The sequence below is a fragment of the Mycobacterium sp. pUA109 genome (assembly GCF_041287095.1).
In the GTDB taxonomy this organism is placed as follows: Bacteria; Actinomycetota; Actinomycetes; order Mycobacteriales; family Mycobacteriaceae; genus Mycobacterium.
Genome location: NZ_JBGGKS010000020.1, coordinates 1 through 105,414, shown reverse-complemented (window position 1 = coordinate 105,414; position 105,414 = coordinate 1). Strand labels below are relative to the sequence as shown.

Annotated in this window: 110 protein-coding genes and 4 tRNA genes; 49 read left to right on the top strand and 65 right to left on the bottom strand. The window is 68.0% G+C overall.

The window, feature by feature from the left end; all coding sequences use genetic code 11:
* Nucleotides 1-190 precede the first annotated feature (190 nt).
* The 6 genes from ACAG26_RS21350 to yajC all read right to left on the bottom strand — a co-directional run bounded on the left by ACAG26_RS21350 (nt 191) and on the right by yajC (nt 8,494).
* Nucleotides 191-2,596 (bottom strand): bifunctional (p)ppGpp synthetase/guanosine-3',5'-bis(diphosphate) 3'-pyrophosphohydrolase, encoded by a 2,406-nt coding sequence (locus ACAG26_RS21350; protein ID WP_370485071.1) that lies wholly within the window; start codon nt 2,594-2,596, stop codon nt 191-193.
* A 3-nt stretch (nt 2,597-2,599) separates the two neighbouring features.
* On the bottom strand, nt 2,600-3,139 hold the full coding sequence (locus ACAG26_RS21345; protein WP_370485070.1) for an adenine phosphoribosyltransferase: 540 nt from the start codon (nt 3,137-3,139) through the stop codon (nt 2,600-2,602).
* Complete coding sequence (locus ACAG26_RS21340; protein ID WP_370485069.1) at nt 3,121-4,746, bottom strand: ABC transporter substrate-binding protein; 1,626 nt, start codon at nt 4,744-4,746, stop codon at nt 3,121-3,123. Before ACAG26_RS21340 ends, ACAG26_RS21345 begins: the two co-directional genes overlap by 19 nt.
* A 34-nt stretch (nt 4,747-4,780) precedes the next feature.
* Nucleotides 4,781-6,085, bottom strand: a complete 1,305-nt coding sequence (gene secF / locus ACAG26_RS21335; RefSeq protein ID WP_370485062.1) for a protein translocase subunit SecF — start codon at nt 6,083-6,085, stop codon at nt 4,781-4,783.
* Nucleotides 6,086-6,089: 4 nt separating this feature from the next.
* On the bottom strand, nt 6,090-8,027 hold the full coding sequence (gene secD / locus ACAG26_RS21330) for a protein translocase subunit SecD (protein ID WP_370485061.1): 1,938 nt from the start codon (nt 8,025-8,027) through the stop codon (nt 6,090-6,092).
* A gap of 122 nt (nt 8,028-8,149) precedes the next feature.
* Nucleotides 8,150-8,494, bottom strand: coding sequence for a preprotein translocase subunit YajC (gene yajC, locus ACAG26_RS21325; protein ID WP_370485060.1), 345 nt, complete (start codon nt 8,492-8,494; stop codon nt 8,150-8,152).
* Nucleotides 8,495-8,657: 163 nt separating this feature from the next.
* Here yajC and ACAG26_RS21320 point away from each other — a divergent pair, with 163 nt between their 5' ends.
* The 4 genes from ACAG26_RS21320 to gabT all read left to right on the top strand — a co-directional run bounded on the left by ACAG26_RS21320 (nt 8,658) and on the right by gabT (nt 13,382).
* On the top strand, nt 8,658-9,344 hold the full coding sequence (locus ACAG26_RS21320; RefSeq protein ID WP_370485059.1) for a nitroreductase family protein: 687 nt from the start codon (nt 8,658-8,660) through the stop codon (nt 9,342-9,344).
* A gap of 125 nt (nt 9,345-9,469) precedes the next feature.
* Entirely contained in the window at nt 9,470-11,536 is a 2,067-nt protein-coding gene (locus ACAG26_RS21315; protein WP_370485058.1) for an alkyl/aryl-sulfatase, read from the top strand.
* A gap of 101 nt (nt 11,537-11,637) precedes the next feature.
* Complete coding sequence (locus ACAG26_RS21310; protein WP_370485057.1) at nt 11,638-11,967, top strand: hypothetical protein; 330 nt, start codon at nt 11,638-11,640, stop codon at nt 11,965-11,967.
* Nucleotides 11,968-12,041: 74 nt separating this feature from the next.
* A complete protein-coding gene (gene gabT / locus ACAG26_RS21305) occupies nt 12,042-13,382 on the top strand; it encodes a 4-aminobutyrate--2-oxoglutarate transaminase (protein ID WP_370485056.1) in 1,341 nt (446 codons plus the stop codon).
* Between the two features lies 1 nt (nt 13,383).
* On the opposite strand, the gene ACAG26_RS21300 is transcribed toward gabT, so the two are convergent.
* From ACAG26_RS21300 to ruvC, 4 genes are all read right to left on the bottom strand, one after another.
* Nucleotides 13,384-13,995, bottom strand: a complete 612-nt coding sequence (locus ACAG26_RS21300) for a hypothetical protein (RefSeq protein ID WP_370485055.1) — start codon at nt 13,993-13,995, stop codon at nt 13,384-13,386.
* 113 nt (nt 13,996-14,108) lie between these two features.
* On the bottom strand, nt 14,109-15,167 hold the full coding sequence (gene ruvB / locus ACAG26_RS21295) for a Holliday junction branch migration DNA helicase RuvB (RefSeq protein ID WP_370485054.1): 1,059 nt from the start codon (nt 15,165-15,167) through the stop codon (nt 14,109-14,111).
* Nucleotides 15,164-15,748 carry a Holliday junction branch migration protein RuvA gene (gene ruvA, locus ACAG26_RS21290; protein WP_370485053.1) on the bottom strand — a complete coding sequence of 195 codons (585 nt, stop codon included), beginning with the start codon at nt 15,746-15,748 and terminating at the stop codon, nt 15,164-15,166. Before ruvA ends, ruvB begins: the two co-directional genes overlap by 4 nt.
* A complete protein-coding gene (ruvC, locus tag ACAG26_RS21285; protein ID WP_370485052.1) occupies nt 15,745-16,302 on the bottom strand; it encodes a crossover junction endodeoxyribonuclease RuvC in 558 nt (185 codons plus the stop codon). The genes ruvA and ruvC overlap by 4 nt, the downstream gene beginning before the upstream one ends.
* A gap of 171 nt (nt 16,303-16,473) precedes the next feature.
* Here ruvC and ACAG26_RS21280 point away from each other — a divergent pair, with 171 nt between their 5' ends.
* Both ACAG26_RS21280 and ACAG26_RS21275 read left to right on the top strand, forming a co-directional pair.
* The gene (locus ACAG26_RS21280) at nt 16,474-16,692 is read left to right on the top strand and encodes a type II toxin-antitoxin system VapB family antitoxin (protein ID WP_370485051.1); all 219 of its coding nucleotides are present in this window, start codon (nt 16,474-16,476) and stop codon (nt 16,690-16,692) included.
* Nucleotides 16,689-17,114, top strand: a complete 426-nt coding sequence (locus tag ACAG26_RS21275; protein ID WP_370485050.1) for a type II toxin-antitoxin system VapC family toxin — start codon at nt 16,689-16,691, stop codon at nt 17,112-17,114. Before ACAG26_RS21280 ends, ACAG26_RS21275 begins: the two co-directional genes overlap by 4 nt.
* Before the next feature lie 35 nt (nt 17,115-17,149).
* Here the strand turns inward: ACAG26_RS21275 and ACAG26_RS21270 are convergent, their stop codons facing one another.
* The 8 genes from ACAG26_RS21270 to ACAG26_RS21235 form a co-directional block, all read right to left on the bottom strand.
* The gene (locus ACAG26_RS21270; RefSeq protein WP_370485049.1) at nt 17,150-17,419 is read right to left on the bottom strand and encodes a hypothetical protein; all 270 of its coding nucleotides are present in this window, start codon (nt 17,417-17,419) and stop codon (nt 17,150-17,152) included.
* A gap of 51 nt (nt 17,420-17,470) precedes the next feature.
* The gene (locus ACAG26_RS21265) at nt 17,471-18,226 is read right to left on the bottom strand and encodes a YebC/PmpR family DNA-binding transcriptional regulator (RefSeq protein ID WP_370485048.1); all 756 of its coding nucleotides are present in this window, start codon (nt 18,224-18,226) and stop codon (nt 17,471-17,473) included.
* 66 nt (nt 18,227-18,292) lie between these two features.
* Entirely contained in the window at nt 18,293-19,666 is a 1,374-nt protein-coding gene (locus tag ACAG26_RS21260; protein WP_370485047.1) for an ABC1 kinase family protein, read from the bottom strand.
* Between the two features lie 56 nt (nt 19,667-19,722).
* A complete protein-coding gene (car, locus tag ACAG26_RS21255; RefSeq protein ID WP_370485046.1) occupies nt 19,723-23,289 on the bottom strand; it encodes a carboxylic acid reductase in 3,567 nt (1,188 codons plus the stop codon).
* Between the two features lie 220 nt (nt 23,290-23,509).
* On the bottom strand, nt 23,510-24,106 hold the full coding sequence (gene pdxT / locus ACAG26_RS21250) for a pyridoxal 5'-phosphate synthase glutaminase subunit PdxT (RefSeq protein ID WP_370485045.1): 597 nt from the start codon (nt 24,104-24,106) through the stop codon (nt 23,510-23,512).
* Nucleotides 24,103-24,948, bottom strand: a complete 846-nt coding sequence (tesB, locus tag ACAG26_RS21245) for an acyl-CoA thioesterase II (protein ID WP_370485044.1) — start codon at nt 24,946-24,948, stop codon at nt 24,103-24,105. Before tesB ends, pdxT begins: the two co-directional genes overlap by 4 nt.
* Before the next feature lie 9 nt (nt 24,949-24,957).
* The gene (gene pdxS, locus ACAG26_RS21240) at nt 24,958-25,875 is read right to left on the bottom strand and encodes a pyridoxal 5'-phosphate synthase lyase subunit PdxS (protein ID WP_370485043.1); all 918 of its coding nucleotides are present in this window, start codon (nt 25,873-25,875) and stop codon (nt 24,958-24,960) included.
* A gap of 73 nt (nt 25,876-25,948) precedes the next feature.
* Nucleotides 25,949-26,602 carry a TetR/AcrR family transcriptional regulator gene (locus tag ACAG26_RS21235; protein ID WP_370485042.1) on the bottom strand — a complete coding sequence of 218 codons (654 nt, stop codon included), beginning with the start codon at nt 26,600-26,602 and terminating at the stop codon, nt 25,949-25,951.
* Nucleotides 26,603-26,684: 82 nt separating this feature from the next.
* Here ACAG26_RS21235 and ACAG26_RS21230 point away from each other — a divergent pair, with 82 nt between their 5' ends.
* The gene (locus ACAG26_RS21230) at nt 26,685-27,473 is read left to right on the top strand and encodes a Coq4 family protein (RefSeq protein ID WP_370485041.1); all 789 of its coding nucleotides are present in this window, start codon (nt 26,685-26,687) and stop codon (nt 27,471-27,473) included.
* A 74-nt stretch (nt 27,474-27,547) separates the two neighbouring features.
* Here the strand turns inward: ACAG26_RS21230 and ACAG26_RS21225 are convergent, their stop codons facing one another.
* From ACAG26_RS21225 to ACAG26_RS21180, 10 genes are all read right to left on the bottom strand, one after another.
* Nucleotides 27,548-28,561: an alcohol dehydrogenase catalytic domain-containing protein gene (locus ACAG26_RS21225; RefSeq protein ID WP_370485040.1), complete on the bottom strand. Its 1,014-nt coding sequence runs from the start codon at nt 28,559-28,561 to the stop codon at nt 27,548-27,550.
* 121 nt (nt 28,562-28,682) lie between these two features.
* The gene (locus ACAG26_RS21220) at nt 28,683-29,723 is read right to left on the bottom strand and encodes an NUDIX hydrolase (protein WP_370485039.1); all 1,041 of its coding nucleotides are present in this window, start codon (nt 29,721-29,723) and stop codon (nt 28,683-28,685) included.
* Nucleotides 29,723-30,847, bottom strand: coding sequence for a glycosyltransferase family 4 protein (locus ACAG26_RS21215; protein ID WP_370485038.1), 1,125 nt, complete (start codon nt 30,845-30,847; stop codon nt 29,723-29,725). Before ACAG26_RS21215 ends, ACAG26_RS21220 begins: the two co-directional genes overlap by 1 nt.
* Nucleotides 30,847-31,791, bottom strand: coding sequence for a phosphatidylinositol mannoside acyltransferase (locus ACAG26_RS21210; protein ID WP_370485037.1), 945 nt, complete (start codon nt 31,789-31,791; stop codon nt 30,847-30,849). The genes ACAG26_RS21215 and ACAG26_RS21210 overlap by 1 nt, the downstream gene beginning before the upstream one ends.
* Nucleotides 31,788-32,456, bottom strand: coding sequence for a phosphatidylinositol phosphate synthase (gene pgsA / locus ACAG26_RS21205; RefSeq protein WP_370485036.1), 669 nt, complete (start codon nt 32,454-32,456; stop codon nt 31,788-31,790). Before pgsA ends, ACAG26_RS21210 begins: the two co-directional genes overlap by 4 nt.
* Nucleotides 32,453-33,010, bottom strand: coding sequence for an HIT domain-containing protein (locus tag ACAG26_RS21200; RefSeq protein ID WP_370485035.1), 558 nt, complete (start codon nt 33,008-33,010; stop codon nt 32,453-32,455). Before ACAG26_RS21200 ends, pgsA begins: the two co-directional genes overlap by 4 nt.
* Entirely contained in the window at nt 33,007-35,061 is a 2,055-nt protein-coding gene (gene thrS, locus ACAG26_RS21195; protein ID WP_370485034.1) for a threonine--tRNA ligase, read from the bottom strand. Before thrS ends, ACAG26_RS21200 begins: the two co-directional genes overlap by 4 nt.
* Before the next feature lie 81 nt (nt 35,062-35,142).
* Nucleotides 35,143-35,754, bottom strand: a complete 612-nt coding sequence (locus ACAG26_RS21190) for a PaaI family thioesterase (protein WP_370485033.1) — start codon at nt 35,752-35,754, stop codon at nt 35,143-35,145.
* A 65-nt stretch (nt 35,755-35,819) separates the two neighbouring features.
* Nucleotides 35,820-36,674 carry an aldo/keto reductase gene (locus ACAG26_RS21185; RefSeq protein ID WP_370485032.1) on the bottom strand — a complete coding sequence of 285 codons (855 nt, stop codon included), beginning with the start codon at nt 36,672-36,674 and terminating at the stop codon, nt 35,820-35,822.
* Nucleotides 36,675-36,722: 48 nt separating this feature from the next.
* Nucleotides 36,723-37,070 (bottom strand): hypothetical protein, encoded by a 348-nt coding sequence (locus ACAG26_RS21180; RefSeq protein ID WP_370485031.1) that lies wholly within the window; start codon nt 37,068-37,070, stop codon nt 36,723-36,725.
* 99 nt (nt 37,071-37,169) lie between these two features.
* On the opposite strand from ACAG26_RS21180, the gene ACAG26_RS21175 reads away from it, so the two are divergent.
* Entirely contained in the window at nt 37,170-37,667 is a 498-nt protein-coding gene (locus tag ACAG26_RS21175; protein WP_370485030.1) for a DUF1990 family protein, read from the top strand.
* A 156-nt stretch (nt 37,668-37,823) separates the two neighbouring features.
* Here ACAG26_RS21175 and ACAG26_RS21170 read toward each other — a convergent pair whose 3' ends face one another.
* From ACAG26_RS21170 to fdxA, 6 genes are all read right to left on the bottom strand, one after another.
* Nucleotides 37,824-37,988: a hypothetical protein gene (locus ACAG26_RS21170; protein WP_370485029.1), complete on the bottom strand. Its 165-nt coding sequence runs from the start codon at nt 37,986-37,988 to the stop codon at nt 37,824-37,826.
* A gap of 68 nt (nt 37,989-38,056) precedes the next feature.
* On the bottom strand, nt 38,057-39,022 hold the full coding sequence (locus ACAG26_RS21165; RefSeq protein WP_370485028.1) for an NAD(P)H-dependent flavin oxidoreductase: 966 nt from the start codon (nt 39,020-39,022) through the stop codon (nt 38,057-38,059).
* Nucleotides 39,023-39,030: 8 nt separating this feature from the next.
* Nucleotides 39,031-39,372, bottom strand: coding sequence for a cupin domain-containing protein (locus ACAG26_RS21160; protein WP_370485027.1), 342 nt, complete (start codon nt 39,370-39,372; stop codon nt 39,031-39,033).
* 30 nt (nt 39,373-39,402) lie between these two features.
* Nucleotides 39,403-39,777: a hypothetical protein gene (locus ACAG26_RS21155; RefSeq protein ID WP_370485068.1), complete on the bottom strand. Its 375-nt coding sequence runs from the start codon at nt 39,775-39,777 to the stop codon at nt 39,403-39,405.
* A 47-nt stretch (nt 39,778-39,824) separates the two neighbouring features.
* Complete coding sequence (locus tag ACAG26_RS21150) at nt 39,825-40,487, bottom strand: helix-turn-helix transcriptional regulator (RefSeq protein WP_370485026.1); 663 nt, start codon at nt 40,485-40,487, stop codon at nt 39,825-39,827.
* A 20-nt stretch (nt 40,488-40,507) separates the two neighbouring features.
* On the bottom strand, nt 40,508-40,855 hold the full coding sequence (fdxA, locus tag ACAG26_RS21145) for a ferredoxin (RefSeq protein ID WP_370485025.1): 348 nt from the start codon (nt 40,853-40,855) through the stop codon (nt 40,508-40,510).
* Between the two features lie 47 nt (nt 40,856-40,902).
* On the opposite strand from fdxA, the gene ACAG26_RS21140 reads away from it, so the two are divergent.
* The 5 genes from ACAG26_RS21140 (at nt 40,903) to ACAG26_RS21120 (ending at nt 45,273) form a co-directional block, all read left to right on the top strand.
* Nucleotides 40,903-41,493: a DUF2249 domain-containing protein gene (locus tag ACAG26_RS21140; RefSeq protein WP_370485024.1), complete on the top strand. Its 591-nt coding sequence runs from the start codon at nt 40,903-40,905 to the stop codon at nt 41,491-41,493.
* The gene (locus ACAG26_RS21135) at nt 41,493-42,293 is read left to right on the top strand and encodes a class I SAM-dependent methyltransferase (RefSeq protein ID WP_370485023.1); all 801 of its coding nucleotides are present in this window, start codon (nt 41,493-41,495) and stop codon (nt 42,291-42,293) included. The genes ACAG26_RS21140 and ACAG26_RS21135 overlap by 1 nt, the downstream gene beginning before the upstream one ends.
* A gap of 119 nt (nt 42,294-42,412) precedes the next feature.
* Nucleotides 42,413-43,330 (top strand): aminotransferase class IV, encoded by a 918-nt coding sequence (locus ACAG26_RS21130; protein ID WP_370485022.1) that lies wholly within the window; start codon nt 42,413-42,415, stop codon nt 43,328-43,330.
* A gap of 91 nt (nt 43,331-43,421) precedes the next feature.
* Nucleotides 43,422-44,213 (top strand): enoyl-CoA hydratase/isomerase family protein, encoded by a 792-nt coding sequence (locus ACAG26_RS21125; protein WP_370485021.1) that lies wholly within the window; start codon nt 43,422-43,424, stop codon nt 44,211-44,213.
* Nucleotide 44,214: 1 nt separating this feature from the next.
* Entirely contained in the window at nt 44,215-45,273 is a 1,059-nt protein-coding gene (locus ACAG26_RS21120; RefSeq protein ID WP_370485020.1) for a F420-dependent hydroxymycolic acid dehydrogenase, read from the top strand.
* Here the strand turns inward: ACAG26_RS21120 and pcaC are convergent.
* The 3 genes from pcaC to ACAG26_RS21105 form a co-directional block, all read right to left on the bottom strand.
* Nucleotides 45,265-45,657 (bottom strand): 4-carboxymuconolactone decarboxylase, encoded by a 393-nt coding sequence (gene pcaC, locus ACAG26_RS21115; RefSeq protein WP_370485019.1) that lies wholly within the window; start codon nt 45,655-45,657, stop codon nt 45,265-45,267. The genes ACAG26_RS21120 and pcaC overlap by 9 nt on opposite strands.
* 44 nt (nt 45,658-45,701) lie before the next feature.
* A complete protein-coding gene (locus ACAG26_RS21110; protein WP_370485018.1) occupies nt 45,702-46,817 on the bottom strand; it encodes a PPE family protein in 1,116 nt (371 codons plus the stop codon).
* A 285-nt stretch (nt 46,818-47,102) separates the two neighbouring features.
* The gene (locus ACAG26_RS21105) at nt 47,103-47,429 is read right to left on the bottom strand and encodes a hypothetical protein (protein WP_370485017.1); all 327 of its coding nucleotides are present in this window, start codon (nt 47,427-47,429) and stop codon (nt 47,103-47,105) included.
* A 712-nt stretch (nt 47,430-48,141) separates the two neighbouring features.
* Between ACAG26_RS21105 and ahcY the strand changes: the two genes are divergently transcribed.
* From ahcY to ACAG26_RS21080, 5 genes are all read left to right on the top strand, one after another.
* Complete coding sequence (gene ahcY / locus ACAG26_RS21100; RefSeq protein WP_370485016.1) at nt 48,142-49,614, top strand: adenosylhomocysteinase; 1,473 nt, start codon at nt 48,142-48,144, stop codon at nt 49,612-49,614.
* 133 nt (nt 49,615-49,747) lie between these two features.
* Nucleotides 49,748-50,644 carry a mycobacterial-type methylenetetrahydrofolate reductase gene (locus ACAG26_RS21095; protein ID WP_370485015.1) on the top strand — a complete coding sequence of 299 codons (897 nt, stop codon included), beginning with the start codon at nt 49,748-49,750 and terminating at the stop codon, nt 50,642-50,644.
* A gap of 193 nt (nt 50,645-50,837) precedes the next feature.
* Nucleotides 50,838-51,521 carry a class I SAM-dependent methyltransferase gene (locus ACAG26_RS21090; protein WP_370485067.1) on the top strand — a complete coding sequence of 228 codons (684 nt, stop codon included), beginning with the start codon at nt 50,838-50,840 and terminating at the stop codon, nt 51,519-51,521.
* 80 nt (nt 51,522-51,601) lie between these two features.
* Nucleotides 51,602-52,813 (top strand): methionine adenosyltransferase, encoded by a 1,212-nt coding sequence (gene metK / locus ACAG26_RS21085; protein WP_370485014.1) that lies wholly within the window; start codon nt 51,602-51,604, stop codon nt 52,811-52,813.
* 146 nt (nt 52,814-52,959) lie between these two features.
* Complete coding sequence (locus tag ACAG26_RS21080) at nt 52,960-53,934, top strand: carbohydrate kinase family protein (RefSeq protein WP_370485013.1); 975 nt, start codon at nt 52,960-52,962, stop codon at nt 53,932-53,934.
* A gap of 51 nt (nt 53,935-53,985) precedes the next feature.
* Here the strand turns inward: ACAG26_RS21080 and ACAG26_RS21075 are convergent, their stop codons facing one another.
* From ACAG26_RS21075 to ACAG26_RS21055, 5 genes are read right to left on the bottom strand one after another with little or no spacing between them, the layout of a single operon-like run.
* On the bottom strand, nt 53,986-55,212 hold the full coding sequence (locus ACAG26_RS21075; protein ID WP_370485012.1) for a lyase family protein: 1,227 nt from the start codon (nt 55,210-55,212) through the stop codon (nt 53,986-53,988).
* Nucleotides 55,209-55,766, bottom strand: a complete 558-nt coding sequence (gene pcaG / locus ACAG26_RS21070; protein ID WP_370485011.1) for a protocatechuate 3,4-dioxygenase subunit alpha — start codon at nt 55,764-55,766, stop codon at nt 55,209-55,211. Before pcaG ends, ACAG26_RS21075 begins: the two co-directional genes overlap by 4 nt.
* A complete protein-coding gene (pcaH, locus tag ACAG26_RS21065; RefSeq protein ID WP_370485010.1) occupies nt 55,759-56,520 on the bottom strand; it encodes a protocatechuate 3,4-dioxygenase subunit beta in 762 nt (253 codons plus the stop codon). Before pcaH ends, pcaG begins: the two co-directional genes overlap by 8 nt.
* Nucleotides 56,521-56,540: 20 nt before the next feature.
* Nucleotides 56,541-57,290 carry a hypothetical protein gene (locus ACAG26_RS21060; protein WP_370485009.1) on the bottom strand — a complete coding sequence of 250 codons (750 nt, stop codon included), beginning with the start codon at nt 57,288-57,290 and terminating at the stop codon, nt 56,541-56,543.
* Complete coding sequence (locus tag ACAG26_RS21055; protein WP_370485008.1) at nt 57,290-57,499, bottom strand: hypothetical protein; 210 nt, start codon at nt 57,497-57,499, stop codon at nt 57,290-57,292. Before ACAG26_RS21055 ends, ACAG26_RS21060 begins: the two co-directional genes overlap by 1 nt.
* 210 nt (nt 57,500-57,709) lie before the next feature.
* Here ACAG26_RS21055 and ACAG26_RS21050 point away from each other — a divergent pair, with 210 nt between their 5' ends.
* From ACAG26_RS21050 to ACAG26_RS21030, 5 genes are read left to right on the top strand one after another with little or no spacing between them, the layout of a single operon-like run.
* On the top strand, nt 57,710-58,996 hold the full coding sequence (locus tag ACAG26_RS21050) for an aromatic ring-hydroxylating dioxygenase subunit alpha (RefSeq protein WP_370485066.1): 1,287 nt from the start codon (nt 57,710-57,712) through the stop codon (nt 58,994-58,996).
* Nucleotides 58,993-59,508 (top strand): 3-phenylpropionate/cinnamic acid dioxygenase subunit beta, encoded by a 516-nt coding sequence (locus ACAG26_RS21045; protein ID WP_370485007.1) that lies wholly within the window; start codon nt 58,993-58,995, stop codon nt 59,506-59,508. Before ACAG26_RS21050 ends, ACAG26_RS21045 begins: the two co-directional genes overlap by 4 nt.
* On the top strand, nt 59,505-59,777 hold the full coding sequence (locus tag ACAG26_RS21040) for a dihydrodiol dehydrogenase (RefSeq protein ID WP_370485006.1): 273 nt from the start codon (nt 59,505-59,507) through the stop codon (nt 59,775-59,777). Before ACAG26_RS21045 ends, ACAG26_RS21040 begins: the two co-directional genes overlap by 4 nt.
* The gene (gene hcaB / locus ACAG26_RS21035) at nt 59,774-60,568 is read left to right on the top strand and encodes a 3-(cis-5,6-dihydroxycyclohexa-1,3-dien-1-yl)propanoate dehydrogenase (protein WP_370485005.1); all 795 of its coding nucleotides are present in this window, start codon (nt 59,774-59,776) and stop codon (nt 60,566-60,568) included. Before ACAG26_RS21040 ends, hcaB begins: the two co-directional genes overlap by 4 nt.
* Nucleotides 60,565-61,290 carry a class II aldolase/adducin family protein gene (locus tag ACAG26_RS21030; protein WP_370485004.1) on the top strand — a complete coding sequence of 242 codons (726 nt, stop codon included), beginning with the start codon at nt 60,565-60,567 and terminating at the stop codon, nt 61,288-61,290. The genes hcaB and ACAG26_RS21030 overlap by 4 nt, the downstream gene beginning before the upstream one ends.
* A gap of 10 nt (nt 61,291-61,300) precedes the next feature.
* On the opposite strand, the gene ACAG26_RS21025 is transcribed toward ACAG26_RS21030, so the two are convergent.
* A complete protein-coding gene (locus ACAG26_RS21025) occupies nt 61,301-61,627 on the bottom strand; it encodes a hypothetical protein (protein WP_370485003.1) in 327 nt (108 codons plus the stop codon).
* Between the two features lie 783 nt (nt 61,628-62,410).
* Here ACAG26_RS21025 and ACAG26_RS21020 point away from each other — a divergent pair.
* Both ACAG26_RS21020 and ACAG26_RS21015 read left to right on the top strand, forming a co-directional pair.
* Complete coding sequence (locus tag ACAG26_RS21020; protein WP_131823522.1) at nt 62,411-62,632, top strand: hypothetical protein; 222 nt, start codon at nt 62,411-62,413, stop codon at nt 62,630-62,632.
* 147 nt (nt 62,633-62,779) lie between these two features.
* Complete coding sequence (locus tag ACAG26_RS21015; RefSeq protein WP_370485002.1) at nt 62,780-63,505, top strand: DUF5642 family protein; 726 nt, start codon at nt 62,780-62,782, stop codon at nt 63,503-63,505.
* 34 nt (nt 63,506-63,539) lie between these two features.
* On the opposite strand, the gene ACAG26_RS21010 is transcribed toward ACAG26_RS21015, so the two are convergent.
* Nucleotides 63,540-64,325, bottom strand: a complete 786-nt coding sequence (locus ACAG26_RS21010) for an IclR family transcriptional regulator (RefSeq protein ID WP_370485001.1) — start codon at nt 64,323-64,325, stop codon at nt 63,540-63,542.
* A gap of 105 nt (nt 64,326-64,430) precedes the next feature.
* Here ACAG26_RS21010 and ACAG26_RS21005 point away from each other — a divergent pair, with 105 nt between their 5' ends.
* Entirely contained in the window at nt 64,431-64,889 is a 459-nt protein-coding gene (locus ACAG26_RS21005; protein WP_370485000.1) for an SRPBCC family protein, read from the top strand.
* A gap of 753 nt (nt 64,890-65,642) precedes the next feature.
* Here ACAG26_RS21005 and ACAG26_RS21000 read toward each other — a convergent pair.
* The 7 genes from ACAG26_RS21000 to ACAG26_RS20970 all read right to left on the bottom strand — a co-directional run bounded on the left by ACAG26_RS21000 (nt 65,643) and on the right by ACAG26_RS20970 (nt 73,873).
* Nucleotides 65,643-67,136: a PPE family protein gene (locus ACAG26_RS21000; protein WP_370484999.1), complete on the bottom strand. Its 1,494-nt coding sequence runs from the start codon at nt 67,134-67,136 to the stop codon at nt 65,643-65,645.
* Between the two features lie 206 nt (nt 67,137-67,342).
* Entirely contained in the window at nt 67,343-68,536 is a 1,194-nt protein-coding gene (locus ACAG26_RS20995; protein WP_370485065.1) for a cupin domain-containing protein, read from the bottom strand.
* 78 nt (nt 68,537-68,614) lie between these two features.
* Complete coding sequence (locus ACAG26_RS20990; protein WP_370484998.1) at nt 68,615-69,373, bottom strand: TauD/TfdA dioxygenase family protein; 759 nt, start codon at nt 69,371-69,373, stop codon at nt 68,615-68,617.
* Nucleotides 69,373-70,440, bottom strand: coding sequence for an ABC transporter substrate-binding protein (locus ACAG26_RS20985; RefSeq protein ID WP_370484997.1), 1,068 nt, complete (start codon nt 70,438-70,440; stop codon nt 69,373-69,375). The genes ACAG26_RS20990 and ACAG26_RS20985 overlap by 1 nt, the downstream gene beginning before the upstream one ends.
* On the bottom strand, nt 70,437-71,252 hold the full coding sequence (locus tag ACAG26_RS20980) for an ABC transporter ATP-binding protein (RefSeq protein WP_370484996.1): 816 nt from the start codon (nt 71,250-71,252) through the stop codon (nt 70,437-70,439). Before ACAG26_RS20980 ends, ACAG26_RS20985 begins: the two co-directional genes overlap by 4 nt.
* On the bottom strand, nt 71,243-72,217 hold the full coding sequence (locus ACAG26_RS20975; RefSeq protein ID WP_370484995.1) for a FecCD family ABC transporter permease: 975 nt from the start codon (nt 72,215-72,217) through the stop codon (nt 71,243-71,245). The genes ACAG26_RS20980 and ACAG26_RS20975 overlap by 10 nt, the downstream gene beginning before the upstream one ends.
* A gap of 66 nt (nt 72,218-72,283) precedes the next feature.
* Nucleotides 72,284-73,873 carry a PPE family protein gene (locus ACAG26_RS20970; RefSeq protein ID WP_370484994.1) on the bottom strand — a complete coding sequence of 530 codons (1,590 nt, stop codon included), beginning with the start codon at nt 73,871-73,873 and terminating at the stop codon, nt 72,284-72,286.
* A gap of 214 nt (nt 73,874-74,087) precedes the next feature.
* Here ACAG26_RS20970 and ACAG26_RS20965 point away from each other — a divergent pair, with 214 nt between their 5' ends.
* On the top strand, nt 74,088-74,744 hold the full coding sequence (locus tag ACAG26_RS20965; RefSeq protein ID WP_370484993.1) for a DedA family protein: 657 nt from the start codon (nt 74,088-74,090) through the stop codon (nt 74,742-74,744).
* 5 nt (nt 74,745-74,749) lie between these two features.
* On the opposite strand, the gene ACAG26_RS20960 is transcribed toward ACAG26_RS20965, so the two are convergent.
* A complete protein-coding gene (locus ACAG26_RS20960) occupies nt 74,750-75,235 on the bottom strand; it encodes a VOC family protein (RefSeq protein WP_370484992.1) in 486 nt (161 codons plus the stop codon).
* A 173-nt stretch (nt 75,236-75,408) separates the two neighbouring features.
* On the opposite strand from ACAG26_RS20960, the gene ACAG26_RS20955 reads away from it, so the two are divergent.
* Both ACAG26_RS20955 and ACAG26_RS20950 read left to right on the top strand, forming a co-directional pair.
* The gene (locus tag ACAG26_RS20955) at nt 75,409-76,029 is read left to right on the top strand and encodes an antibiotic biosynthesis monooxygenase (protein ID WP_370484991.1); all 621 of its coding nucleotides are present in this window, start codon (nt 75,409-75,411) and stop codon (nt 76,027-76,029) included.
* A 118-nt stretch (nt 76,030-76,147) separates the two neighbouring features.
* Nucleotides 76,148-78,937 (top strand): FAD-binding and (Fe-S)-binding domain-containing protein, encoded by a 2,790-nt coding sequence (locus ACAG26_RS20950; protein WP_370484990.1) that lies wholly within the window; start codon nt 76,148-76,150, stop codon nt 78,935-78,937.
* Nucleotides 78,938-78,952: 15 nt separating this feature from the next.
* On the opposite strand, the gene ACAG26_RS20945 is transcribed toward ACAG26_RS20950, so the two are convergent.
* A complete protein-coding gene (locus tag ACAG26_RS20945) occupies nt 78,953-79,522 on the bottom strand; it encodes a TetR/AcrR family transcriptional regulator (protein WP_370484989.1) in 570 nt (189 codons plus the stop codon).
* A gap of 95 nt (nt 79,523-79,617) precedes the next feature.
* Between ACAG26_RS20945 and ACAG26_RS20940 the strand changes: the two genes are divergently transcribed.
* The gene (locus ACAG26_RS20940; RefSeq protein ID WP_370484988.1) at nt 79,618-80,730 is read left to right on the top strand and encodes an FAD-dependent oxidoreductase; all 1,113 of its coding nucleotides are present in this window, start codon (nt 79,618-79,620) and stop codon (nt 80,728-80,730) included.
* Nucleotides 80,731-80,736: 6 nt separating this feature from the next.
* On the opposite strand, the gene ACAG26_RS20935 is transcribed toward ACAG26_RS20940, so the two are convergent.
* Both ACAG26_RS20935 and ACAG26_RS20930 read right to left on the bottom strand, forming a co-directional pair.
* Nucleotides 80,737-81,825, bottom strand: coding sequence for a dihydrodipicolinate reductase (locus tag ACAG26_RS20935; RefSeq protein WP_370484987.1), 1,089 nt, complete (start codon nt 81,823-81,825; stop codon nt 80,737-80,739).
* Nucleotides 81,826-81,831: 6 nt separating this feature from the next.
* The gene (locus ACAG26_RS20930; protein WP_370484986.1) at nt 81,832-82,869 is read right to left on the bottom strand and encodes a Rieske 2Fe-2S domain-containing protein; all 1,038 of its coding nucleotides are present in this window, start codon (nt 82,867-82,869) and stop codon (nt 81,832-81,834) included.
* A 106-nt stretch (nt 82,870-82,975) separates the two neighbouring features.
* Here ACAG26_RS20930 and ACAG26_RS20925 point away from each other — a divergent pair, with 106 nt between their 5' ends.
* The 5 genes from ACAG26_RS20925 to ACAG26_RS20905 all read left to right on the top strand — a co-directional run bounded on the left by ACAG26_RS20925 (nt 82,976) and on the right by ACAG26_RS20905 (nt 86,344).
* Nucleotides 82,976-83,593 (top strand): TetR/AcrR family transcriptional regulator, encoded by a 618-nt coding sequence (locus ACAG26_RS20925; RefSeq protein ID WP_370484985.1) that lies wholly within the window; start codon nt 82,976-82,978, stop codon nt 83,591-83,593.
* Between the two features lie 32 nt (nt 83,594-83,625).
* A complete protein-coding gene (locus ACAG26_RS20920; protein ID WP_370484984.1) occupies nt 83,626-84,231 on the top strand; it encodes a class I SAM-dependent methyltransferase in 606 nt (201 codons plus the stop codon).
* A 132-nt stretch (nt 84,232-84,363) separates the two neighbouring features.
* On the top strand, nt 84,364-85,017 hold the full coding sequence (locus ACAG26_RS20915) for a TetR/AcrR family transcriptional regulator (RefSeq protein ID WP_370484983.1): 654 nt from the start codon (nt 84,364-84,366) through the stop codon (nt 85,015-85,017).
* A gap of 165 nt (nt 85,018-85,182) precedes the next feature.
* The gene (locus ACAG26_RS20910) at nt 85,183-85,659 is read left to right on the top strand and encodes a hypothetical protein (protein WP_370484982.1); all 477 of its coding nucleotides are present in this window, start codon (nt 85,183-85,185) and stop codon (nt 85,657-85,659) included.
* A gap of 292 nt (nt 85,660-85,951) precedes the next feature.
* On the top strand, nt 85,952-86,344 hold the full coding sequence (locus tag ACAG26_RS20905) for a DUF6319 family protein (RefSeq protein WP_370485064.1): 393 nt from the start codon (nt 85,952-85,954) through the stop codon (nt 86,342-86,344).
* Nucleotides 86,345-86,446: 102 nt separating this feature from the next.
* Here ACAG26_RS20905 and ACAG26_RS20900 read toward each other — a convergent pair.
* Nucleotides 86,447-86,521: transfer RNA gene (locus tag ACAG26_RS20900), tRNA-Val, on the bottom strand.
* A gap of 156 nt (nt 86,522-86,677) precedes the next feature.
* Here ACAG26_RS20900 and ACAG26_RS20895 point away from each other — a divergent pair.
* The 4 genes from ACAG26_RS20895 to ACAG26_RS20880 all read left to right on the top strand — a co-directional run bounded on the left by ACAG26_RS20895 (nt 86,678) and on the right by ACAG26_RS20880 (nt 88,677).
* Nucleotides 86,678-86,750, top strand: a tRNA-Gly gene (locus ACAG26_RS20895).
* Between the two features lie 27 nt (nt 86,751-86,777).
* A tRNA-Cys gene (locus tag ACAG26_RS20890) sits at nt 86,778-86,851 on the top strand.
* A 12-nt stretch (nt 86,852-86,863) separates the two neighbouring features.
* A tRNA-Val gene (locus ACAG26_RS20885) sits at nt 86,864-86,935 on the top strand.
* A gap of 1,334 nt (nt 86,936-88,269) precedes the next feature.
* Nucleotides 88,270-88,677 (top strand): hypothetical protein, encoded by a 408-nt coding sequence (locus ACAG26_RS20880; RefSeq protein WP_370484981.1) that lies wholly within the window; start codon nt 88,270-88,272, stop codon nt 88,675-88,677.
* Here ACAG26_RS20880 and ACAG26_RS20875 read toward each other — a convergent pair.
* From ACAG26_RS20875 to ACAG26_RS20855, 5 genes are all read right to left on the bottom strand, one after another.
* A complete protein-coding gene (locus ACAG26_RS20875) occupies nt 88,674-89,441 on the bottom strand; it encodes a hypothetical protein (protein ID WP_370484980.1) in 768 nt (255 codons plus the stop codon). The genes ACAG26_RS20880 and ACAG26_RS20875 overlap by 4 nt on opposite strands.
* A 29-nt stretch (nt 89,442-89,470) precedes the next feature.
* Complete coding sequence (locus tag ACAG26_RS20870) at nt 89,471-89,911, bottom strand: hypothetical protein (RefSeq protein ID WP_370484979.1); 441 nt, start codon at nt 89,909-89,911, stop codon at nt 89,471-89,473.
* A gap of 249 nt (nt 89,912-90,160) precedes the next feature.
* Nucleotides 90,161-90,586, bottom strand: coding sequence for a hypothetical protein (locus tag ACAG26_RS20865; RefSeq protein WP_370484978.1), 426 nt, complete (start codon nt 90,584-90,586; stop codon nt 90,161-90,163).
* Nucleotides 90,583-91,824 (bottom strand): hypothetical protein, encoded by a 1,242-nt coding sequence (locus ACAG26_RS20860; RefSeq protein ID WP_370484977.1) that lies wholly within the window; start codon nt 91,822-91,824, stop codon nt 90,583-90,585. Before ACAG26_RS20860 ends, ACAG26_RS20865 begins: the two co-directional genes overlap by 4 nt.
* Complete coding sequence (locus tag ACAG26_RS20855) at nt 91,817-92,080, bottom strand: hypothetical protein (RefSeq protein WP_370484976.1); 264 nt, start codon at nt 92,078-92,080, stop codon at nt 91,817-91,819. Before ACAG26_RS20855 ends, ACAG26_RS20860 begins: the two co-directional genes overlap by 8 nt.
* Before the next feature lie 233 nt (nt 92,081-92,313).
* On the opposite strand from ACAG26_RS20855, the gene ACAG26_RS20850 reads away from it, so the two are divergent.
* Entirely contained in the window at nt 92,314-92,904 is a 591-nt protein-coding gene (locus tag ACAG26_RS20850) for a hypothetical protein (RefSeq protein ID WP_370484975.1), read from the top strand.
* Entirely contained in the window at nt 92,901-93,359 is a 459-nt protein-coding gene (locus tag ACAG26_RS20845) for a hypothetical protein (protein WP_370484974.1), read from the top strand. Before ACAG26_RS20850 ends, ACAG26_RS20845 begins: the two co-directional genes overlap by 4 nt.
* A 403-nt stretch (nt 93,360-93,762) precedes the next feature.
* On the opposite strand, the gene ACAG26_RS20840 is transcribed toward ACAG26_RS20845, so the two are convergent.
* Complete coding sequence (locus tag ACAG26_RS20840; RefSeq protein WP_370484973.1) at nt 93,763-94,611, bottom strand: HNH endonuclease family protein; 849 nt, start codon at nt 94,609-94,611, stop codon at nt 93,763-93,765.
* A 96-nt stretch (nt 94,612-94,707) separates the two neighbouring features.
* On the opposite strand from ACAG26_RS20840, the gene ACAG26_RS20835 reads away from it, so the two are divergent.
* Both ACAG26_RS20835 and ACAG26_RS20830 read left to right on the top strand, forming a co-directional pair.
* On the top strand, nt 94,708-94,944 hold the full coding sequence (locus ACAG26_RS20835) for a hypothetical protein (RefSeq protein ID WP_370484972.1): 237 nt from the start codon (nt 94,708-94,710) through the stop codon (nt 94,942-94,944).
* A gap of 426 nt (nt 94,945-95,370) precedes the next feature.
* Nucleotides 95,371-95,832, top strand: coding sequence for a hypothetical protein (locus tag ACAG26_RS20830; protein ID WP_370484971.1), 462 nt, complete (start codon nt 95,371-95,373; stop codon nt 95,830-95,832).
* A gap of 20 nt (nt 95,833-95,852) precedes the next feature.
* On the opposite strand, the gene ACAG26_RS20825 is transcribed toward ACAG26_RS20830, so the two are convergent.
* The gene (locus ACAG26_RS20825) at nt 95,853-97,319 is read right to left on the bottom strand and encodes an alanine/glycine:cation symporter family protein (protein ID WP_370484970.1); all 1,467 of its coding nucleotides are present in this window, start codon (nt 97,317-97,319) and stop codon (nt 95,853-95,855) included.
* 178 nt (nt 97,320-97,497) lie between these two features.
* Here ACAG26_RS20825 and ACAG26_RS20820 point away from each other — a divergent pair, with 178 nt between their 5' ends.
* On the top strand, nt 97,498-98,226 hold the full coding sequence (locus tag ACAG26_RS20820; RefSeq protein ID WP_370484969.1) for a Clp protease N-terminal domain-containing protein: 729 nt from the start codon (nt 97,498-97,500) through the stop codon (nt 98,224-98,226).
* Nucleotides 98,227-98,232: 6 nt separating this feature from the next.
* Here the strand turns inward: ACAG26_RS20820 and ACAG26_RS20815 are convergent, their stop codons facing one another.
* Nucleotides 98,233-99,402, bottom strand: coding sequence for a globin domain-containing protein (locus tag ACAG26_RS20815; protein WP_370484968.1), 1,170 nt, complete (start codon nt 99,400-99,402; stop codon nt 98,233-98,235).
* A 187-nt stretch (nt 99,403-99,589) separates the two neighbouring features.
* On the opposite strand from ACAG26_RS20815, the gene ACAG26_RS20810 reads away from it, so the two are divergent.
* Nucleotides 99,590-100,108 (top strand): hypothetical protein, encoded by a 519-nt coding sequence (locus ACAG26_RS20810; RefSeq protein ID WP_370484967.1) that lies wholly within the window; start codon nt 99,590-99,592, stop codon nt 100,106-100,108.
* Here ACAG26_RS20810 and zapE read toward each other — a convergent pair.
* The gene (gene zapE, locus ACAG26_RS20805; RefSeq protein ID WP_370484966.1) at nt 100,105-101,199 is read right to left on the bottom strand and encodes a cell division protein ZapE; all 1,095 of its coding nucleotides are present in this window, start codon (nt 101,197-101,199) and stop codon (nt 100,105-100,107) included. The genes ACAG26_RS20810 and zapE overlap by 4 nt on opposite strands.
* Here zapE and ACAG26_RS20800 point away from each other — a divergent pair.
* Genes ACAG26_RS20800 through msrB form a run of 4 tightly spaced genes read left to right on the top strand, consistent with a single transcriptional unit; the run spans nt 101,198 to nt 105,309 of the window.
* Nucleotides 101,198-101,983 (top strand): pyrimidine reductase family protein, encoded by a 786-nt coding sequence (locus ACAG26_RS20800; protein ID WP_370484965.1) that lies wholly within the window; start codon nt 101,198-101,200, stop codon nt 101,981-101,983. The two genes, zapE and ACAG26_RS20800, sit on opposite strands and share 2 nt — an antisense overlap.
* A 25-nt stretch (nt 101,984-102,008) precedes the next feature.
* Complete coding sequence (locus ACAG26_RS20795; protein WP_370484964.1) at nt 102,009-103,568, top strand: alpha/beta fold hydrolase; 1,560 nt, start codon at nt 102,009-102,011, stop codon at nt 103,566-103,568.
* A 29-nt stretch (nt 103,569-103,597) separates the two neighbouring features.
* Nucleotides 103,598-104,884 (top strand): arabinofuranan 3-O-arabinosyltransferase, encoded by a 1,287-nt coding sequence (aftC, locus tag ACAG26_RS20790; RefSeq protein WP_370485063.1) that lies wholly within the window; start codon nt 103,598-103,600, stop codon nt 104,882-104,884.
* Nucleotides 104,881-105,309, top strand: a complete 429-nt coding sequence (gene msrB / locus ACAG26_RS20785) for a peptide-methionine (R)-S-oxide reductase MsrB (protein ID WP_370484963.1) — start codon at nt 104,881-104,883, stop codon at nt 105,307-105,309. Before aftC ends, msrB begins: the two co-directional genes overlap by 4 nt.
* Nucleotides 105,310-105,414 lie beyond the last annotated feature (105 nt).

The following is a 105,414-nucleotide window of genomic DNA, read 5'->3' as shown; positions in this document are numbered from 1 at the left end:
CGAACACCCGCCGAAGAACTCGAGCGACTACTCTCAAACCCGTCCACATTCGTTGCAGCCACCGCTTGAATCCAAGGGCGGCGAGCACGACCCTTACCGCAATCTCGGCGACTCCCCCCGCGAGCGTGCGCAGATCCGGCCGCACGCCCGGCGTGTCGGCCGGGGACGCGCACGCTCGCGCCGCGAAAGGTCACGCCGCGGAGGTGATGCGGTAGACGTCGTAGACGCCTTCGACGTTGCGGACCACGTTGAGCAAATGACCCAGATGCTTGGGGTCGCCCATCTCGAAGGTGAACCGGCTGATCGCCACCCGGTCCCCCGACGTGGTCACCGACGCCGACAAGATGTTGACCTTCTCATCGGCCAACGCGTGGGTGATATCGGAGAGCAGCCGGTGCCGGTCCAGCGCCTCGACCTGGATGGCCACCAGGAACACCGACGACGCCGACGGCGCCCACAGCACCTCGATGATCCGCTCGGATTGCTGCTGCAGCGACGCCGCATTGGTGCAGTCGGTGCGGTGCACGCTGACCCCGCCGCCGCGGGTGACGAAACCCATGATCGCGTCGCCGGGCACCGGGGTGCAGCACTTGGCCAGCTTGGTCAGCACACCGGGCGCCCCGGGCACCGCCACCCCGGTGTCGTCGGTGCTGCGCTGCCGGCGCGGCATGGTCAGCGGCGTGGACCGCTCGGCCAGATCCTCCTCGGCCTGATCCACCCCGCCGAGCTGGTCCACCAGCCGCTGCACCACGTGGCGGGCCGACACGTGGTTCTCCCCGACCGCGGTGTAGAGCGCCGACACGTCGGCGTAGTGCAGCTCCCGGGCCAGCGCCGCCATCGCCTCGCCGTTCACCAAGCGCTGCAACGGAAGCCCGATGCGGCGCACCTCGCGGGCGATGCCGTCCTTGCCGGATTCCAGCGCCTCCTCGCGGCGTTCCTTGGCGAACCATTGCCGGATCTTGGTCTTGGCCCGCGGCGACACCACGAAGCCCTGCCAGTCCCGCGACGGCCCGGCGTTTTGCGCCTTGGAGGTGAAAACCTCGACGACTTCCCCGTTTTCCAGTTTGCGTTCCAACGCAACCAACCGGCCGTTGACCCGCGCGCCGATGCAGCGGTGCCCGACCTCGGTGTGCACGGCGTAGGCGAAATCCACCGGGGTGGACCCGGTGGGCAGCGTGATCACATCACCCTTCGGGGTGAACACGAAAATCTCCTGCACGGCAAGGTCGTAGCGCAGCGACTCCAAAAACTCGCCGGGGTCGGCGGCCTCCCGCTGCCAGTCCAGCAGCTGCCGCATCCAGGCCATGTCGTCGATCTCGGCGGCGGCGTGCGGGTGCGGAACCCCGTTGCGGCCCTTGGCTTCCTTGTAGCGCCAGTGCGCGGCGATGCCGTATTCGGCGGTGCGGTGCATGTCCCGGGTGCGGATCTGGATCTCCAGCGGCTTGCCCTCGGGCCCGACGACGGTGGTGTGCAGCGACTGGTACACCCCGTAGCGCGGCTGGGCGATGTAGTCCTTGAACCGGCCGGCCATCGGCTGCCACAGCGAATGCACCACGCCCACCGCGGCGTAACAGTCCCGGATCTCGTCGCACAGGATGCGCACCCCGACCAGGTCGTGGATGTCGTCGAAGTCGCGGCCCTTGACGATCATCTTCTGATAGATCGACCAGTAGTGCTTGGGGCGTCCCTCCACCGTCGCGTTGATCTTCGATGCGCCCAGCGTGGCGATGATCTGGGCGCGCACCTTGGCCAGATAGGTGTCCCGCGACGGCGCCCGGTCGGCGACCAGCCGCACGATCTCCTCATACTTCTTGGGGTGCAGGATCGCGAACGACAGGTCCTCCAGCTCCCATTTGACGGTGGCCATCCCCAGCCGATGCGCCAGCGGCGCAATGACTTCCAGCGTTTCGCGGGCCTTGCGGGCCTGCTTTTCCGGCGGCAGGAAACGCATGGTGCGCATGTTGTGCAGCCGGTCGGCGACCTTGATCACCAGCACCCGCGGGTCGCGGGCCATCGCGATGATCATCTTGCGGATCGTTTCGCCCTCGGCGGCGCTGCCCAGCACCACCTTGTCCAGCTTGGTCACCCCGTCGACCAGGTGGCCGACCTCCTCACCGAAATCGGCGGACAGCTGGTCCAGCGGGTAGCCGGTGTCCTCGACGGTGTCGTGCAGCAGCGCGGCCACCAGCGTGGTGGTGTCCATGCCCAGCTCGGCCAGGATGTTGGCCACCGCCACCGGGTGGGTGATGTAGGGGTCCCCGGAATGCCGCATCTGGCTGGCGTGCCGCTGCTCGGCGACCTCGTAGGCCCGCTGCAGCAGCGACAGGTCGGCCTTGGGGTAGATCTGCCGGTGCACCGCGACCAGCGGTTCGAGCACCGGGTTCAAGGTGCCGCGCTGCGAGGTCATCCGGCGGGCCAGCCGCGCCCGCACCCGCCGCGACGCGCTGGAGGACACCTTGAGCACATCGGTGCGCTCGGTGGACGCGTCGGACGGCAGCACGTCGGCGACCGGCACCGGCTGGCTGGGCTGCTGCACCGCTGGGCCCGTGCTGCGGTTGTCGTCTGCCACGCTCGTCACCTCCGCCCCCGAGGATATCGCTCAACAACACCGCAAGCTGTGGACCGGCAGCGGAGCCACCGCGTCGCGTCCGCCCAGCCCGGCCAACTCCAGCACCACCGCGGCCGCGGTCACCGTCGCGCCGCTGTGCTCCAGCAGCCGTTTGGCCGCCGCCAACGTGCCCCCGGTGGCCAGCACATCGTCGACGAGGACCACGCGGCGGCCGGCCACCGCGATGCCGTCGGCCGGAATTTCCAGGGTGGCGGTGCCGTACTCGAGGCTGTAGGCCTCGCTGCGCACCGGCGGCGGCAGCTTGCCGCCCTTGCGGACCGCCAGCATCCCGGTGCCCAACCGGGTGGCGACGGCGGCCCCCACCAAAAAACCGCGGGCGTCCAGGCCCGCCACCAGGTCGGCGCCGGCCGCGACCTCGGCCAGCGCCTCGGCGACCGCGGCCAACCCGCGCGCGTCGGCGAACAGCGGGGTCAGGTCCTTGAACTGGATGCCGGGCGCCGGGAAGTCGGGCACTTCCCGGGTCAGCGCGGCGACCAGGTCGGAAACGGCTGTCACCGCTCCAGCATCCAGCGGTCCATGTTCCAGCCGGCGCCCCACCGGGTCGGGTTGCTGCCGACCGCGTAGATCTTCTTCGACGTCAGCAGGGTGCGCTGCTGGCGGTACAGCGGCAGGGTGGGCATATCGGCCCACAGCATCGGGGCGCTCTCGGCCAGCATCCGCACCATCGCCGCCGGGTCGACGGTGACCGCCAGCGCGCTGATGATGCCGTCGATCTGACCGTTGTTGTACCGGGACAGGTTGTCGCCGTTGCCGGTGTGCAGGGCGTAGGCGTCCATCGCCGACGACCCGGTCGAGCCGCTGCCGGTGGCGCCGCCGGTGCCGGCCAGCAGCGCGTCGATCTGCCCGTCGAGCAGGGTCTGCGGCCCGGTGGTCGGCGAGGTGACCCCGGACACGGTGATCCCGGCCGGCGCGCAGGCCGTGGCGATCGCCCCGACGGTGGCGGCCAGCCGCGCGTTGGGCTCGCGGTAGCCGATCCGCACGGTCAGCGGTTTGCCGCCCAGCGCGGCGCGGGCGGCGCCGGGGTCGGAGTGGGAAAACGGTTCGGCTTCGGGCACATTTTCGGCCTGGTCGAAGGCGTCGTCGTGGGCGGTGGACAACCGGCTGTTGGCGATCGGTGTCCCGGCGTCGCGGGCGATCACGTCCCGCGGTGTGCAGAACGCCAGCGCGCGGCGCGCCGGCGTCGCCGCCAGCGGACCCTCCGGCGCGAAGATCAGCTGCTCGATGCCGTTGGACGGTGTCTCGGTGCGCTGGTAGTCGTCCGGGGTGATCAGCGCCCCCGACGACCCGGTGGCCACGTCGACGACGTCGACGGCGCGCTTGTTGACCCGGTCCTGGATGTCGGCGCCCTGCGGCCACACGGTGATCCGTTTGGTCACCGGTTTGGCGCCCCACCAGCGGTCGTTGGCGACCAGCACCACCGCCCCGCCGTCGAGCACCGAATCGATCTTGTAGGGGCCCGACGACGGGAAGTGTTTGGTGTCGACGTCGGGTTTGAGCTGCCAGGTGGTGTTCCACACCTGCGCCACCTTGTCCACCACCGCAATGTTGGTGCTCTGCAGCGCATCGGTGACCGCGGTGGTGTTGATGCCCAGTTCCTCGGCGATGACATGCGCCGGCATCATCGATGTCGCGGTGAACAGCTGCTTGTAGTCGACGAAGTTGCGGTCCTGCGCGAACGACACCCGAGCCTTCTTTTGGCCCGGCGGGCAGTCGATGCTGGCGATGTCGGTGTAGCCGGCCTGGTTGGCCGCGTTGAACTGGTCGAACCGCCCCGACTGCGCCGCCCAGGCCAGCACCATGTCGTCGCAGGTGACCGGCTTGCCGTCGGAGTAGACGGCCTTATCGGCGATCTGGTAGTCCAGCACCAGCGGCGCGCGACCCACCACCTTGATGGTGCCGAAGTCCTGATCGGCGATGACCTGCCCGTCGGGCCCGTGATAGCCGAAACCGGTCAACGTGCGGGCGAACGCCTGCGCGCCGGCCGACGCGGCTCCGGTGACGGTGGTGGTGTTGTAGGTGACCAGCGCGCCGTCCACCGCGTAGTCGATCTGGTCGTTGGCACTGCCGGCGCATCCGGTCATCGACGGGCTGGCGATCGCCGCGATCGCCACCGGCAAGGCGAGCGCGCGCCGCCAGCGGGCACCCACCCGCCTACCGCCGTTCGGTGGACTTGCCGGTCGGACGTCCGGTGCGGCGGCCGGTCGGCCGTACCGGCCGTGCCCCCGGTGCCGGCTTGCTGGCCGGCTTGGTCGTCTCCCCCGGTGTGGCCTGCACCGTCGCGGTCGCCTCCTCGGCGTCGCCGGCGCCTTCGGTGTCGGTGTCGGCGGTGTCCGCGTCGCCGGCCGACTCGGCCTTGCCTGTGCTGCGGTTACGCCGCTTGAGCACCCGGCGGGTGTGGGTGCGCACCAGCTCGGTGCGTTCCCGCAGGCTCACCAGCATCGGGGTGGCGAAGAAGATCGACGAGTAGGTGCCCACGATGATGCCGATCAGCTGCACCAGCGCCAGGTCCTTGAGCGTGCCCACCCCGAGCAGCCACACCGCCACCACCATCAGCGCGACCACCGGCAGCACCGAGATCAGGCTGGTGTTGATCGAGCGCATGAACGTCTGGTTGACCGCCAGGTTGGCCTGCTCGGCGAAGGTGCGCCGGGTGGTGTGCTGGAAGCCGTGGGTGTTCTCCTCGACCTTGTCGAACACGATCACGGTGTCGTAGATGGAGAAGCCCAGGATGGTCAGCAGGCCGATCACGGTGGCCGGGGTGACCTCGAACCCGACCAGCGAGTACACACCGGCGGTGACGGCCACGTCGAACACCATCGACGCCATCGCCGAAATCGTCATGTAGCGCTCGTAGCGCACCGTGATGTACAGGGACGCCAGCACCAGGAACACCCCCAGCGCGATCAGCGCCTTCCGGGTGATCTGGGCGCCCCAGGTGCCCGACACCGCCGAATCGCTGATGGCCTGTTTGCTGGGTTTGCCGTCGACGCCCTTGGGGTGGAACCGGTCGAACAGCGCGTCTTTGAGTTGGTTGGTCGGCTCGTTGTCCAGGTGCTTGGACCGGATCTGCACGGTGGCCGAGGCACCGTTGCCGACGATGACCACCGACTCGGGGTCGGAGCCGACGACGCTGCGGTAGACGTCTTCGACCTGGCTGGTCTCGGCGTCGCCCTTGGGGAAGGAGACCTTGGTGCCGCCCTTGAAGTCGATACCGAAGTTGAACCCGAAAATCCCGATGCTGGCGATGGCGATCGCCACCATCGCCCCGCTGACCGCGTACCAGAACCGACGGTGCCCGATCACCTCGAACGCGCCGGTTCCGGTGTACAGCCGCGACAAGAAGCTGTGGTGCGGCAGTTCGGGCGCGCCCTCGGCGTCGACGCCGGATTCGGTCAGTTCGGTGGCGCCGGTGCCGACTTCGTCGTCGACGTCCTTGGTGTTGGTTTTAGAGGCCATCTCGCTATCCCCGTCCCGTCGAAAGGGTCGCGGCTCGCCGTTCGCGCGCGACCTGCTGCACCGCCCCGAGTCCGTTGAACGCGGGCTTGGCCAAGGTCGGCGACTTCGAGGCCAGATACACCAGCGGCCAGGTCACCAGGAACACCACCACCAGGTCGAGAATCGTGGTGAGGCCCAAGGTGAATGCGAAGCCCTTGACCTGGCCGATGGCCAGGAAGTACAGCACCGCGGCCGCCAGGAACGTGACGGCGTTACCGGACACGATCGTCTTGCGGGCCCGCGCCCAACCGCGCGGCACCGACGACCTAAACGAACGGCCTTCGCGGATCTCGTCTTTGATGCGTTCGAAGAACACCACGAACGAGTCCGCGGTGGTGCCGATACCGATGATCAGACCCGCGATACCGGCCAGGTCCAGGGTGTAGTTGATATATCTGCCCAACAACACCAGGATCGCGAAAACCATGGCGCCCGAAGCCACCAACGACAACGCGGTGAGCAACCCCAGCACCCGGTAGTACAGCAGCGAGTACACCAGCACCAGGGCCAAACCGATCGCGCCGGCGATCAGACCGGCCCGCAGCGACGTCAACCCCAGTGTCGCCGAGACAGTTTCGGCTTCCGAGGACTCAAACGACAGCGGCAGGGAGCCGTATTTCAGGACGCCCGCCAAATCGTGGGCCTGGCCCTGGGTGAAGTCCCCGGTGATGCGCGTCCGGCCGCCGGGGATGGCCTCCTGGATCTGCGGCGCGCTGACCACCTGCGAGTCCAGCGTGAACGCGGTCTGGGTGCCGACGTGGGCCGCGGTGTAGTCCGCCCAGGTGTTGGCCGCATCCTTCTTGAACCGCAGTTCGACGATGTAGCCGCCGCTTTGCTGGTCCATCCCCGACGTGGCGTCCTGGATTTGGTCACCGCTGATGATCGACGGGCCCAGCAGATAGGCCACTTTGCGATCCTTCGAACAGGTCACCAGCGGCAGGTTGGGGTCGTCGTTGCCGGCGAGGACATCCTCTTTCTCTTTGCTGCACTGGGTGGCCATGATGCGCAGCGCCAACGACTGGATGAACTGGTTGTCGCTTTGCCGCAGCTTCTTGGCCATGGCGATACGGTCGGCCAGACCCTGTTTCTCGTCGGATGGCCCCGGGGGCCCGGCGTCGGGTCCAGGTGCCGGCGGCGGTGTTTGGCCGGGTCCGGGCGCCGGCGCACCCGGTGTGGCGGGCGCTGGTGCCGGCGGGTTAGGCGTCGCGGGCGGCGTGGTGGGCGCCGGTGTGGGCGTCGCCGGGTCCTGCGGGTAGGGCCGCGGCTGCGGCGGTACCGGCTGGTCCGCGGGCGCCTGGGGCGCCGGGCCACCGCCCGGCAGGCCGCCACCCGGGCCACCCGGCAGGCCACCGCCTGGCAGGCCGGGAATCCCCGCACCCGGCCCGGGACCGGGTCCGCCCGGCGTGTCCGGTCCGGGCCCGCCGGGGCCACCCGGTACGCCTGGCATTCCCGGCATGGGGCCGCCCGGCATACCCGGTCCGCCAGGTCCGCCCGGGTTTCCCTGTTGGGACTCCTCGTCCTGCGCCGGGACGGCATTGATCACCGGCCGGATATACAGCCGCGCGGTCTGGCCCAGGTTGCGGGCCTCGTTGCCGTCGTTGCCGGGCACGGTGATCACCAGGTTGTCGTTGTCGATGACGACCTCGGACCCGGACACCCCCAGCCCGTTAACCCGGTCGCTGATGATCTGCTGCGCCTGCCGCAGCGAATCCTGGGAGGGGCTCTTGCCGTCCGGGGTGCGGGCGGTCAACGTGACGCGGGTGCCGCCCTGCAGGTCAATACCCAGCTTGGGCTGGGCTTTCTTGTCCCCGGTCAAAAACACCAGCAGGTAAACACCGATGAGCAAGGCCAGGAACACCGACAAGTAGCGGGCGGGGTGCACCGGCGCCGAAGGCGATGCCACGTTGTTGAGTCTCCTCCGTTCGTGCGCGATCCGCTCCCGCGGCCGACGGGTGTCCCGCGCTCGGTCCTGGCTTGACGATCAGTTCACTGCACCCGCAAAGGGTACGTGCCGGTCGAAGGGTCTTAGTCCTTGGGCAGCGGGTCGGCGTCGGCGGTCAATGCCACGGCCTCGGCCTCGTCGGCGTCGTCGGCGGTTTCCGGGGTCTCGGGTTCGATGCGGTCGCGGACCGCCAGCTTCATCCAGGTGGTCACCACGCCCGGGGCGATCTCCAGATCCACCGTGTCGTCGGTGATGCCGGTGATGGTGCCCTGCAGCCCGGAGGTGGTGTGTACCCGATCCCCGATTTGCAGCGATTCGTGCAGGTCGATGGTGGCTTGCATGGCGCGCTTCTGCCGCCGCGACGCGAAGAACATGAACGCGGCCAAAGCGAGCAGCAGCGGCATGAAGACGACGAGGTTGCTGTTCATGACGGAACTATCTTTCCTGTGTGGGTCTTCTCGAAGAGGCTCTGGACCAGAACGGTCACCGGCCTGGTAAGCCACCAGTGTGCCATTGCCGCGGGCGATAACCGACCCGGTACCGACGTCGACGCCGGTTGCTCGGGCCCGCGCGGCGCCCGAGGATGGCCTGATGGAGCTCACCGAGGCGCTGCGCAGCACCGGCGCGGTCCGCGATTTCACCGATCAGCCCGTCGACGACACCGTGCTGGCCCGGGTGCTGGACACCGCCCGGTTCGCCCCCAGCGGCGCCAACGCGCAGGCCTGGCGGGTGGTCGTGGTCAAGGATCCGGATCGGCGGCGTCGGCTGCGCGACCTGTACCGCAGCGGGTCGCAGGAGTATCTGACCCTGCGCGTCGCCGGTCTGCGGCCCTGGGCACCCACCAACGACCGCGACGCCGAGGCGGCGGCCCTGCGCGCCGGGGCCGACACCGCGACCGGCGGGGGTTTCGCCGACCGGTTCGACCAGGCCCCGGTGCTGCTGGCGGTCTTCGCCGACCTGTCGCAGCTGGCGGCCGTGGACCGCGACCTGGACCGGTACTCTTTCGCCGGCGGCGCGTCGATCTATCCGTTCGCCTGGAGCATCCTGCTGGCCGCCCGCGACGCCGGCCTCGGCGGCGTCCTCACCACCATCGCGATCCGGGAAGAGGCCCGGGTCAAGGCGCTGCTGGGCGCCGCCGACCCGTTGGCGTTGGCCGCAGTGATCGCGTTGGGCCATCCCGTCCGGGCGCCGCGCCGGCTGACCCGCGCACCGGTCGCGTCGTTCGCCACCGTCGATTCGCTCGACGGCCCGGTGTTCGGCGGCCCCGGCTCGGGCTAGCCTTCGCCGAACGTGCGGCTACGGCGAGGTTTTCGCGATTTTTCCGCCGTGGACGCACACTCGGCGCCCAGCGGGTCACGCCATTTGCGTTTACGGGGGCGTCGATTCGGGCAACATGGGGTGACATGGACCACACAGCGGATTCTCACTCAGGCCCCGACACCAACGATCCCCGGCGCAGCTGGTTCAGCAGGCGAATCGCGTTGGGCGGCGCAGCCTTGGGGGTCGGCGCCGTCGCGGCGTCGACGTTGATGACCTCGTGCGGCAAGGGCGGCGGCCCGCTGCAGACCGATAACAAGGCGAAACCGGCCACCGATGCGACCAAGACCGCCAACAAGAAGGTTCTGGATGCGCTGCCGTTCAACGACAAAAGCGATTTCGACGATGCGCAGCGCGGCTTGGTCGCCCGCCCGGATCAGCTGACGATCAAAGACGCCCACGGCAACGTGGTGTGGGACCTGGAGCAGTACAAGACTTACATCGGACCGGACAAACCCGCACCGGACACGGTGAACCCGAGCCTGTGGCGCAACGCCCAGCTGTGTATGCAGTACGGGCTGTTCAAGGTGGCCGACCGCATCTACCAGGTCCGCGGCTATGACCTCTCCAACATCACCTTCATTCAAGGCGATACCGGCTGGATCGTGTTCGACACCTTGGTATCACCCGAAACCGCCAAGGCGGCATTGGACCTGGCCAACCAGCACCTGGGTGCCCGGCCGGTGCTGGCGGTCGTGCACAGCCACTCCCACGTCGACCATTACGGCGGGGTGCGCGGCATCGTCTCGCAGCAGGACGTCGACGCCGGCAAAGTCAAAATCATCGCCCCCCAGGCCTTTGTCGAGGATGCGGTCAGCGAGAACGTGATCGCCGGCAACGCGATGGGCCGTCGCGCGGTGTTCATGTACGGCGCCTTGCTGCCGCGCAATCCGCAGGGGGGCGTCAACGGCGGCCTGGGCATGACGGTATCGACCGGGCTGCCCACCCTGATCATCCCCACCGACATCGTCTCCACCACGGGAACCAAGATGACCATCGACGGTGTGGACATGGAGTTCCAGATGACGCCGGGTACCGAGGCGCCGACCGAGATGAACACCTTCTTCCCGCAGTTCAAGGCCATGTGGATGGCCGAGAACACCACCAACACGATGCACAATCTGCTGACCTTGCGCGGCGCGCAGGTCCGCGACGCGCTCAAATGGTCGCAGTTCCTCGATGAGACGATCCGCCGCTACGGCCCCCAGACCGAGGTGAAGTTCCAAAGCCACCACTGGCCGATGTGGGGCCACGACAAGATCATCGACTACTGGAAAAAGCAGCGTGACATGTACAAGTACATGCACGACCAGTCGGTGCGGTTGATGAACCAGGGATACGTCGGCTCCGAGATCGCCGAAGAGATCAAGCTGCCGCCCGAGCTGAACAACTTCTGGCCCGACCGAGGCTACTACGGGACCTTGAAACACAACTCGCGAGCGGTGTATCAGCGCTACATGGGCTGGTACGACGGCAACCCGTCCGACCTCGACAACCTGCCACCGCAGGACGCGGCCACAAAGTACGTCGACTACATGGGCGGCGAAGACGCCATTCTGCAGAAGGCCAAGAACGACTTCGACAAGGGCAACTACCGCTGGACCGCGATGGTGCTCAAACACGTGGTGTTCGCCAACCCGGACAGCGTCGACGGCAAGAACCTGCTCGCCGACAGCTATGAGCAGCTCGGCTATCAGGCCGAATCCGGGCCGTGGCGTTCGGTGTATCTGCAGGGCGCCTACGAGTTGCGCAACGGGGTGCCCACCGCCGGCGGCACCGACACCGCCAGCCCGGACACCATCAAGGCCATGCCGCCGGAGATGCTGTTCGATTTCCTGGGTGTCCGGTTGAACGGCCCCAAGGCCGCCGGCAAGCACATCACGCTCAACGTCAACTTCACCGACTTGAACAAGCAGTACGGCCTCACCGTCGAAAACGGGGTGCTGCACTACGCGCCCGACCCGGTTCCCAACGCCAACGCCACCATCACCCTCACCAAGGCCACGCTGGACGAGATTCAGCTGGGCCACACCCACCTCGATGATGCGGTGAAAGCCAACAGCCTCACCATCGACGGGAACAAGGACGCCTTCAACGACTTCATCGGTCTGCTCGACAACTTCCCGTTCTGGTTCAACATCGTCACCCCGTAAGCACCCGGTGTGTGCTATCTGTTGAAGCCGCCCGAAGTTGACCCGACTCCGCTTTAGGCTGAGTCCGCCGCACCGAGCATGCTCGATGGGAGAGGCCCGCGATGAGAAGGTTTGTTGGCCGTTTGGCGTCCGTGGCCGTGTTGGCGGTGGCGCCGATGGCGGCCGTCACGATCGGCGCCCCCGCCGACAGTTCGGCGGCCCCGCTGAACTGTCCGGACGGACAGTGGTGGGATCCGACCGCCAACGTCTGCCGGCCGCTGGGGGTCGGACCGCAACCGCTGGCCTGCGACGAGGGCTCGTGGTGGGACCCCACCGCGAACGTGTGCCGGCCCCTGGGCGTCGGGCCGCAACCGCTGGCCTGCGACAACGGCTGGTGGTGGGACCCGACCACCAACGAGTGCGCGCCCCCGGTGCTGCCACCCAACGAGTAACGGTCGTCGTCGCGGCGCTGCGCGGATAGGCTCGAAGTTGTCCGCGATCCCGCCGTCCCGTTGAGGAGACAGCCGTGCCTTCGCTCGACCAGAGTCGTCACCTAGCCACCGAGCTTCCCGGCCCCGTGTCCCGGGAACTCGCCCAACGCCGCGCCGCGGCGGTGGCCCGCGGCGTCGGTAGCACCATGCCGGTCTATGCGGTGCGCGCGGGCGGCGGCATTGTGGAAGACGTCGACGGCAACCGGCTCATCGACCTGGGCTCGGGCATCGGGGTCACCACCATCGGCAACGCCGCCCCCCGCGTGGTCGACGCGGTGCGCGCCCAGGTCGACGAGTTCACCCACACCTGCTTCATGGTCGCCCCGTATGAGGGCTACGTCGCGGTCGCCGAACAGCTCAATCGGATCACCCCCGGGTCCGGGGAGAAGCGTTCGGTGCTGCTCAACTCCGGCGCCGAGGCGCTGGAGAACGCCGTCAAGATCGCCCGGTCCTACACCCGCAAACCGGCGGTGGTGGTGTTCGATCACGGCTACCACGGGCGCACCAACCTGACGATGTCGATGACCGCGAAATCGATGCCGTACAAGAGCGGGTTCGGGCCGTTCGCGCCGAGCATCTACCGGGTGCCGCCGTCCTACCCGTACCGCGACGGGCTGCTGGACAAGGAGTTGGTCAGCAACGGCGAGCTGGCCGCGGCCCGCGCCATCGACATCATCGATAAGCAGGTCGGCGCCGACAACCTGGCCGCGGTGGTGATCGAGCCGATCCTGGGCGAGGGCGGCTACATCGTGCCCGCCGACGGCTTCCTGGCGGCGCTGCTGGCGTGGTGCCGGGACAACGACGTGGTGTTCGTCGCCGACGAGGTGCAGTCCGGGTTCGCCCGCACCGGGGCGATGTTCGCCTGTGAGCACGACGGCGTCGCACCCGACCTGATCTGCACCGCCAAGGGCATCGCCGGCGGCCTGCCGCTGTCGGCGGTGACCGGCCGCGCCGAGATCATGGACGCCCCGCACGTGTCCGGCTTGGGCGGCACGTTCGGCGGCAACCCGATCGCGTGCGCGGCGGCGTTGGCCGCCATCGCCACCGTGGAAAACGACGGGCTGATCGAGCGGGCCCAGCAGATCGAGCGGCTGATCAAAGACCGGCTGTTTCGGCTGCAGGCCGAAGACGACCGGATCGGCGATGTGCGCGGCCGCGGCGCCATGATCGGCCTGGAATTGGTGCGGTCGGGCACCAGCGAGCCGGATCCCGAGCTCACCGCCCAGCTGTCCGACGCCGCGCACGCGGCCGGGGTCATCCTGCTGAGCTGCGGCACGTTCGGCAACGTGGTGCGGTTCGTGCCGCCGCTGGCCATCAGTGACGAGCTGCTCAACGAAGGCCTCGACGTGCTGGGTGAGGCGCTGGCCGCGCTGTGAGTTAGCGGGCGGCCGACGCGCTCACATGCCGGCGGCGGAACAGGCCCCGCTTCTGCGGCGCGTCGACCGGGCCGGGGATCTGTCCGGTGTACGCCTCGGGCGGCACGCTGGCCGCCGCATGCGCGGCGTCGCGCACACTGACCACCGACAGCGTCCCCAGCGCCACCCCGCCCAGGAACACGATCAGGGCGCCCAGCCCGGGAAAGTAGGCCAGCTCGATCAGCACGCGCTTGGCGTCCGTGGAGGCCACCGGCTCACCGATATCACCGATGCGCAGCAGCGACGCGAAGCTGTCACCGACCACAAACCAGGCCCCACCCAAAACCGCCAGCCAGCCGCCCATCATCGCCGTCGCCCGATTGCCGGAAAACAGCAACATCGCTCCCCCGAACGCGGTGGCCGCCCCGGGCAGCACCTCCAGCCAGCCCCGCGCCGCGGTCCAGGTCATCACCTGGTCCGGGGTGTAGGCGAAGTTGAAGCGCGCCCCGACGAACGGGACCACCGCACCCCAAACACCGAGCAGAATCAGCAAGAATCCGCTGATCGCACCGCGGGTGCGGGGTATCCGCAACCCGCTGGAGCGGGCGCGCGCCCGCATATCCGAGTCGTTCATGAGAGCCTCCTCGGGCTTTTGGCGACTGCTGACTACCCTAATCGGCCCACGGGTAACCGGCCGTCGCTGCGGCAAGCGTTATGAGATCGCGACCCAGCTCCCCGCGATTGGCGTCAATCGAATAGCCCGGGCTGGCCCAGGCCGGCGGCCCCGGCCGGCGGCGTCAAGCCCAGATGCGTCCAGGCCTGCGCGGTGGCGACCCGGCCGCGCGGGGTGCGCGCGATCATGCCGGCCCGCACCAAAAACGGCTCGCACACCTCCTCGACGGTGGCGGCCTCCTCCCCGACCGCGACCGCCAGCGTCGACACTCCGACCGGGCCGCCGCTGAAGCTGCGGGTCAGCGCCGACAGCACCGCGCGGTCCAGCCGGTCCAGGCCCAGCTCGTCCACGTCGTACACCTCCAGCGCGGACTTGGCGACGTCGCGGGTGATCACCCCGTCGGCACGCACCTCGGCGTAGTCGCGCACTCGGCGCAGCAGCCGGTTGGCGATGCGCGGGGTGCCGCGCGAGCGGCGGGCCACCTCGGAGGCGGCGTCGGCGCCCAGTTCGATGCCGAGGATGCCGGCCGAGCGGGCCAACACCCGCTCCAGCTCGGGCGGCTCGTAGAAGTCCATGTGCGCGGTGAAGCCGAACCGATCCCGCAGCGGGCCGGTCAGCGCACCGGAGCGGGTGGTGGCCCCGACCAGGGTGAACGGGGCCACCTCCAGCGGAATCGAGGTGGCCCCGGGACCTTTGCCGACGACGACGTCGACCCGGAAGTCCTCCATCGCCAAATACAGCATCTCCTCGGCGGGGCGGGCGATGCGGTGGATTTCGTCGATGAACAGCACGTCGTGTTCGACCAGGTTGGACAGCATCGCCGCGAGGTCGCCGGCGCGTTCGAGCGCCGGCCCCGACGTCACCCGCAGCGAGGAGCCCAACTCGGCGGCGATGATCATCGCCAGCGACGTCTTGCCCAACCCGGGCGGCCCGGACAGCAGGATGTGATCCGGGGTGCCGCCCCGGTTTTTGGCGCCCTCGATGACCAGCTGCAGCTGTTCGCGCACCCGGGGTTGGCCGATGAACTCCCGCAGCGAGCGGGGCCGCAGGCTGGCGTCGATGTCGCCCTCACCGACGGTCAGCGCCGGGGTCACCTCGCGGTCCTCGGGCTCGTCGGCGTCGAAGCGACTCATTTCTTGCCCAGCAGGCTCAGCGCCGCGCGCAGCGCGCTCGACGTGGTGGCGCCGTCCTCGGCGGCCAACACCTTATCGGTAGCCTCCTCGGCCTGTTTGGCCGCGAACCCCAGACCCACCAGCGCTTCCACCACCGGGCCGCGCACCGCGTGGCCGTTGACCGCCGCAGGGGCGGCGCTCACCGGTCCGATCTTGTCGCGCAGTTCCAGCACCATCCGCTCGGCGCCGCGCTTGCCGATGCCGGGCACCCGGGTCAGCGCGGCGACGTCACCGTCGGCCAGCGCCTGGCGCAGCGCGGACGCGTCGTGCACCGCCAGGGTGGCCAGCGCGATCTTGGGCCCGATCCCGGAGACCCCGAGCAGCGTCAGGAACAGGTCGCGGGTTTCGCCGTCGGGAAACCCGTACAGCGTCATCGAATCCTCGCGCACGATCATGGCGGTGATCAGCCGGGCCTCGGTGCCGCGGCGCAGCGTGGACAGCGTCGCCGGGGTGGCCATCACCTTGTAGCCCACGCCCGCCGCCTCGATCACGGCGTGATCCAACGCGATGTCGAGCACCTCCCCGCGCACCGAGGCGATCATCTCGCCGCCGCCTTCAACCGGGCCATGTACTTCTTGCGCTGTTCGGCGGCCTTGGCTTCGGCCGCGGCCATCCGGGCGATCATCGGGGCCCGCCAGCAGTGGCAGATCGCCAACGCCAACGCGTCGGCGGCATCGGCCGGTGTCGGCTTTTGCTGCAGCGCCAGGATTCTGGTGACCATCGCGGTGACCTGGGCCTTGCCGGCGGCCCCGTTGCCGGTGACCGCGGCCTTGACCTCGGACGGGGTGTGGAAATGCACCGCGATGTCGCGTTTGGCGGCCTGCAACGCGATCACCCCGCCGGCCTGCGCGGTGCCCATCACGGTGGACACGTTCTGTTGGGAGAACACCCGCTCGATGGCGACGACGTCGGGGTGGTGGGTGTCCATCCAGTGCTCGACGGTGTCGCTGATCGTCAGCAGCCGGCGCTGCAGGGGTTGGTCGGCCGGGGTGCGCACCACGTCGACGTCCAGGGCGATGACCTGTCTGCCCTGGCCGCCCTCGATGACCGACAGCCCGCAGCGGGTCAGCCCCGGGTCGACACCCATTACACGCAATTCCAGGCCCCTTCAGTGAACACCTGTTCGAGAGGGTAGTGGGTGGGGCCGACATCACCGCGCAGGACACGCGGCGATGGGTCGTTCAGCGCCGGCGGCCCCCGAACCTACACCCAATATTGCAGATCAGTGATATTTTGAATATCAGCGTCGCGCAATATGGAGGCCCGCATGGCGACAACTGTCGACATCCCCGACGGACTACTCGCCGAAGCACAACGGCTGACCGGCCTGACCACCAAGAAGGCCGTGGTCAATCTGGCGATGTCCGAACTCGTGCAGAGCTACCGCCAGCGCGATGCGCTGTCCACGCTGGCCAGCCTCGACCACAATCCGTTCCTGACCGAGGAGGAGCTGGCCGGCGAAGCCGTCGAAGCCGCTGACCGATGACCGCGCCAACGGCGCGGCCGCGCTACCTTGTGGACCAGTCCGCCATGTCGCATTACTGGATCGATGGGGCCTTCAAGGCGAAGATCGACAAACTCGCGGTCGTCGGCACCATCTGCTCCTCGATGGTCACGATGGACGAGGCCCGGTTCAGCGCCCGCAGCAAAGAGGACCTGACCTTCCTCACTGATCTCTACAGCCGGGCGTTCTTCTGGCTGCCCTTCGATGAACAGGCCGAAGAGACCGTTGCCCACATCCGTACCGCCCTGTGGCAGATCGGTGCGGGACGGGGTGCTCAAACAACCGATGTCCTCATCGCCGCGACCGCCATTCGACACGATGCCGTGGTCGTGCACAACGACACCGACTTCCTCGCCCTGCAACGCGCGGTGCCGACACTGCGTCAAATGCGCATCACGTCGTAAGCCTGCTCAGCCCCTTCACGCCCCCCTCACGCCCTTCACGCCGAGATCGACGGCAGCGTGAGAAATCGCGAGAGCGCTGCACGCTGACGTCGATCTGGGCACCACCCGCGGCGGGTGAGCGCGTGGTAAGCGCGGCGGACGATGTCCTTCCGCCGGTGCTCGGACACCGCGCGAATCACGTTCCAGCCCTGATCTTGGGCGGTCGCAAGCTTCCTGATGTCCTTCACGAACCGCCGACGGTTGGTGAGGTGGTAGTCGCCGTCGTACTCCGCGGCAACCTCATCGAGATCGACGTTGGCGCGCAAAAGTCCGAGTGCGGGCCTCGCTACCGTCGATCTCGGCGCAAAGTAACCACCTCAGTCCTCGTCGAGGGCGGCGACAACCTCGTCCGAGAGATCCACGTTGGTGTAGACGTTCTGGACGTCGTCGCTGTCTTCCAGCGCGTCGACCAGCTTGAACACCTTGCGGGCGGCCTCGACGTCCACCGGCACGGAAACCGACGGTACGAAGCTGGCCTCCGCCGAGTCGTAGTCGATGCCGGCGTCGACCAGCGCGGAACGCACCGCCACCAGATCGCCCGGCTCGGAGACCACCTCGAAGCTCTCCCCGAGGTCGTTGACGTCCTCGGCGCCGGCGTCGAGCACCGCGGTCAGCACGTCGTCCTCGGTCAGCCCGTTCTTGTCCAGGGTCACCACACCCTTGCGGGTGAACAGGTAGGCCACCGACCCCGGGTCGGCCATGTTGCCGCCGTTGCGGGTCATCGCCACCCGGACCTCGCTGGCGGCGCGGTTGCGGTTATCGGTCAGGCATTCGATCAGCACCGCCACCCCGCTGGGTCCATACCCCTCGTAGGTGATGTTCTGCCAGTCGGCGCCGCCGGCTTCCTCGCCGGCGCCGCGCTTGCGGGCCCGCTCGATGTTGTCGTTGGGCACCGACGACTTCTTCGCCTTCTGAATGGCGTCATACAGGGTCGGGTTACCGCCCGGATCGCCGCCGCCGACACGGGCCGCGACCTCGATGTTCTTGATCAACCGGGCGAACATCTTGCCGCGGCGCGCGTCGATGACGGCCTTCTTGTGCTTGGTGGTGGCCCACTTGGAATGGCCGCTCATCGCCGTCCTACCTCACTCATCCTGGGAAAACTTCGCCCGACGAGTCTACGTGCCCGCCGCCGGGTGCTACTCCGGTGTTGCCTGGGCCCGCACGCTGTGGCCTTCGCCGGGCGCGAAGAACCCCGGCATCCACCGCTCGATCAGCGCGGCATATTCCACTTGGGCGTCGAGCTGTACGGCGACCCCGAGCAGACCGCCGAGCGTGCGCAGCAACATGACGTACCCGGGTGGGATGGTCAGCTGCCGGCCAAGCTTGAACCGGTCGGCGAAGCCGTCCGCCAAGGGGTCGGTGGTGGCCATTGCCGATTTCTGAAACCACTCGCGGGTGAAATGAAATTCGCCGGAGCGCAGCGGGTCGATGTAGGCCCAAAGCGGCCGAATGTACTCCACCAGCTGCTCGGCGGTCAGATCGTAGCTGTGCGGCATGAACCCGAGCTCCTTGAGCAGCCGGATCGCCTCGTCCCACTGTTCGTCGCGGGCCCAACACAGCAGGGCGCCGAAGTCGGGCGGGATGCCGCCGGGGTGCTCGGCGACGGCGCCGAAATCGATCACCCCGAGACGACCGTCGGGCAGCACCATGAAGTTGCCCGGATGCGGATCGGCGTGCACCAGCCCAACCCGCGCCGGTGAGCTCACGGTGAACTCAAGCAGCAAGGCGCACGCGGTGTTTCGCTCATCGGGGGTGCCCTCGGCGATGATCTTGGACAGCCGCCGGCCCTCCATCCACTCCGAGATGATGACCTTGGGTGCGCTGGCGACCACCGCCGGCACGGAGAACTTCTCATCGCCGGCAAAGGCTTTCGCGAACGCGCGCTGATAGTCGGCTTCCAGCCGGTAGTCCAGCTCCGCCTCGATCCGTTCGCTGACCTCGGACACCAGCCGGTCCACATCGGCGCGCGGCATGACCTGTTTGGCGACCCAACTGAACCGTTTGATCAGCTTGAGGTCGGCGCGCAGCGCTTCATCGGCGCCCGGGTACTGGACCTTGACCGCGACCCGGCGGCCGTCTTTCCAGATGCCCTCGTGCACCTGCCCGATGCTGGCCGAGGCGACCGGGGTGTCGTTGAAGGACTGGAAGCGGTCGCGCCACTTGGTGCCCAGCTGCGCGTCGAGGACCCGGTGCACCTTGGCCGCCGGCAGCGGTGGGGCTTCGCTTTGCAGCTTGACCAGCGCGTCGCGAAACGGGTCGGCGAATTGCGGCGGGATGGCGGCCTCCATCACCGACAGCGCCTGACCGACCTTCATCGCGCCGCCCTTGAGCTCGCCCAGCACCTGGAACAGCTCGTCGGCGGCCTTCTCCAGCAGCTCCGCGTTGACCTCTTCCTTGGATTTGCCGGTCATCCGTTTGCCGACGCCGAGCGCGGCGCGTCCGGCCGCCCCCGCCGGCAGGCTCGCCAACTTCGCGACGCGCCCAAGCCGTCCCCGCACGATGTCTGCCATGGGCCCATCATGCCCGCACCGGCGCCGGCCGTTGGCGCGAGCAGACGCAAAAGCCCCTAGCTTCGCGCCGAAACGGGTGCGTTTGTGTCTGCTCGCGCTCCGGTGTCCGCCCCCAGCAGGCCCAGTTGCCGCATGTCGGTGACGTACTTGATGATCAGCGCCTCGGTCAGGTGCGGGACGTCGTTGTCCGCGCCGATCCCGGCATGTTGCACCGCGGCGCGGAACTTGTCGGTGGGCGCGTGGCTGCCCGACGGCGCCGCCGGGCGGGCGTAGGCGCTCAGCAGCGGCAGCACCGAGTTCTTGCGCTCGTCGTCGGGTAGGGCCTCCAGCGCCGCGGAGAACCGGGCCAGCCAGTCGGCGTAGTCGTCGATGCGCTCGATCTGCTGGCCGTTGCCGATCAGCCAGTCGACGAACGTATCCAGCGAGATGCCGTCGTCGTAGGTGTTGAGCACGTTATAGGTGTGAAAATCGGTGGTACGGCCGGCGCCGAGGGTGGTGATCGCCTCGGCGGTGAAATCGGCGGGCAGCCCGTCGTAGTGGGCGCGTTGCCGGTTGCCGGCGGCGTCGAGTTCGTAGAACGATGCCGGCGCGATCCCGGTGGCCACCAGGCTCAGGATCAGCCGGGTGAACATGTCGGTCACGTTGAGCTGACCGGCATACCGGCTGTGCGCCAGGATCATGTCGGACCGGAACACCGCCACCGGCAGCCCGTAACGGTCGTGCGCCTCGGCCGCCAGCACCTCCCCCGCCCATTTGCTGGTCGCGTAGCCGCTGGCGTAGCTGGTGTCCAGGGAGCGCGCCGGGCTGGCGGTGCGGACGTCGACGTCCTCGCCGACGAAGCCGCCGTCGGGCAGTGCGGTCACCGCGACCGTCGACAGGTAGCTGACCGGCTTGAGCCGGATGCTGATCGCCAGCTTGAGGATCTCGGCGGTGCCCACCACGTTGGGCCCGAACAGCTGGCTGTAGGGCAGCACGTGGTTGACCATCGCGGCGGCGTGCACGATCAGATCCACCGAGTCCGCCAGCCGCTGCCAGGTTCCGGTGTCTAGACCCAGGTTCGCTGCGGCCAGGTCCCCGGCCAGCACCTCCAGGTGTTTGTCGGCCAGTGCGCGGAAGTGGGTGGAGAGTTCCTCGTCGCCGCTGTCGATGGCGGCCTCGATGCGTTGGCGCGCCGCCACCGGATCGGTGCCGCGCACGATGCAGATCAGCGTGCCGCCGCGCGGCGCCAGCCGCTCCAGCCATTCCAGGCACAAGAACCGGCCCAGATAGCCGTTGGCCCCGGTCAACAGCACGGTGCTCACCGTGTCGGCCGGCGGCGCCAGGCAGCCCGCGGCGGCCAGCGTGTCGGTGTCGATGAACTTCTCCAGCCGCAGCTCCGCTGCGCGTGCTTCGACGGCGTCGCGCCCGTGCACCGAGGCGAACGTGGGCCGGGTGCTGGCGGATTCGCGTTCGCCGTCGACATAGCCGGCGATGCTGGCCAGGGTGGCGGTGGGGCTGACGATGGTCTGCACCGGCACGTCGATGTGGAAGATACCCTCCAGCAAGGTGGCGAACGAGAACGCCGACAGCGAATCACCGCCCAGATCAATGAATTTCGCGTCGGCATCAAAGGCGGCGTCGGTCAGACCCAGGGTGGCCGCCGCGGCGCCGCGCACGGTGTCCAGGGTCGGCCGATCACCGGCCGCGGCGCGCAACCGCTCGAGCTGGTCGTCTTGGCCGGCGGCGATGTCGGCGTACATGGCCTCCAGCCGCTCGCCGTAGCGGGCCTTCAGCGCCGGGCGCAGCAGCTTGCCGACCCCGGACAGCAGCCCGTTGTCGCGGGTGAACGGTTCGGCTTCCAGCAGGAAATCGCGGGGGATCTCATAGGGGTTCAGCCGGTTGTTGGCGGCGATGCGCTGCACCGATTCGGCGATCAGCGCGTGCGCGTCGCCGTCACCGACCGCGTCGACGTTGGGGACGACCACCGCCAGCAGAAACGGTTGCTCACTGGACCCGTACAGGAAGATCTGCCGGATGTAGCGGCTGCTGGAGTAGGTGGCCTCCAGTTTGGACACCGCCACGAACTCACCCTGGGACAACTTGATGACGTTGTTGCTGCGGTCCAGGTACACCAGGTGATCCGGGGCGATCTCGGCCATGATGTCGCCGGTCTTGTAGTAGCCGTCGTCGTCGAAGATCTTCGCGGTCAGCTCGGGATGCTTGTAGTACCCGGGGATCAGCATGTCCGCTTTGAGGTAGAGCTCACCGCGCGGATGCGGCTGGTCGGTGGTGAAGTACTCCAGCTCGGGGACGTCGACGAGTTTGTAGTCGGTCACCGGCGGGCGCTTGATGATGCCGTTGCGCATGATGCCGCCGCCGGTCTCGGTGGAGCCGTAGCCGTCGCTGACGGTGATGTCGAGCATGGACTCCATGAAGGCGTGCACGGTTTTGGACAGCGGTGCGCTGCCGCACATCGCCGAGATCACTCGGCCGCCCAGGAACTCTTCGCGCAGTTCGGATTTCACCTCGTCGGCGAGTTCGTCGGTGGGGCGCGGGTCGGCGGAGCGTTGATCGAGTTCCTTGCGGTAGCGGCGATAGATCATGTCGCACACCCGCGGCACCAGGTTCAACCCGGTGGGCCGCACCAGCGCAATGTCGTCGAACAGGGTGGACATGTCGCTTTTGGCGGCGAAATAGCCGATGCCGCCAGCGGCCAGCGTGGCGATCAGCCATTCCAGCCCGTACACGTGGCTCAGCGGCATGTACTGCAGGTGAATGGCCGGGATCGGCCGCCCGACATCCATGGACGGGCCGCGGGGCCGCTGCCAGATCCGGGTCATCATGTCGGTGGTGTACATGGCCCCCTTGGGGGCACCGGTGCTTCCCGAGGTGTAGATCAGGGTAGCCAGCGGGTTGTCGCCGTCGGCGGGGACGAACGCCGGCGCCTCCGGCAGCTGGTGTCCGGCCTCCAGGTCGTCGAGCAGCGCCGCCACCTCAAGGGCGCGGCCGGCGTCGGCCAGCCGGGCGGTGGCGGCCTGGTAGCGCTCCCGCTGATCGTCGTCGGCGGGGTTGTAGTCGAACACCACCAGGCGTTGGATTGACGGCGCCTCGAGGGCGACATCGATCGCGGTGTCCAGGGATTCGATGCTGGCGGCGAAGATCCGTGGCTGTGTCTCGGCGATGATGGGTCCCAGTTGCGCGGCGGTCGAGCTGGTTTGCAGCGGGACGAACACCGCGCCGAGCCGGGCGCAGGTCAGGGTGATCACCGCGTAGCCGATGCTGGTGAACCCCAGCACGGCGATCCGGTCACCGGTCCCGATACCCTGCGATTGCCAGGTGCTGGCCAGCGCGGCCACCCGGTCGGCGAGGCCCCGGTAGGTGATGGTGTCGAAACCGGACAGCAGCGTGGTGGTGGTGCGGCCGGTCGCGTCGTCGCGGGTGATCTCCCGGGCCCGCTGCCCCAGCGCCGGGCGGTCGGCGTAGCCGTTCAGATAGGTGTCGATGACCTGCCACAGCCGCAGCCCCGGGGCCAGCGCGGCCTCGGCGACATCCGGGGCGGGGGCCGCGGCCCGAAACTGTGGATCGGTGCGATTGAGCGTCTCGATGCGCCGGATCAGGCGCGCTTCCCTGCCGTCGTCGGCCACTGCTCGACCCCCTGCCGTCTACATCGCTTAGTCCCCACCGTAACGACGGATGCCGGCGAGCGTCACCCTCGCGCGTCGTCACCGCGCGTCGCCCCCGGCGCGAACGTGCGCAGAATGCCAGGTTTTCGGCGTATCGCTGTACAACTGCGCACGCTCGCGGGCCAGGCGCTCGCGGGCCAGGGGTTTGCGGGCCAGGCGCTCGCGGGCCAGGAGAAGGGGTTTAGGCCCGGCCGGTGACGATGTCGACGAACAGCTGGTGGATGCGGCGGTCGCCGGTCACCTCCGGATGAAACGCGGTGGCCAGCACCGCGCCCTGCCGCACCGCCACCACGTGGTCGGCGGCGCGGGCCAGCGGCTGCACGTCGGCGCCGACCCGTTCCACCCAGGGCGCGCGGATAAACACCGCGTGCACCGGATCGTCGAGGCCGTCGAACTTCAGGTCGTCCTCAAACGAGTCGACTTGGCGACCGAAGGCGTTGCGCCGCACCGTCATATCGATGCCACCCAGCGGCAGCGCGGCCCGCTCGCCCTCCCCGGCGTCGAGGATCTCGGACGCCAACAGGATCATCCCCGCGCACGCGCCGTAGGCGGGCAGCCCGTCGGCCAGCCGGGCCCGCAGCGGCTCCAGCAGGTCCAACTCCCGCAGCAGATGGCTCATAGTGGTCGATTCCCCGCCGGGAATGACCAGCGCGTCCACGGCGTCGAGTTCGGCGCGGCGGCGCACCGATACCGGGTCGGCGCCGGCGTCGCGCAGCGCGGCGAAATGTTCCCGGGTGTCGCCCTGCAGCGCCAACACCCCGACGCGGGGGACGCTCACTGCGCGGTCGGCGCGAAGTTGCGCGGGTAGCGGGTCAGCCCCTCCTGCATCACCGCGGCCACCATTTCGCCGTACTGGTTGTAGATCTTGCCCTGCGTCAACGCCCGCCCGGCACACGCCGACGGCGACGACTGGTCATACAGCAGCCATTCGTCGGCCCGAAACGGGCGCATGAACCACATCGCGTGATCCAGCGACGCCACCTGCAGGTGGTCGCGCTCGGCGGGGTGAATCGACCAGGAGGTGCCCAGCAACGTCAGATCGCTCATGTAGGCCAGCGCGCAGATGTGCAGCACCGGGTCGTCGGGCAGCGGGTCGCGGTGCCGGAACCACACCTGCTGCTCGGCGACCTTGCCGGGAATGTGCGGGAGCTGATCACGCGGCACCCGGCGCAGATCCCATTCGGCGAACGCCTTGAAGCCCTCGTCGTCGAACGCTTTCATGCTGGAGATGTCGGGCAATTCCTTGGGATCCGGCGCGACCGGCATCGCGTCCTGGTGGTGGATGCCCTCTTGGTCGGTCTGAAACGACGCCGACATGTTGAAGATGGTTTCGCCGTGCTGGATCGCGTTGACCCGGCGGGTGCAAAACGAGCCCCCGTCGCGCACCCGCTCGACGATAAACACGGTGGGCGCCTTGGCATCTCCGGGCCGCAGAAAATACCCGTGCAGCGAATGCACCTGGTAGCGCGGCTCCACGGTGCGCACCGCCGACACCAGTGCTTGACCGGCGACGTGCCCGCCGAAGGTGCGCTGATGCTCGCTGGAGTTCGAGCTGAACACGCTGCCCCGGTAGATGTTGACCTCGAGTTTCTCGAGGTCAAGGATCTGTTCGATCGTCATGCAGTCGTATTACCAGCCGCGCTCGGCGAGTCGGTGCGGCTGCGCGATGTCTTCCACGTTGATCCCGACCATCGCTTCGCCCAGCCCCCGCGACACCCGGGCCAGCACGTCGGGGTCGTCGTAGAAGGTGGTGGCCTTCACGATGGCCGCAGCCCGGGCGGCGGGGTCACCGGATTTGAAGATGCCGGAGCCCACGAACACGCCCTCGGCGCCCAGCTGCATCATCATCGCCGCATCCGCCGGGGTGGCGATGCCGCCCGCGGTGAACAGCGTCACCGGCAGCTTGCCGGCCCGCGCCACCTCGGCGACCAGCTCATAGGGCGCCTGCAGCTCCTTGGCGGCGACGTACAGCTCGTCGTCGCTCAGCGTGGTCAGCCGGCGGATCTCACCGCCGATGGCGCGCATGTGGGTGGTGGCGTTGGACACGTCCCCGGTGCCGGCCTCGCCCTTGGAGCGGATCATCGCCGCGCCCTCGGTGATGCGGCGCAGCGCCTCACCCAGGTTGGTGGCCCCGCACACGAACGGCACGGTGAACTGCCATTTGTCGATGTGGTGGGTGTAGTCGGCGGGGGTGAGCACCTCGGATTCGTCGACGTAATCCACCCCGAGGCTCTGCAGGATCTGCGCCTCGACGAAGTGCCCGATGCGCGCCTTGGCCATCACCGGGATGGTGACCGCGGAGATGATGCCCTCGATCATGTCGGGGTCGCTCATCCGCGACACCCCGCCCTGGGCGCGGATGTCGGCCGGGACCCGCTCCAGCGCCATCACCGCGACCGCGCCGGCGCCCTCGGCGATGCGGGCCTGCTCCGGGGTGACGACGTCCATGATGACGCCGCCCTTGAGCATCTCGGCCATGCCGCGTTTGACGCGAGCCGTTCCGGTTTGCCCGCTGGCGCCCGAACCGTTCTGGGCCGCACTGTCCACTGAATGCTTCTCCTTGCTGAACCGGGATACTCGCTCAGTGTAGTGGGCACCCGCCAGCGGTTTTTCTCCCTCGCTACCCCGGCGGGGTGAAGACCGGGGTGGCCGGCGGCGGGTCGGCGACCAGCGCGGGCAGTACGAACACCCGCACGTAGCGGCGGACCTGGTCGGCGTCGTCGACCCCGGGAATGAGCCCCAGCAGCAATCCGAGGGCGACCGACAGCACGAAGCGGGCGGCGTCCGCGGGGCGCAGGCCGGCCCGCAGGTAGTCGCCCGCCTGGTGGAATCCGATCTCGAACTGCCCGGCCAGCACCTGACTCAACGTCGCCGACCGGGCGATCAGCGCGGCGACGTTGCCCTCGTCGGTGTGCTCGGAGATCACCCGCAGCAGCGGGTCGTGGCCGACTTCGGTGGCCACGATCACCAGCGACTCGGTCACCAGCTCGCCGGGATCGGCCGCCGGCGGCATTCGGGTGGCGATGTCGGCCATCTTGCGCCGGGCGACCCGCACCACCAGAGCGTCCAGCAACTCGTTGCGGGTGGCGAAGTGCCGGTAGATCACCGCCCGGGTGTAGCCGGCCTCGCGGGCGATGACCTGCATCGTCGACGCCCGGTAGCCGCGCTGGGCGAACGCGCGTTCGGCCGCGTCGAGCAACAACTCGCGGGCATGCTCGGGCGGATTGCCGCCGCCGGGCGGCCGACCCCGGCCCCGCACCTTAGTTGCCGACATATATGGACATCTCCATTCAAATGTCTATTATTTCACTGAGTGCGTTCAACCGATGGTCGTTACCCGGTGAAGGGATCGTCGCATGGCTACAACGTTCGTTGGCGTACCTGAGCAGCGGGACTGGCAGGCGGTGTTCGGTTCGTGGCGGCTGCTGGTCAATCCGAGCAAGAATCAGGGCTCCGCCTTCGACCTGATCGTGGGATTGGCGGCCCCGATCCTCGCGCGCAGCTACCACCAACTGCGGGCACACCCCAACGGTCGGCGGTTGTTCGCCGAGAAGCCGGACCTGCTGGCGCTGCTCGGGGACGACGACTACCTGGCGTCGCTGCCGGTCGGGTCGCTGGGCCATGCCTACCGGTCGTTTCTGCGCACCAATCGGCTGGACGCCGGGGTGTTCGACGTGGACACGGTGATCCGACCGATCGCCGAGCGCCGCGGGTGGGACGACGATTTCTTCTACATGATGCGGCGCGGCACCGCGCTGCACGACATGTTCCACACCCTCGGCGGCTACGGACCCGATATGGGCGGCGAATTCGGCAATCTCGGCTTCCATTGCGGCCAGATGGAGCCGTCCGGCGCCCTCAAAACACTGACCCTCGGGCTGCTGGGGACGCTGATCCCGGCTTCCCCGCGCCGCAAGCTGCGCTACTTCCGCGAGGCGGTCCGCCGCGGGCAACGCGCCGACAACCTGATGGCCGCTCCCTACGAGGAGCTGCTGGACAAGCCGATCAGCGAAGTCCGTGACCTGTTGGGGATAGAACCGACCCGCACCGCCCATCGCGACGGGCATCTGTTCGTCGGGTGGGCACCGCCGGGGATAAAACCACCCACCCGGTGGGACTACGAGGCGATACTGCAAAGCGCATAGTTCCGTCGCGCGAGCAGTCGCGAAAGCCCCTATTTCGTGGTGGTTTTGGGGGATTTTGCGGCTGCCCGGTCGCGTCACATGGTCAAGACCATGCGGTACCGGGCGCGGCCCTCGTCCATGGCGGCGTAGGCCTCGGCGGCCTGGGCCAGCGGCCGTTCCTCGATGCGGGCCCGCACCCCGGACAGCACCGCGAAGGCCATGGTCTCCTCGACGTCGCGGGCGGTGCCGGACGGGTGGCCGGTGATGCTGAGCCCCGGGGAGATCAGCTGCAGCGGGGAGATCGGCAGCGGCTCGGGGGTGACACCGATGGTGACCAGCTCACCGCGCGGGGCCAGGCCGCCGATCGTGTCGGCCATGGCCTGCGAGTTGGACGCGGTGGCCAGCACCACCGCCGCCCCGCCCAGGGCCTGCAGCGCTTGGCCGACGTCGCCGGCGGTGGAATCGATGTAGTGGTGGGCGCCCAGTGCGCGCGCGTCCTTGGCCTTGCCGGCGCCGCGGGCGATGGCGATCGTTTCGAAGCCCATCGCCGCGGCGAACTGCACCCCGAGATGCCCCAGGCCGCCGACGCCAAGAACCGCGACCCGGTCCCCCGGCCGGGCCCGTGTCGAGCGCAGCGCGTGGTAGGTGGTGACCCCGGCGCAGCCCATCGGCGCCGCCTCGGCGAACGACAGCTCCTCGGGGATGCGGGCCAGCGCGTTAGCCGGCACGGTCACCGACTCCGCGTAGCCGCCCGGGTAATGCCAGCTGGGCACCTGCCCGTTGGCGCAGTGGATGAAATCGCCTTTGCGGCATTCGATGCAGTGATTGCAGTGCCCGCCGAACCAGCCCACCGCGACCCGGTCGCCGACGGCCCAGCCGCTCACCCCCGGACCGAGTTCGGCGATGGTGCCCGCGATTTCGTGCCCCGGTGTCAGTGGCCAGGTCAGTCCGGGGAAGGCGCCGTTGACGAAGGCGTGGTCGGTGCCGCACACACCGCAGGCGGCGACGGCGATGCGGACCTGATCGCGTCCGGGCGAGTCCGTATCGACGTCGGCCAGGGTCAACGGCGCTCCGGCGGCGGCGATGTGGACGGCGCGATGCGACGGCATTCGCTCACTTTAGCCAGTCACGCCGGCCGGCCAGGGCGCGAACGTGCGCAAAACCGGGAATTTCAGCGGCGTGGCGACCGGGGACACGCACGCTCGCGGAAAGGCGCGCGGAAAACAGGGCTTATTTGATGGGCTGCAGCTGGGGGGTGGCCGGCGGCGCGTCGGCCAGCGCGTTCGCCGCCTCGAGCAGCTCGCCGAGTTGCAGCGGGTACACGGTCTCGCCGGCGGCGGCCAGCTCGGCGATCGCGGCGACGTCACACCAGCGGTGGCTGTGGATGTAGCGGTGTTCCAACCCGGTGCGTCCCCCGGTGGCCGGCTCGAAACGGCGAGTGCGACACACGAAGAAGAATTCCTGGCTGTCGATCTCGGCGCCGTTGAACTCGAACACCGCGTCGCGCCGCCAGACCGGCCCGATCAGCTCGGCGACATCGACCCGCAGACCGGTCTCCTCGGCCAGCTCCCGGGCGGCGGCGCGGGCCAGCCGCTCCCCCGGCTGCACCTGGCCGCCGATGGTGAACCACCAGCGCGGCGCGGCACCGTCGGACAGCGCCGGATCCGAGCCGCACAACAGCAGCACAAAGCCGTCGTCGTCGAGCAGCACCACCCGCGCCGAGGTGCGCCGGCCCCGCGGCCCGTGATCGCTGTGGGCCACCGCGGCCACCGCGTCCGGCCGCTCGGCGATCTCGAAATACGTTGGCAGCGCCGCCCGTCCACCCAGCCGCAGCAGCCGCACCAGCGGCCGCTCCCGCAACGCCAGCGTGTCGCGCACCGCGTCGTTGTGGAACCGGCGGGCCAGCAGCACCCGGGCCTCCGCATCGGCCAACTCGGCGACCAACGCCGCCGGCAGCGCCGCCGGGTCGACGTGCGCCAGCGCGGCCGCCAACTCGTTTTCGCACGCCTCGCGCCCGACCCGCGGCGCCCGCTCGGCGGCGTCGGCCAGCGCCGCGAGGCGCTTGCCGTCGGCCGCTTCGCCGTAGGCGTCGATGGCCACCGCGCGGGCCACCACCGCGCGGCGGGCCAACGCCCCGTCGAGCGCCTGCCAGGACAAGTCGTAGCGCACGTGCAGCCGGTCCAGCCGGTTGGCGGTCTGATACGCCCACCCGGCCACGGCGATCAGCACCGCCGCCAGCAGCACCACGACCGCGGTCAGCACCCACACCATCAACCGGCCACCTGCACCTTGGTTCCCGCGCCGGCGACGGTCTCATACACCCGCATGATCTGGCTGGCCACCACCGGCCAGTCGTAGCGGCGCACCGCCTCGGCACCGGCCGCGATGTAGCCCCGGGCCAGCGTCTCGTCGTCCAGCACGGCGATCAGGCCGTCGGCCAACGCCGCCGGGTCGTCGACCGCCACCAGCCGCCCGGCCTCGCCGTCGCGCAACACCCGGCGGAACGCGTGCAGATCGGCGGCCACCACCGCGGTGCCGGCCGCCAGCGCCTCGACCAGCACGATGCCGAAACTCTCGCCGCCGGTGTTGGGGGCGCAGTACACGTCGGCACTGCGCATCGCCGAGGCCTTCAGCGCGTCGTCGGCCTGCCCCAGAAACCGCAGATGAGGCGCCAACCCGCCAGCCCGCTCACGCAGGTCGTCCTCATCGCCGCGGCCGACGATCAGCAGCTGCAGATCCGGGTAGCGCGCCACCAGCGCCGGCAGCGCGGCCAGCAGCACCGCCATGCCTTTGCGTGGCTCGTCGTAGCGGCCCACGAACAGCACCGTCTTCCCCGGCCGCGGGTAGCCGTCCAGCCGCGGCGCCGCGGCGAACGCGCCCACGTCCACCCCGTTGGGGATCTCCACCGCATCGGAGCCCAGCGCCTCCATCTGCCAGCGCCGCGCCAGGTCGGACACCGCGATGCGGCCCATGATCTTCTCGTGCCAGGGCCGCAGCACCCCCTGAAACACCGACAGCGTCAACGATTTGGTGGTCGAGGTGTGAAACGTGGCGACGATGGGGCCTTCGGCGACGCGCAGCGCCCACATCGACAAGCTGGGCGCGTTGGGTTCGTGCAGGTGCAGCACGTCGAACTCACCGTCGGTCAGCCAGCGCCGCACCTTGCCGTGCACCGCGGGGCTGAACTGCAACCGGGCCACCGACCCGTTGTACGGGATCGGCACCGCCCGCCCGGCCGACACCACGTAGCCGGGCAGCTTCACGTGCGGGGAGGCCGGGGCCAACACGCTGACCTCGTGCCCGCGGGTGCGCATCACCTCGGCCAGCTGCAGCACGTGCGCCTGCACCCCGCCGGGGACGTCGAACGAGTACGGGCACACCATGCCGATGCGCATCAGTCCGCCCTCAACCGGGCCCGTCGCGCCTCGGACAGGTCGGCCAGCCACTGCGGCTGCAGCATGTGCCAGTCTTCCGGGTGCGCGGCGATGCCCACGGCGAACCGGTCCGCCAACGCCTGGGTGATGACGCCGACGTCACCGCTGGCACAGTCCAATTCGGGATGGATATCGAAACACCAGCCGTCGCCGTCGAACCAGCAGTCCACCGGCAGCAGCGCCGCCCCGGTGTCCAGGGCCAGCTTGGCCGGACCGACCGGCATCCGGGTGGGTTCGCCGAAGAAATCGACCTGGACCCCGGTGCGGGTCAGATCGCGTTCGGCCATCAGGCACACCACCCGGTTGTCGGTCAACCGCTCCTGCAGCACATCGAACGCGGGCCGCTGGCCGCCGGACAGCGGCACCACCTCAAAGCCGAGGCTTTCCCGGTAGTCCAGGAAACGCCGGTACAGCGACTCGGGTTTGAGCCGCTCGGCGACGGTGGTGAACCTGCCGTGGGTCTGCGCCAGCCACACCCCGGCCATATCCCAGTTGCCGCTGTGCGGCAACGCCAGCACCGCGCCGCGCCCGGCGGCCAGCGCGGCCACCAGATTCTCGTTGCCGCGCACCGAATCCTGCAGCACCACGCCCAGCGCGGTGTGGTCCATCGTCGGCAGCCGAAACGCCTCCCGCCAGTAGCGGGCGTAGGAGGCCAGCGAGGCGCGCATCAACTCGTCCGGCACCTGGGCCGGGGTGGTGCCCAGCACCCGGGCCAGATTCTTGCGCAGCTGTTCCGGGCCCCCGCCCAGCGCGGCGTAGCGGGCGCCGGCGTTAAAGGCGCTGCGGGCGACGGACTCCGGCAGCGCACGCACCACCCGCCAGCCGGCCGCATACCCCAAATCGGTCACCCGCCCGGTCAGCGGGCTGAGCCCGGGCACTTTGAGACCGGTCGGCACGGCGATCACGATTCGGACTTCTTGCGGTCCTGGCGTTCGGCCGGTTGCAGTGGCTCGGCCGCCCCGGGTGAGTGACGCACATTGTGCAGCCGTTGGGCGCAGGTCAGCAGGCTGGCCGCCGCCAGCAGCCACATCGCGATCGGCAGCGCCGGCGTCAACGGGATGACCGGCAGATCCGACAGCCCGGCCCCGACCAGCCCGATGATCAACCGCTCCGGCCGTTCGATCAGGCCGCCGTCGCCGCGCAGCCCGCTGGCTTCGGCGCGGGCCTTGATGTAGGAGATCACCTGCGAGGTGACCAGGCAGATCATGGTGGCCACCACCAGCGGGGCATCGCGCAGCCCAAATGCCGCCCACCACAACAGCCCGCAGAACACCGCCCCGTCACTGATCCGGTCGCAGGTGGCGTCCAGCACGGCGCCGAATCGGCTGCCGCCGCCGCTTTGCCGGGCCATCGCCCCGTCGATCATGTCGAACATGACGAAGAACCAGATCACCAGCGCCCCGGCGAACAGGTGACCGCTGGGGAACAGGGTCAGCGCGGCCAGCACCGCGGCCGCGGTGCCGATGATGGTGACGCCGTCGGCGGTGAACCCCACCCGCAGCAGGGCCCGCGCCACCGGCGTGGTGAATCCAGCGACCGCCGCCCGGGACAGAAACGGCAGCTTGCTCATGGCTGATTCGCCCACTCGGCGGCCAGCAGCGCCCGGGTGTCGCGCAGCAGCTGCGGAATGACCTTGGAGTCACCGATGATGGTGATGAAGTTGGCGTCCCCGCTCCAGCGCGGGACAACGTGCACGTGCAGGTGCTCGGCCAGCGAGCCGCCCGCCGACGACCCCAGGTTCAGCCCGACGTTGAAGCCGTGCGGCCGCGACACCGCCTTGATGACGCGGATCGCCTTCTGGATGAACGCCATCAGCTCGGCGCTCTCGGCCTCGGTGAGGTCCTCGATTTCGGAGAATCGCCGATACGGCACCACCATCAGGTGCCCCGGGTTGTATGGGTACAGGTTGAGCACGGCGTACACGTACTCACCGCGGGCCACCACCAGACCGTCTTCGTCGGGCAGGGTGGGGATATCGGTGAACGGCTGCGTCGATTCCGACGGGTCCTGTTTGAGCGGGCCTTCGGCCAGATACGTCATCCGGTAGGGGGTCCACAGCCGTTCCAGTTGATCGGCCTGACCCACGCCCCGGTCGACGATCGCGCGCTCGTCCCGTTCGGTCACGCTGAATCGCCCACCTTCACCAAATCGGCGGTGGGGGCGGTGTTCTCGCGGTCGGCGATCCAGCCGACGATCGCGGCGATGGCGTCGTTCAGCGGCACCCCGTTGATCTGGGTGCGGTCACCGAACCGGAAGCTGACCGCGCCGGCGGCGACGTCGCGGTCCCCGGCGAGCAGCATGAACGGCACCTTCTGGTTGGTGTGGGTGACGATCTTCTTGGCCATCCGGTCATCCCCGGAGTCGACCTGCACCCGCACGCCGCGCGCCTTGAGCTGCGCGGCAACCGATTCCAGATAGTCGACGTGCTCGTCGGCGACCGGGATGCCGACCACCTGCACCGGCGCCAGCCACGCCGGGAAGGCGCCGGCGTAGTGCTCGGTGAGCACCCCGAAGAACCGCTCGATCGACCCGAACAGCGCCCGGTGGATCAGCACCGGCCGCTGCCGGGACCCGTCGGCCGCGGTGTATTCCAGATCGAACCGGTCGGGCATGTTGAAATCGAGCTGGATGGTGGACATCTGCCAGGACCGACCCAGCGCGTCGCGGACCTGCACCGAGATCTTGGGGCCGTAGAACGCCGCCCCACCCGGGTCGGGCACCAGCTGCAGACCGGAGGCCTCGGCGACTTGCCGCAGCGTGTCGGTGGCTTCCTCCCACACCTCATCGGAGCCGACGTACTTGTCCGGGTCCTTGGTGGACAGCTCCAGGTAGAACTCCTCCAGGCCGTAGTCGGCGAGCAGGTCGAGCACGAACCGCAGCAGCGAGGCCAACTCGTCGCGCAACTGCTCCCGGGTGGTGTAGATGTGCGCGTCGTCTTGGGTCATGCCCCGCACCCGGGTCAGGCCGTGCACCACCCCGGACCGCTCGTAGCGGTACACGCTGCCGAATTCGAAGAGCCGCAACGGCAATTCGCGATAGGACCGCCCGCGGGACCGGAAGATCAGGTGATGCATCGGGCAGTTCATCGGCTTGAGGTAGTAGTCCTGGCCGGGTTTGCGCACCGTGCCGTCGTCGTTGAGCTCGGCGTCCAGGTGCATCGGCGGATACATACCGTCGGCGTACCAGGCCAGATGCCCGGACGTCTCGAACAGGTGCGCCTTGGTGATGTGCGGGGTGGTGACGAACTCGTAGCCGGCCTCGATGTGCTTACGCCGCGAGTATTCCTCCAGCTCGCGGCGGATGATACCGCCCTTGGGGTGGAAAACCGGGAGACCGGAACCGATTTCGTCGGGGAAGCTGAACAGGTCCAGCTCGACGCCCAGCTTGCGGTGATCGCGGCGCTGCGCCTCTTCGATCAGCTCCAGGTAATGATCCAGTGCCTCCTGCGACTCCCAGGCGGTGCCGTAGATGCGTTGCAGGCTGGCGTTGTTCTGGTCGCCGCGCCAGTACGCCGCCGAGGACCGGGTCAGCTTGAACGCCGGGATAAACCGGGTCGTCGGGATGTGCGGGCCGCGGCACAAATCGCCCCACACCCGCTCCTTGGTGCGCGGGTTGAGGTTGTCGTAGGCGGTCAGCTCGTCGCCGCCGACCTCCATGATCTCGGCGTCACCGGACTTGTCGTCGACCAGTTCCAGTTTGTAGGGCTCGGCGGCCAGTTCGGCGCGGGCCTGGTCCTTGGACTCGTAGACGCGCCGGGCGAACAGCTGACCCTCTTTGACGATCTGGCGCATCCGCTTCTCCAGCTTCGCCAGGTCCTCGGGAGTGAACGCCTCCGGGACGTCGAAGTCGTAGTAGAAGCCGTCGGTGATCGGCGGTCCGATGCCCAGCTTGGCCGCCGGGAACAGCTCCTGCACGGCCTGCGCCAACACGTGCGCGCAGGAGTGCCGGATAACGCTGCGGCCGTCGTCGGAATCGGCGGGCACCGCGGTGACCTCGGCGTCGACGTCGGGGGTCCAGCTCAGGTCGCGCAGCTTGCCCTCCGCGTCGCGCACCACCACCACCGCGTCGGGCGCCCCGCGGCTCGGCAATCCCGCGTCGTGCACCGCCGCGGCCGCCGTGGTCCCGGCAGGCACCCGGATCGGGGCTGCGGCGGGGGGCTTCGCGGGGGCGCTCATGGCGTCATCTCCAGGGGTGTGCGGGTGTCCGGTCGGTCGCGACCATGCTATCGGGGCGGCCACCGGCGACCGCCCCGAGCCTCACGGCTGGCCGGGCTTCAGCAGCACAAACAGGCCCTGGGCCTCGGTCAGCAGGGTGTCGCCGTCGCACAGCCGCCCCGACACGAAGATTTTGCGCCCGTCGATCCGGTCCACCCCGGCGTCGACCTGCAGCTCCTTTTCGATCGGCACGATGTGGCGGTAGTCCACGTGCAGGTAGGCGGTGCGCTGGTAGCGGCTGCCGGTGAGCACCGCCGAGGTCAGCCCCAGCACCGAGTCGAACAGCAGGCCCAGCGCCCCGCCGTGCACGGCGCCGTTGCGGCCGAGGTGGAACCGGGCGAACCGGGCGGTGCCGCGGATCCGGTCGTCGTCGGCCTTGCCCACCTGCATCGGGATGGTCAAGATGTTGCCGCGGTTGGGCAGGTCGAAGCGGCGACCCGACGGCGAGGACCACTCGTCGGCCTCGAACGGCGCCAGCAGGGCGGCGACCTTCTCGATCAGGTCGGCGGCCTCGCTGATCACCTCGTCGGGGGCGTCGGCGGCGCGGGCGCGGTCCTGCAGGGTGCGCACCGCCTCGACGAACCGACCGTAGTCGGGGCCGCCCTTGGCGGTGGGTTGCGGCGGGTTGAACCCGCCGCCGGGGTGTCGGGGCATGTTTTCACCGTTCACTCTGCGTCCAGGGCGTGACCCACTCGAACTTTCGCGCCCTAGCCGCAGAGTCAATCCTGCTGGGCGGCCCCGGCGGCGGCCAGGGTGTCGAACTCGTCGTCGGACAGCGTGATCTGCGCGGCGGCGACATTCTCCTCCAGGTGCGCCACCTTCGAGGTGCCCGGGATCGGCAGCATCACCGGTGAGCGTTTCAGCAGCCAGGCCAACGCCAGCTGTGACGGGGTGGCGTGATGTTCGGCAGCGATCTGCTGCAGCGGGCCGCCCGGGGCGGCGAGCGGGCCGGCGGCCAGCGGGAACCACGGGATGAAGCCGATACCCTGCTCGGTGACCGCGTCCAGCAGCGGTTCGGCGCTGCGCTTGGTCAGGTTGTACTCGTTTTGCACGGACACGATCGGGGTAATCTGCTGGGCGGCCTTCAACTGATCGACGTCGATCTCGGACAGCCCGATGTGGCGGATCTTGCCCTCGTCCTTGAGCTTGACCAGCTCGCCGACCTGGTCGGCCAGCGGGTAGTGCCGGTCGATGCGGTGCAGTTGGAACAGGTCGATGCGCTCGACACCGAGGCGGCGCAGGCTCATCTCGCATTCCTGGCGCAGATACGCCGGGTTGCCCAGCGGAACCCAGACGTCCGGGCCGGTGCGCAGCAGCCCCGCCTTGGTGGCGATGACCAGCCCGTCGTAGGGGTGCAGCGCCTCCCGGATGATGTCCTCGGAGACGTAGGGGCCATACGAGTCGGCGGTGTCGATGAAGTTGACGCCGAGTTCCACCGCGCGCCGCAGCACCTGTACGCATTCCCCGCGGTCGGCCGGCGGGCCCCACACCCCGGATCCAGTCAGCCGCATCGCGCCGAAGCCGAGCCGGTTGATGGTCAGGTCGCCGCCGAGGGTGAAGGTCTGCTCAGTCACCTGATCGACGTTACGCCCCGGAGGGCATCGTATTTGGCCACGCTGCCGCTACTCCCCCGCGCGGCGCCGCTTCGCCGCGGGCTGCCGGCGGGGCCGGTTGCTCGGTTCGCGCGAGGCGATGGCATACACGGCCACGATGCCGACAAAACACACCGCGAAGCCGCCCAGCACGATCAGTGGATAGTAGAACGTCGGCCCCGACGCACGGATGGCCAAGACCAGCGCGGTCACATAGCCGCCGACGGCCACGCCGCCCGCAATCAGCGCCACCACATCGTCGGCGCCGCCATTGCTCAGCCCGAACACGGCACGCGCCCCCCAGAGGACCAGCGCCACCGGAATCGCCGCCAGGATGAACCCGACGACCGTGAGGCCGGCATCGGTTTCCGGGCTCATCGCTCGTCTCCTCCGCGTCCGACTCGCACCAGGGGTGTTTGGTCCGTTGTCAACTATCGCAGTCTTTGCACGCGCGGCGCGGGTGGCAGGGTGGAGTGGGTGGATCTGACCAAACTGACCGCACTGCCCCTGACCTATCCGGAGGTGGGCGCGACCGCCGGTGCCCTGCCGACGGGATACCAGCACATCGCCGCGTCGGCCCGCATCGGCGCCGGGCGGCAACGCTTCGAACAGGCCAGCGACGCGGTGTTGCGTTACGGCATGCAGCGCGGCGCGGGGCTGCGCCCGCAGGCCAGCAGCGACGTCGCCGCCGTCGACGCGGTGCTGGTGGTTCGGCTTGGGGTGCTGCACGCGCCGTGCCGCGTCGTCTACGTCGTCGACGAACCCAACCGGCGCGGGTTCGCCTACGGCACCCTGCCCGGGCACCCCGAATCCGGTGAGGAACTTTTTTCGGTGCGCTACGACCCCGCCGACGACGCGGTGTACGCCGAGGTCCGCGCGTTCTCCCGGCCCGCCACCTGGTGGAGCAAGCTCGGTGCACCGGTGGCGGCACTGCTGCAGCGCGTGATCACCCGGCGTTATCTGCGTGCCGTGTGACCGGTGTGCGCGGCCTGCGCCAGGCGCATGTCGTAGTAACCCAACCGCGCCGCACGCGACGAAGTCGTCCTCTGAGTGCCCATCCACAGCCGTCGAAATGACCGATGCGCTGGCTGCGGCATCACCGGCGGGCGGTGTAATGCCCGGCAGAGGCTCTCAGCCGAGCCGGGTGTGCGCGTACTCCTCGACCGCGCGGACCACATCGGCGGCTTGGTCCTCGCTTCCGGTGACCCGCACCAACCAGTGCGCGAGCGCGGTCGGGTTATCCCCACGATCTAATCGCGGGTCCACCAACCTGCGCATTGCACTGTCCAGCTCCACTCGTCTTCTCCTGTTCGTAGTTGCTCGCCGCCAGCGAGCAGACGCAAAAGCCCCCTTTTCCAGGCGATTTAGGGGTCTTTTGCGTCTGCTCGCGCTCTTAGCAGCCGTTCGGCGCCGGTGCACAGCGTCTCGATGACCTCGCCCGCCGGGCGCACGGTGGTCACCAGCCCGACGCCCTGGCCGGCGTCGACCGGCGCGATGCGGGGATCGTCGGCGGCCACCCCGGCGCTCAACTCCGCGGCGGCGGTCGGATCGGCGCCCAGCGCATCCTCGCGGCCAGTCCAGCGCGCGACGAAGTCGTTGCGCAGCACCCGAGACGGAAACCGCGCCGGCCACGGCCGCCCCTGCCCGATGTCGAAGACCCGGGTGGCCACCGTCTCGGCGCCGGTGGCCGTGATCAGCGCCCGGCGGGCCCCGTCGGCGGTCAACGCCTCGGTGCACGCCGACAGGCAGGTGCCCAGCCACGCGCCGCTGGCCCCGGCGGCCAGCACCGCGGCCAGGCTTCGGGCCGAACCGATTCCACCGGCCGCCAGCACCGGCACCGACACCGCGTCGAGCACCAGGTCCAGCAGCGGCAGGGTGGCGATCCGGTCCTCGCCGTGGCCGCCGCCCTCGGCGCCGCGCGCGACCAGCACGTCGACCCCGGCGTCCTGCGCACGCCGCGCCGTGACGCCGTCGTAAACCTGTGTGACGGCAACGATTCCGGCGTCGTGGGCGCGCTGCACCCAGGCGAAGTCGTCACCGAAGCTGAGCGACAACAGGGTGGGCCGGGCAGCGAGGGCGGCGTCGAGCAACCCGGGCTGCTCGCGAACCACCCAGTCCACCAAGCCGATTCCGAATCGCGACACCTCACCCAGCTGGCGCAGTTCGGTCTGTAGCGCCGCCACCGCGCCGGCACTGCCCATGCCGACCATGCCCAGGCCCCCGGCCGACGTGACCGCGGCGGCCAGCCGGCCGCCGGCCACCCCGCCCATCGGGGCGTTGACGATGGGAACCCGCAACCCGAGGCTGCGCGACCACGGGGTAGATAACACCGAGTTGATTACGCCTGGGCCATGCGCTTGGCGACGGTCAGCATCACCGCCGAGTCTTCGAGGGCGGCCAGCGCGTGTCGTTGCGGCGGGATGGTGACGTGGTCACCGGCCTTGCCCTCCCAGCTGTCGTCACCGGCGGTCAACCGCACATGGCCCTGCAGTACCTGCAGCGTCGCCTCGCCGGGGCTGTCGTGTTCGGCGAGTTCCTGCCCCGCGACCAGAGCCACCAGGGTCTGCCGCAGGTCGTGTTCATGCCCGCCGTGGATGGTGTGCGCGGCTCGGCCGCTGTGCGCCTGACGCGCCTCGGCCAACTTGTCGGAGGCCAACGTGGTCAACGAGATGGATTCCATCGATACGCCCTTCGCAGATAGTCGCGTCCCTCAGCTGAATAGTAGAAGAGCACCGGCCACCGCTAAGGCAATCATCTTGATCGCCTCCAGGCCGACGTAGTAGTAGTGCCCGTGGGATCGGGGCCCCTCGGCACCGGCGAGCACTTGATCGGAGCGGCGATTCAGCCGCGGGCGCACCACCGCCAATTGGACGGCCAAGGCGGCGGCGGCCACCGCGTACGCGACGATCACCGACACCGACGGGGGGTTGGCCACCACGACCACCAGGATGGCGGCGGCGAAAACGAGTTCGGTGCGGTTGAGCGCGCGAAACACCAACCGGCCGATGCCGAGCCCGATCTGCAAGGTCACGTTGGGCGCGCGAAACTTCAACGGCGCTTCCAGAAACGAGATCCCGGCGACCATTCCCAGCCAGACGAAGGTGACAGCCACAGCGACGCCCTGCGCGCCGCTCACGTGGCGGCCCCTTTCAGCAGCGACAGATGCGCCAAGCACAGATCCGGTTCGATGAACGCGTCGAGCCGGTCGATGGCGACCGGCGCATGCCAGGTTTCCAACGCCCCCTGCATGAGTCCCAAATGGATGGGACAGACCACGTTCGTTCGGGCTTCCGCCAACTCGAGGAATGGGCAGTGCCGCAGCCCAACCTGCTTTTTCCCGTCGCCGTCGCGGCGTTCCGGCGCAAACCCCAACTCGTCGAGCAGATCCACCAGATGGTCGATCGATTCCTCCGGCCCCGCCGGAACATCTTGGGTGACAGGAGGTTCCAGACGCTGTCCCCAAGCGCGTCCGGCGGCGAGCGCCTTAGCGCCGGGGTCGTCGTCGGAGGCGAACCCGATGGATAGAATCTCGGCCAGCAGCCGATAGCTGCGCGGTCCACCGCGGTCCATCCGCCGAATCGACCGGAACATCAGCGGCGGACGCCCGGGCCCCTTGTGCTCGGGTTCGGCGTGCTCGACTCGCCCCTCACTGAGCAAGGTGTCCAGGTGGAACCGCACGGTGTTGGGATGTACCCCCAGTTCATCGGCGATCTGGGCGATGCTCATCGGAGCATTCGCCGCCTTCAACACCTGCAGCACGTCGAGGCGACGGCCGCCGGATTCGCCGGATGACATGAGGCTGTCGTTCACTCTCCTTATGCATCGCCTTGATGAGGCAGGTTAGCGACCAGCGGAGTGTCCACCCCCAGCGGACCGATCTTAGCGGCCCCGCCCGGCGATCCCAGCGGTTCGTCGTGACCCGGCAGTGGTTCGGCGAAAAAGGCCGCGTTGTCGTCCAGGTAGGGCTGCAGCTCCTCGGGCAAATCGTCCTCGTAATAGATCGCTTCGACCGGGCAGACCGGTTCGCACGCACCGCAATCCACGCATTCGTCGGGGTGGATGTACAGGGCGCGGCCACCCTCGTAGATGCAGTCCACCGGACATTCCTCCACGCACGCCCGATCCATCACATCCACGCATGGCTTCCCGATCACGTACGTCATGCGCTAGAGTTTACACAATCGAAATTGTAAAAACTAGGAAGGTCCCGATGAGCGACACCGAACTCGACGTCCGGGAACTGCGCAAGCCGGACAAGCACCCGACGATCTTCGCCACCTACGCCAAACTCGGCGTCGGCGAATCGTTCGTGCTGGTCAACAACCACGACCCCAAGCATTTGCGGGACGAGTTCGAGACCGATCACCCCGGCAGCTACGGCTGGGAGTACCTGGAGAAGGGCCCGGTCTGGCGGATCCGGATCAGCAAGCTCACCGCCACCCCGCTGCCGCGGTTGCTGGTCAACACCACCGAGATCGCCGAGCCCGACGTCACCGGCGCGGCCTGGAAGCTGAACATCCGGGAGCGGGACCTGGACTCCAACCTCATCGCGCTGCCGCCGGGCGGCGGGATCGGGGAACACACCGGCGCCGACGTCGACGTGCTGATCCACGTGCTGTCCGGCAGCGGTCAGCTCACCACCGAGCACGGTGTCATCGAACTGCGGCCCGGTGCGCTGCTATGGCTGCCGCGGCTGTCGCGCCGCCAACTGGACGCCGGGCCCGAGGGATTGCGGTACCTGACGGTGCACCAACACCGCGAAATCGGCGGCCTGATGCCCACGGTGCGGCAGGCAGTCTGATGTCCGGCGACGGGGTGCCGGTCGCCAACCGAGACGACGACACGGTGCAGGGGCATTGGCTGCTGGCGCGGCTGGGCAAGCGGGTGCTGCGGCCCGGCGGCGCCGAACTCACCCGCAGCCTGCTGGGCCGTGCCGACCTGACCGACGCCGACGTGCTGGAGCTGGCGCCGGGGCTGGGGCGCACCGCCACCGAAATCCTGGCCGGAAAGCCCCGGTCCTATATCGGTGCCGACCAGGATCCCGACGCGGCGCGCACGGTGCGCGGCATCGTGGAGGACCACGGCGGGGAGGTGCGGGTGGCCGACGCGGCCGAGACCGGGCTGCCCGACGCCAGCCGCGACGTCGTGGTCGGCGAGGCGATGCTGAGCATGCAAGGTGAGGTCGCCAAGAACGCGATCGTCGCCGAGGCGGCGCGGGTGCTGCGGCCGGGTGGGCGTTACGCCATCCACGAGCTCGCGCTGACCCCCGACACCATCGCCGAGGACATCAAGACCGATATCCGCCGGGCGCTAGCCCAGTCGATCAAGGTCAACGCCCGTCCGTTGACGGTCGCCGAGTGGACACAGCTGCTCGCCGGCCACGGCCTGGTCGTGGACGAGGTGGAGACGCGGCCGATGGCGCTGTTGGAGCCGCGCCGGCTGATCGCCGACGAGGGGGTGTTTGGGGCGCTGCGGTTCGCCAGGAACCTGCTCACCCACCCCGACGCCCGACGGCGGGTGCTGCGGATGCGCCGCACGTTCCGCCGCCACCGCAAGGAGTTGGCCGCGGTCGGCATCGTCGCGCACAAGCCCGCCGCGTGACCTGACCCCGTCGAAATCGACCGCAGCGCGGAAATGTGCGAGTAGACGCCTCGCTAGCGTCGATCTCGCCGCCACGAAAATCGGTTCGGTTTCTGCGGCCGGTTTGCTAGGTTGCGTCGATGGCCGACCCGTACCCGCAGGTGTTCTACCGTGACCGTCTGGTGCCCGCCGCGCAGGCAGCGCTGGGGGTGGCCACCTCGGCCGTGCTGTACGGGCTCAGCGTGTACACGGTGTTGCCGGTCCGGGTGGCCGACGGCGCCCGGACGGCATTTCGGCTGCCCGAGCATTACCGCCGGCTCATCGAGTCCTGCACCATCGTCGGCATCGACCAGTTCGCCGCGCAGTGGAGCTATGACCGCTTCGCGGCGACGGTCGGGCAGCTGGTGACCGCCAACGCGCCCCAGCGCGACGTGTTTGTCCGGGTGACCGTGCACGTCGACGAGTCAATTCCGGGCACCCGGGTGCGCGGCTGCTCGACGGCGGTCAGCGCGTTCGTCTACGACGCGGTGCCGATCGTGCCGCAAGACGGGATGCGGCTGAAATCCAGCCCGTGGCGACGCATCCCCGACTACGCGATCCCGTCCCGGGCCAAGGTCAACGGTGCCTACGTCAATTCGGTGCTGGCCAAACAGGATGCCATCGACAGCGGCTACGACGACTGCGTTTTCCTCGACACCGCCGGGCATGTGTGCGAATTGAGCGCGGCGAACATCTTTTTGGTGCGCGGCGAAACGCTGATCACCCCGGACGTGTCCTGCGACATCCTCGACGGCATCACCCGCCGCACCGTCCTGACCCTGGCGGCCGAGGAAGGTATCCCGGTTGCCGAACGGCGGGTCGACCTCACCGAGCTCTACATCGCCGACGAGGTGTTCGCCACCGGCACCTCCTCCGGTGTCGCCCCGGCGCTGCAGGTCGACGGCCGCACGGTCGGCGACGGTAAACCCGGCCCGATCCTGCAGGCGCTGCGCAAACGGTATGCCGCCGCGCTCCGCGCCGACGACCCGCACGGCTGGGTGACGCCGTTGGGTATTTAGGGCGCCGAAATCGACGCCGGCGTGATCGCCGTCGGCGTGTCGTCGCGGTAGCGTCAATCTCGACGAGCCAGCCGACAATAGGAGCGACCCGATGCCGGATACCTATGACGATTTCCCCAGCCTTCGGTTCGAGACCGGCAACCACGGGGTGCTGGAGTTGGTCCTCGACGCGCCCGGCCTCAACGCGGTGGGACCGCAGATGCACCGCGACCTCGCCGACGTGTGGCCGACGATCGACCGCGACGACGAAGTGCGGGCCGTGCTGGTCCGCGGTGAGGGTAAGGCGTTTTCGGCCGGCGGCAGCTTCGAGCTGATCGACGAGACCATCGGTGACTATGCCGGCCGGATCCGGATCATGCGGGAAGCCCGCGACCTGGTGCTCAACCTGGTCAACTTTTCCAAGCCGGTGGTGTCGGCGATCCGCGGCCCCGCCGTGGGCGCGGGCCTGGTGGTGGCGCTGCTGGCCGACATCTCGGTGGCCGGGCGCGGCGCGCGGATCATCGACGGGCACACCAAACTCGGGGTGGCCGCCGGGGATCACGCCGCGATCTGCTGGCCGCTGCTGGTCGGCATGGCCAAGGCCAAGTACTACCTGCTCACCTGCGAGCAGGTACTGGGCGAGGAGGCCGAGCGGATCGGGTTGGTGTCCAAATGCGTCGACGACGACGCGGTGATCGAGACCGCCACGCAGATCGCCGAGAACCTGGCGCAGGGCGCCCAGCAGGCGATCCGCTGGACCAAGCACAGCCTGAACTACTGGTATCGCATGTTCGCGCCCGCCTTCGAGACGTCGCTGGGGTTGGAGTTCATCGGGTTCAGCGGCCCCGACGTGCACGAAGGGCTGGCCGCCAACCGCGAGAAACGCCCACCGCGGTTCACCTGAAATGCGGCTATCCCGCCGGGCTTTCGGCCGACTCGCCATGGTGGGCGGCCCGGCGGTGGCCGCGGCGTGCGGGCGTCCCACCCACCGGCGGTCACCGGGCCCCGGCGTGGGATTCGTGCTCTCGCATGAGCAATTCGGCACCAGCCAACTCGTGGAGCAGGCAGTGGCCGCCGAACAGGCCGGTTTTCAACATGTTTGGGCCAGCGACCATCTGCAGCCGTGGCAAGACAACGAGGGGCACGCCATGTTCCCGTGGCTGACGCTGGCGCTGGTCAGCCAACGCACCAGCCACGTCAGCCTCGGGACCGGGGTGACCTGCCCCAGCTACCGGTATCACCCGGCCACCGTGGCGCAGGCGTTCGCGTCGCTGACCCTGTTGGCGCCCGGGCGGGTGTTTTTGGGCCTGGGCACCGGTGAGCGGCTCAACGAGCAGGCCGGCACCGGGCAGTGGGGCCCGTACACCGAGCGGCGTGACCGGCTGATCGAGGCGATTCAGCTGATCCGACAGCTGTTCACCGGGCAGCGGATCTCGTTTCGCGGACGCTACTTTCAGACCCAACAGCTTAAACTCTATGACCGGCCGGACTCCCCGCCGCCGATCTTCGTGGCCGCCAGCGGCCCGAAAAGCGCGCAGGTGGCCGGGCAGTACGGCGACGGTTGGATCACCCAGGCCGCCGAGCTCAGCAAGGCACCGCTGCTGGCCGCATTGGCCCGGGGCGCGCAGGCGTCCGGCCGCGACCCGGCCAGCTTGGCGAAACGCGCCGAGATGTTCACGGTGGTCGGTGATCACGACGAGATCACCCGCGCGGCCGAGTTGTGGCGGTTCACCGCCGGCGCGGTCGACCAACCCAATCCGGTCGACATCCAGCGCGCCGCGCAGGTCAACCCGCTGGACAAGGTGATCGGCGGCTGGACCACCGGCACCGACCCGGCCCCGCATATCGCGGCGGTGCAGACGATTCTGGACGCCGGTGCCACCCCGTTTGTGCACTTTCCGCAGCGCGACCCGACCGCCGCGATCGAGTTCTACCGCGACCACGTCCTCGGTCAGCTACGGTGACGCGTCGGTCGCGTCGATCTCGTCGAACACCCGCTGGGCGATCCGGAACGCGGTGTTGGCGGCCGGCACCCCGCAGTAGATGGCGGCCTGCAGCAACACTTCTTTGATCTCGTCGCGGGACAGGCCGTTACGCAGCGCGCCCCGCAGATGCAGCGCGAGTTCCTCGGTGTGGCCGCAGGCGATCAGCGCGGTCAGGGTGATCATGGATCGGCTGCGCCGATCCAACCCGGGCCGGCCCCAGATCGCACCCCAGGCGTATTCGGTGATGAATGCTTGGAAATCGCCGGTGAAGTCGGTGGCGTGCGCCGCCGCGCGGTCGACGTGGGCGTCGCCAAGCACCGCACGGCGTACCGCCATACCGCGGTCGTAGGGGCTGTCGGTCATAGGTCCTCCGCTCACCGAGTGTTGCCTGCAGGCTACCGGCACCGTCATCCGCCCACCGGCCAGCGCGGAACCATGCTGGGGCGCAACAAGAACCGGGACGCATCGGCAAGGCGGCCGGTGCCGCGCCCGGCCATCCCGCCCAGCGGCATCACCGGCACACCGGCCGGCGCGACGACGGGACCGATGTTCGCACCGGCGGCGGGCAGCGCCGCGGCGACGGGGCTGGTGGCCGGGGCGGCGGCGAACCAGGCCTGCGGCACCGACAACGGCCCGGCCGAGCCGGCGCGGGCCAAAACCGCCGACACCGCTCCCCCGCCGGCGGCACCGCCCAGCCCGCGCGCCGCGGACCCCAGCGTGCCGGCCGCAGCGTCGGTGACCGGTATCGCGGCGACGGCACCGACCGCGCCGCCGCGGTTGATGTTCCACGCCAGCGCCGCCGCGCCGGTCAGGAAGCTCAACGCCGAGGTGGTGGTGCGCAAGTGCCCGCTTAGGGCAGTGGCCTGCTCACCGAGCGGATCCAACGCCGACGACCCCGAGGACGGGGAGGCCAGCGTCCGCAGCGTGTGGGTCACCGTGGACATCAGCCGCGATCCGGTGGACACGGCGCCGCCGGCCTGGGCGCCTGGCCCGGCCGGGTTGGTGGTCTCTGGCGGCGGGGTGAACGGGGTCACCCGCGCAGCGGCCGCCGAGGCCCCGGCATAGCCGTACATCGCGGCGGCGTCCTGGGCCCACATCTCGCCGTAATGCGCCTCGGTGGCGGCGATCGCCGGTGTGTTCTGACCCAAGAAGTTGGTTGCCGCCAGCGACATCAACAAATTGCGGTTGGCGGCGATCAGCGGTGGGGGGACCGTCATCGCCCGCGCGGCTTCGTAGGCGCTCGCCGCGGCGCGGGCCTGAGTTGCGGCCTGTTCGGCCTGGGCGGCGGTGGTGTGCAGCCATCCCACATACGGTGCGGCCGCCCGCAGCATGGACGCCGCGGCCGGTCCCAGCCACGGCCCGCCGGTCAGCGCCGAAATTGTCGACTGGTAGCCCGCTGCGGTGGTGTGCAGTTCGGCGGCCAGGGTGTCCCAGGTCGCCGCGGCGGCCAGCATCGGTCCCGACCCGGGACCGGAGTACATGCGGGCGGAGTTGATTTCCGGTGGCAACGCTCCAAAGTCCATCGCTGTCGCCTTCCTCAGCCGGTCCAGACGAGGTGGGCGGCGCCGCCTGTGGTGGTGGCTGCTGCCGGTTTACGAATAACACAAAGCATCGGGTTCTCCTGGAGAGTTATGGATGTGCCGAACCGATCGGCTGGCGCAGTACGGGCGCAGCAGCGCAGGCCAATTCGGGCCGATTCGGGGGTGGGTCGATTAATCCCGTGGCCGCCGCAGTGCTGCGGCAGGTCCCGCGGACCAGTGTTCACCGGCCGTTGTTGCCTATCGGCACGCCAGCCTGGCGCTGACCGGTCAGACCCGGGTGATGCAGAGCCGGGCCAGGAGTTCTCGACCCGCAAGGGAATTCGTGCAAGCATCGGAACCGGCCACGCCGACTCGGTCCCAGCTCATGGACGCCAACGCCGGAAGCCGGTGCCACAGCGGTAACACGCGCAACCGCGGCAGCCAGCGGTGTTGGGTGACGGCGCCAGATGCCTTCTCGGTTGCGGGCGACGCGTCGTCGTCAACGTCGGCGCCATCGATGTCGGTGGGGCCCGCCGACACCAGTGCAGGGGACGGCGACACCACCCCGGCCAGCTCGGAGCGCACCAGGCCGTACCCGATGAGCCCCATCAGCACGCAGACAGCGACTGCGATTGCGCAGACGGACCGCGGCCTTAGCGGTCTACGTCCGTCGCGAATCGTCACAGTGCCCGCAACTCTACCAACGGATTCGGTGACGCCTCACCTGGTGTTGTGGGCTTCGTAGCCAGTAGCCCAACTGCCACAATGGTTTTCCGGCGATCTATGAATTCTCTTTGAGTATTCGCCGGGCATGCTCGAGGGTTTCGCCGATCAGCAGTCAGAAGCACCGAAAGATGTTGATGACTAGGGTTTTTCAGCCCGTGGCGCCGAGTGGGCCTGATCGACTCGGCAATGGGCACCGGCACCGTGGCGTCGCCGCACTCGAAAACGACGTCCGCGGCTTTGGAGGACCGGTCCTCACAGCCCTTCGACAGCCTTTATTGCTGTGTTTAACAGTTGCTTAGGTGTATGTTTTGTCGCGAGGGTGCTCAACGATGCGTCCCTCACCGACGTGGGTTTGGTGACAGGTCGCGATCCAGCCGTGATTGCGTTCCACATAGTGGAATTGCCGCCGCCGTGGGTCAACCCTGGCGCAGGTGATACCGGCCGTCGGCTAAGTCATGCGTGATCGTGTGCAGCATCGCAGCGGCCGCCGCCGCGGAGCGCCGATCTAAGAACGCGATTGGCCTAGCCAGTTGGCGGTTTTGAGAACTTAAGCCCACTGACTGCTTAATGACTACGTCTGGCCGGAGGAATAAGACATCGTATGACGACGACTGAAAGTGGGCTGGCCCCCGACGTCCGCAATGGCATCGAGTACAAGGTCGCCGACCTGTCGTTGGCTGAGTTTGGGCGCAAGGAGATCCGGCTGGCCGAACATGAGATGCCGGGTCTGATGTCGTTGCGGCGGGAGTATGCCGAGGTTGCTCCGCTCAAGGGGGCGCGGATTTCGGGTTCGCTGCACATGACGGTGCAGACCGCGGTGTTGATCGAGACGCTGGTCAGTTTGGGTGCCGAGGTGCGGTGGGCGTCGTGCAACATTTTCTCCACCCAGGACCACGCCGCCGCCGCGGTTGTCGTCGGCCCGCACGGCACCCCCGAGGAGCCGAAGGGCACGGCGGTGTTCGCTTGGAAGGGCGAGACGCTGCAGGAGTACTGGTGGGCGGCCGAGCGGGCGCTGACCTGGCCCGGTGAGCCGGCGAACATGATCCTCGACGATGGCGGGGATGCCACCATGATGGTGCTGCGCGGCGCGCAGTACGAGAAGGCCGGGGTGGTGCCGCCGGCTGAGGATGATGACCCCGAAGAGTGGAAGATCTTTTTGGCCCGGCTGGCCGAGGGCTTTGAGGCCGACAAGACCAAGTGGACGACGATCTCGGAGTCGGTGCGCGGGGTTACCGAGGAGACCACCACCGGGGTGCTGCGGCTGTATCAGTTCGCCGCCGCCGGTGAGCTGTCTTTCCCGGCCATCAACGTCAATGACTCGGTGACCAAGTCCAAGTTCGACAACAAGTACGGCTGTCGGCACTCGCTGATCGACGGGATCAACCGCGGCACCGACGTGCTGATCGGCGGTAAGAAGGCGCTGGTCTGCGGCTACGGGGACGTCGGGAAGGGCTGCGCGGAATCGCTGGCCGGCCAGGGCGCTCGGGTCACCGTCACCGAGATCGACCCGATCAACGCCTTGCAGGCGCTGATGGATGGCTACGACGTCAAAACCGTCGAGCAGGCCATCGCCGAGGCCGACATCGTGGTCACCACCACCGGCAACAAGGACATCATCACCCTCGAGCACATGCGCGCGATGAAGGACCAGGCCATCTTGGGCAACATCGGCCATTTCGACAACGAGATCCAGATGGCCCGGCTGGAGCGCTCCGGGGCCACCCGCGACACCATCAAGCCGCAGGTCGACCAGTGGACGTTCGGCGACACCGGCAAATCGATCATCGTGTTGTCCGAGGGCCGGCTGCTCAACTTGGGCAACGCCACCGGGCACCCGTCGTTCGTGATGAGCAACAGCTTCTCCAACCAGGTGATCGCCCAGATCGAGCTGTGGACCAAAAACGACGAATACGACAACGAGGTCTACCGGCTGCCCAAACACCTCGACGAGAAGGTGGCCCGCATCCACGTCACCGCGCTCGGCGGCACGCTGACCAAGCTGACCAAGGACCAGGCCGAATACATCGGCGTCGACGTCGAAGGCCCGTACAAGGCCGACCACTACCGGTACTGAGCCAACCCCTTTGTCGCCGAGATCGACGTAAGCGTGACCAAGTGCGAGTAGACCCCGCGAAAACGTCGATCTCGGCGAGCCCAGGCCCATGCTCGGCGGGCCCAGGCCCGATCTGATCGCGAAGAGGAGCCGGATGACCCTCAACACCATTGCGCTCGAGTTGGTGCCGCCGAACATCGACGGCGGTCGTGAGCGGGCATTCGAAGAAGCACGCAAAGTGGCGCAGTATTGCAACGATTCCGGGCTCGACGGGCGGATTCGGCACGTGATGATCCCGGGCATCATCGCCGAGGACGACGACCGGCCAGTCCCGATGCAACGGAAGCTGGACGTGCTGGATTTCTGGTCGCTTGTCAAACCGGAGCTACCCGGCGTCAATGGGCTGTGCACCCAGGTCACCGCCTTCATGGACGAGTCCTCGCTCGGTAACCGCCTCATCGACCTGGGCGGTGCCGGCATGGAGGGTGTGGTGTTCGTCGGCGTCCCGCGCACGATGAACGACGGCGAGGGTTCTGGCGTCGCGCCCACCGACGCGCTGTCGCTCTATCGGGACCTGATCTCCAACCGCGGCGTCATACTGATCCCGACACGCGAGGGCGAGCACGGCCGGTTTTCGTTCAAGTGCGAACGGGGCGCCACCTACGGCATGACGCAGTTGTTGTATTCGGACGCGATCGTTGGTTTCCTGGCCGACTTCGCCAAGAACAGCGATTATCGGCCCGAAGTGCTGCTGTCGTTCGGTTTCGTGCCCCAGCTCGAAACCCGTGTGGGCCTGATCGACTGGTTGATTCAGGATCCGGGAAACGCCGCGGTGGCCGACGAGCAGGCTTTCGTCAAGAAGCTGGCCGGCAGCGAACCGGCAGAAAAGCGCCGACTCGCGCTGGATTTATACAAGCGGGTAATCGACGGCGTCGTCGAACTCGGCTTCCCACTGAGCATCCACCTGGAAGCCACCTACGGGTTGTCGGGGCCGGCATTTCAGACATTCGCCGAGATGCTCTCCTATTGGTCACCCGACGGGCAGTTCTAGCACCTCCGCCAATCACACCGGACGGCGGTCCGGTACAGCCGCCGAGAAGTCCCACGTTCTTCGCCACTAATTATTACCAGGAGCGCCTGGATAAATGATCTCTCCCTTTTCCGCATTAGGCCATCGCGGGCTTTACGAAAGCTACCAGCTTGCCCCGAGTACTTTTCCAGAAAGCCCACTTAATCTGGTAACCATGCCTACTTTTAACGTTAACACTGTGGACTGGGATGAACTGTATGACGGTAACGCGTCATACGCGCCGGGAAATCCTGGATGGAACATCGGCGAACTGCAGCCAGCCTTGGCTGCACTGGAACAGCAAGGGCTTTTCACGGGGCCAGTCCTCGATTCCGGATGTGGCGTGGGGGTTGCTTCATTAGCATTGGCCGCAAAGGGATACGAAGTTGTCGGGCTGGACCGGTCTAGTAGCGCCATTGATCAGGCGAAGCAAGCAGCAATGCAACGGGGCCTGACTGTGACGTTCGGGGTGGCCGACCTGAGCAAATCAACCGGCTATGAAAACTACTTCAATACCGTTATCGACGGTCTTGTGTTCCACTGCCTGCCCGAAGAACTCCGGCACGGATACATTGAATCTAGTGCGCGCGCACTGAAACCCGGCGGCAAGTTTTTTGCTCTTGTCTTTGCCACCGAGGCGTTCCCACCGGACGCCGATTTTGGCCCGCGCCCGTTCACTGATCAGCAATTGCAAAGCATCGTCGGCACGCACCTCGCCGTGGATAACATCCAACCCACACGCGCGTGGGTCAACGTCCCGGCTACCCTGCCAGAAGGTTTCGAATACCGCAATGTCACTATCGGGCACGACGGCCGTGCGCAGCTGCCGTCATGGCTGGTCAGCGCCCACCGCGAGTGACAAAGAACGATGGATTGCTGGCCCCGCGGACTTTGAGCTGTTCCGCGGCCTTTGCAAATTGACAGAAAGGGATGACAAACGTGGGCGATAAGGGTCGGCTGTTTACCAGTGAGTCGGTGACCGAGGGCCATCCGGACAAGATCTGTGATGCGATCAGTGATTCGGTGCTGGATTCGCTGTTGGCGGCCGATCCGCGTTCGCGTGTTGCGGTGGAGACGTTGGTGACCACTGGTCAGGTGCATCTGGCTGGGGAGGTGTCCACCACCGCGAAGGAGGCGTTCGCCGATATCACCAACACGGTCCGGGAGCGGATCTTGGACATCGGCTATGACTCTTCGGAGAAGGGTTTTGACGGCGCGACGTGTGGGGTGAACATCGGGATTGGTGCCCAGTCGCCCGATATCGCCCAGGGGGTGGATACCGCGCATGAGGCCCGGGTGGAGGGTGCGGCTGATCCGCTGGACGCCCAGGGTGCCGGTGATCAGGGGCTGATGTTCGGGTACGCGATCTCCGATACCCCGGAGTACATGCCGCTGCCGATCGCGTTGGCGCACCGGCTGGCGCGTCGGCTCACCGAGGTCCGCAAGAGCGGTGTGCTGGACTACCTGCGCCCGGACGGCAAGACCCAGGTCACCGTGGCCTACGACGGCAACACCCCGGTGCGCCTAGACACCGTGGTGCTGTCCACCCAGCACGCCGACGGGATCGACCTGGACGCCACCTTGACCCCGGACATCCGGGAGAAGGTGGTCAACACCGTGCTCAACGACCTCGGCCACGACACCATGGACACCTCCGACTACCGGCTGTTGGTCAACCCGACCGGCAAGTTCGTGCTGGGCGGCCCGATGGGTGATGCCGGGTTGACCGGCCGCAAGATCATCGTCGACACCTACGGCGGCTGGGCCCGCCACGGCGGTGGCGCGTTCTCGGGTAAGGACCCGTCCAAGGTGGACCGCTCGGCGGCCTACGCGATGCGCTGGGTGGCCAAAAACGTGGTCGCGGCCGGGTTGGCCGAGCGGATCGAGGTGCAGGTCGCCTACGCGATCGGCAAGGCCGCCCCGGTCGGGTTGTTCGTCGAGACCTTCGGCACCGAAACCATCGACCCGGTCAAGATCGAGAAGGCCATCGGCGAGGTGTTCGACCTGCGGCCCGGCGCGATCGTGCGCGACCTGGACTTGCTACGCCCGATCTACGCCCAAACCGCCGCCTACGGGCACTTCGGCCGCACCGACATCGAACTGCCCTGGGAACAACTCAACAAAGCCGACGACCTCAAACGCGCCGTCTAGTTTCCGCACAGCTTCGGGGTGCCGACTGCGCGGCGCTTCATACACGACCGCCGGGTCGGGCGTATGCAGCCGCGCACTCATCGAGGCGGTGTTCCGCACCGGCAGTCTCGCCTAGCTTGACTTAGAAAATGAAGGGTGGATAGTTCGTGACGATTGCGGTGACCGGTTCGATCGCTACCGACCATTTGATGCGGTTTCCGGGCCGGTTTTCCGAGCAACTGCTGGCGGATCACTTGCAGAAGGTGTCGCTGAGCTTTTTGGTCGACGATTTGGTGATCCACCGGGGCGGGGTGGCCGGCAATATGGCCTACGCCATCGGGGTGCTCGGCGGCGACGTGGCGCTGGTCAGCGCGGCCGGCGACGACTTCGCCGACTACCGGGGCTGGCTGGTGGCGCACGGCGTCAACTGCGACCAGGTGTTGGTGTCTAAGACCGCGCACACCGCCCGGTTCGTGTGCACCACCGACACCGAGATGGCCCAGATCGCGTCGTTTTACCCGGGCGCCATGTCGCAGGCCCGGGACATTTCGCTGGCCAAGGTGGTCGACGCCATCGGCACCCCGGAGTTGGTGATCGTGGGCGCCAACGACCCCGAGGCGATGTTCTTGCACACCGCCGAGTGCCGCACGCTGGGGCTGGCGTTCGCCGCCGACCCGTCCCAGCAGCTGGCCCGGCTGTCCGGGGAGCAGATCCGCCAGCTGATCGACGGCGCCACCTACCTGTTCACCAACGACTACGAATGGGAACTGCTGCTGTCCAAGACCGGCTGGACCGAAGCCGAGGTGATGGCGCAGGTCGGGCTGCGGGTCACCACGCTGGGCGCCAAGGGGGTCGACATCGTCGACGCCGACGGCACCACCATCCACGTCGGCGTGGTGCCCGAAACCAGCCAGGTCGACCCCACCGGGGTGGGTGATGCGTTTCGGGCCGGGTTCTTGACCGGGCGCAGCGCCGGCCTGAACCTCGAGCGCTCCGCGCAGCTGGGTTCGCTGGTGGCGGTGTTGGTGCTGGAATCGACCGGCACCCAGGAATGGCAGTGGGACCGCCAGGTCGCGGTGCACCGGCTGGCCGGCGCCTACGGCGACGACGCCGCCACCGAAATCGGCGCCGCGCTTTCCTGACGAGCAGACGCACAGGCGGCAATGACGCCGTCCGCGGTTTCCGTATGAGATCTACCTGACCCTGGTCAGCGTTCGACGGGCACGCTCGAGGGTCTCGTCCACCAGCAGGTCGATCGCCCCGAAATAGTTGGGCGACGGGGGTTTTCCGACCAGGTTAGCGATAGCACGTTGTTCGCCGCCCACGTCGACGGCGGCCAGGTTGCGGGCCATCGCCGCGGGATGGATCTGCAGCCCGGCGAGCAGCTCGCTGCACTGCGATCCGGCGACGACGGTGCGCCGGGCCAGGGTGCGCAGGGTGTCCCATTCGGCATGCCAGGCGCCGTCGGGGCGCTCGTCGTTGGCCAGCGCGGCGGCGGTGTGCAGGGTCGCCGCCAGCGGGGGCGCGGCGATGGCCGCGCGGCGAATCAGGATGGACAGCACCGGGTTGTGTTTGTCCGGCATGGTCGACGAGCCGCCGCGGCCCGCCCCGCTGGGCTCGCCGAGTTCGCCGATCTCCGGGCGGGCCAGCACCACCACGTCCGCGGCGATGCGGCCCCAGGCGTCGGTGCAGCCGAGCAGCGCATCGCCCGCCGCGGTCACCGGGGTTCGGGTGGTGTGCCACGGCGGCCGGGTGGCCAGCCCCAAACCGGTTGCGGCGGCGCGCACCAGCCGCGCGGCGGCCTGGCTGGGATCACCGGAGCTTTCGGTCAGGGTCACCAGTTCGGTGATCGCCGACCAGGTTCCGGCCGCACCGCCGATCTGGATGGGGGTGACAAGCGCGGTGAGTTGCTGATGGGCGTCGAGCAGGCCGCGCAGCCAGCCGGCGGCCTTGGCGCCGAAAGTGGTCGGCACCGCGGGCTGGGTCAACGTGCGCGCCAGCATCGGCGTGCCGCGATGCGTGGCGGTCAGGGTCGACAGCACCGAAATCTGTTGGACCAGTTGTGTTGCCACGAGGTCCACCACAGATCTGGTGGCCAGCATCAGGGCGGTGTCGAGCACGTCCTGGCTGGTCAAGCCCCGGTGCAGCCACTCCGAAATCGGTGACCCGGCGCGCTCGCGCAGCACGGCGACCACCCCGATGACCGGGTTCCCGCCGTCCTCGGCGGCGGCGGCCAGCGCCTCGGTGTCGCGGAGGCCGACCAGGCCGGCGAGGTCGGCACCGGCGCACGCCGCCGGTGCCACGCCGGCGTCGGCGAGCGCCGTCAACCAGGCGGACTCCACCGCGAGCATCGCCGCCAGCAGCGCGTCATCGGTCATCAGCGCACCGGCGCGCTGGTCCCCCGGCCACAACAAATTCATGGCCGGTCACCGCGATACTGAAGAAAGACCGTCTCGTTACGTCCCTGCAGGTGAATGTCGAACCGGTAGCCATCCAAATCCTGCTGGCACAGCAGGGTTTCGCGGCGCGCGCGGTCCAGCCCGGCCAGCAGCGGCTCGGCGTCCGGGTCGGCTCCGGGCAGGTAGGCGCGGGTGAATAACCGGTTCAGCAGTCCCCGGGCGAAGACGGTGATCGCGAAAAACGGGGGCCGTCCGGGCGTCGTCGTCCCCGGGGTCAGCGTGCTGAAGTGGTAGCGGCCGGCGGCGTCGGTGGCGCAGCGCCCCCAGCCGGTGAAGGCGCCGCCGTCGCGGTGCAGTGAGCCGGGCCGCTGCACGATGGTGCCGGCCGGGTCGGGTTGCCACAGTTCGAGCAGGGCGTCGGGGACGCCGGCGCCGTCGCCGTCGTAGACGGTGCCGTGCAATCGGATCGCGTCGCGGTGCGCGTCGTCGATCAGCCGGTGGTCGCCGGGAAACGGCAGCGCGCAATGAAAGAACGGGCCCACCGTCTGGCCCGGGGTAACGACCAACTCAGCCATGCTCGGTCCAGGTCCGCTCGCTACCGGACAGCACGATGTCCCAGCGGTAGCCGGTCGCGTATTCGGGTTGGGTCAGGTCGTGGTCGTAGTCGGCGATCAGCCGGGCGCGGGCGGCCGGGTCGACGATGGACTGGTAGATGGGATCCAAACCGAACAGCGGGTCGCCGGGAAAGTACATCTGGGTGACCAGGCGTTGGGTGAACGCGGTCCCGAAGACCGAGAAGTGGATGTGCGCGGGCCGCCAGGCGTTCCGGTGGTTGCGCCACGGATAGGGGCCGGGCTTGATGGTCAAAAACCGGTAGCTGCCGTCCGGCCCGGTCAGGCAGCGGCCGGTGCCGGTGAAGTTGGGGTCGAGGGGGGCTGGGTGCTGGTCGCGGGCATGCCGGTAGCGGCCGGCGGCGTTGGCCTGCCAGATCTCGACCAGCTGGCCGGCGACCGGCCGACCCGCCCCATCGAGAACCCGGCCGGTCACGATGATGCGCTCCCCGATCGGCTCCGCCGGGTGGCCCGCGGTCAGGTCGGCATCGCGCGCGTCGACGTCGGCCGCACCGAAACACGGCGCCCACCGTTCGATCTCCGCCGGATCGACCGGCTGCAGCAGCCGCTGGGGATGCCGCAACCGGCTGCTGCGATACGGCGGATAGTCCAGCCGCGGCTGGGTCTCCACACGGTCGCGCGGGTAGTCCGCGGCGATGCGCGCGATCTCCATGGTGATCTCACGCTGGGACGCCGACGGCTCCGGTGCGGCCCTCATCTGACTGACGCTAACCGATTTCAGCTCCGGTAGACGGTGGCGACCCACGGTTGCGCACAGAATCGCTGCTGCGCGGTGGCGGGGTCAATGCCGGCGGCCCGCAACGAGGCGGCGTAATCGCCGCCGGCCAGCGCGCACAAGGTATTGCCGTTTTTCACCCAGTCGTGGCCGGGCGGGTCCTCGGGTGGCCGGTTCCCGGCGACCGCCATGTCGAGCACGGCCACTTCGGTCAGGGTGTTGTTCGCCCACCGATACAGCGCGACGCCACCCGACATCGCGCTGGCGTGCGCATAGTTGCCGAAGAAACCCTCCGGGGTCCGGTAGAACAGCCGCTTGCCGAACAGGTCACCGGCGCGGACAAACTGCTGCGTTTGATCGGCCAGTCGCCACACCGCCATGGGTTCGCCGCCGGTGCCGCCCCGGCCGGTGACCACCAGCAGTTCGGGGATCCCGTCGTCGTCGATGTCCTGCAGCAGCGGGACCACGCCGGTCTCCCCGATCGCGTCGGTGGGTTCCCGGAACGTTTGGCCCGGCGCACCGTCGCGGCGCACGACGAACGACCACGCCGGATCGCTGGTCACATCCAGGCTCAGGTGGGCATTGACGCCCAGCACACAGCGGACGTGTTGCTCGGCCAGCGTCTTGCCGTAGGACAGGTCGACGCTCTCACAGGGCGGCTGGTTCGGTGCGGCCCCCGCCACCGGCGCCCACCCGAGCGCGATCAGCAGCAGCGCCAGCCACACCGCCGCGACGCCGCCCTCCTCCCGCACTAGGCGCCCACCGGCTGCCGGATCGGATCGGGGGTGCGCGGTTCGACGGTGGCCACCACCCAACGGGCCGGGTTGGCCTGTTCGGCCCAGCCGGGCGGTCGGGTCACCCACCAGTAGGCCAACAGCTCGGTCGGACCGAGGGTGGCGCAGGCGATCACCAGCGACACGATGACGAATTTCCGCAGCCCGACCCGGAGTACCTCGGCCATCGTTGTCCCCTTGCCCGTCGAAACCATCGCGACTAACTGTAGCGGCTTTTCCGTAGCGCGTCTACGACTTCTCCGCGATGGCGCCGGTTGACCGCACCGAATCCACGCGGCATTCTCTTGGTAGAAGAAAATCCCTCTGCTCAGCAGACAGCGCACGGGGAGGGCCCGGTGTCCGATCACAGTCGTCTGTTCGCCGATGTTCGGCGCGGGATGATTCCCGCCCACATCTACAACGACGCCGAGATCTTCGCGCTGGAAAAGGAGCGGCTGTTCAGCCGGGCGTGGGTGTTCGTCGGGCACGAATCGGAGATCCCCCAAAACGGTGACTACGTGGTGCGTCGGGTGCTCGACGACTCGTTCATCATCACCCGGGATGCCGAGGGCCAGGTGCGCGCCATGTTCAACATGTGCCTGCACCGGGGTATGCAGGTGTGCCGGGCCGAAATGGGGAATGCGTCGAACTTCCGCTGCCCGTATCACGGCTGGACCTACCGCAACGACGGCCGGATCAGCGGCCTGCCGTTTCACCGGGAGGCCTACGGCGGCGACGAGGGGTTCGTCAAAACCGGGCAAACCCTGCTGCCCGCACCGAATCTGGGCAGCTACAACGGATTGCTGTTCATCAGTTTGGATCCCGACGCCGCACCGCTGGCCGAGTACCTGGGCGACTTCCGGTTCTACCTGGACTTCTACACCAACCAGAGCCCGCACGGCCTGGAGGTGCGCGGCCCGCAGCGCTGGCGGATCAACGCGAACTGGAAGATCGGCGCGGAGAATTTCGCCGGCGACATGTACCACACCCCGCACACCCACACCTCGGTCGTCGAGATCGGGCTGTTCCGGGAACCCAAGGCGCAAAAACGCAAGGACGGGGCCACCTACTGGGCCGGCAAGGGCGGCGGCACCACCTACAAGCTGCCGCCGGGCACGTTCGCCGAGCGGATGCGCTACGTCGGCTACCCCGACGAGATGATCGCCCGGGCCGAACGGGTCTGGACTCGGGATCAGCAGCGGGTGGTCGGCGGGGACGGGTTCATGGTGTCGGCGGCGTCGTGCTTCCCGAACCTGAGCTTCGTGCACAACTGGCCCAAGGTCGAAGACGGTCACGATGTGTTGCCGTTCATCTCGATTCGGCTCTGGCAGCCGATCAGCCACAACCAGACCGAGGTGTGTTCCTGGTTCGCCGTCGACGCCGCCGCGCCCGCGGAGTTCAAGCAGAAGTCGTATCGGGCGTATCTGATGTGTTTCGGGTCGACCGGCATGTTCGAGCAGGACGACGTGGAGAACTGGGTGTCGTTGACCAACACCGCCGGCGGGACGATGGCGCGGCGGCTGTTGCTCAACAGCCGGATGGGTCTGCGCGCCGATGGCCGACCGGTCGTCGAACCGTTGCCGCCGGAGGCGTTTCACGGGCCCGGATACGCCCAAGTCGGCTACAACGAGCACAACCAGCGTGCCCTGCTGCGGCTGTGGGCCGACCACCTGGAGACGACGTGAAACCGTTGCCGTTCAACGATGCCCGGCATCTGCAGGCGCACCAGTTCCTGGTCGATGAGGCCTATCTGCTCGACGCCCAGGACTACGCGGCGTGGCTGGACACGCTGACCGACGACGTCCGCTACCTGATGCCGGTGCGGGTCACCACCGCGCTGGGCGCCGGGTTTGACACCGCGCCCGGGATGGCGCATTTCGACGAGAACAAGTATTCGCTGCAGCGCCGGGTGGCCCGGTTTGCCACCGAACACGCCTGGACCGAGGACCCGCCGTCGCGGCTGCGGCACTTCATCACCAATGTGCGCACCTTCGCCGGCGCAGATCCCGACGAACTCCGGGTGGAATCCGCCGAACTGCTGTTCCGCAGCCGCGGCGACGTCAACGAGGCCGCCCTGGTGTCCTGCGGCCGCGACGACCTGTTACGCCGCGATGGCGGGGGCTGGAAGTTGGCGCGGCGCACCATCACCGTCGACGAGTCGGTGTTGCGGATGCAGAACCTGGCGGTGTTCTTGTGAACGACGACCTTGCCGCGCTGCTCAACGGTACGGTGGGCGAACCGCTCACCGTCGCCAACGAATTCGCCGAGGTACAGATCCGCCGCGTCGACACCCGCAACGGCTCGCGGCTGCTGATCACCGCCCCCAAATCCGGGCGATGGATCAGCCTGGATGCGTTGGAGGTGGAGGCACTGACCCGGCAGAATCCCCGCACCCTGGCGGCGATGGTCGGCACCGGCGACGGTCCGCTGCTGCCCGATGATCCCGACGACGAGCCGGCGCGGTGACCGGGTGGCTGGCCGGCAAGCGGGCGCTGATCGTCGGCGCCGGCTCGGGGATCGGCCGCGCCGTCGTCGACGCCTTCCGCGCCGAAGGCGCCCAGGTGGCGGTGCTGGAACGGGACCCGGACAAATGCGCGGCGCTGCGCGGTGAGTTGCCGGACCTGCCGGTGCTGTCGGGCGACGCCACCACCCGCGACGCCAACGAACGGGCGGTCGCGGCGACGGTCGAGGCCTACGGCGGTCTGGACACCCTGGTCCACTGTGTCGGCGTCTTCGACTTCTATCGGGGCCTCACCGACATCGACGCCGACGACCTTCCCGGCGCGTTCGACGAGATGTTTCGCACCAACGTGCTCAGCCAGCTGCAGTCGGTGAAGGCCGCGTTGCCCGCGCTGCAGGCCCAGGACGGCGCGTCGATCGTGCTGACCGAGTCGGCGTCGTCGTTCTATCCGGGCCGCGGCGGGACGCTGTATGTGGCGTCGAAATTCGCGGTGCGCGGGCTGGTCACCACGCTGGCCCACGAACTGGCGCCACGGATCCGGGTCAACGGAGTGGCGCCGGGCGGGACCGTGCACACCGATCTGCGGGGCCTGCACAGCCTGGGGCTGGCCGACACCCGCCTCGATGACACCCCGGACCGCGCCCGGGAGCTGGCCGCGCGGACGCCGCTGCAGGTGGCGCTGTCCGGGGCCGATCACGCCTGGAGCTACGTGTTTTTCGCCTCCGACCGGTCCCGCGGGATCACCGGTGACAGCGCCCACCCCGACGGCGGCTTCGGACTGGGTGCGCGCGGATGAGCCTCACCGAGCAGCGCGCGCTGGTCGCGGCGGGGTGCCGGGTGGCGGCCGCGCGCGGGTTGGTCGACGGCATCCTGGGCCATCTCAGCCTGCGTGTCGACGACGACCGGTTGCTGATCCGCTGCCGCAGCGACGACGACGCCGGGGTGGCGTTCACGCGGCCCGCCGACATCCGGCTGATCTACCTGGACGGCTCCCCCGGCGCGGCGGGCGAACTCGCCGGCTACCGGGTTCCCAACGAGCTGCCCATCCACGTCGAAACGCTGCGGGCCGACCCGGCCCGCCGGGCCGTCGCCCATCTGCACCCGCCGGCCATCGTCGCCGCCGACCTGGCCGGCATCGCCTTGCGCCCGATCTACGGCGCCTACGACATCCCGGGCGCGTGGCTGGCCCGCGGCGGGGTGCCGGTCTATCCGCGGGCGGTGCTGATCCGCACTACCCAGCTCGCGGCGGAGATGGTCGCGGCGATGCGCGACCGGCCGGTGGTGATCTGCCGCGGGCACGGCATCGTCAGCGCCGCGGCTACCGTGCCGCAGGCGGTGCTGCAGGCGATCAGCCTCGACCGGCTGGCCCAGCTGTCGTTACGGGTGCGCGGCGCCGGTGGCACGCTGCGCGACATCGATGAGGCCGACTGGGTGAACCTGCCGGATTTGGGCCCGGGTTTCGCCGTCGACGCAGTCTGGCGTCATGAGGTCGCGCGGCTGCCGACTCAGCCGAGCTGAGCGCCCAGGCTCACCGCCGGGCGGTGCGCAGGGCGAGCATGATCTGGGCGGACAGCTCGGGATCGGACAACAGCTGGTCGACGAGCGCGCTGAGCACCTCTTGTCCGGTAACTCGGGTGACCCCGAGGCGGGAGGCCGCATCGAGTTGCCAACTGTCCAGGGCGCGGTGCGTCTCCCGCGAGATGTCGACGGTCCGTCGGGTCCGCCGCTCACTGGGCTGTCCGATGCCAATGGGCTGGGTCATCGCCGCCCCGGCCGGCGGCCTGGTCCCAGGCGCGGCAGGTGGGACACGGAGTCGGTCCGAGTCCCGTGGGAACGGGTTGATGGCGGCACTCATCCTGTGGTGACCTTCTTCTCGCCTGGTGAAACGCTCTATCAGTAGATCCGAGTGTCAGTATGTCCGTAGATCAGCCGATATGCAACGGCGTCACGGTGGGCATCCCTGAGGGTAACGGCCCGCATCCGCCACGCCGGGATGGACACCCCGATATCGCCAATCCGGCCCGGAGTTTTCCCGCTGACCTGCCGCACTGGCAGTGCACCGCCCGCATTTAATGCTCCGCGCTGCCGCTTGCGCCCGGGGTCACAGGGGTTGCGGCGCAGGTCAGCCATCAACACGGGCCCCGAGGTGCGGCCGACCAACGGGGCCAGACACTTCTTTTTATTGAGCAAAAAACATAGTTAAAGCCGCGCAAATTTCCTCATATTCGAATTGGCTAGATTATTTGCATGCTTGCTGTCGCAATTATCGGAGAACGCAGCGAATGGCATCGATCGGCCGGTCGGCCGATCCCCGGACGCGGAGTTACTGAACTACGGAGATACCCAGTTCCGCGATCGTGTAAAGCGGCTCTACCTGTAGCATTGCATCTACTGAACTACTGCAAGGGCCGACCGCGGGGGCGCTTCCATCACCACGGAGCTGGGTAAGCCCTACCGAGGGCTGCGCGGCGAGGGCTGCTCAGTACAAGGATTTCACGAGGTTGCTGGACCGAATTGATAGATAAGTCACACACCCGTCAAAAAACTTTTCCAAACCATTGTTGTCGGGTTAGCATCATCGCCGTAGGACGTCGTTATCCGACTTGTGATGAAGAAAACCGATACGAAGGAGGGTGTCATGTCGATCTCGGTGAGGTCAGCACGCCGTACGGCGGCTGGCGCGGTCGGTGCCGCCGCGGTCGCCGGTGCGATGTTATTCGGCGCGGTGCCGGCGGCGCAGGCCGCCCCGGCCGTCCAAGACAACCAGGTTGCCGCCGCGGGCTGGCACAACGCGCCGATGCCGGACCACCACTGGCATCACCACCACCACTTCTGGCGGCACTGGTGGTGGTGGTGGTGATGTGGCACTGACCTAGGCTACCTAGGTCACGGTCATGCGACCCGCGAAGGTTCCCGGTGAGCACCCGATCTGCCCGATGCAGATCGGGTGCTCATCTCGCGGTGTCGAGCAGGGTTCGGGCTACCCCACCATCAACCAGGAGATCTGATGACTTCACCGCGGCGTACCACTCGCCAAGCCGTTTCGTTGCTGATCGCCGCCGGCGTCAGCGTTACCCTCGCCGCCTGCGGCGACGCCCAAGAAAGCACGCCCGCCAGCTCGTCGACGCAGCCGCAGCCGTCGTCGCCCGCGGCCACCTCAGCAGCACCCGCTGTCGACTACGACATCGCGCGCGTCGACAACGTCAAGGATGACTTCCCGGCGGGCTTCAATCCCCAGGCTGAGCAGGCGAAAACGTTGTCCCAAGCCGACATCGACGGGTCCGGGATCAACGCGTTCACCGGGGCCCAGGTCGATCCGCCGCAGTGCCGATCGCTGATCATCCCGCCCTACGCCGAGCCGTCGGTGGGCAGCCAGGCCGCGGGCATCCGCGGGGAAGGCGACCAGGGCAACATCGACGTCGTCGCGTTGAAGTTGCCCCAGCCCATCAAGGCCACCCCGCCTCCCGCGGGCTGCGACCAGGTCACCTTGTCCGGCTCCCCCGAGGCATCCGGAACGGCCCAACCCGTGCCGGCGCCGACCATCGCGGGTGTCACCACCAGCGCGGCCAAGCTCAGCGTCAATTCCGGCGATGACCCCGACTACGTCTACACCGCGGCGCTCGACGATCGCACCACGGTCGTCGTGATGGGCGGCACCGACCCCGACCTCAACCCGGAACAGGTCATGTCCGACCTGCTGGTCAAGGCGGTCGCCGCCGTGCGCGGCCAGTAGGGCGCGCTTAGTTCGCCTCGACGACGGTTACCGTTCAGCCGAGCTGGTCGGCGAGCTCGCTGGCCGCCGCGACCAGGACAGCGGCCACCCCGGGGTATTGGGCTTCGCTGAGTCGGTGCACCGGAGCGGCGGCGTTGAGCGCCAGCCGCAACCCGGGTGCGCGAGTCGGGATCGCGACCGCGACCGAGGCCACCCCGTCCTCGCTTTCTTCGCGGTTGGTGGCGTAGCCCTGGCGGCGGACCTGGGAAAGCTCGTCGAACAGTTGGGATCTGCTGCCAATCGAATGCTCGGTGACGCGCTCCAGCTGCTCGCCGGGCAGCAGCCGGTGCAGCTCGGGCTCGGGCAGTTGAGCCAACATGGCCTTGCCGGTCGACGTGCAGTGCGCGGGCAAACTGCGTCCCAGCCGGGAGGCCACCCGCACCGCGGCGGGGCCCTCGACGGCGGCAATAAAGCGCACGCTGGCGCCGTCGAGCACCCCGATGTGCGCGGTTTCGCGCAGCCGGTCACTGACGTCGCGCAGCACCGGCGCGGCGACCCGCGGGATGTCGAGGCGGCCGAACACCGCGAACGCCACCCCGGTCAAAGCCGGCCCGGGTCGGTACACCTTCGATACCGGGTCCTGACGGACAAAGCCGCGATAGGCCAACATCGCCAGCAATCGGTGCGCGGTCGACGACGCCACCCCCAGGTACCGGGTCGCCTCGGTCAACCGGATCTCGGGTTGTTCGCCCAGCAGCAACAGCAGCTTTAGCGCGTTATCGACCGACTCGATCGGGTATTGCGGCACGGGCGGCTCACCGGCGGACCCGTCGTTCTGCATAGCAGAGAAGCTACCGCCTGGGCGCCTCACTCATCGGGTGGTTACCGCGTTCACGGGTGTCTTCGGTCGCAAGCAATCCGGGATCCGGCTACGTAGGCTCAGCCCATGGCCGATGACACCGACGTACCCCGGGTGGTGAGCGCAAGCCGCGATATCGCGGCCCCCGCCGAGCGCATTTTCGAGTTGATCGCCGACCCCGCCCAACAGCCGCGCTGGGACGGCAACGACAACCTCGCCGAAGCCGAACCGGGACAGCGGGTTCGCGCCGTCGGCGACGTGTTCACCATGCGGCTGACCCTGGGCAGCATCCGGGAGAACCACGTGGTGGAGTTCGACGAGGCGCGCCGGATCGCTTGGCGGCCGTCGGAGCCGGGTCGCCGACAGCCGGGCCATTTGTGGCGCTGGGAGCTCGAGCCGCTCGACGCCAGCCACACTCGCGTGACGCACACCTACGACTGGTCCCAGCTGACCGACCAAAACCGCCTCCCGCGCGCCCGGCGCACCACGGCCGACCGGCTGCGCGCCTCGCTGGATCGGTTGGCGGAGATCGCCGAACACCGCTGAGCGCCGGGGCGGCTGTGCATGAAGTCGCAACTGTGGATAGCTGCCGCGCGCGCCGTTTTTGAGCCAGGCGTTTGTCGGACCCGACGTGAATACTGACGCCATGACCACCGGACGTTCGACTCGCCGTCGTCAGTCAGCTAGGGATAACGAGCGAAGACGCGGGCGTGCAGGCCGACGCTGGGAAAGACGCGAAAGAGGAGACGGAGTAGACCCGGCAGCCTGAAAAAGGGACGGCCCCTCCGAGGAGGGGCCGTCTAACCAACGGTGCTCCCGTTGGCGTGGTCGATACCGGCTAACACAACCTGGTGTACCGGGTATTTCCCAGGAGAACGAGCCGTGGAGAAGGTCGTCGCCTACGTCGACGGGTACAACTTGTACTACGGGATGAAGGACGCCTACGGGCGAAAGTACCTGTGGCTCGACCTGCCCGTGCTATGCGCCGGTCTCCTCAAGCCGACACAGCAGCTTGTCGCGGTGAAGTACTTCACCGCCCGCGTTCGTTTCCCGGCTGATACACAAGCGCGACAGAGCAAGTACCTCGACGCCCTACACGGTGCGACGTCCACGCAGATCATCTACGGCCGGCTTCAGATGAACAACGTGAGGTGCAAGAACTGCAACCATGTCAGGCGGAAGCCCGAGGAGAAGAAAACTGACGTAGCAATCGCGGCACACATGGTTGCCGATGCGTACAGCGGCCTTGCCGACGCCGCTCTCCTAGTCTCCGACGACAGATCGCGACGGGCGCGCCGCTCAGCCGTCGTCGCCCGGCGCAGGTTCGTCGATCTCGGTCCCCCAGCTGCTCGGCAGCATCGGCATGCGCGGGCCGCTGTCAAGCGAATCGTCGGTCAGCGTAGCCAATCCGGCCGCGTGCTCGGCGCCGGCCTTCTGGGCGGTGCCGGCGAATCCCAGGGTGCCCGCACCCTGATCCGAGGCCGTTACCGCCGCGACCTGTTCGCCGCCGCTCGGCGAAGCCCCGGAATCCGGCTCGGTGTCCAGGTATTCGTAGCGGTGCCCGAGATCGATCAGACCGGTCCGGCGCCGGCGCCGCCGGGCCTGTTTCCCGGCGGCCGCCCCGGCCAGCGCCGCAGCGGCACCGGGCTCCGGCGCTTTGACCTTGATGCCGGCACTCAGGCTCATCGGCGCGCCGAATCCGATGCCGGGGGGACCGACCGCCCAGGGGTAGTCGAACGCCGCGACGCCGGCCGGTGGCGCCGACGGCGGCGCGGCAGCGGGTGCGGGCGCCGCGGCGGAAACGGATGCGGATAGCGGCGGCGCCGCGGGTGCACCGGTGGACGCGGCGAGCGGCGGGGCCATTCCGGCGACCGGCCCGAGCTGGGCCGCAGCCGGGGTGGGTAGCGGCACTGCGGCGGGGGGCATCGCGGCGGTCGCGGGCGCAGCCGGGCCTGCCATCGCGGCCAGCCCGGCAACGCTGGCCACTGCGGCGGTCGGAGCGGGAGCGATCAGGCTCAACGAGAGCTCGGTTAACTGCGTAATCTGCGGTTGGAACGTGAGGTAAACCTCGCCGGCCCAGCGCGGAATCCAATACGTCAGTATTTGATAGAGGGCCTCGAAGTTTTGCGCGCTCGGATGCGTCAACTCGTTCTCAAAGGCGGTGATGATCTTGCCGATGCGCTCGGTCCACCAGCTGGGATCGGTGGGACCGGGACCCTCATCTTGGCTGCCGCCGGAGTTGTTGCTGCTGTTGGATTTCAGGATCTGCGGTGCCGGAGTGGTTTGCGGGGTGGCGACCACCGCGGTGGTGGCCACCGCTTGATAGGTCGTCATCGTCGCGGCCGCCTGCATCCACATCCGCGCATAGTCGGCTTCGTTGACGGCGATCGGGATCGTGTTGACCCCAAAGAAATTCGTCCCCACCAACACGGCGTGGATGGCGTGGTTGGCGGCCAATTCGGGCAACGTCGGCATGGCCGCCAACGCGGCGATGTAGCCCGCGGCGGCGACCTCCTGGTTGGCGGCGGTTGCCGCGCTCTCGGCGCTGGCCTGCATGAGCCACGCCAGATACGGCACATGTGCGGCCAGATACGACTCCGCGCTGGGTCCCTGCCACGCCCCGGACTGAACCGCCGCCAGCAACTCGCTGAGTTCGGCCGCCGCGGTTTGGTAGTCGACGCTCAACGAGGTCCACGCCCCCGCCGAGGCCAGCAGCGGCCCGGGCCCCGGACCGCTGCTCAACAGCGCCGAATGCACCTCCGGCGGTGCGGCCGCCCAGATCGGGAACGTCATCCTCGGCCGCCTGCAGCCGGGCGCGGGGTTGCTACCGCACGCACCTTGTCCAAACCCACGAGCAATGCCATCCCGGACACTCCCTCGGGTCGATTGTTCGCCGACCCGGCATGATCCGCAATGGGCAATTGCGGGCGATTCGCCGGAATGAATCCAGTTTTACGTGGGCTGTACGCGAACATCGCCGCAAGAGCGACCGAGTTCTCTCACTTTGTGTGGGCGCCGTCGATCTCGGAAAGCCGCATCAGGAATCCGGTCGTGATCAGGGTGCGGGCCAGCTCAATCTGCTGCGCCGCAGTCAATCCGGGCATATCGCGAACCCGAAACGGCTCAGCGTTCCGGGACAGGAAAAGCATGGCGGGCTGGTGGTCGGCAGCGACCTTTATCGACACTTGAGTAAATTGCAACGCAACACCGTCCGGAACGGAGACCACCCGCGAATACAGCGGCCGATATTTCACCACACGGGTGTTTGCGTCGATTCCGACCGCGTTCGAGATCTGTCCGACCGGTGGGCATCGGCCGCGCTGGACCAGGATTTCCTCCATGGTGTCCAGAGCGCCCCCGATCACGCGCGGGTCATCGATGCTCCTGGCCACCTCACGCACGAGGTCGCCCAGGCTGGCCCGTAGCTCGGCGTCATCGAGATGCCGCGGCGGCAGCCGGGTGTGCACGCGGTCGTCGCGCGCGCTGAGGGATTGCAGCACATGGGTGAGCAGCGTCAGCACCGTGGGCGCGTGGATTCCGACGGTCAGATGCACCGACTGCTCCGACTGCGTTTCGGCCCCATGGACCAGGCCGCGCGGCAGATAGAGCACATCACCGGCGTTCAAGCACAACTCGATTGGCGACTCGAGCTCGGGCGTAACGTCGCGGCCCAGCATCTCGTGCGGTGCGACCGCGGCACCGCTGGACACGTGCCAGAGTTTGGATCCCTGGATCTGCAGGATCAAGACGTCGTGCGGGTCGTAGTGCGGGACGAAGCCTCGTGATTCGGGTGGCGTGACGTAGCCGTTGACCCGGGTCGGGAAGTTCAGCTCCACCTCGATGCCGTGGGTCAACGTGCCGATCGTGCGTACGTAGCCGTCCAGCGCATTCAGGACGATGGTGTAGCCGTCGGCAACGGCGGCACGGACGCGGTCAAGATCGAGGCTGCCGTCAGCGGACCGGTAGGAGGCCGCCTCCATGTCCTCGCCCCGCTTGACCAGGCGCACCGTCGATGGTTCCGGGCGAACGTACTCCAACAGCTCGTCAACCGCCGTCGGCCCGTGTAGGAGACGATCGAAGTAGCCGGCGCAGCCCCGCGGCACGTGGTGGTGCGTCGCCCCCCAGATTTCGTCCAGAAAGGTCTGCACCGGGAGCGGGTGCAGCAGCCAGGCTAGCGAGAACTCGACGGTGATCCCTCCCGGCTCGTCGCACATGGGACGTTGGTAAGCATGGCACCGACGGCCCGACCGCACCATCGTTCCGACCCGCGGTCAGCAGGTGAAGCGGGCAATGCAGATCCGCTTCAGGCGTCTGCGGACCCCTTCTCCGTAGTCCTGGATCCCGGTGTGCTGCGCGACCCGGTTGTCCCATATGACGACTGTTCCTGCGCTCCAACGAAAACGAACCTGGTATCCGGGTTGCAGATAGTGCTCTCGAAGCCGGTCGACCAAGGCCGCGCTCTCGGCGGTGTCCATGCCGAGGATCCTGCTGTCGACCCACGGCGCGAGGTTGAGGTACAGATAGCGTTCACCGGTGTCGGGGTGGATCAGCACCAGTGGGTGCGCCACGATCGGGCACTGCCCCGGCCCGGTGTGGGTCGCGTACAAACCGGTCAGTCGCTGCTTCAGCTCGCCGGGCAACCCCTGATACGCGGCCACCCCGTTCGCCCAGATGGTGTCGCCACCGCGCGGGGGGATCTCGACCGCGTGCAGCACCGTGGCGACCGGCGGTTCGATGAGACCGCTGGCGTCCAGGTGCCAGCCGACGGTGCTGCCGTCCACGTCGTGCACGCCGGGATGGTGCGGGTCGGCGGGCACCACGCTGCGGAAGTCAAGGATCGGGCCGAAGGCCTCGGCGAACGCGATCTGCTGGGCGGTGGACAGATGTTGATCCCGGAAGAACAGCACCCGGTGACACCCCAGTAGCTGGCGCAACCGGTCGCGAAGCGCATCGGTGACCGCCGCGCGCAGGTCAACTCCGCCGATCTCGGCGCCGATCACCGCGGCGACCGGGGTGACGGTGAGACGCACTAACCCACCCCGCTCAAGATCTTCGCGGCCTGCTGCTCGGAGAGGGCGTACCCGTAAAACCGGGTGTAGAAGTCGGTGACCTCGGTCCCCAACGTGAGGTCACCGAAAAGGTCGGGGTGCACTGCTTTGGCCAGAAATAGTGGCGCCAGCGCTGCCTCGCTGCTGGATGCACACCAAGGGAAGATCCCGACCGGGCAGGCGTACACCCGGTGGTTGCGGACGGCGTTGAGCGGCGCGAACTTTGGATCCGCCTCGAATTGTCGGACACCATCGGCGTTGATTGCGATGATCACCTCCGGGTCCCAGGTCAGTAAGGTTTCCGCGGTGACGGTCGGGAACGCGAACGCTCCAGCCTCGTTGGGCCCGATGCCGTGCTCGGCGGCGATGTTGCGCCCGCCGGCCGCCTCGATGGATGCGGTGATGATGTTGCCCGCGCCGACCGTGGTGGTCGGATTCGGTCCGGGGGCGTAGTACACCGTGGGCCGACCGGCGTCCGGCAGCGAGGCGGTCTTGGCTTGCACCCGCTGGATCGTGGCGTTGAAATACGACCGGTATTGCTGCGCGCGAGACGGCGCCTCCCCGCCCAGCACCTCGGCCACCAGGGTGACCGAGTTCTCCAAATCGGCTGCGGTGGCGAATTCGGTGATCTGAACGACGGGGATCTTCAACCGTTCCAGCATCGGCAACAACCCCGGCGTCAGGTTCGTCATGATGAACACCTGCGGATGCAACGTGAGCAGTTCTTCGCTGTTGAGGCTGTTGACCGGGGACACCGGAATGTCTTTGGTGCTCGGCGCGATGGTGGTGAACAGCGCATTGAACGACGCGGTGGCGGCCGCGACGAGGTTGTCGATGCCGCCGAGCAGGTCAATGGTGGCCGGGATCAGCGGCACGTTGGTGGCGACCCGAGTCACGGTTGCCGGGATCTGCACCTGTCGACCGGTCATATCCACCACGGTGCGTATCCCGGATGGCGCCGGTTGCCGCGCGGTTGAGGCGCCGCACCCGGCCGCCAGGACGGCCACGGCCACGGCCACGGCCAGCCCGGCCCATCGTGCCGGGGTCATGCGGGTGCCTCGGTGCTGTCGATGACCGGCGCGCAGGCATAGACCGGGCGTCCGGTGCTCGGGTCGTCGGTGGCGAGGACCCGAACCGGCACCCCGTACAGTTCGCTGAGCCGCTGCGCGGTGACGACCTGTCCGGCGGGCCCGTCGGCGAGCACCCGGCCCCCGCGCATCAGCACCGCCCGCTCGCCGCAATGCAGCGCGTGCCAGGGCTGATGGGTGGTCATCAGCACGCTGCGGCCGGCGCGGGCCAGTTCGGTTACCACCTGCAAAATACGCGCCTCGTTGCCGAAATCCAGTGCCGCCGTGGGCTCGTCGAGGACCAGCAGCGGCGCGTCCTGAACCACGGCGCGCGCCATCAACGCCAGCCGGCGCTCTCCGCCGGACAGCACCGAGTACGGCCGATCGGCCAGCGCACCGATGCCCAACCGATCGAGCACCGCCGTCGCGGCCCGCCGATCCGCCGCCGAGGGGGAAGCCATCGGTCGCAGGTACGGTGTGCGCCCGGTGACCGCGATGTCCAGGGTGGAAAACGGAAACGGGGTGCTGCTGTGCTGCGGAACGTAGGCGATCCGGCGGGCCAGCTCACGCCGCGCGAGCCGGCCGGCCGGTTCACCGGTCACCCGGATCGTCCCGGACTGCGGGGTCAGCAGACCGAGCAGGCAGCGCAGCAATGTGGTCTTGCCCGCACCGTTGGGCCCGAGCAGGCAGCACACCTGACCCGGCTGCACCGACAGCGACACCTCGCTGAGCCGGTGCCCGCCGTCGGCGTAGCCGAAGCACAGCCGGTCCACTTCGACGGCCGCTACGCCCATTGCCGCCGCAGCTTCGCCAACACCAGGATGAAAAACGGCGCCCCGATCAGGGAGGTGAGAATGCCCAGCGGGATCTCGGTGGCGGTCGCCGCCCGGGCCACGTCGTCGACCGCGACCACGAACGTCGCACCCAGCAGGGCCGAGGCCACCAGCAGCCGGCCGAACGCCGGGCCCACCACCGCGCGCGCCACGTGCGGTACCAGCAATCCGACCCACGCCACGATGCCGGCCAGGCTCACCGTGGTGGCGGTGATCAGGGTGCACGCCACCACCACCGCCACCCAGGTGCGGCGGGTGTCGATACCGACAGTGCGCGCCTCGTCGTCGCCGATGGCCAGGACCGTCACCGGCCAGCGCAGCGCATACAACACCGCGACCGATCCGCCGATGACCACCGCGGGCGCGATCAGCGCGCCCAGCGGCTGCCGGCCCAGCGCACCCATCAGCCAAAACGTGATCGCGGGCAAGGTGTCGTCCGGGTTGGCGAGGAATTCGGTCACCGAGATCAGCGCGGTGAACACGCTGCCGATCACCACCCCGGCCAACACCAGCAGGATGGCCGAATCACGACCGATGCTGCGGCCGACGGCCAGGGCCAAGCCCGCGGCGACCAGACCGCCGCCAAACGCCATCGCCTCCAACTGCCAAAACGGTGCGTGCAGCAGCAGCGCCAGCGCGCCACCAAATCCCGCCCCGGCCGATACCCCCAGAATGTCCGGGGACACCAGCGGATTGCGAAACATCGTCTGATAACCGGCTCCCGACACCGCCAACCCGGCGCCCACCAGGATGCCGCAGATGATCCTGGGCAGCCGCAGCTCGACCAGCACCGTCTGGTCGACCGCGCTAAAGCCGGTGTCCAGCAGCGGAAGATGACCGAACAACATGCCGAGCATGGCGCCGAACCCCACCGGGTACCGTCCCACCATCAGCGACACCGCCACCGCCGACAGCAGGGCCAGCACCAGCAGCGTTGTGCGCCAACCGATCCCCCGACGGGTCCGGGTTCGTTCTCTGATCAGCGCCAACCGCTAGGCCTCACCCGATTCACCGGCGCCCCAGCTGTGCGGCACCATCGGCAGGGTCGGTCCGCCGCCGAACGCGCCGCCGGCCAGCGCGGTCAAACCCGCCGCCGGCACCGCACCGGGTTTTCGCACGGTTCCCGTAAACCCCAGAGTTCCCGCACCGTGCTGCGAGGCGACACGCGACGCGACATTTTGATCCCCTATCGCGCCCCCGCCGGGGCTTAACTCGTCGTCGAGGTCCATATATTCATAACCGCGACCGAGCATGGCCACCTTGACCCTCCGGCGCCGACGCGCATTGTGCTGTTCCTCCGCGGCCGCGGCTGTGCTGGGCGCCGCGGCCGAGGCGGCATCGGATTTTGGCTTATGCGTTTTGGCCGACGCACTCACCGCCGAACTCACGCCCATACCGCCCGCGAGGTAGGGAAAGCCCCCGGGGCCCGGCGGTGGCGGCGCAGGTGGGGCGCCAGCCACGACGGTGGCTGACGGCGCCGGCGCGGCGGGAGCAGCACCCGCCGTCGTGGCGGGAATCGTGGCCGGCACCGAGGCCGGACTCCCGAAGATCGGCGCGGCCGGCGCCAAAGCAGCACCCGCCGGCGGTGCCGTCACCGGCATCATTTCGGCGCCGGTAGGCAGCGGGCCCAGGCTCGCCAGGCCGGCGAGCCCCGCGAAACCGCTGGCCGCGCTCACCACCCCGCCCAAGCTCGTGATCGCCACGCCAAGCCCCACCACATACAGCAACGGTTGCTCGATGAGGAATTTGACGGAGACCAGTACGTCGAAAACTCGGCCGGCGATGAAATCCAATACCCACAGCAGCGTGGGATAACTGAACAACACCGACGGATTCGACAGTAACGACGCCAGCTTCGCCGGAGTCCCGGACAGGTTCGCGGCCGTGACGCTCCAGAACTGGCCGAATTGTGCCCAGGTGGTGGGATCGGTGGGGCCCTGGAAGGTCTCGATGGAGTACGGAATGTCATACCAGAGGTCCGCCCAGACCTGGCTGAAGTTGGTGGGGTTGGGGTAGGGCCGCTGAAACGGAATCGTGGCCTCGGACTTCACGATCTGCGGCGCGGCCGTGGTCTGCGGGCTGGCGACCACCGCCGCCGTCGACACCGCCTGATAGGTGCTCATGGTGGTGGCCGCCTGAACCCACATCCGCACGTAGTCGGCTTCGTTCAGCGCGATCGGGATCGTGTTCAGGCCGAAGAAGTTCGTCGCCACCAACACCCCGTGGACGGTGTGGTTGACGGCCAGTTCGACCAGCGTCGGCATGGCGGCCACCGCGGTGGTGTAGGCCGCCGCCGCGGTGGCGTGCTGGGCGGCCGCCGCCGCGCTGTCGGCGCTGGCCTGCAGCAGCCACGCCACGTACGGCACGTTCGCGGCCACATAGGATTCGGCCGCCGGCCCCTCCCAGACACCGGCCCGCACCCCGGCCACCAGTGCGGCAAGTTCATCCGCCACGGCGGCGTATTCGGCGCTTAACGCGCTCCACGCGGCGGCCGCCGACAGCAGCGGGCCGGGGCCGGGGCCGCTGCTCAGCAGCGTCGAATGCACTTCCGGCGCTAACGCCATCCAGATGGGCGCGGTCATAGCCCCTCGGCACTAGGCCATGACGGCCCTCGCCGCCGGCTCAGCGGGGCCATGGGCGGGAACGGCTGTTGACAGGGGGCGTTCCGCACCCCGGCAGCCTACCGCTGCAACCCGCAGTTGCCGGAAGATTGACAGTTCTTCTCCCGCAGCTGCGGATCATGCTCTGGCGTCGGCGCCCCAGCACACGCCGGCCCGGTCGGGCATGCTTAACCGCATGGACGTGGACGCCCTGCTGCAGACCATTCCCCCACTGCTGGTGTACGTCGTCGTCGGCGCGGTGATCGGGATGGAGAGTCTGGGCATCCCGCTGCCCGGCGAGATCATGCTGGTCGGCGCGGCGCTGCTGTCGTCCCGCCATGAGATCGCGGTCAATCCGGTCGGTGTCGGGGCCGCCGCGGTGCTGGGTGCGGCCATCGGCGACTCGATTGGCTACACGGTCGGGCGCCGGCTGGGTATGCCGCTGTTCGACTGGCTGGGGCGACGGTTCCCGCGCCATTTCGGCCACGGCCACGTCGCGCTGGCCGAGCGGTTGTTCCACCGCTGGGGATCGCATGCGGTGTTCTTCGGCCGGTTCATCGCGCTGCTGCGGATCTTCGCCGGACCGCTGGCCGGGGCGCTGAAGATGCCCTACCCCCGGTTTTTGGCGGCCAACGTGTCCGGCGCGATCTGCTGGGCGGGCGGGACCACCGCGCTGGTCTACTACGCCGGTATCGCCGCCGAGCGCTGGCTGCAGCGGTTTTCCTGGATCGGCCTGGTGGTGGCGGTGGTGGGCGGCACCGTTATCGCGGTCCTGCTGCGCGCCCGCACCTCGCGGCTGATCGCCGAATTCGAGGCCGAACACGACCGCGAATCCGACACCAGCACCCCGTAGCGCGGTTACCCGCGGGCTTTCTCAGCGGCGGCCTCCAGCGGGGCGATATCCAGCTTGCCCATCGTCATCATCTGTTCGCTCACCCGCCGCGCCACCTGGGGGTCCGGGTCGGCGAGCAGTTCGGTGAGCCGGCGCGGCACGATCTGCCAGGACAGGCCGAATCGGTCTTTGAGCCAGCCGCAGGGGCCTTCGCTGCCCCCGTCGGCGGTCAGCTCACTCCAGTACCAGTCGACGTCGCGCTGGTCGGCGCAGTCGATCTGAAACGACACCGCCTCGGTGAACGGGAACTGCGGGCCGCCGTTCAACCCGGTGTAGGGCCGGCCGTCCAGGGTGAATTCGACCGTCATCACCTCGCCGGCCTTACCGCCGGGGGTGTCGATCGGATAGTGGGTCACCGCCGTGATCGCCGAGTTCGGCACCACCCGGGTGTACAGCTTGGCCGCCTCTTCGGCCTGGTTGTCGAACCACAAGCAGGGAGTGATGGTGGGCATGGCGGGGTTCTCCTTCGCTGATCGGCACTGATCAGATAGACCGCCGCGGCCCGCGAAACTCATCACGGCCCGGGCACGGTTTGGACCTGACTCTTCAGTAACCGTTGTCTGGGCGCCGCCACCGGAGCATGGTGGATATCACAACCGAGTCTCGCAACTGACGGAGGCGGATTATGTACGCACGTTCTTCCACCATCCACGCGCACCCGTCGTTCATCGACGAGGGCATCACCCACGTCCGCGACGTGGTCATGCCCACGCTCGCCGACATGCCGGGATGCGTCGGGATGTCGATGTTGGTCGACCGCGACGGCGGCAGATGCATCATCACGTCGTCGTGGCTGGACGAGGACGCGCTGCGGGCAAGCGAGGGCCCGGCCACGCAGCTGCGGGACCACGCCGTCGACATCTTCCATGCCAAGGCCGAGGTGTCCCGCTGGGAGATCGCGGTGCTGCGCCGGGACCACCGCGCCGACCGCCGCGCCGGGGTGCGCGCCACCTGGTTGCGTGGCGAGCCCGCCCACATGGACCGGCTGGTCGACACCTACAAGCTGGCGTTGCTCCCCAAGCTGGAGGAGCTGGACGGGTTCTGCAGCACCAGCCTGATGATCGACCCGGCCGCCGGGCGGGCGGTGGCGTCGGTCGGCTTTGACGACCGGTCCGCGATGATCGCGTGTCGCGACGCCGAGCAGGCGATCTGGGCCGACGCCGTCAACGACACCGGCGCCGAGGTGCTCGAGGTCGGCGAGTTCGACCTGGCCATCGCGCATTTGAACGCCCCCGAGATGGCCTGATCGGGCGGCCTCAGCACACCCCACGGCGGTCAACGCGCCCCGCCCGACGTTACACTTTTTGCTTGAAATGTTACGCCGAGTGGGTTGACGGCCGGGTCGGCTCTGCGAGGATGGACGGGTGAGCGCGCCCACCTCCGACGTGATTGCCGCGTTGCGCCGCGCAGGTATTGCCGAGATCGACGACTCGGTGCGGCGCCGCGCGGAGTACTCCACCGATGCGTCGCTGTACCGGGTGCTGCCCACGGTGGTGGTGTTCCCGCGGCACACCGACGAGATCGCGGCCGTCGTGGAGGTCAGCCGGGCCGCTGGGGTGCCGCTGACCGCCCGCGGGGCGGGCACCTCGATCGCGGGCAACGCGGTCGGCACCGGTGTGGTGATGGATTTCTCCCGCCACCTCAACCGGATTCACCGCATCGACCCGGACGCGGCGACCGCGGTGGTCGCGCCCGGGGTGGTGCTCGACGAGGTCCAGCGGGCCGCCGCCCCGCACGGCCTGCGGTTCGGCCCCGACCCGTCCACCCACAGCCGCTGCACGATCGGCGGCATGATCGGCAACAATGCCTGCGGCTCACGCGCATTGGGCTACGGCCGCACCGCCGACAACGTCGTCGCCCTGGACCTGATCACCGGCACCGGCGAGGGGCTGCGCACCACCGACGATCCCCAACGCTCCCCCACCCTGTCGGCGCTGCAGCGGGTCATCCGGTCGCAGTTGGCGGTGATCCGCACCGAATTCGGCCGCTTCGACCGCCAGGTGTCGGGCTACTCGTTAGAGCACCTGCTGCCCGAGTCCGGCTTCGACGTGGCCAAGGCGTTCGTCGGCTCGGAAGGCACCTGGGGGGTGCTCCGGGAAGCGACGCTGCGACTGGTGCGCACACCCGCGCAGCGCGCCCTGCTGGTGCTGGGCTACCCGGATATGGCCACCGCCGCCGACGCCGTGCCCACCCTGCTGGACCATCGGCCCATCGCGTGCGAGGGCCTGGACGCCCGCATCGTCAATGTGGTCCGCGGCCGCAAGGGGGCGGCGGCGCTCCCCCCGCTGCCGGACGGCAACGGCTGGCTGTTCGTCGAATTCGGCGGCGACGAGCACGGCGACGTCGTCGCCCGCGCCCAGGCCGCGTTGGGGGTCGCGGCCGCCAAGGACGGCTGGGTGGTGCCCGACGCCACCGCGGCGGCGGCGCTGTGGCGGATCCGGGAGGACGGGGCCGGGCTCGCCGCCCGCGCCACCGACCCGCCCGGCTTATCGGGCTGGGAAGATGCCGCCGTCCCACCCCAGCAGCTGGGCGCGTATCTGCGCGCGTTCGAAGCGCTGATGGCCGACCGCGGCTTGACCGGGGTGCCCTACGGCCACTTCGGCGACGGCTGCGTCCACATCCGCATCGATTTCCCGTTGCAGCGACCCGACGGCCGACGCATCTTCCGCGACTTCCTCACCGACGCCGCGCAATTGGTCGCCGGCTACGGCGGGTCGATGTCCGGTGAGCACGGCGACGGGCGGGCCCGCGGCGCGCTGTTGCCGCTGATGTACTCCCCGGCGGCGATCGACGCCTTCGCCGCGGTCAAGGGCGTGTTCGATCCCGACGAGGTGCTGAACCCGGGCGTGATCGTGCGGCCCCGCCCGCCCGACGCGGACCTGCGCGAGGTGGCCGCGGCGCCGCTGCGGACCGGGCTGGGCTTTGGCTACCACCAAGACGGCGGCGACTTTTCGGCCGCCGTGCACCGCTGCACCGGGGTCGGCAAATGCCGGGTGGCCGACGGCGCGGGCGTGATGTGCCCGTCGTATCGGGCCACCCGCGACGAAAAAGACTCCACCCGCGGGCGGGCGCGGGTGCTGCAGGAGCTGGCCAACGGCTCGGCGGTGCGGGGCTGGCGGGCCCCGGAGGTGGCCGAATCGCTGGACTTGTGCCTGTCCTGCAAGGCGTGCTCGTCGGAGTGCCCGACCGGGGTGGACATGGCCACCTACAAGGCCGAGGTGCTCTACCAGCGCTACCGCCGCCGGCTGCGGCCGCCCGCGCACTACGCGCTGGGCTGGTTGCCGCGCTGGGCACGGCTGGCGTCGCTGGCGCCGCGGCCGGTGAACCGGCTGGCCGCCGGGCGGCTGGCGCCGCTGGGTAAGCGGCTGGCCGGGGTGGATCCGCGCCGCGAGCTGCCGGTGTTCGCGGCGCGCACGTTTCGTCGCTGGTTCGCCGAACATCCGGTCGCCGACGGGGATCCGGTGCTGCTCTGGGTGGACACCTTCACCAACCACTTCACCCCGCAGGTCGGCATCGCCGCGGTCGCGGTGTTGGAAGCGGCCGGATATTCGGTGCGCATCCCCGGGCCGCGGCTGTGCTGCGGGCTGACCTGGATCTCCACCGGGCAGCTGGACACCGCCCGAAAACAGCTGCGCCGCAGCGTCGACGCGCTCACCGCGCCTGCCGCGGCGGGAATGCCGATCGTCGGGCTGGAACCGTCGTGCACCGCGGCCTTGCGCAGCGACGCTCTCGAGCTGCTCGGCGCCGACGAGCCCGTCACCACCGTGTCGGGTGCGGTGCGGACGCTGGCCGAACTGTTGGGCAGCACCGAGCGGTGGGCGCCACCGGATCTGTCCGGCACCGTCGCCGTCGTGCAACCCCACTGCCACCAGCACGCCGTGCTGGGCTTCGAAGCGGATCGAGCCCTGCTGCGCACCGCCGGGGTGCAGACCCACATCGTCGACGGGTGTTGCGGCCTGGCCGGCAATTTCGGCGCCGAACGCGGCCACTACGAGGTCAGCGTCGCCGTCGCCGAAAACGATCTGCTACCCGCGGTGCGCGCCCATCCGGACGCCGTCGTGCTCACCGACGGCTTCTCCTGCCGCACCCAACTCGACCAGCTCGCGCACCGGCCCGGGGTGCACCTGGCCGAGCTCTTCGCCCCGCGACCCTGAGCGCGCCGGAGATGCTCACTCCGCTTCGCGGCGGGCACGCAGCCCGTTGAGCACGATGTCCATCGTGCGCTGGACGGCCTCGCCATACGGCTGGTCTGAACGCACATAGATCTGCAGGGTCATCAGGTGGGCGACATCCTGCGCGGTGACATCTGGCCGCAGGTCGCCGTCGGCGTGGGCCTGTGCGGTCAGGGCCACGACGCGATCGGCAACCCGCGCGCGGACCTGGGTGAGCGTCGGGTCACCGCCTGCATTCAGAGTCGGGCCGAGCGCGGAGGCCAATGCACCCAGCCGTAATTCGGCACATTCTCGCAGGAGCCGGCACAGAGCGGGCCAGGCACCAACTGCCTCACGCCGGGCGGTATCGGCCAGGTCCGCCAAGTCCGCGAGGTATTCGTAACCCACCGCGCCGATCAGCGCAGCGCGATCCGGGAACCGGCGGTACAAAGTGCCGACCCCGACGCCCGCGCGATCTGCGATCGCCTTCATCGGCACATCGACACCCTGTTCGCGGAACACGGCCTGGGCCGCCACCAGGATCTGATCGCGGTTGGTACGCGCGTCCGCCCGCAACTGGCTGCTCATCGCACGAACCTCCGGGTAACTGGACGAATTTCTTCCGGTTAGTGTAACGTGGAGATAAGTGGACGAACTTCGTCCAGTTGGCCGGAGGTGTGGCGATGGGCGCCAGTGTGCTGATTTCCGGTGCCGGCATCGCGGGATCGACTCTGGCGTATTGGCTTGCGCGCCACGGTTTCGCGGTCACCGTGGTCGAGCAAGCCGCCGGGCAACGTTCCAGTGGCCACCCGGTGGATGTCAAAGGACCCGCCGTCGCCGTGGTCGAGCGGATGGGCATCATGCCGCAGTTACGCGCCGCCGCGACGCAGGTGAACCGGCTGGTGTTCGTCGACGCTCACGGCCACGAGCGCGGCGGGTTCAGCATGAGGACATTTCAGGGTTCCGCCGGGGATCGTGAGCTGGAAATCGCGCGGGCCGACCTGGCGGCGATCCTGCTGTCGGCCGCCGGCGAGAACACCCGAATCCGCTGGGGCGACACCATCACCGATTTGACGCAGACGGGCGACGGTGTGCGGGTGTGCTTCGAGCGCGCCGAACCCGAGCGCTTCGACCTGGTGATCGGCGCCGACGGGCTGCATTCGACGGTGCGCCGACTGGCCTTCGGACCAGAGGCCGCGTTCGTCCGGCACATGGGCATGTACCTGGCGGCCCTGCCCGTGGACCAGCCAATCCGCGATGAGCACCAAGTGGTGATGTTCAACACCCCGGGTCGTGCCTTCGTCATCCACCCCGCAGCGGGAAAGCCGGGGGCCGGGTTCATGTTCCGGCACCCCGCGGTGCCCGGCCTCGACCGCCGCGACCTGGCCCTGCACAAGCGGCTGGTGACCGAGGCATACGCCGGACGGCTCGGCTGTTTCGGCGAATATCTCGACCAGCTGCAGGCGGCCGACGACCTGTACTTCGACGCGGTCAGCCGAGTTCACTTGCCGCGCTGGTCGACCGGGCGGGTGGCTCTCCTGGGCGACGCGGCCTCGAGTCTGTCACTGTTCGGCGACGGCTCCACGCTAGCCATCGCCGGAGCTCACACCCTCGCCGAGGAACTGGCCCGCACACCCGCCCGCCTGTCCGACGCGCTGGCCCGGTACGAACAACGCCACCGCGCATTGGTGAAGCCCCGGCAACGCGGCTTCACCCCCGCAGCAATGCTGCTGGTACCTCAATCGCAAGCCGCTATCGTGCTGCGCAACAGCGTCGCTCGGCTGCTGGGGCGGTGAACTGGTCTAACCGGCGAACCGGCCGGCGAAGCCGCGCAGCGGCAGGTCGGCGCTGGTGAGGATCCCGGGCGGAGCGGCCACCACGGACTTGATCGCGTTGAGGGCCGGCATCCCGGTGACGGTCATGCCGATCGAGGCGAACTCATCCGGATTCGACAGGTCCACACCGGGTTTCGGGAAGATCATGTGCTTGTTGTAAACGCAGGGGTCACCCTTGATCTGGGTGATGTAGCAGCCCTTGATGTTCCAGCTCGGGTCGGTGTGCGGGGTCATCTGCCACTCCAGATGGGTCTCAACGCGCGGGACGCCGTCGACCATGCCCTGGTATTTGATGTAGTTGCCGCCCAGCGACCCCTTGGGCAGCACGTACCAGCCCAGGTCGACGTCTTTGGTGCAGGCCCCCAGCTCGTAGCTGAACTTCACCTCGTCGAGGTCCAGGCCGAAGCAGTCGGCCATCAGGTAGACGCTGTCGGCGAAGACCCGGGTGTACTTCTCCAGCTTGGCGGGGATCTCCGGGTCGTCGACCGGCAGACCGTAGCCGACCTCGATCCAGGTGTCCTTGCTGTGGTGACACGACACGTCGACGGACTCGATGGTGGTGATGTTCTCGATCTCGGCGACGTCGGCCGAACACACCACCCCGAGAATCTGATTGAGCCCTGGGTTCATGCCGGTGCCGTAGAAGGTCGAACCCCCCTTCTCGCAGGCCTCCTGCAGCAACCGGGTGACCTTCTTGCCCGAGGGGTGTGGGTGGTTGGTGTCGCGGTGCCAGCCGGTGATCCAGTCGGCGGTGGTGACGATGTCGATGCCGGCTTCGAGCACGGTGACGTAGAGGTTCTCGTCGGGGAACACGCCGTGGAAGGTCACCACGTCGGGCCGCGCGGCGATGATCTCCTCGACGCTGCCGGTGGCGATCACCCCGTTGGGCGCCAACCCGACCAGCTCGCCCACATCCTTGCCGATCTTTTCTGGTGAATAGCAGTGCACCCCAATCAGTTCCAGATCGGTCTGGGTAGCGATGCGTTTGATCATCTCCGAGCCGACGTTGCCCGTCGCCACCTGGAAGACGCGGATCGGCGTGGTGTTGTTGGCCATCGCGGTTCAGCCTTTCTCTCGTGCTGCGTAGACCTCGGCGGCCGCGCCACCGACGCCGTCGGGATAGAACTGCTTGGCCCACTGTCGAATCGCGGTGAAGCCCTTGAGTTCACCGCTGGCCAGCGCCGGCGGGTCGGAGTACCGCTGATGCGACCAGATGTGGATGTCCTGACGGAACTGGCGGATGATCTCGGCGCCGAACTCCTCAGCCTTGACGGCCGCGCGCTGCGGGTTCTGGGCGGCCGCTTCACCCGCCGGCCGGCCGATGTAGACCATGAACCGCACATCGCAGGTGGCGTCGTCGACCGGGGTGATACAGGAGATGGTGCGGTTGTCGATCATCCCCCAGCTTTTGGTCACCGCGATGCCCAAGCCGCCGTTGATGGCCTCCACCCCACTTTGGACCTCGTCGATGGTCTGCTGGTCATCGCCCTCGAACGTGATGGTGAAGTCGACGTAGGACACCGGTGCGTCGAAGTCGTGGCGGGTGAACACGGGGTTGATCGGGGTGCCGTGCACGTACTTGAAGTGGGCGAAATCCACGCCGTTCTCCAGCACGTATTGCGGGTGCATCTCGTGGCCCTGCTCGAACAGCCGCTGCTGGGGGTAGTAGTCGGCGGCGCTGCTGCCGTCGCCGAACGCGGCGAACACGTCGGGCGCGTCGAAGAACGGGGCGCGACCGCTCGCGTCGTACCACAGGTAGACCGAGTCGTTGCGTTCGACCACCGGGTAGGTCGTGATGCGCCGACCCCGGTTGGGGCGCTGCTCGTAGGGGATACACACGTTGCGGCCCTCGGCGCTCCACTGCCAACCGTGAAACGGACACTGGATCACCTCACCCTCGACGTGCCCGCCGTAGCCCAAGTGGGCACCCAGGTGCTCGCAGTAGGCGTTCATCACGGTGAGCCGCCCGGATTGGCTGCGCCAGGCGATCAACTCCTGGTCGAAGTACTTCATCCGGTGCACGGCGCCGACGCCGATCTCGTCGGACCAGGCCACCTGAAACCATCCCGTCGGCTTCATCGACAACGGCGGTTTGGCCATGTTCGCAACCCTTCCCGGTTCGCCTCGGCGGGATGATCCTAGAGGAGCCTATGAAACAGTCATAGAAAGGTCAATGAAAACCCGTTTCGGCCGTTAGGATGCGGGGATGGCAGAGCCCGACAGCGCGCGCCGCACCGCCAACCGGCGCGGGATCGCCACCCGCGAGGCGATGCTCAAGGCCGCGGTCGACGCGTTGGCCACCGGCGATCCGGCCGCCGTGTCCGCCAACCGCATCGCCAAACAGATCGGCGTGACCTGGGGCACCGTGCAGTACCAGTTCGGCGACGCCGACGGGTTCTGGGCCGCGGTGCTGCACCACACCGCGACCCGGCGGGCCAACTTGTTCGCCGACACCGATGCCGGCGCGTCGCTGCGCACCCGGGTGGCCGCGATCATCGACACCCTCTACGACGGGCTGGCCGCCCCGGACTCCCGCGCGATCGAAAACCTGCGGGCCGCGCTGCCACGTAATCCCGACGACCTCGACCGCCTCTACCCCGCCACCGCGGCCGAACTGCGGTCCTGGGGGCAAAGCTGGCACGACACCTGCCAGAAGGCGTTCGCCGACTTGCAGGTCGACCGCGAGCGCATCCATCAGGTGGCGTCGTTCATTCCCGGGGCGATGCGAGGTCTGGTGTCCGAGAAGCAACTTGGCAGCTATGCCGACCTCGACGAGGCGCGGGAAGGCTTGACCAACGCCATCGTCGCCTACCTCAGCGGGTGACCGGCGGGTCCCCGTTTTGCGACAATGGCGCCATGACCGAACAGAGCCTGTGGATGCAGAAGGTCGCCGCCGATCCCGACCATTCGCAGTGGTATATCGAGCGGTTCCGGGCCATGGCGCGCGCCGGGGAAGACCTGGCCGGCGAGGCCCGCCTGGTGGACGCGATGGCGCCGCGCGGGGCCCGCATCCTGGACGCCGGCTGCGGTCCGGGCCGGTTGGGCGGGTATCTGGCCGAGGCCGGTCACCAGGTGGTCGGTGTCGACGTCGACCCGGCGCTCATCGAGGCCGCCGAGCACGATCATCCCGGGCCGCGTTGGCTGGTCGGTGACCTCGCCGAGCTCGACCTGCCCGCGCGGGGCATCACCGAGCCCTTCGACATCGCGGTGTCGGCCGGCAACGTGATGACGTTTCTGGCGCCGAGTACCCGCATCCGGGTGCTCAGCCGGGTACGCGCCCACCTCAAAGACGACGGCCGTGCGGTGATCGGCTTTGGCGCCGGACGCGACTACGAGTTCAACGAGTTCCTCAACGACGCCGTCGACGGCGGGTTCGCGCTTGATCTGCTGCTCTCCAGCTGGGACCTGCACCCGTTCACCGAGGCCTCCGATTTCCTGGTCGCGGTCCTGCGACCGGCGTAAAACGTTGCACTACATCGGGATTAGGCCTTAGACCCGCAGCGCCACCCGCGATTCAGATACACAAATGTATGCGACGTGGTCGGCGTGACAATATTGAGCGGATCGTCACCGTCGACAACGAAAGGGCCGAGCGTGGGAGTCAGCGACGCGCACGCTGCGGCGGAAACCCCGCAACCCAAGCGAGTCACCCGCAGGAGGGCCGAAACACGGACGCGACTCCTCGAAGCCGCGTTCCACGTGTTCGCACAGGAGGGGTTCGGCCGGGCGACCGTCGAGCAGATCTGCGAGCACGCCGGATTCACCCGTGGTGCGTTCTATTCCAATTTCGCCTCGCTCGACGAACTCTTCCTGGCGATGTGGGAGCGCAACACCGAGCAGTTGACCGCCGGATTCCGGGCGGCGGTGGGCGCCGAAGCGCGGCGGCCACAGTCGTGGGACGAGTTGGAGGGATACGCCCGGCGGCTGATTGCCAGCATCCCGGTCGACGACAACTGGTATCGGGTGAGCGCCGAATTCACCGCGCACGCCTTGCGCAACCCCGCCCTCAAGAGCGTGGTTGCCGCCCGTGAGGAAGGCGTGCTCGCCGCCCTGCTGCCGATCCTGACCGAAGCGCTGGACGGGGCCGGGCGGCGTGTATCGGATCTGCACGCGCTCGGCCGCGCCCTGGTCGCCGTGCACGACGGGACCAGTGCGCAGTGCCTGATGGAGCCGGACAACGAATCGGTCTGGCAGGAACGCGCCGACCTGTTCATCCGGGTCTTGCTCAGCTACAGCGAAGAGGCCTGACACCGTTCCTGGGTGACCCGCCTCTCCCCACCCGCCGCAATGACGTGCGAATCACGGCCCATCACCGAGCCGCTGCGGCGAACTCACTGTTAGATTCGTCCGCGTATTCCCGATACGTTCATGTATCGAAGACTTGAAAGGACGATGATGCGGGCGAAATCCCTCATGACAGGTGTCGCAGCGGTAGCGACCATTGGAGCGGCGGCCGCGGGCCTGATCGAGGGCGTGGCCGGCGCGCCCCACGTCCCCGACCTACAACTGGCCGGGTTCGACGTGCCGATGCCCCAGGCCCCGGCCACCGATGTGCCCACCGCGGACCAGGTGGTCACCGTGATGAACGGCATCGCCGACCCGCATGTCCCCGCCGCCAACAAGTCCGGCTTGGTCGAGGGCGGCCTCGGGCCGATCGAGCGCACCGTTATGGACAGTCGGATGAAAAAGGGCCTCGAGAACGGCAAGCTGCCGCTGACGATCTCCGCGGCCAACATTCAGCCGGACGGCCCCGGTGCCGCCACCGCCGACGTCACCGCCTCCAGCGCGAAGCTGACCCCGCACTCGGCCAACCTCAGGTTCGTCGACCAGGACGGCTGGAAGCTCGCCCACTCGTCGCTGACGATGTTGTCCCAGATGAGCTCGAACTAGGAAGCCGTGGTGCGCGTCTGCGCATCCAAGGTGTTGAGATTGCGTGGAGGGCTGTGGCAGGACGTCATGGCACAGCCCCCACCGCAAAATCAAAACGGGCCGAATTGACCTGCTCGAGGTGATTGCCGGCGACAAGCGGTTGCGCGCCATGCCGCTTCGGTGTAGAACATTTGTTCGAATGACCATTGCCGGCCCACGCACCGCGGGCGAACGTCAGAAGGAGCTCACCGTGACGATGACTGTAGACACCCCGAAGGCAGATGTTCTACCCACCCACCCTGACACTTCCGGCATGCAGGGCGGTCCTGTCGACGGCGCCTCCCCCGCGAGCAAGCCGGCGCCGGACGCGGCGAACCCTGACGCGTCGTCCGCCGAAAAGCCAACGAAGGCAACGTCCAAGAGGGCGACGAGCAAGAAGACCAAGACCCTCGAACTGACCCTCACCGTCACTGGTACCGCCGACGGCGAATGGCACGCCGAACTCAAGCGGGGCAGCACCTACCTGGCCCGCAACCTCGCGGTCGCGGCCGCCGCCGTGTCCCGTGCCGCCAAGGAACTGCACGAGGACCTCTCCACGCCGATCGACGAGGTCATCGAGGAGGCGCGCTCGCAGCAGGCCGCCAAGGTCGCCGCCCTGGAAGCCGAACTCCAAGCCGCGCGCAAGGTTCTCGCTGAGCTCGACTGAGGTCCGCAAACCGTGACTTCTCCGACGGGCGGATGCCGTCGGGGGTGTGGCGGCGGGCGTTCCTCCTCCGCGCGGCAAACGGCGCTACCGCGACCTACCTGATGGTGGTCCCGACTGGGATCGAACCAGTGACCTTCCGCGTGTGAGGCGGACGCTCTCCCGCTGAGCTACGAGACCGGGAACGAGGTCGAAGACTAGCACGGCCAGTCGATTCGGCGAGAATCAGCAGGCCGCCCGGAGCGGCGCGCCGGTGCGACGGGAGGAATTTGTGCCCGCCCACGTGGTTGGACTAATGTCGTGCTTCGCGACGGGCGACGATCTCGCTCGTGGCACGCGGATGTAGCGCAGTTGGTAGCGCATCACCTTGCCAAGGTGAGGGTCGCGGGTTCGAATCCCGTCATCCGCTCGGAGGATGCAGTGGCATCAACCCAGCGGTGGAGTGGCCGAGTGGTGAGGCAACGGCCTGCAAAGCCGTGCACACGGGTTCGATTCCCGTCTCCACCTCCATGTTGGTTCCCCGCGCGGTTAGCTCAGCGGGAGAGCGCTTCCCTGACACGGAAGAGGTCGCTGGTTCAATCCCAGTACCGCGCACGCAGGTCAGAGCGGCTTTTTCACTCGTTCATGGAAGATTTGTGGAACATTCGTCACCCTGCATGGAATGGCCTTCGCAAAGAGGAAGCACCCAGACCAGCAGGTATGTCGTCGAGTGGCAGCCGTTATCACGGGCGCTGCAGCACCGCCCTTCCGACGAGGATGCGTTCCACAACGACCTCGCCAAGGTAGCGTTCCTCCGAATCGCCGTAGTGCTTCACTGTCGCCACCTGGGCGGGTAGTCAGCTGCGCGAACATCGACCCGATCAACGTCTCGGACCGAGACATCAATCCGGTGTCCAGTTCTAGCAAGCAGCAGACGGACTCGCCCCTCACCCGAAGCAAGCAGCGGCGATTTGGGCCTCCACCAGGTGGAATATCTGCTAAGGCATTAGCCATGACAATTCCCGCGGGCCCGGAGGGCAACGTCGGCCCCGACGACTCCACCGGACTGAGCCCTGCAACCGCTGACGCCCAGACCGAGAGTGTCAACGCCTGGTCTTTGGCCGACGACACCGACGAAGTGGTGCCCTACGCCGAGCCCGGCGTACTGCGCCGGTTCGGCCCAGCCGTGGCGCTGGGCGTGGCCTTGCTGGCCGTGGCGGCAGTGGCAGCGGTGTGGTTCGGCATGAGCAAGACGCCGACAACCACTCCTGCCGCACCGAGGTCTATTCCGGTCCAGCAGCCAACAGCACCTGCTGCAGTCACTCCCCCGTCATCGCCGCCCACAGCCGCGCCGCCAACCCCGTCGACGGTGACGGTGACCCCACCAGCCACTGTGACCGTCACGATGACCCCAACGCCGCCATCCGGGCCACCGATGGCCCATGGCGCTGTGCTTGGCGAGCAGTGCGACCCCAGCGGACCGACGTTCGGGTACACCTCAGACGGTCAGGTTCTCGCCTGCCCTGGGTTCGGTCGATGGGTCACGACGGCCGGGTGGTCTGGTGTGCACGAGGTGGGCTCGCCCTGTCCTGGCGGCGAGGGAGCAGCCGTGTCGCCGAATGGGCGCGGCCTGGTGTGCGTGACCTCGTTTGCTACAGGGTCGAGCACCTGGCAGCCCGGCCCCTAACTATCACGATCCGTCCTTCTGAAGGGCATCGTGCTCGCCCACCCGTACCCCCTCCCGAGTCGACGGGATCCGAGATGGGCAAACTTCAGCCGCGTCTGTTCCATTGTGAGAATGTGCTCGCCATCGCCGCAATCCCAATTCCACCGTTCTCGAAGCCATCACGTAGCGGGGGATCTCAAGCCGATGCCACTCGACCATCCAGCGTCATGGCTTCCAATTCCGCGTAGGCGTTGGTCGAAGAGCGCAGTCATACAATTGCAAGATGTCCCGCGGCGATGGCGCGTCTGGCGACTCGCCGGTGATCGACCCGGCGGCCACGCCGCAGTGGCGCAGGACCGGATACACCTACTTTCCCTATGCGGCCCGCCAGTGCGGTCAGTGGTGGGTACTGCGGCACAACTACGGCTTTCCCGAGCACGACATGTACACCCTGTTCGTGGACGGTCAGGCCGCCGCCGATATGACCGGCGACCAGTACAACCGGGTTCCGTTGCTCACCAGCATCGCCGCGCTCAAACCCGCCGACCCGCAGTCCGGTGAGCCCACCATGGACGCCGCGACTGCTGAGTCTGTGGTAGCCGCGGTGGCCCGCTACGCCGATTACGGCAGCGAGGTCGGTGATCCGTGCATCTTCTGTGCCGATGACCACGATGGGATGGCCCGCGACTAGGGCGGGGGCTCGATGACCGCACGAACTTGCCGTAATTTCGCGACGTCTGCAGCGATGAGCCGGTCGATTCGCTTGCTGAGTTGTTGCTCGGTAAGTGGCGTGGCGTGAGAAAAGTCGGGCGCGTAGACGTATTCGCCGTCATCGCGAACCCGCACCCACCCGACCGCTTTCCTGTCCTGGCCCAGCCCCCATTCACGGGCGGGTTCACAACGCGACTGGACCACCGCCATCGCCGTCACATCGGATCTGGGCACCACCTTCCCGGCAGGGCGGGGAGCGGCGACGGGCAGGAGCAATCCGGGGGCCGCGCTGGCGTGGCCGTTGGTGTCGTCACGGTTGAGACCAGCGAAAAATGGCGGTGCGACAATGCGGGCATGAGCACCCGGTGCAGTCAGTTCTACCGACGCCGCGACAGCAGACCCCATGTCAAAGGGTGGCACGCTGTACACGTCGACCACGTCTTGGTCGGGCCGCTGTGAGGCGAGGAACGCCGATCGATCCCCCCGACGGCACGCCGCTATGCGGACGGCGCGGGCATCCGGGTCCGAGTGCTGGACCTGACATTCCACCCAGATGTCGGCATGGGTGTATGCCTTGATCCAGTCGTGGAAAATATGCAGATCACCATCGGTGAGCCGATCTGGAATGGTTTTATCGTGGGCATCGGCCCAGAGCCACGTCCGGCTAAAGAAGGGGTACGGCAGGTATTCGAGTCCGTGCAGTTCGCAGATCGCCGCTAAATCAGCCAAGCTAATATCGCCCACCCAGTCCAGCTTTACCGACGAGTTAGACATTACGATTCGCGCTTAGAGGGGGCGAGTATAGCGGGCAGTTTGGGGCACTTTTGGGCTAATGTCGTGGTGGCCTGGTCGACCAAAGAAAAGGCGTCACGATAGCATTTCTCTGCACTGCCGTAGCGTTCCTGGTCGTCCTGTATCGACGTTGAGGGGTATTTCACCGCGTCACGCTGGAGCTGTGCCGCCTTTGCGGCACCGTCCGCCCATTTGTTCAATGCTTCACCAAAGCCCGGTGTTGAAACGGAATCCGCTGCGACGCGCAGTTTGTCACTCATCTTCGTCTGGCTGTCGGCGACCGCCAACAACGGGCCGGAGCCATCGTTGTTAAGCGCGGCGTCACTTGCGGCTGTGGCCTGTGCCACCATCGCAGTCCACTCACCCCCAACCCGCTCTACCACGGCACAGTCCTTGGCGGGCCTGCTGGAACGGTCGCGCATCACCCACACCGCTGCTGTTGTTCCAGTCGCGATGAGGACGACAGCGGTGGCCGCCAGCCATATCCAGCGAGTCCGGACCCGTCGTTTAAGCGTTTCATAGGTCTGGAATTATTGGCGTGCGTGGCACGGTCATTTCAGGACCAGGGCCATGAGGCGGCGCACGTGGACCGATCGCGAAGTTCTGCCCGTCGATGGTCGGAACATATCAGGTATGTTACTCACTTGGACGGCCACCTGAGTTAAGCCTGGTCAGTATCCTCGCAAGTCTTTGATCTCTTTAGGGACATTTGTGGCGTGTTGTTTCACCCAGTTGCCGTCAGGCCAGCGTGTGACGTAGAAGGTGCCAACGTCACCGGAAAGAATCCACAGTTCGTTCGGCTGCGTCGAAATCCAGGTGAACATAATACTGTGGCGAGTGCTATAGGCGGTATCGTCACGGAATACCTCTTTGCCGTTCTTGTCTTTGATCACGTCAACCCAGGTTTTCACCGTGTTCTGCGGTGTCCCGTACTCAGCATAAGCTGTGTACTGTCCTGACGGAGAGACTTTCGGGTCACCAGGTCGCACCGAACGTTGGGCGACAGCTTCGTTACCTCTGCCAAATAATGCGCATCCCATTAAACTCGTTAGCAACATGATCCCGATTGCACACCCTCTCAACAGCCGAGATGTCATTTATAAGGATATCCTTTGGCGTTGACCAGTGTACCGTCCTGGTCGTAGATGAACTCGGATTGAGAGTGCCATCCGATGTGGATCGGATACGGCTGAGCTTGCCCAAGAGTGATGATCTGGGCAATGCGGTCTTTGAATTTGTCGGTGTCGTACTTCAAATTTGGGTCGATGATGTCGTTCCATTGGTAGCCGTCGTTGACGGTTACCTTATATCCGCCACCTGGAAGTTGTTCGATATGAGTCGTGCCGTTTATCTTGAAATCCCCCGCGTCTGCGTTGGTGCCATTGAGATATTGATATCCCGTGATTGACTCGCCGTTTTGAGTATCCGCATGAAACTGACTCGAATACGGAATATCCGACACACCACCGTTCCTGTACGCATTAAGGCCTTGTTGCGCCTGGTCGCGTACACGTCCGTCAAGCTGACGAGCGAGATTGGGATTGTTCATCATGTACTGCGACCAAGTGGGATCATCCTTGATGTCCCAGTCTCGGCCGCCACCGAGCAGATAACGCTCCAGAATAGCCCGCCCAGCCCAATCGCTGTCGAGCCAATCTGTTCCGTCTCCCTTGCCACCCTCGGGTCGGCGGTACTGCTCGTCATCTCTCACTTCTGCGCCATCCCGATCATCGGGATTTCGGTTACGCCCATCGGGGTGCCGCCCGTCCCGATCACCCCTGCGGTCATCGACCAGCACGATGCGTCCGTTGCGCCCGTCGCCCGGCTGCTGGCTTCCGCGCCCGGTCAGGGGTTGCGCGCCCGCGCGTATCTCACTGGCCGCGTTCGTTTCGGCGTCTGCCCATTTTTGCGCGGCCTGTCGGATTTGCATTTCCTTCTGCTCGGCCGCTGGCTTGTACTCAAGGTCAGCGGCGGTCACCTTCAAATCGTCGCTGACCGTGAACTGATTGCCCTTCCGCGTGTCGTCGATGAGATCCAGCACGGCGGTGCGTGACCTGATGACCGGATCCATCGCGGCGACCGCCCGGCGGTGCAGCGCGTTGATCGTCTCCTTGTCATCGGCGATCGTCGCGTTATGGCGGCCCGCGGTCGTGATCACCGCCCCCGCGGTCGCTCCCTCCCATGCCGGTGCCCGCACCGCGCCCTCATAGGCATCCCCATGATCGGCCATCCGCTGCGCCGCCTGCGGAAAGGTGTTGATCACGTTGAGCGTCAGCTGCGGGTCAGACGACCGGATCTGGGTCTCCGTTAACCCGCCAGGCTCGTCCTCAGACATACGTGACGCCCGCCTCGTCGGCGGCCGTCACCGCCCGATGGTGCTGATGAGTCGCATCGCCCGCCGAGTAGATGTGATCAGCGTTGGCCTGGTTCAACTGCGCCAGCACCTCGTTGGCCACCCACAACGCCGCGACCAGCGACGGGCTTTGCCTGCCCTCCATTTGTGACAGATCACCCGCCGACAGCGAGTCACCAACGTCGACGAGCACACCAGGCACCCGGCCTACGTCTTCACTGACCACCAGATCGGTCATCGCAGCCCCCTCCCCTCGACCCGAGACGTTTGCACCAGCCAGCGGCCCAAAGTCTAGCCGCGGGCACATCCGCGTCGGTGCGTCAAGCACCGCTTGCAGGATATCCGCCCACATCGAACCCCCGTTAGACCTGCAAAGATGGAGTGTCTCGCCCGGCGGGCACAATGCGTTCAGAGAACACGGCACCAGGACTGTGAGTATCCGAACCGACGACCTCGAATTTTTGGATCGACATGCGGTCGCTAAACGACTTCGACAGCGCGCTGCCTATCCTCAACGGCGGCCTCGATGATCCGAGACACAGCAGAGTGATGCACGCGCTTAGCCCCGTCTTTCCTTACGCGACCAAGTTTTTGCAGCATTATCTCGACGGTTCCGGTACTCCGATGTCGGTGCCCGTGGACAACATGCTCTACGACATGCCGTGGTTCAACAACGCCGCCCAGGCGCAGACGCGGGCGACCCTGGACGTGGCGGTCAAAGCGATGCCGCCGGGATACACCGGGCCGGTGGCTTTCCAGAGCGACTACACCAATCGGCAACCCGATGGCAGTTACGCCCGTCCTAGCAATAGCTCCAATCCGGACTGGAAGAACACGCTCGGGACGTTCAGCTATCAAACCAGCCGTATCGCTATGCCCAACGCCGAGGGGAACTACAGCGTGGCAGCGCGGACGAGCGTCTATGACTACTACAACTTTGAAACCACCGACCCAAGCTTCCTGCCCCAAGTATCGGATCTCAACATGCTCGACCGTGCGGGCTGGGCGCAAAACTTCGACACCACAGGCATATCGAGCATCCGGACGAGCACCTACCCATGAGCAGCCACCGCCTATTGCCGCGCCTACTGCTCGCCCCCATGCTTGCAGCGGTCCTCCTGCTGACTACGGGCTGCTTCATCCGACCCGGACGGACCGACCACGACACCGACATCGTGAGTCGACTCAAGATCGAAATCCCCAAGTCGGCAACCAACATCGTGGGACACACCGACAAGGGCGTCGACTTCCTTATGCCCAATGACCAGTGGCGCGATTATGTGGCGAAGTACTACCCCGGCAAAACGCTGTCGCAATTTCCATACGCAACCGCCTATGAGGCTCCTGCTGAATGTATCCCGGCCTTCCGGTCAGGGGCCAAGCTCGTCATGTGGGTCACAGGAGACGAAATTCAGTTCCGCAAAACGGATCACAATATGCGACGCTCCGTGAGCGTGACCCCGGACTGCGAAGCCGGGAAAGCCCTCGTGCAGTGGCGTCTCCGCTGGCTGGACTAGCAATCGGGGTTCGGTACCCGCCAAGGGGTCGCTGCGCCATCAGTCACCCCGCCGCCGGGCAACCCGCCCCGGGAGTCAACGACCGACCTGGCCGCGGCGCTTGACGTCGTGATCGAACCGGCAACCATCGCCAACGCGGACACGGACACGGAGACGGAGACGGAGACGGACAGCTTCGACGGTGGCCAGGGTGCCGCCGATGACGCTTGGAGCACCCGCCCGTCGACTCGGGAACGCGTCCATGCTGCCACGGAATCGGCGCTCATACCTCTGCCCGTACCGTTACACCGCCGGAAGGACACGACCCCTGCGGGTGGCAGTCGCGACGCCCACCGGGATGCCTACAACCCGGACTATTGTGCGGCCCAAGGGAACACGGGAAGCAACGACGGGTAGTAGCTCGCTAGTTGGTGCAGCTGTTCAGCACGCGCTCGATCACGTCGTGTTCAGCCCGTGTCATCCACACTCCGTAGGCGCTCTTCACGTCGATGATCCGAGAGACGTAGGTGCACCGGTACGCCGTGTTGGGCGGCAACCAGGTGGCCGCGTCGGCCGACCCCTTCTGGCGGTTCGCCGCCGCCGAGGTCGTCTGGAGGTTCATCGGGTCGTTGGCGAAGTTGCGGCGTTTGAGGTCGTCCCACTGCTGGGCGCCCTTCTGCCATGCGTCCAGAATCGGCACGAGGTGATCCACCTGAACTTGGTTCGACCTGGGTCCGCGGCTGAACATGATCACTTCGCCCGTGTAGGGATCCTTCAAGGTTCCACTGAGCACGATGCATGCTTTCCGACCTGGCTTATAACCGGCACCAGCGAGATCGCGCCGGAGAATGTCGTTGCGGGTATCGCAGCCGTTGTGGCCACCGGGAACGGTTACGTCATCGGTCCACGGCGTGCCGAACAGCGCCCGGTCGTAACCGGTTTTAGGTGCGCGTCCTTTAATCGGGATGGTGGCGAGTTTCGCGAGTTCGGCGCTTGCGTCAACGGCCGGGGGGACCGTGGGGTAATTCGAGATCGACGGCGCCGGGTAACTCGACGTCGACACAGGGCCGTCCGGGGACGAGTCATGAGCAGCCACCAGGACGAAGGTCACGACGATCAGCAGGCAGACAGCCACCGCGCCCGCGATAATCAGCGGCGTCTTGTGGTCCCTGCTATTCATCCGCGAGACATTACTGGCCTGCACCGACACGCCTCCGGGGTTTCTCCAAGGCTGTCCGGGGAAAATCTTTTGCGTGGACTCAATCGTCTGCACGCAATACCTCAGCGCATCCTGCCCGCATGTGACGCCCTGGTTCTCCAACAGGGCTTGTCGGTGCCCCGGCGTAGCGTCCGCGCCGAAGGAGAAGCCATGAAGATCCTGTGCACGCTCGCGGCCGTCATCGCCGCGGTCATCCTCGCGCCGGCCTCCCCAGCGCACGCCGACGACCCGCTCTGCGACTTCAGCCACACCTGCAGCTACGACCCGCCCTACAACGGCCCGCTGATGCCGACCTGGGACGTGCCGGGCACCTACGGCGGCTGGACCACCAACCCGGTGATCTGCAACCCGGTTAGCTACAGCTGCCGGCAGTTCGTCACGCCGTAACACCACCCACGCCCGCCATGTCCTGGCCGGTCCACACGCGGAACTGGCGCGCCCGCACGCTAGCCCTGGCGCGAGCCCGAGAAGTGGTACCGCATGCGCTATCCATTTCCGGCAGATGCACATCCCCCAGCCAGGGACTCCTGCGACGGCTGAGGCTGGTGAGGCCCAGGCACGGGGCTCGGGAGTGGGGGACCACGGGAAGACGTCGTCTCACAGTCCGAGATACCGCATTTGCTACGCCATGTAGGTATGCGGGAATTCCAAGGAATTTAACGATGTCGTAACTAACTTGTAACCCGTTGTTGCGGAACTTTTTCCCTACTCGGGCACGGTCCTTGCGTCATGGTAACGAGATGCGTTAACAATTCAAATCGGCGTTCGCCAAGCTCTTGTCAGCGCTCCCGGCACGGCGTACGGTCGTCGCCCGTGACAAGAATCGACGATGCCACATCGTGGCGCGATCTTGCCGACCAACTCACCCCCGGTCAGGTCGCCGACCTCCAGCAGTGGGACACCAATCCCCGCCGCCCTGGGCGCCACGACGCGGCCATGCTGGGCTGTGCCCGCGACTTCGCTAAACGCAATTTGCTGCACACCGTGCATCACGACGTGCCGCCGCCCCCGGATGCCAGTTCCGTGTCCGACTGGGAAGACGCCACCGACGGCGGCGACGTCTGCCGTTTCTTCATCGGCACCGTGCGCGGCACCGCCGTGCGGGTGGAAAGCTTCGGATTCCAGTACCCCGGCGGCGACGTCAAAGAACGCGGCATCTTCATCGCCGACCGGACCGCGCCCGATCACGTCACCATCGAGATCGACGCCGATGTGGCCCGGCGGCTCGCCGCCGACCTCCTCGCCGCGGCGGCCGAGCTCGACCAGCTGGGCTGACGCGACGCCCCCGGAACCCCTCAGATCGGGTGCAGCTCGCGATCGGGCACCACGGCGGCCCGACGCGGTACCCACACGTCCCCGTCGAGCGCCCCGGGCAGCCCCGCCTCGGCCGCCACAAACACCGGAACCAGGCCCAACGCGGACTGGCGGTGAAAATCGTTGAGCGCGGCCAACGCCCACCGCCCCAGCAGGCAGATCGCGACAAGGTTGACGATCGCCATCAGCGCCATCCCGATATCGGCCAGCTCCCACACCACCGCCAGCTTGGCCATGGCCCCAAACGCGATGGCGATCAGCGTCCACACCTTCAACGCGTTGATGGCCCGGTCCCCCGCGCCCAGGAAGATCAGATTGGCTTCCGCGCACACGTAGTTGCTCAACACCGACGAGAATGCAAAGACGAACACCACGGTGGTCATCACCCCGGTGGTCCAGGATCCCAGGCCGGCGGCGACCGCGGCCTGGGTCAGGCTGGCCCCAGCGACCGCCCCGGCCTGCGCCGGATCGTAAACATCGGGCCCGGCCACCAACACGATGAACGCCGTGGCGGTGCACACCAGCATGGTGTCGACGAACACGCCCAGCGACTGGATCAGGCCCTGCTCCACCGGATGTGCCACGGCGGCGGTGGCCGCGACATTGGGGGCGCTGCCCATGCCCGCCTCGTTGGCGAACAGGCCCCGTTTGACGCCGTTGAGCATCGCGGCCGCCAGGCCGCCGCCCAAACCACCGGCCACTTGCTGGATTCCGAACGCGCCGCCGACGATCTCTGTGATCACCCGCGGCAGGCTGGTGATGTCGACGACCACGATCGCGCAGGCCAACAGCACATATCCGATCGCCACCACGGGCAAGATGACACCGGCGACGCGGGCCACCCGTCGCACCCCGCCGAACAGCACCGGCGCGGTCAGCGCGACCAGGCCCAGCGTCGTCCAGCCCGGCCCCACCGCGTGCGCCGACTGCAGCACATCGCTGACCGCGTTGGCCTGCACCATGTTGAACGCGATCCCGGAGGTGACGACCAGCAGCACAGCAAAGACGACGCCGCCGGTGCGTGACCCCAGCCCGCGCCGGATGTAGAACGCGGGACCGCCGCGAAAACCGCCGTCGACCGCGCGGACCTTAAAGATCTGGGCCAGCGTGGCCTCCACCAAGGCGGTGGCCATGCCCAGCGCCGCGGTCACCCACATCCAAAAGACCGCCCCGGCCCCGCCGAGGGTCAGCGCGACGGCCACCCCGGCGATGTTGCCGGTGCCCACCCGGGAGGCCAGCCCGACACAGAACGCCTGAAACGACGAGATCTCACCGTCGGCGCCGCCGGACCGCCGCAGTTGGTGCAGCATCCGGCCGAAGTAGCGGACCTGGATGCAGCGCGTGCGCACCGTGAAGTAGATGCCGGCACCGATCAGCAACACGATCAGCACATAGCTGTAGAGGAACCTGCCCAGCGGACCGAGGAACTGCTGCTGAAAAACGTCCATATTCGCTTTCTTCGACGGCTAGGGCCCGCGTTGCCGGCCGAGTCGCGCGGTGCGACGGGCGCCATCCTCCACTGGCCACGCGCTGTTTTCGGCAACGAATCGATGACAGATCGAGCAGACGCCCCGCCGCGTCAACCCATGGTTGACGAACCATCATCGTCAACCTACAGTTGACGCCATGACCGAGACCCCCATCCCCTATCCCGTCCGCCTCGACGACCTGATCAACGCCATCAAGCAGGTGCACGCCGACGCCCTGGATCAGCTCACCGACGCCGTGTTGGCCGCTGAGCATCTCGGTGAGGTCGCTGACCATCTGATCGGACATTTCGTCGACCAGGCCCGCCGCTCCGGGGCCTCGTGGACCGACATCGGCAAATGCATGGGGGTGACCAAGCAGGCCGCCCAGAAGCGGTTCGTGCCCAAGCCGGAGCCGACCACCCTCGATCCCAGCCAGGGCTTCGGCCGGTTCACGCCGCGGGCGCGTAGCGCGGTGGTCGCGGCCCAAAACGCTGCCCATGACGCCGGCAACGCCGAGATCACCCCCGATCACCTGGTGCTGGGGATGCTCAGCGACCCCGACGCACTGGCGACCGCATTGCTGACCGCCCAGCAGGTCGACCCCGACACCGTCCGCGCGGCGGTCACCCTGCCGCCAGGCGGCGACGACCCCGGCGCGCTGATCCCGTTCAGCGGCCCGGCGCGCAAGGCCCTGGAGTTGACCTTCCGCGAGGCGCTTCGGTTGGGCCACAACTACATCGGCACCGAGCACCTGCTGCTGGCGCTGCTCGAGCTCGAGGACGGCGCCGGGCCGCTGCACCGCGCCAGGGTGGACAAGGACCGGGCCGAAGCCGACCTGGCGGCCACATTGGAGTCGATCGTGGCCCGCAAAGCGACCGAGGAATAAGCCGCCTTAGGCGACCTGCAACCACAGGTCCGGCCCGAACACCTCGTAGTGGATGTTGCCGGCAGGAATGCCGCGGTCCACCAAGTGTTCTCGCACCGACCGCATGAATTCCAGCGGCCCGCACAAATAGACCTGCACCCCGTCGGGCAGGGTCATCTCGGCCAGGTCCACCGGCACCCCGATCTCGCCGTACCAGGTCCGCATGATGGCCGCCGGCAGCTGCGCGACCAGGTCGGCCAACTCGCTGCGGTGCGGGTGCACCGCCCGGGAGCGGTCGGCGTGCACCACGCACACCGGCCGGTGGTCGCCAGTGTCGACCAGGTGGCGCAGCATCCCGATCATCGGGGTGCAACCGATGCCGGCCGACACCAGCAGCACCGGAACCTGTTCGGGCGCCAGGGTCAGGTCCCCAAACGGCCGCGACAACATCACCGAGTCACCCTCGAAGACGTTGTCGTGGATGAAGTTTGACACCTGACCGACCGGCGAGCCGGCCACCGACGCGACCCGTTTGACGGTGATCCGCCACGTCGACGCGTCCGAACCGGTGATGCTGTACTGCCGGATCTGACGGGCACCGTCGGGCAGCCGCACCGCGACCGAGGTGTATTGGCCGGGCCGAAACGCCGGCAACGCGCCGTCGGCGCCGGTCAGGGTCAGCGCGATGCAGTCCGGGGACTCCTGGGTGCGGGCCAACACCCGGGCCGGCAGCCACACCTCGCCGGGCGCCACCCCGGCCTGGGCGTACAGGTCGGCCTCGCGCCCCATCAGCGCGTTGGCCATCAGCCAATACACCTCGTCCCAGGCGGCGGCGACGTCGTCGGTGACCGCGTCGCCGAGCACCGCCACGATCGCCGCGAACAGGTAGTCGTGCACCAGCTGGTATTGGGCGGCGGTTACCCCCAGCGACGCGTGCTTGTTGGCGATCCGGGACAACACCTTGTCCGGTGGCGGGGCGTCGTCGGCGACCAGCAGCGTCGCGAACGAGGCGATCGCCCCGGCCAGCGCCCGCTGCTGATCCCCCTGCGCCTGGTTGCCCCGGTTGAACAGGTCACGCTCCAGCTCCGGGTGGTCGATGAACAGGGTGGCGTAGAAGCGGGTGGTGATGTCTTCGATCGCCGCCCCGACCACGGGCAGCGTTTCCTTGACGATAACGGCAGATTTCGGGCTGAGCATCGGCGGGCCTTTCTGTGAACGGTACCGTCTACAAGCCCACGATGCCCGCGCCGCGCTACGCCCCGATCACCATGGTGTTAACCGCCTGGAACCATCTGCTCACCGGGCGGTTGGGTCCGGCCGGTCGACGTGATGTGCCATCATGCGACAGGCAGATGTGGCGAGACATACACCGAAGAGGGCGAAAATGCACCGCTGGTTCGTGGCCCTGATCACCCTGACGAGCGCAGCGGCGCTGGTCGCGCCGGCGCCCCGCGCGGCCGCCCAGGACGCGCCGATCGGCCGGCTCGGGGACACCCTGCACGTCGAGTACGACGACCCGGCGTTCGGGGCGGTCGTCGCCGACGTGGCCGTCCACGATGTGCTGCCAACCGACGAGCCGCCCGGCTGGGGCTGGAACGGTTCGCCGCGCTGGCGGGCCCAGGGCTCGCCGTGGCGGGCCGGGGTCACCGTGCACACCGTTTCCGCCCCCACCCCCTACACCCTGTCGCTGGCGTTCACCTTCGACGGCGTCACCCCCGACGCGGACGCCTACGTGTCCAAGCACACCGACGCCCCCGACCAGCTGGAGAACCGGCTGACCAACGCGCCGGCCGGCGCCACCGTCAACGGCGGGGTGTACTGGGACGTCTACCGCGGGCTGGTCACCAACGTGGTGCTGCTCAACAAGACCACCGGCGCGCACCTGGCGCAGTGGAACCTTTAACCCGCCACCGAGCCGGCGGCGGTCAACGCCAGTAGCCGCGACGTGGCCCGCAGATATTTTTTGCGGAAGCCGCCGGCCAGCATCTCGGCGCTGAAGATGGCGTCCAGCTTGGCCCCGGAGGCCACCACCGGGATGCCGGCGTCATAGAGCCGGTCGGTCAACGCCACCAGCCGCAGCGCCACGTTCTGGTCGTCGATGGGGTGCACGCCGGTGAGGAACACCGCGCGCACCCCCTCGATCAGGGTGAGATACCGCGACGGGTGCATGGTGGCCAGGTGCTCGCACAGCGCGTCGAAGTCGTCGACGGTGACGCCGCCGTCGGCGGCCGCGTCGGTCGCCCGCGCCAGCACCTGCTCGTCGGACAGCGGTTCCGGCGCCGGCGGCAGGTCGCGGTGCCGGTAGTCGGGCCCCTCGATCCGGACCGTGGTGAAAATCTCTGCCAGCGTGTTGATTTCACGCAGGAAGTCTTGGGCCGCGAACCGGCCCTCGCCGAGCTGCTCGGGCAACGTGTTCGAGGTCGCCGCGATCGACACCCCCCGCTCGACCAGCGCGGACAGCAGCCGCGAAATCAGCGTGGTGTTGCCCGGATCGTCCAGCTCGAACTCGTCGATGCACAGCAGCGTGTAATCGGCCAACAGATCGATGCATTCGAGGAAGCCGAACACCCCGGCCAACTGGGTGAGCTCCATGAACGTCGCAAACGCCTTCTGATGCGTTCCGGCGTTTTCGTCCAGCTGGTAGTACGAGGAGGCCAGCAGGTGGGTCTTGCCGACCCCGAAACCGCCGTCCAGGTACAGCCCAACCCCGGGCAACACCGCCCGCTTGCCGAACAGCTTCTTGCGGCCCGCCCGGCGCTCCACGGCCTCCGCGCAGAACGCGGTGCACGCCTGCACCGCGGCGGCCTGGCTGGGCTCGGCCGGGTCGGGCCGATACGTCTGGAAGCTGACCCCGGCAAAGGTGGGCGGCGGCGTCAACTGGGCGATCAGCCGCTCCGGCGAGACACTCGGATGCCGATCGACCAGATGACCGATGTGGTCGGTGGCTGGGTCGCGCATGCAGGCACTGTAGCCACGTGTTGCAATCATGGTCATGTCTGACCTTGGCCAGGACCCGGCCGCTGAGACGCAACTCACGCTGCTGGGCTCGGCGCGAGACATCGACGACACCGAACTCGCCGCCCTGTACGCCTATCCGGCCGACCGGCAGCGCACCTGGGTGCGGGCGAATTTCATCACCAGCCTGGACGGCGGCGCGACCGCGTCGGGCCGCTCCGGCGGCCTGGCCGGACCCGGCGATCGGGCGGTGTTCAAGCTGCTGCGCACATTCGCCGACGTCATCCTGGTCGGCGCCGGCACGGTGCGCATCGAAAACTACGGCGGCGCGCAGTTGAGCGTCACCGAACGCCAGCAGCGCCAAACCCGGGGGCAAAGCGAGGTCCCGCCGCTGGCCATCGTCACCAAGTCCGGTCGACTGGACCGGAACATGCGGGTGTTCACCCAAACCGAGGTGACGCCGCTGGTGCTCACCTGCGCGGCGGTCGCCGACGACACCCGGCGGGCGCTGGCCGGGGTGGCCGAGGTGGTGGCCTGCTCGGGCGCGGACCCTGGCCGCGTCGACGAAACCGCGGTGCTCACCGCGCTGGGCCACCGCGGCCTGCACCGGGTGCTGACCGAAGGCGGCCCAACACTGCTGGGATCGTTGATCGATGCCGATCTGCTCGACGAGCTGTGCCTGACCATCGCGCCGCGGCTGGTGGGAGGGACCGCCCGCCGCATCGCCACCGGCCCCGGCCAGGTGCTGACCGGGATGCGCTGTGCGCATCTGCTCAGCGACGCCGCCGGCTACCTCTACACCCGCTATGTGAAGGGCGCGTGAGCGCACAGTCGCTAGTGTGGTGCGCATGAATCGGCGCGCCTCGTTCGCCACGGCCCTGATCGCGGTCGCTGCCCTGGCCGGCTGCGCGCCGCTGGGCCTGTCCGCGGATCCCCGGTTCGCCACCGACTCCGGTGCCGGGCCGCAGGGCCAGCCCGCCGCCACCACCACGCCCACCGGGCCACCGCCGATCGCGGCACCCAAAAACGACCTGTCCTGGAAGGACTGCACCGGCCGGGTCTTCAACAGCGCCGCGGTCCCGGCCGCCCCCGGGGTCCGGTTGGACTGCGCCAGCTTTGACGCCGACCTCGATCCGCTCAACGGGGCCGCCGGCAAGGTCGGCATCGGGGTGGTGCGCGCCCGGTCCGCCCACACCCCCGAGGACGCCGGGCCGCTGATCTTCAGCACCGGCTCGGACCTGCCGTCGTCGCTGCAGCTGCCGGTATGGCTGTCCCGCGCCGGCGCCGACGTGCTCAACACCCACCCGATCGTGGCCGTCGACCGCCGCGGCATGGGCATGTCCAGCGCGGTGGACTGCCGCGACACCCTAGAGCGCCAAGACATGTGGGATCAGGCGCAGTTCGACGTCGGCGACGACCCGGTGGCCAACCTGGGCACCGTCACGGTCAGCGCCACCACCAACTGCACCGACATCATCTCCCCCGGCGACTCCGCCTACGACAACGCGCACGCCGCCGAGGACATCGAGGCGCTGCGCAGCATCTGGGACGTCCCCGAAATCGCGCTGATGGGCGTCGGGAACGGCGCGCAGGTGGCGCTGGCCTACGCCGGCTCGCACCCGACCAAGCTGGCGCGGCTGGTGCTGGACTCCCCGGTGCCGCTGGATGTGGCCGCCGAGGCCGCCGCCGAGCAGCGGGTCAAGGGCCAGCAGTCCGCGCTCGACGCGTTCGCCGCCCAGTGCGTGGCGGTGAACTGCCCGCTGGGCGGCGACCCCAAGGGCGCGGTCGACGCGCTGCTGTCGGCGGCCCGATCCGGCAACGGACCCGGCGGTGTGTCGGTGGCCGCGTTGACCGACGCCATCGTCACCGCGTTGGGGTTCCCCAGCGGCGACGGCGTCGGCACCACCCAGGCCTTGGCGAATGCGCTGGCGGCGGCGCGATCCGGCGACACCAACCTGCTGACCGGCCTGATCAATCAGGCCCAAGCCAGCCGAAACACCGACGGCCAGTTCATCAACACCTGCAGCGACGCGCTCAACCGGCCCACCCCCGACCGAGTCCGGGAGCTGGTGGTGGCCTGGGGCAAGCTGTACCCGCAGTTCGGCACCGTGGGCGCCCTGAACCTGGTGAAATGCCTGAACTGGCCCAGCAGCTCGGCGCCGCAGCCCCCGAAGAACCTCAAGATCAGCGTGCTGCTGCTCGGCGTGCAACACGACCCGATCATCGGCGAGGAGGGCGTCGCGGCCACCACCGCCACCATCATCAACGCCGGCTCGGCCAGCAAGCGGGTGATGTGGCAGGGCATCGGCCACGGCGCCAGCATCTATTCGTCGTGCGCGGTGCCGCCGGTGATCGGCTACCTGGACAGCGGCAAACTGCCCGGCACCGACACGTACTGCCCCGCCTGAGGGGGATGCCGCGGCCGGTATAAGGTGCGCTGGTGACGGCTGCTGATTCGATCCGTACCGGCCTGCTCGCCGCGTTTCGTCCCCGCACCAGCGCACCCAGCACCGCGACGGTGCTGCGGTCGATCCTGTGGCCGGTGGCGATCCTGTCGATCATCCACCGCAGCGTGGTGTTGACCACCAACGGCAACATCACCGACGACTTCAAACCGGTCTACCGAGCGGTGTCGAACTTCCGGCACGGGTTGGACATCTACAACGAGCACTTCAACTACGTTGACCCGCACTACCTGTACCCGCCCGGCGGCACCCTGCTGATGGCTCCGTTCGGGTACCTGCCGTTCGCGGAGTCGCGCTACCTGTTCATCCTGGTCAACACGGTGGCCATCGTGGTCGCCGCCTACCTGCTGTTGCGGCTGTTCGACTACACGCTGTCCTCGGTGGCCGCCCCGGCGCTGCTGCTGGCCATGTTCTGCACCGAAAGCGTCACCAACACGCTGGTATTCACCAACGTCAACGGCGTCATCCTGCTGTTGGAGGTGCTGTTCTTCCGGTGGCTGCTGGACGGCAAGGTGAGCCACCAATGGTGGGCGGGGCTCGCGGTCGGGCTGAGTTTGGTGGTCAAACCGGTGCTGGCACCGCTGCTGTTGTTGCCGCTGCTGAACCGGCAGTGGCGGGCGCTGGTCCCCGCGATCGGGGTGCCGCTGGTGTTCAACGCGGCGGCCTGGCCGCTGGTGCCCGACCCGATGGACTGGATCACCGGCACCCTGCCCTACATGCTGGGCACCCGGGACTACTTCAACAGCTCGATCCTGGGCAACGGCGTGTTCTTCGGGCTGCCGACCTGGCTGATCCTGTTCCTGCGCATCGGGTTCACCGTGCTGGCCGCGGCCAGCCTGTGGCTGCTGTACCGCTACTACCGGGGGCGCGATCCCCGGTTTTGGATGCTGACCAGCTCCGGGGTGCTCCTGGTGACGTCGTTCCTGGTGATGTCGCTGGGCCAGGGCTACTACTCGATGGTGCTGATCCCGTTCCTGATGACGGTGGTGCTGCCCAATTCGGTGATCCGTAACTGGGTGGCCTGGCTGGGGGTGTACGGGTTCATGGCCTTAGACCGCTGGCTGCTGTTCAACTGGATGTTCATCGGGCGCCCGCTGGAATACCTGAGGATCACCTACGGGTGGTCGCTGATTTCGATCGTGGTGTTCGTGGTGCTGTACTTCCGCTATCTGGACGCCAAGGCCGAGGGCCGGCTCGACGACGGCATCGACCCGGTGTGGCTGACGCGGGCGCCGGAGCCGGTTAGCGTGGGGACATGACCTCTCCCGAGCCGAAGGTGGCCCTCACCGACGATGAATGGCGGCAGAAACTGAGCCCCGCGGAGTTCGACGTGCTGCGCCGCGGCGGCACCGAGCGCCCATTCACCGGCGAGTACACCGACACCAAGACCGAGGGCGTGTATGAGTGCCGCGCCTGCGGCGCGGAGCTGTTCCGCAGCACCGAGAAGTTCGAATCGCACTGCGGCTGGCCGTCGTTCTTCGACCCGACGCACTCCGAGGCGGTGCTGCTGCGCCCCGACGATTCGCTGGGCATGACCCGCACCGAGGTGCTGTGCGCCAACTGCCACAGCCACCTCGGGCACGTCTTCGCCGGCGAGGGCTACCCCACCCCGACCGACCAGCGCTACTGCATCAACTCCATCTGCCTGCGGCTGGTGCCGTCCTCAGCGGATTCAACCCGCTGAGATTGCGGTGAGGGCGGTGAATTCGCCCTTGGGCTCAAGCGGTCGCTGCAACACCTGATTGGTTTAGGGGTGTTGTTCGATGGCGTTTCGGAAGCAGGGCAGCAA

What these genes read in the sequence shown, in the direction of transcription:
- secF (WP_370485062.1), bottom strand. Translation starts at nt 6,085, where the DNA reads ATGGCCTCTAAAACCAACACCAAGGACGTCGACGACGAAGTCGGCACC.
- yajC (WP_370485060.1), bottom strand. Translation starts at nt 8,494, where the DNA reads ATGAACAGCAACCTCGTCGTCTTCATGCCGCTGCTGCTCGCTTTGGCC.
- ACAG26_RS21320 (WP_370485059.1), top strand. Translation starts at nt 8,658, where the DNA reads ATGGAGCTCACCGAGGCGCTGCGCAGCACCGGCGCGGTCCGCGATTTC.
- ACAG26_RS21315 (WP_370485058.1), top strand. Translation starts at nt 9,470, where the DNA reads ATGGACCACACAGCGGATTCTCACTCAGGCCCCGACACCAACGATCCC.
- ACAG26_RS21310 (WP_370485057.1), top strand. Translation starts at nt 11,638, where the DNA reads ATGAGAAGGTTTGTTGGCCGTTTGGCGTCCGTGGCCGTGTTGGCGGTG.
- ACAG26_RS21300 (WP_370485055.1), bottom strand. Translation starts at nt 13,995, where the DNA reads ATGAACGACTCGGATATGCGGGCGCGCGCCCGCTCCAGCGGGTTGCGG.
- ruvB (WP_370485054.1), bottom strand. Translation starts at nt 15,167, where the DNA reads ATGAGTCGCTTCGACGCCGACGAGCCCGAGGACCGCGAGGTGACCCCG.
- ruvA (WP_370485053.1), bottom strand. Translation starts at nt 15,748, where the DNA reads ATGATCGCCTCGGTGCGCGGGGAGGTGCTCGACATCGCGTTGGATCAC.
- ACAG26_RS21280 (WP_370485051.1), top strand. Translation starts at nt 16,474, where the DNA reads ATGGCGACAACTGTCGACATCCCCGACGGACTACTCGCCGAAGCACAA.
- ACAG26_RS21275 (WP_370485050.1), top strand. Translation starts at nt 16,689, where the DNA reads ATGACCGCGCCAACGGCGCGGCCGCGCTACCTTGTGGACCAGTCCGCC.
- ACAG26_RS21265 (WP_370485048.1), bottom strand. Translation starts at nt 18,226, where the DNA reads ATGAGCGGCCATTCCAAGTGGGCCACCACCAAGCACAAGAAGGCCGTC.
- ACAG26_RS21260 (WP_370485047.1), bottom strand. Translation starts at nt 19,666, where the DNA reads ATGGCAGACATCGTGCGGGGACGGCTTGGGCGCGTCGCGAAGTTGGCG.
- tesB (WP_370485044.1), bottom strand. Translation starts at nt 24,948, where the DNA reads ATGACGATCGAACAGATCCTTGACCTCGAGAAACTCGAGGTCAACATC.
- ACAG26_RS21235 (WP_370485042.1), bottom strand. Translation starts at nt 26,602, where the DNA reads ATGTCGGCAACTAAGGTGCGGGGCCGGGGTCGGCCGCCCGGCGGCGGC.
- ACAG26_RS21230 (WP_370485041.1), top strand. Translation starts at nt 26,685, where the DNA reads ATGGCTACAACGTTCGTTGGCGTACCTGAGCAGCGGGACTGGCAGGCG.
- ACAG26_RS21225 (WP_370485040.1), bottom strand. Translation starts at nt 28,561, where the DNA reads ATGCCGTCGCATCGCGCCGTCCACATCGCCGCCGCCGGAGCGCCGTTG.
- ACAG26_RS21220 (WP_370485039.1), bottom strand. Translation starts at nt 29,723, where the DNA reads ATGGTGTGGGTGCTGACCGCGGTCGTGGTGCTGCTGGCGGCGGTGCTG.
- ACAG26_RS21215 (WP_370485038.1), bottom strand. Translation starts at nt 30,847, where the DNA reads ATGCGCATCGGCATGGTGTGCCCGTACTCGTTCGACGTCCCCGGCGGG.
- pgsA (WP_370485036.1), bottom strand. Translation starts at nt 32,456, where the DNA reads ATGAGCAAGCTGCCGTTTCTGTCCCGGGCGGCGGTCGCTGGATTCACC.
- thrS (WP_370485034.1), bottom strand. Translation starts at nt 35,061, where the DNA reads ATGAGCGCCCCCGCGAAGCCCCCCGCCGCAGCCCCGATCCGGGTGCCT.
- ACAG26_RS21190 (WP_370485033.1), bottom strand. Translation starts at nt 35,754, where the DNA reads ATGCCCCGACACCCCGGCGGCGGGTTCAACCCGCCGCAACCCACCGCC.
- ACAG26_RS21180 (WP_370485031.1), bottom strand. Translation starts at nt 37,070, where the DNA reads ATGAGCCCGGAAACCGATGCCGGCCTCACGGTCGTCGGGTTCATCCTG.
- ACAG26_RS21160 (WP_370485027.1), bottom strand. Translation starts at nt 39,372, where the DNA reads ATGGAATCCATCTCGTTGACCACGTTGGCCTCCGACAAGTTGGCCGAG.
- ACAG26_RS21155 (WP_370485068.1), bottom strand. Translation starts at nt 39,777, where the DNA reads ATGGTCGCCGGGATCTCGTTTCTGGAAGCGCCGTTGAAGTTTCGCGCG.
- ACAG26_RS21150 (WP_370485026.1), bottom strand. Translation starts at nt 40,487, where the DNA reads ATGTCATCCGGCGAATCCGGCGGCCGTCGCCTCGACGTGCTGCAGGTG.
- fdxA (WP_370485025.1), bottom strand. Translation starts at nt 40,855, where the DNA reads ATGACGTACGTGATCGGGAAGCCATGCGTGGATGTGATGGATCGGGCG.
- ACAG26_RS21140 (WP_370485024.1), top strand. Translation starts at nt 40,903, where the DNA reads ATGAGCGACACCGAACTCGACGTCCGGGAACTGCGCAAGCCGGACAAG.
- ACAG26_RS21135 (WP_370485023.1), top strand. Translation starts at nt 41,493, where the DNA reads ATGTCCGGCGACGGGGTGCCGGTCGCCAACCGAGACGACGACACGGTG.
- ACAG26_RS21130 (WP_370485022.1), top strand. Translation starts at nt 42,413, where the DNA reads ATGGCCGACCCGTACCCGCAGGTGTTCTACCGTGACCGTCTGGTGCCC.
- ACAG26_RS21125 (WP_370485021.1), top strand. Translation starts at nt 43,422, where the DNA reads ATGCCGGATACCTATGACGATTTCCCCAGCCTTCGGTTCGAGACCGGC.
- ACAG26_RS21120 (WP_370485020.1), top strand. Translation starts at nt 44,215, where the DNA reads ATGCGGCTATCCCGCCGGGCTTTCGGCCGACTCGCCATGGTGGGCGGC.
- pcaC (WP_370485019.1), bottom strand. Translation starts at nt 45,657, where the DNA reads ATGACCGACAGCCCCTACGACCGCGGTATGGCGGTACGCCGTGCGGTG.
- ACAG26_RS21110 (WP_370485018.1), bottom strand. Translation starts at nt 46,817, where the DNA reads ATGGACTTTGGAGCGTTGCCACCGGAAATCAACTCCGCCCGCATGTAC.
- ahcY (WP_370485016.1), top strand. Translation starts at nt 48,142, where the DNA reads ATGACGACGACTGAAAGTGGGCTGGCCCCCGACGTCCGCAATGGCATC.
- ACAG26_RS21095 (WP_370485015.1), top strand. Translation starts at nt 49,748, where the DNA reads ATGACCCTCAACACCATTGCGCTCGAGTTGGTGCCGCCGAACATCGAC.
- ACAG26_RS21090 (WP_370485067.1), top strand. Translation starts at nt 50,838, where the DNA reads ATGCCTACTTTTAACGTTAACACTGTGGACTGGGATGAACTGTATGAC.
- ACAG26_RS21075 (WP_370485012.1), bottom strand. Translation starts at nt 55,212, where the DNA reads ATGAATTTGTTGTGGCCGGGGGACCAGCGCGCCGGTGCGCTGATGACC.
- pcaG (WP_370485011.1), bottom strand. Translation starts at nt 55,766, where the DNA reads ATGGCTGAGTTGGTCGTTACCCCGGGCCAGACGGTGGGCCCGTTCTTT.
- pcaH (WP_370485010.1), bottom strand. Translation starts at nt 56,520, where the DNA reads ATGAGGGCCGCACCGGAGCCGTCGGCGTCCCAGCGTGAGATCACCATG.
- ACAG26_RS21055 (WP_370485008.1), bottom strand. Translation starts at nt 57,499, where the DNA reads ATGGCCGAGGTACTCCGGGTCGGGCTGCGGAAATTCGTCATCGTGTCG.
- ACAG26_RS21050 (WP_370485066.1), top strand. Translation starts at nt 57,710, where the DNA reads ATGATTCCCGCCCACATCTACAACGACGCCGAGATCTTCGCGCTGGAA.
- ACAG26_RS21030 (WP_370485004.1), top strand. Translation starts at nt 60,565, where the DNA reads ATGAGCCTCACCGAGCAGCGCGCGCTGGTCGCGGCGGGGTGCCGGGTG.
- ACAG26_RS21025 (WP_370485003.1), bottom strand. Translation starts at nt 61,627, where the DNA reads ATGAGTGCCGCCATCAACCCGTTCCCACGGGACTCGGACCGACTCCGT.
- ACAG26_RS21020 (WP_131823522.1), top strand. Translation starts at nt 62,411, where the DNA reads ATGTCGATCTCGGTGAGGTCAGCACGCCGTACGGCGGCTGGCGCGGTC.
- ACAG26_RS21015 (WP_370485002.1), top strand. Translation starts at nt 62,780, where the DNA reads ATGACTTCACCGCGGCGTACCACTCGCCAAGCCGTTTCGTTGCTGATC.
- ACAG26_RS21010 (WP_370485001.1), bottom strand. Translation starts at nt 64,325, where the DNA reads ATGCAGAACGACGGGTCCGCCGGTGAGCCGCCCGTGCCGCAATACCCG.
- ACAG26_RS21005 (WP_370485000.1), top strand. Translation starts at nt 64,431, where the DNA reads ATGGCCGATGACACCGACGTACCCCGGGTGGTGAGCGCAAGCCGCGAT.
- ACAG26_RS21000 (WP_370484999.1), bottom strand. Translation starts at nt 67,136, where the DNA reads ATGACGTTCCCGATCTGGGCGGCCGCACCGCCGGAGGTGCATTCGGCG.
- ACAG26_RS20985 (WP_370484997.1), bottom strand. Translation starts at nt 70,440, where the DNA reads ATGACCCCGGCACGATGGGCCGGGCTGGCCGTGGCCGTGGCCGTGGCC.
- ACAG26_RS20980 (WP_370484996.1), bottom strand. Translation starts at nt 71,252, where the DNA reads ATGGGCGTAGCGGCCGTCGAAGTGGACCGGCTGTGCTTCGGCTACGCC.
- ACAG26_RS20970 (WP_370484994.1), bottom strand. Translation starts at nt 73,873, where the DNA reads ATGACCGCGCCCATCTGGATGGCGTTAGCGCCGGAAGTGCATTCGACG.
- ACAG26_RS20965 (WP_370484993.1), top strand. Translation starts at nt 74,088, where the DNA reads ATGGACGTGGACGCCCTGCTGCAGACCATTCCCCCACTGCTGGTGTAC.
- ACAG26_RS20960 (WP_370484992.1), bottom strand. Translation starts at nt 75,235, where the DNA reads ATGCCCACCATCACTCCCTGCTTGTGGTTCGACAACCAGGCCGAAGAG.
- ACAG26_RS20955 (WP_370484991.1), top strand. Translation starts at nt 75,409, where the DNA reads ATGTACGCACGTTCTTCCACCATCCACGCGCACCCGTCGTTCATCGAC.
- ACAG26_RS20945 (WP_370484989.1), bottom strand. Translation starts at nt 79,522, where the DNA reads ATGAGCAGCCAGTTGCGGGCGGACGCGCGTACCAACCGCGATCAGATC.
- ACAG26_RS20940 (WP_370484988.1), top strand. Translation starts at nt 79,618, where the DNA reads ATGGGCGCCAGTGTGCTGATTTCCGGTGCCGGCATCGCGGGATCGACT.
- ACAG26_RS20935 (WP_370484987.1), bottom strand. Translation starts at nt 81,825, where the DNA reads ATGGCCAACAACACCACGCCGATCCGCGTCTTCCAGGTGGCGACGGGC.
- ACAG26_RS20930 (WP_370484986.1), bottom strand. Translation starts at nt 82,869, where the DNA reads ATGGCCAAACCGCCGTTGTCGATGAAGCCGACGGGATGGTTTCAGGTG.
- ACAG26_RS20925 (WP_370484985.1), top strand. Translation starts at nt 82,976, where the DNA reads ATGGCAGAGCCCGACAGCGCGCGCCGCACCGCCAACCGGCGCGGGATC.
- ACAG26_RS20920 (WP_370484984.1), top strand. Translation starts at nt 83,626, where the DNA reads ATGACCGAACAGAGCCTGTGGATGCAGAAGGTCGCCGCCGATCCCGAC.
- ACAG26_RS20910 (WP_370484982.1), top strand. Translation starts at nt 85,183, where the DNA reads ATGACAGGTGTCGCAGCGGTAGCGACCATTGGAGCGGCGGCCGCGGGC.
- ACAG26_RS20905 (WP_370485064.1), top strand. Translation starts at nt 85,952, where the DNA reads ATGCAGGGCGGTCCTGTCGACGGCGCCTCCCCCGCGAGCAAGCCGGCG.
- ACAG26_RS20880 (WP_370484981.1), top strand. Translation starts at nt 88,270, where the DNA reads ATGTCCCGCGGCGATGGCGCGTCTGGCGACTCGCCGGTGATCGACCCG.
- ACAG26_RS20870 (WP_370484979.1), bottom strand. Translation starts at nt 89,911, where the DNA reads ATGCGCGACCGTTCCAGCAGGCCCGCCAAGGACTGTGCCGTGGTAGAG.
- ACAG26_RS20865 (WP_370484978.1), bottom strand. Translation starts at nt 90,586, where the DNA reads ATGACATCTCGGCTGTTGAGAGGGTGTGCAATCGGGATCATGTTGCTA.
- ACAG26_RS20860 (WP_370484977.1), bottom strand. Translation starts at nt 91,824, where the DNA reads ATGTCTGAGGACGAGCCTGGCGGGTTAACGGAGACCCAGATCCGGTCG.
- ACAG26_RS20855 (WP_370484976.1), bottom strand. Translation starts at nt 92,080, where the DNA reads ATGACCGATCTGGTGGTCAGTGAAGACGTAGGCCGGGTGCCTGGTGTG.
- ACAG26_RS20850 (WP_370484975.1), top strand. Translation starts at nt 92,314, where the DNA reads ATGCGGTCGCTAAACGACTTCGACAGCGCGCTGCCTATCCTCAACGGC.
- ACAG26_RS20845 (WP_370484974.1), top strand. Translation starts at nt 92,901, where the DNA reads ATGAGCAGCCACCGCCTATTGCCGCGCCTACTGCTCGCCCCCATGCTT.
- ACAG26_RS20835 (WP_370484972.1), top strand. Translation starts at nt 94,708, where the DNA reads ATGAAGATCCTGTGCACGCTCGCGGCCGTCATCGCCGCGGTCATCCTC.
- ACAG26_RS20825 (WP_370484970.1), bottom strand. Translation starts at nt 97,319, where the DNA reads ATGGACGTTTTTCAGCAGCAGTTCCTCGGTCCGCTGGGCAGGTTCCTC.
- ACAG26_RS20820 (WP_370484969.1), top strand. Translation starts at nt 97,498, where the DNA reads ATGACCGAGACCCCCATCCCCTATCCCGTCCGCCTCGACGACCTGATC.
- ACAG26_RS20815 (WP_370484968.1), bottom strand. Translation starts at nt 99,402, where the DNA reads ATGCTCAGCCCGAAATCTGCCGTTATCGTCAAGGAAACGCTGCCCGTG.
- ACAG26_RS20810 (WP_370484967.1), top strand. Translation starts at nt 99,590, where the DNA reads ATGCACCGCTGGTTCGTGGCCCTGATCACCCTGACGAGCGCAGCGGCG.
- ACAG26_RS20800 (WP_370484965.1), top strand. Translation starts at nt 101,198, where the DNA reads ATGTCTGACCTTGGCCAGGACCCGGCCGCTGAGACGCAACTCACGCTG.
- zapE (WP_370484966.1), bottom strand. Translation starts at nt 101,199, where the DNA reads ATGACCATGATTGCAACACGTGGCTACAGTGCCTGCATGCGCGACCCA.
- ACAG26_RS20795 (WP_370484964.1), top strand. Translation starts at nt 102,009, where the DNA reads ATGAATCGGCGCGCCTCGTTCGCCACGGCCCTGATCGCGGTCGCTGCC.
- msrB (WP_370484963.1), top strand. Translation starts at nt 104,881, where the DNA reads ATGACCTCTCCCGAGCCGAAGGTGGCCCTCACCGACGATGAATGGCGG.